Annotated in this window: 106 protein-coding genes, 1 tRNA gene and 1 riboswitch (2 of these 108 running past the window's edge); of the genes, 88 read left to right on the top strand and 19 right to left on the bottom strand. The window is 71.6% G+C overall.

Features of this window, described 5'->3' with window-relative positions; genetic code table 11:
• The 3 genes in view from IEY30_RS18120 to aroQ are tightly spaced (at most 10 nt apart) and all read left to right on the top strand, a layout consistent with a single transcriptional unit that may run on beyond the window.
• On the top strand, positions 1–371 hold the 3' portion of the coding sequence (locus tag IEY30_RS18120) for a shikimate kinase (RefSeq protein ID WP_030201792.1). The gene continues 160 nt to the left of window position 1, outside the view; 371 of the gene's 531 nt are visible here — the last part of the coding sequence; its start codon lies off the left edge, out of view; the stop codon is at positions 369–371.
• Positions 368–1,495 (top strand): 3-dehydroquinate synthase, encoded by a 1,128-nt coding sequence (aroB, locus tag IEY30_RS18115; protein WP_030201796.1) that lies wholly within the window; start codon positions 368–370, stop codon positions 1,493–1,495. Before IEY30_RS18120 ends, aroB begins: the two co-directional genes overlap by 4 nt.
• Before the next feature lie 10 nt (positions 1,496–1,505).
• Positions 1,506–1,943, top strand: a complete 438-nt coding sequence (aroQ, locus tag IEY30_RS18110; protein ID WP_030201799.1) for a type II 3-dehydroquinate dehydratase — start codon at positions 1,506–1,508, stop codon at positions 1,941–1,943.
• Between the two features lie 105 nt (positions 1,944–2,048).
• Here the strand turns inward: aroQ and IEY30_RS18105 are convergent, their stop codons facing one another.
• Positions 2,049–3,203: an IS110 family RNA-guided transposase gene (locus IEY30_RS18105; RefSeq protein ID WP_030201802.1), complete on the bottom strand. Its 1,155-nt coding sequence runs from the start codon at positions 3,201–3,203 to the stop codon at positions 2,049–2,051.
• Between the two features lie 981 nt (positions 3,204–4,184).
• Between IEY30_RS18105 and IEY30_RS22010 the strand changes: the two genes are divergently transcribed.
• The 4 genes from IEY30_RS22010 to IEY30_RS18085 all read left to right on the top strand — a co-directional run bounded on the left by IEY30_RS22010 (position 4,185) and on the right by IEY30_RS18085 (position 5,661).
• Complete coding sequence (locus tag IEY30_RS22010) at positions 4,185–4,754, top strand: tyrosine-type recombinase/integrase (protein ID WP_052358870.1); 570 nt, start codon at positions 4,185–4,187, stop codon at positions 4,752–4,754.
• The gene (locus IEY30_RS22005; RefSeq protein ID WP_229675085.1) at positions 4,670–5,104 is read left to right on the top strand and encodes a tyrosine-type recombinase/integrase; all 435 of its coding nucleotides are present in this window, start codon (positions 4,670–4,672) and stop codon (positions 5,102–5,104) included. The genes IEY30_RS22010 and IEY30_RS22005 overlap by 85 nt, the downstream gene beginning before the upstream one ends.
• A gap of 69 nt (positions 5,105–5,173) precedes the next feature.
• Positions 5,174–5,422, top strand: coding sequence for a ribbon-helix-helix protein, CopG family (locus IEY30_RS18090; protein WP_030201809.1), 249 nt, complete (start codon positions 5,174–5,176; stop codon positions 5,420–5,422).
• Positions 5,419–5,661: a hypothetical protein gene (locus IEY30_RS18085; protein WP_030201812.1), complete on the top strand. Its 243-nt coding sequence runs from the start codon at positions 5,419–5,421 to the stop codon at positions 5,659–5,661. Before IEY30_RS18090 ends, IEY30_RS18085 begins: the two co-directional genes overlap by 4 nt.
• Before the next feature lie 32 nt (positions 5,662–5,693).
• On the opposite strand, the gene IEY30_RS18080 is transcribed toward IEY30_RS18085, so the two are convergent.
• From IEY30_RS18080 to IEY30_RS18055, 6 genes are all read right to left on the bottom strand, one after another.
• Positions 5,694–5,951, bottom strand: a complete 258-nt coding sequence (locus tag IEY30_RS18080; protein WP_030201815.1) for a Txe/YoeB family addiction module toxin — start codon at positions 5,949–5,951, stop codon at positions 5,694–5,696.
• 1 nt (position 5,952) lies between these two features.
• Positions 5,953–6,210: a type II toxin-antitoxin system Phd/YefM family antitoxin gene (locus IEY30_RS18075; RefSeq protein ID WP_030201817.1), complete on the bottom strand. Its 258-nt coding sequence runs from the start codon at positions 6,208–6,210 to the stop codon at positions 5,953–5,955.
• 910 nt (positions 6,211–7,120) lie between these two features.
• A complete protein-coding gene (locus tag IEY30_RS18070) occupies positions 7,121–7,501 on the bottom strand; it encodes a hypothetical protein (protein ID WP_030201824.1) in 381 nt (126 codons plus the stop codon).
• A 232-nt stretch (positions 7,502–7,733) separates the two neighbouring features.
• Positions 7,734–8,792, bottom strand: a complete 1,059-nt coding sequence (locus IEY30_RS18065) for an IS110 family RNA-guided transposase (RefSeq protein WP_229675079.1) — start codon at positions 8,790–8,792, stop codon at positions 7,734–7,736.
• A 269-nt stretch (positions 8,793–9,061) separates the two neighbouring features.
• The gene (locus IEY30_RS18060; protein ID WP_373286740.1) at positions 9,062–9,361 is read right to left on the bottom strand and encodes a type II toxin-antitoxin system PemK/MazF family toxin; all 300 of its coding nucleotides are present in this window, start codon (positions 9,359–9,361) and stop codon (positions 9,062–9,064) included.
• Between the two features lie 19 nt (positions 9,362–9,380).
• Positions 9,381–9,614 carry a ribbon-helix-helix domain-containing protein gene (locus tag IEY30_RS18055; protein WP_030201830.1) on the bottom strand — a complete coding sequence of 78 codons (234 nt, stop codon included), beginning with the start codon at positions 9,612–9,614 and terminating at the stop codon, positions 9,381–9,383.
• Positions 9,615–10,266: 652 nt separating this feature from the next.
• Here IEY30_RS18055 and IEY30_RS18050 point away from each other — a divergent pair.
• The 4 genes from IEY30_RS18050 (at position 10,267) to IEY30_RS18035 (ending at position 12,734) form a co-directional block, all read left to right on the top strand.
• Positions 10,267–11,157 (top strand): hypothetical protein, encoded by an 891-nt coding sequence (locus IEY30_RS18050; RefSeq protein ID WP_156035452.1) that lies wholly within the window; start codon positions 10,267–10,269, stop codon positions 11,155–11,157.
• Between the two features lie 222 nt (positions 11,158–11,379).
• Positions 11,380–11,721 (top strand): hypothetical protein, encoded by a 342-nt coding sequence (locus IEY30_RS18045; protein WP_156035453.1) that lies wholly within the window; start codon positions 11,380–11,382, stop codon positions 11,719–11,721.
• Positions 11,722–11,946: 225 nt separating this feature from the next.
• Positions 11,947–12,285: a DUF488 domain-containing protein gene (locus IEY30_RS18040; protein WP_043417250.1), complete on the top strand. Its 339-nt coding sequence runs from the start codon at positions 11,947–11,949 to the stop codon at positions 12,283–12,285.
• A gap of 155 nt (positions 12,286–12,440) precedes the next feature.
• Positions 12,441–12,734: a hypothetical protein gene (locus tag IEY30_RS18035; protein WP_030201836.1), complete on the top strand. Its 294-nt coding sequence runs from the start codon at positions 12,441–12,443 to the stop codon at positions 12,732–12,734.
• A 10-nt stretch (positions 12,735–12,744) separates the two neighbouring features.
• Here the strand turns inward: IEY30_RS18035 and IEY30_RS18030 are convergent, their stop codons facing one another.
• Complete coding sequence (locus tag IEY30_RS18030) at positions 12,745–14,796, bottom strand: HelD family protein (protein ID WP_156035455.1); 2,052 nt, start codon at positions 14,794–14,796, stop codon at positions 12,745–12,747.
• A gap of 248 nt (positions 14,797–15,044) precedes the next feature.
• Here IEY30_RS18030 and efp point away from each other — a divergent pair, with 248 nt between their 5' ends.
• The 36 genes from efp (at position 15,045) to IEY30_RS17850 (ending at position 49,114) form a co-directional block, all read left to right on the top strand.
• Positions 15,045–15,608 (top strand): elongation factor P, encoded by a 564-nt coding sequence (gene efp / locus IEY30_RS18025; RefSeq protein ID WP_030201842.1) that lies wholly within the window; start codon positions 15,045–15,047, stop codon positions 15,606–15,608.
• Positions 15,609–15,624: 16 nt separating this feature from the next.
• Positions 15,625–16,038: a transcription antitermination factor NusB gene (gene nusB, locus IEY30_RS18020; protein WP_030201845.1), complete on the top strand. Its 414-nt coding sequence runs from the start codon at positions 15,625–15,627 to the stop codon at positions 16,036–16,038.
• A 196-nt stretch (positions 16,039–16,234) separates the two neighbouring features.
• Positions 16,235–16,837 carry a bifunctional pyr operon transcriptional regulator/uracil phosphoribosyltransferase PyrR gene (gene pyrR, locus IEY30_RS18015; protein ID WP_081920617.1) on the top strand — a complete coding sequence of 201 codons (603 nt, stop codon included), beginning with the start codon at positions 16,235–16,237 and terminating at the stop codon, positions 16,835–16,837.
• Positions 16,834–17,826: an aspartate carbamoyltransferase catalytic subunit gene (locus IEY30_RS18010; RefSeq protein ID WP_030201848.1), complete on the top strand. Its 993-nt coding sequence runs from the start codon at positions 16,834–16,836 to the stop codon at positions 17,824–17,826. The genes pyrR and IEY30_RS18010 overlap by 4 nt, the downstream gene beginning before the upstream one ends.
• A complete protein-coding gene (locus IEY30_RS18005; protein WP_043417252.1) occupies positions 17,823–19,181 on the top strand; it encodes a dihydroorotase in 1,359 nt (452 codons plus the stop codon). Before IEY30_RS18010 ends, IEY30_RS18005 begins: the two co-directional genes overlap by 4 nt.
• 20 nt (positions 19,182–19,201) lie before the next feature.
• Positions 19,202–20,398 (top strand): glutamine-hydrolyzing carbamoyl-phosphate synthase small subunit, encoded by a 1,197-nt coding sequence (gene carA, locus IEY30_RS18000; protein WP_030201854.1) that lies wholly within the window; start codon positions 19,202–19,204, stop codon positions 20,396–20,398.
• The gene (gene carB / locus IEY30_RS17995) at positions 20,398–23,733 is read left to right on the top strand and encodes a carbamoyl-phosphate synthase large subunit (RefSeq protein ID WP_030201859.1); all 3,336 of its coding nucleotides are present in this window, start codon (positions 20,398–20,400) and stop codon (positions 23,731–23,733) included. The genes carA and carB overlap by 1 nt, the downstream gene beginning before the upstream one ends.
• A complete protein-coding gene (locus tag IEY30_RS17990) occupies positions 23,730–24,620 on the top strand; it encodes a dihydroorotate dehydrogenase electron transfer subunit (RefSeq protein ID WP_030201863.1) in 891 nt (296 codons plus the stop codon). The genes carB and IEY30_RS17990 overlap by 4 nt, the downstream gene beginning before the upstream one ends.
• A complete protein-coding gene (locus tag IEY30_RS17985; protein WP_030201867.1) occupies positions 24,620–25,570 on the top strand; it encodes a dihydroorotate dehydrogenase in 951 nt (316 codons plus the stop codon). Before IEY30_RS17990 ends, IEY30_RS17985 begins: the two co-directional genes overlap by 1 nt.
• A 58-nt stretch (positions 25,571–25,628) precedes the next feature.
• On the top strand, positions 25,629–26,471 hold the full coding sequence (gene pyrF / locus IEY30_RS17980) for an orotidine-5'-phosphate decarboxylase (protein WP_030201871.1): 843 nt from the start codon (positions 25,629–25,631) through the stop codon (positions 26,469–26,471).
• A gap of 25 nt (positions 26,472–26,496) precedes the next feature.
• Positions 26,497–26,952, top strand: coding sequence for a hypothetical protein (locus tag IEY30_RS17975; RefSeq protein WP_030201875.1), 456 nt, complete (start codon positions 26,497–26,499; stop codon positions 26,950–26,952).
• Positions 26,953–27,095: 143 nt separating this feature from the next.
• Positions 27,096–27,413, top strand: coding sequence for an integration host factor, actinobacterial type (gene mihF / locus IEY30_RS17970; protein ID WP_030201881.1), 318 nt, complete (start codon positions 27,096–27,098; stop codon positions 27,411–27,413).
• The gene (gene gmk / locus IEY30_RS17965; protein WP_030201884.1) at positions 27,413–28,033 is read left to right on the top strand and encodes a guanylate kinase; all 621 of its coding nucleotides are present in this window, start codon (positions 27,413–27,415) and stop codon (positions 28,031–28,033) included. The genes mihF and gmk overlap by 1 nt, the downstream gene beginning before the upstream one ends.
• Before the next feature lie 101 nt (positions 28,034–28,134).
• On the top strand, positions 28,135–28,398 hold the full coding sequence (gene rpoZ, locus IEY30_RS17960) for a DNA-directed RNA polymerase subunit omega (RefSeq protein WP_030201887.1): 264 nt from the start codon (positions 28,135–28,137) through the stop codon (positions 28,396–28,398).
• Complete coding sequence (gene coaBC / locus IEY30_RS17955; protein ID WP_506051758.1) at positions 28,395–29,663, top strand: bifunctional phosphopantothenoylcysteine decarboxylase/phosphopantothenate--cysteine ligase CoaBC; 1,269 nt, start codon at positions 28,395–28,397, stop codon at positions 29,661–29,663. The genes rpoZ and coaBC overlap by 4 nt, the downstream gene beginning before the upstream one ends.
• Before the next feature lie 94 nt (positions 29,664–29,757).
• On the top strand, positions 29,758–30,981 hold the full coding sequence (gene metK / locus IEY30_RS17950) for a methionine adenosyltransferase (protein WP_030201893.1): 1,224 nt from the start codon (positions 29,758–29,760) through the stop codon (positions 30,979–30,981).
• Positions 30,982–30,997: 16 nt separating this feature from the next.
• Positions 30,998–33,040, top strand: a complete 2,043-nt coding sequence (locus tag IEY30_RS17945; protein WP_030201895.1) for a primosomal protein N' — start codon at positions 30,998–31,000, stop codon at positions 33,038–33,040.
• An 82-nt stretch (positions 33,041–33,122) separates the two neighbouring features.
• Positions 33,123–34,403, top strand: a complete 1,281-nt coding sequence (locus tag IEY30_RS17940; protein WP_030201898.1) for a saccharopine dehydrogenase family protein — start codon at positions 33,123–33,125, stop codon at positions 34,401–34,403.
• 85 nt (positions 34,404–34,488) lie between these two features.
• Entirely contained in the window at positions 34,489–35,025 is a 537-nt protein-coding gene (locus tag IEY30_RS17935; protein WP_030201900.1) for an ArsR/SmtB family transcription factor, read from the top strand.
• Positions 35,022–36,296, top strand: a complete 1,275-nt coding sequence (locus IEY30_RS17930; protein WP_052358873.1) for an MFS transporter — start codon at positions 35,022–35,024, stop codon at positions 36,294–36,296. Before IEY30_RS17935 ends, IEY30_RS17930 begins: the two co-directional genes overlap by 4 nt.
• A gap of 42 nt (positions 36,297–36,338) precedes the next feature.
• Complete coding sequence (gene def / locus IEY30_RS17925) at positions 36,339–36,884, top strand: peptide deformylase (RefSeq protein ID WP_030201904.1); 546 nt, start codon at positions 36,339–36,341, stop codon at positions 36,882–36,884.
• A gap of 1 nt (position 36,885) precedes the next feature.
• On the top strand, positions 36,886–37,833 hold the full coding sequence (gene fmt / locus IEY30_RS17920) for a methionyl-tRNA formyltransferase (RefSeq protein ID WP_030201907.1): 948 nt from the start codon (positions 36,886–36,888) through the stop codon (positions 37,831–37,833).
• A complete protein-coding gene (locus IEY30_RS17915) occupies positions 37,826–39,391 on the top strand; it encodes an RsmB/NOP family class I SAM-dependent RNA methyltransferase (protein WP_030201908.1) in 1,566 nt (521 codons plus the stop codon). Before fmt ends, IEY30_RS17915 begins: the two co-directional genes overlap by 8 nt.
• Before the next feature lie 100 nt (positions 39,392–39,491).
• Positions 39,492–40,268 (top strand): class I SAM-dependent DNA methyltransferase, encoded by a 777-nt coding sequence (locus IEY30_RS17910; protein ID WP_229675078.1) that lies wholly within the window; start codon positions 39,492–39,494, stop codon positions 40,266–40,268.
• Positions 40,269–40,297: 29 nt separating this feature from the next.
• Entirely contained in the window at positions 40,298–40,954 is a 657-nt protein-coding gene (gene rpe, locus IEY30_RS17905; protein ID WP_030201910.1) for a ribulose-phosphate 3-epimerase, read from the top strand.
• 153 nt (positions 40,955–41,107) lie between these two features.
• Positions 41,108–41,500 carry a hypothetical protein gene (locus IEY30_RS17900; protein ID WP_030201912.1) on the top strand — a complete coding sequence of 131 codons (393 nt, stop codon included), beginning with the start codon at positions 41,108–41,110 and terminating at the stop codon, positions 41,498–41,500.
• 419 nt (positions 41,501–41,919) lie between these two features.
• Complete coding sequence (locus IEY30_RS17895) at positions 41,920–42,294, top strand: YciI family protein (protein WP_030201914.1); 375 nt, start codon at positions 41,920–41,922, stop codon at positions 42,292–42,294.
• Between the two features lie 75 nt (positions 42,295–42,369).
• Positions 42,370–42,498, top strand: a riboswitch (FMN riboswitch).
• A 117-nt stretch (positions 42,499–42,615) separates the two neighbouring features.
• Positions 42,616–43,374 (top strand): nicotinamide mononucleotide transporter family protein, encoded by a 759-nt coding sequence (locus IEY30_RS17890; RefSeq protein ID WP_030201916.1) that lies wholly within the window; start codon positions 42,616–42,618, stop codon positions 43,372–43,374.
• Between the two features lie 3 nt (positions 43,375–43,377).
• Complete coding sequence (ribD, locus tag IEY30_RS17885; protein ID WP_081920619.1) at positions 43,378–44,496, top strand: bifunctional diaminohydroxyphosphoribosylaminopyrimidine deaminase/5-amino-6-(5-phosphoribosylamino)uracil reductase RibD; 1,119 nt, start codon at positions 43,378–43,380, stop codon at positions 44,494–44,496.
• 10 nt (positions 44,497–44,506) lie between these two features.
• Complete coding sequence (locus IEY30_RS17880; protein WP_030201920.1) at positions 44,507–45,112, top strand: riboflavin synthase; 606 nt, start codon at positions 44,507–44,509, stop codon at positions 45,110–45,112.
• Positions 45,109–46,377 (top strand): 3,4-dihydroxy-2-butanone-4-phosphate synthase, encoded by a 1,269-nt coding sequence (ribB, locus tag IEY30_RS17875; RefSeq protein WP_052358874.1) that lies wholly within the window; start codon positions 45,109–45,111, stop codon positions 46,375–46,377. Before IEY30_RS17880 ends, ribB begins: the two co-directional genes overlap by 4 nt.
• Entirely contained in the window at positions 46,374–46,844 is a 471-nt protein-coding gene (ribH, locus tag IEY30_RS17870; protein ID WP_030201927.1) for a 6,7-dimethyl-8-ribityllumazine synthase, read from the top strand. Before ribB ends, ribH begins: the two co-directional genes overlap by 4 nt.
• 44 nt (positions 46,845–46,888) lie before the next feature.
• Entirely contained in the window at positions 46,889–47,152 is a 264-nt protein-coding gene (locus IEY30_RS17865; protein WP_028785574.1) for a phosphoribosyl-ATP diphosphatase, read from the top strand.
• 14 nt (positions 47,153–47,166) lie between these two features.
• The gene (hisG, locus tag IEY30_RS17860; RefSeq protein ID WP_030201930.1) at positions 47,167–48,012 is read left to right on the top strand and encodes an ATP phosphoribosyltransferase; all 846 of its coding nucleotides are present in this window, start codon (positions 47,167–47,169) and stop codon (positions 48,010–48,012) included.
• A gap of 44 nt (positions 48,013–48,056) precedes the next feature.
• A complete protein-coding gene (locus IEY30_RS17855) occupies positions 48,057–48,569 on the top strand; it encodes a PH domain-containing protein (protein WP_030201932.1) in 513 nt (170 codons plus the stop codon).
• Positions 48,566–49,114 carry a flavin reductase family protein gene (locus IEY30_RS17850; RefSeq protein WP_030201936.1) on the top strand — a complete coding sequence of 183 codons (549 nt, stop codon included), beginning with the start codon at positions 48,566–48,568 and terminating at the stop codon, positions 49,112–49,114. The genes IEY30_RS17855 and IEY30_RS17850 overlap by 4 nt, the downstream gene beginning before the upstream one ends.
• Here IEY30_RS17850 and IEY30_RS17845 read toward each other — a convergent pair.
• The 4 genes from IEY30_RS17845 to IEY30_RS17830 form a co-directional block, all read right to left on the bottom strand.
• The gene (locus IEY30_RS17845) at positions 49,102–49,593 is read right to left on the bottom strand and encodes a globin domain-containing protein (RefSeq protein WP_030201939.1); all 492 of its coding nucleotides are present in this window, start codon (positions 49,591–49,593) and stop codon (positions 49,102–49,104) included. The two genes, IEY30_RS17850 and IEY30_RS17845, sit on opposite strands and share 13 nt — an antisense overlap.
• 64 nt (positions 49,594–49,657) lie before the next feature.
• Positions 49,658–53,512 carry an IPT/TIG domain-containing protein gene (locus IEY30_RS22155; protein WP_081920620.1) on the bottom strand — a complete coding sequence of 1,285 codons (3,855 nt, stop codon included), beginning with the start codon at positions 53,510–53,512 and terminating at the stop codon, positions 49,658–49,660.
• Between the two features lie 185 nt (positions 53,513–53,697).
• A complete protein-coding gene (locus IEY30_RS17835) occupies positions 53,698–54,894 on the bottom strand; it encodes an MFS transporter (protein ID WP_229675077.1) in 1,197 nt (398 codons plus the stop codon).
• A 70-nt stretch (positions 54,895–54,964) separates the two neighbouring features.
• Positions 54,965–55,459 (bottom strand): DUF6326 family protein, encoded by a 495-nt coding sequence (locus IEY30_RS17830; protein WP_030201945.1) that lies wholly within the window; start codon positions 55,457–55,459, stop codon positions 54,965–54,967.
• Positions 55,460–55,622: 163 nt separating this feature from the next.
• On the opposite strand from IEY30_RS17830, the gene IEY30_RS17825 reads away from it, so the two are divergent.
• Together IEY30_RS17825 and IEY30_RS17820 are read left to right on the top strand one after the other, a co-directional pair.
• Entirely contained in the window at positions 55,623–56,762 is a 1,140-nt protein-coding gene (locus IEY30_RS17825; protein WP_030201948.1) for a sensor histidine kinase, read from the top strand.
• Entirely contained in the window at positions 56,759–57,460 is a 702-nt protein-coding gene (locus tag IEY30_RS17820) for a response regulator (protein WP_052358876.1), read from the top strand. The genes IEY30_RS17825 and IEY30_RS17820 overlap by 4 nt, the downstream gene beginning before the upstream one ends.
• Here the strand turns inward: IEY30_RS17820 and IEY30_RS17815 are convergent.
• Positions 57,457–58,041 (bottom strand): uridine kinase family protein, encoded by a 585-nt coding sequence (locus IEY30_RS17815; protein WP_030201953.1) that lies wholly within the window; start codon positions 58,039–58,041, stop codon positions 57,457–57,459. The two genes, IEY30_RS17820 and IEY30_RS17815, sit on opposite strands and share 4 nt — an antisense overlap.
• A gap of 44 nt (positions 58,042–58,085) precedes the next feature.
• Here IEY30_RS17815 and hisF point away from each other — a divergent pair, with 44 nt between their 5' ends.
• Entirely contained in the window at positions 58,086–58,859 is a 774-nt protein-coding gene (gene hisF, locus IEY30_RS17810) for an imidazole glycerol phosphate synthase subunit HisF (RefSeq protein ID WP_030201961.1), read from the top strand.
• A 53-nt stretch (positions 58,860–58,912) separates the two neighbouring features.
• Here the strand turns inward: hisF and IEY30_RS17805 are convergent, their stop codons facing one another.
• Positions 58,913–59,554 carry a TIGR03085 family metal-binding protein gene (locus tag IEY30_RS17805; protein ID WP_030201964.1) on the bottom strand — a complete coding sequence of 214 codons (642 nt, stop codon included), beginning with the start codon at positions 59,552–59,554 and terminating at the stop codon, positions 58,913–58,915.
• A gap of 75 nt (positions 59,555–59,629) precedes the next feature.
• Here IEY30_RS17805 and IEY30_RS17800 point away from each other — a divergent pair, with 75 nt between their 5' ends.
• The 21 genes from IEY30_RS17800 (at position 59,630) to IEY30_RS17700 (ending at position 86,389) form a co-directional block, all read left to right on the top strand.
• Positions 59,630–62,584 carry a GNAT family N-acetyltransferase gene (locus IEY30_RS17800; RefSeq protein WP_081920621.1) on the top strand — a complete coding sequence of 985 codons (2,955 nt, stop codon included), beginning with the start codon at positions 59,630–59,632 and terminating at the stop codon, positions 62,582–62,584.
• Positions 62,581–64,392 carry an ABC transporter ATP-binding protein gene (locus IEY30_RS17795; protein ID WP_030201971.1) on the top strand — a complete coding sequence of 604 codons (1,812 nt, stop codon included), beginning with the start codon at positions 62,581–62,583 and terminating at the stop codon, positions 64,390–64,392. Before IEY30_RS17800 ends, IEY30_RS17795 begins: the two co-directional genes overlap by 4 nt.
• Before the next feature lie 170 nt (positions 64,393–64,562).
• Positions 64,563–64,961 (top strand): phosphoribosyl-AMP cyclohydrolase, encoded by a 399-nt coding sequence (hisI, locus tag IEY30_RS17790; RefSeq protein WP_081920622.1) that lies wholly within the window; start codon positions 64,563–64,565, stop codon positions 64,959–64,961.
• Between the two features lie 116 nt (positions 64,962–65,077).
• Complete coding sequence (locus tag IEY30_RS17785; RefSeq protein ID WP_030201976.1) at positions 65,078–66,661, top strand: anthranilate synthase component I; 1,584 nt, start codon at positions 65,078–65,080, stop codon at positions 66,659–66,661.
• The gene (locus IEY30_RS17780) at positions 66,658–67,254 is read left to right on the top strand and encodes a Trp biosynthesis-associated membrane protein (RefSeq protein ID WP_030201979.1); all 597 of its coding nucleotides are present in this window, start codon (positions 66,658–66,660) and stop codon (positions 67,252–67,254) included. Before IEY30_RS17785 ends, IEY30_RS17780 begins: the two co-directional genes overlap by 4 nt.
• 58 nt (positions 67,255–67,312) lie before the next feature.
• Positions 67,313–67,582, top strand: a complete 270-nt coding sequence (locus tag IEY30_RS17775) for an HGxxPAAW family protein (protein ID WP_043417258.1) — start codon at positions 67,313–67,315, stop codon at positions 67,580–67,582.
• A 5-nt stretch (positions 67,583–67,587) separates the two neighbouring features.
• On the top strand, positions 67,588–68,415 hold the full coding sequence (gene trpC / locus IEY30_RS17770) for an indole-3-glycerol phosphate synthase TrpC (protein WP_043417260.1): 828 nt from the start codon (positions 67,588–67,590) through the stop codon (positions 68,413–68,415).
• A gap of 2 nt (positions 68,416–68,417) precedes the next feature.
• Positions 68,418–69,677: a tryptophan synthase subunit beta gene (gene trpB, locus IEY30_RS17765; protein WP_030201989.1), complete on the top strand. Its 1,260-nt coding sequence runs from the start codon at positions 68,418–68,420 to the stop codon at positions 69,675–69,677.
• Positions 69,674–70,474, top strand: a complete 801-nt coding sequence (gene trpA / locus IEY30_RS17760; protein ID WP_030201992.1) for a tryptophan synthase subunit alpha — start codon at positions 69,674–69,676, stop codon at positions 70,472–70,474. The genes trpB and trpA overlap by 4 nt, the downstream gene beginning before the upstream one ends.
• Entirely contained in the window at positions 70,471–71,562 is a 1,092-nt protein-coding gene (gene lgt / locus IEY30_RS17755; RefSeq protein WP_030201995.1) for a prolipoprotein diacylglyceryl transferase, read from the top strand. Before trpA ends, lgt begins: the two co-directional genes overlap by 4 nt.
• Positions 71,563–71,761: 199 nt before the next feature.
• Positions 71,762–76,327, top strand: coding sequence for a glutamate synthase large subunit (gltB, locus tag IEY30_RS17750; protein ID WP_030201997.1), 4,566 nt, complete (start codon positions 71,762–71,764; stop codon positions 76,325–76,327).
• Entirely contained in the window at positions 76,320–77,777 is a 1,458-nt protein-coding gene (locus tag IEY30_RS17745) for a glutamate synthase subunit beta (protein WP_030202000.1), read from the top strand. Before gltB ends, IEY30_RS17745 begins: the two co-directional genes overlap by 8 nt.
• 188 nt (positions 77,778–77,965) lie before the next feature.
• Positions 77,966–79,423, top strand: coding sequence for a pyruvate kinase (gene pyk / locus IEY30_RS17740; RefSeq protein WP_030202002.1), 1,458 nt, complete (start codon positions 77,966–77,968; stop codon positions 79,421–79,423).
• A gap of 103 nt (positions 79,424–79,526) precedes the next feature.
• Positions 79,527–79,609 (top strand) — tRNA-Leu (locus IEY30_RS17735).
• A 109-nt stretch (positions 79,610–79,718) separates the two neighbouring features.
• Entirely contained in the window at positions 79,719–80,426 is a 708-nt protein-coding gene (locus tag IEY30_RS17730; RefSeq protein ID WP_030202003.1) for an ANTAR domain-containing response regulator, read from the top strand.
• Between the two features lie 152 nt (positions 80,427–80,578).
• Positions 80,579–81,721 (top strand): branched-chain amino acid ABC transporter substrate-binding protein, encoded by a 1,143-nt coding sequence (locus IEY30_RS17725; protein ID WP_229675076.1) that lies wholly within the window; start codon positions 80,579–80,581, stop codon positions 81,719–81,721.
• 112 nt (positions 81,722–81,833) lie between these two features.
• Positions 81,834–82,823 carry a branched-chain amino acid ABC transporter permease gene (locus tag IEY30_RS17720; RefSeq protein ID WP_030202009.1) on the top strand — a complete coding sequence of 330 codons (990 nt, stop codon included), beginning with the start codon at positions 81,834–81,836 and terminating at the stop codon, positions 82,821–82,823.
• Positions 82,820–83,968, top strand: coding sequence for a branched-chain amino acid ABC transporter permease (locus tag IEY30_RS17715; protein WP_030202013.1), 1,149 nt, complete (start codon positions 82,820–82,822; stop codon positions 83,966–83,968). Before IEY30_RS17720 ends, IEY30_RS17715 begins: the two co-directional genes overlap by 4 nt.
• Positions 83,961–84,929, top strand: coding sequence for an ABC transporter ATP-binding protein (locus tag IEY30_RS17710; protein WP_373286737.1), 969 nt, complete (start codon positions 83,961–83,963; stop codon positions 84,927–84,929). Before IEY30_RS17715 ends, IEY30_RS17710 begins: the two co-directional genes overlap by 8 nt.
• Positions 84,919–85,638: an ABC transporter ATP-binding protein gene (locus tag IEY30_RS17705; RefSeq protein ID WP_030202019.1), complete on the top strand. Its 720-nt coding sequence runs from the start codon at positions 84,919–84,921 to the stop codon at positions 85,636–85,638. The genes IEY30_RS17710 and IEY30_RS17705 overlap by 11 nt, the downstream gene beginning before the upstream one ends.
• Before the next feature lie 169 nt (positions 85,639–85,807).
• Positions 85,808–86,389: a GNAT family N-acetyltransferase gene (locus IEY30_RS17700; protein WP_229675075.1), complete on the top strand. Its 582-nt coding sequence runs from the start codon at positions 85,808–85,810 to the stop codon at positions 86,387–86,389.
• 29 nt (positions 86,390–86,418) lie between these two features.
• Here IEY30_RS17700 and IEY30_RS17695 read toward each other — a convergent pair whose 3' ends face one another.
• Positions 86,419–86,865, bottom strand: coding sequence for a PaaI family thioesterase (locus IEY30_RS17695; RefSeq protein WP_030202027.1), 447 nt, complete (start codon positions 86,863–86,865; stop codon positions 86,419–86,421).
• 129 nt (positions 86,866–86,994) lie between these two features.
• On the opposite strand from IEY30_RS17695, the gene polA reads away from it, so the two are divergent.
• On the top strand, positions 86,995–89,670 hold the full coding sequence (gene polA / locus IEY30_RS17690; protein WP_030202033.1) for a DNA polymerase I: 2,676 nt from the start codon (positions 86,995–86,997) through the stop codon (positions 89,668–89,670).
• Here polA and IEY30_RS17685 read toward each other — a convergent pair.
• Positions 89,627–91,114, bottom strand: a complete 1,488-nt coding sequence (locus tag IEY30_RS17685) for a lipopolysaccharide biosynthesis protein (RefSeq protein ID WP_156035454.1) — start codon at positions 91,112–91,114, stop codon at positions 89,627–89,629. The genes polA and IEY30_RS17685 overlap by 44 nt on opposite strands.
• A 10-nt stretch (positions 91,115–91,124) precedes the next feature.
• Here IEY30_RS17685 and IEY30_RS17680 point away from each other — a divergent pair, with 10 nt between their 5' ends.
• The 5 genes from IEY30_RS17680 (at position 91,125) to IEY30_RS17660 (ending at position 99,331) form a co-directional block, all read left to right on the top strand.
• Positions 91,125–92,768, top strand: coding sequence for an MmpA family trehalose lipid delivery protein (locus tag IEY30_RS17680; protein ID WP_052358878.1), 1,644 nt, complete (start codon positions 91,125–91,127; stop codon positions 92,766–92,768).
• Positions 92,769–92,882: 114 nt separating this feature from the next.
• The gene (locus IEY30_RS17675) at positions 92,883–93,080 is read left to right on the top strand and encodes a hypothetical protein (protein WP_030202043.1); all 198 of its coding nucleotides are present in this window, start codon (positions 92,883–92,885) and stop codon (positions 93,078–93,080) included.
• A gap of 40 nt (positions 93,081–93,120) precedes the next feature.
• Positions 93,121–94,278, top strand: a complete 1,158-nt coding sequence (locus tag IEY30_RS17670) for a glycosyltransferase family 4 protein (protein WP_052358879.1) — start codon at positions 93,121–93,123, stop codon at positions 94,276–94,278.
• Positions 94,275–95,048, top strand: coding sequence for a class I SAM-dependent methyltransferase (locus tag IEY30_RS17665; RefSeq protein WP_081920623.1), 774 nt, complete (start codon positions 94,275–94,277; stop codon positions 95,046–95,048). Before IEY30_RS17670 ends, IEY30_RS17665 begins: the two co-directional genes overlap by 4 nt.
• The gene (locus tag IEY30_RS17660) at positions 95,045–99,331 is read left to right on the top strand and encodes an alpha-(1->3)-arabinofuranosyltransferase domain-containing protein (RefSeq protein WP_052358880.1); all 4,287 of its coding nucleotides are present in this window, start codon (positions 95,045–95,047) and stop codon (positions 99,329–99,331) included. Before IEY30_RS17665 ends, IEY30_RS17660 begins: the two co-directional genes overlap by 4 nt.
• Here IEY30_RS17660 and IEY30_RS17655 read toward each other — a convergent pair.
• Positions 99,217–100,422 carry an acyltransferase family protein gene (locus IEY30_RS17655; RefSeq protein ID WP_081920624.1) on the bottom strand — a complete coding sequence of 402 codons (1,206 nt, stop codon included), beginning with the start codon at positions 100,420–100,422 and terminating at the stop codon, positions 99,217–99,219. The two genes, IEY30_RS17660 and IEY30_RS17655, sit on opposite strands and share 115 nt — an antisense overlap.
• Complete coding sequence (locus tag IEY30_RS17650) at positions 100,419–102,368, bottom strand: hypothetical protein (protein WP_030202053.1); 1,950 nt, start codon at positions 102,366–102,368, stop codon at positions 100,419–100,421. The genes IEY30_RS17655 and IEY30_RS17650 overlap by 4 nt, the downstream gene beginning before the upstream one ends.
• A gap of 149 nt (positions 102,369–102,517) precedes the next feature.
• Here IEY30_RS17650 and pgfA point away from each other — a divergent pair, with 149 nt between their 5' ends.
• Positions 102,518–103,648, top strand: coding sequence for a cell envelope lipid trafficking protein PgfA (gene pgfA / locus IEY30_RS17645; RefSeq protein ID WP_081920625.1), 1,131 nt, complete (start codon positions 102,518–102,520; stop codon positions 103,646–103,648).
• Positions 103,649–103,703: 55 nt separating this feature from the next.
• Here the strand turns inward: pgfA and IEY30_RS17640 are convergent, their stop codons facing one another.
• On the bottom strand, positions 103,704–104,513 hold the full coding sequence (locus IEY30_RS17640; RefSeq protein ID WP_052358881.1) for a class I SAM-dependent methyltransferase: 810 nt from the start codon (positions 104,511–104,513) through the stop codon (positions 103,704–103,706).
• 172 nt (positions 104,514–104,685) lie between these two features.
• Between IEY30_RS17640 and rpsA the strand changes: the two genes are divergently transcribed.
• From rpsA to IEY30_RS17590, 10 genes are all read left to right on the top strand, one after another.
• Positions 104,686–106,197: a 30S ribosomal protein S1 gene (rpsA, locus tag IEY30_RS17635; RefSeq protein ID WP_030202060.1), complete on the top strand. Its 1,512-nt coding sequence runs from the start codon at positions 104,686–104,688 to the stop codon at positions 106,195–106,197.
• 213 nt (positions 106,198–106,410) lie between these two features.
• The gene (locus tag IEY30_RS17630; protein WP_229675074.1) at positions 106,411–106,644 is read left to right on the top strand and encodes a hypothetical protein; all 234 of its coding nucleotides are present in this window, start codon (positions 106,411–106,413) and stop codon (positions 106,642–106,644) included.
• Position 106,645: 1 nt separating this feature from the next.
• On the top strand, positions 106,646–107,527 hold the full coding sequence (locus tag IEY30_RS17625) for a glycerophosphodiester phosphodiesterase family protein (RefSeq protein ID WP_030202066.1): 882 nt from the start codon (positions 106,646–106,648) through the stop codon (positions 107,525–107,527).
• A gap of 228 nt (positions 107,528–107,755) precedes the next feature.
• Positions 107,756–108,460: a TetR/AcrR family transcriptional regulator gene (locus IEY30_RS17620; RefSeq protein WP_081920626.1), complete on the top strand. Its 705-nt coding sequence runs from the start codon at positions 107,756–107,758 to the stop codon at positions 108,458–108,460.
• A gap of 2 nt (positions 108,461–108,462) precedes the next feature.
• Complete coding sequence (locus tag IEY30_RS17615; protein ID WP_030202068.1) at positions 108,463–108,924, top strand: PPOX class F420-dependent oxidoreductase; 462 nt, start codon at positions 108,463–108,465, stop codon at positions 108,922–108,924.
• Positions 108,925–109,058: 134 nt separating this feature from the next.
• Positions 109,059–110,267, top strand: a complete 1,209-nt coding sequence (coaE, locus tag IEY30_RS17610) for a dephospho-CoA kinase (RefSeq protein WP_030202069.1) — start codon at positions 109,059–109,061, stop codon at positions 110,265–110,267.
• A 44-nt stretch (positions 110,268–110,311) separates the two neighbouring features.
• On the top strand, positions 110,312–111,361 hold the full coding sequence (gene lplAB / locus IEY30_RS17605; RefSeq protein ID WP_030202071.1) for a lipoate-protein ligase LplAB: 1,050 nt from the start codon (positions 110,312–110,314) through the stop codon (positions 111,359–111,361).
• An 88-nt stretch (positions 111,362–111,449) separates the two neighbouring features.
• A complete protein-coding gene (locus tag IEY30_RS17600; RefSeq protein WP_030202072.1) occupies positions 111,450–111,833 on the top strand; it encodes a YciI family protein in 384 nt (127 codons plus the stop codon).
• A 40-nt stretch (positions 111,834–111,873) separates the two neighbouring features.
• Entirely contained in the window at positions 111,874–113,988 is a 2,115-nt protein-coding gene (uvrB, locus tag IEY30_RS17595; protein ID WP_030202075.1) for an excinuclease ABC subunit UvrB, read from the top strand.
• Positions 113,989–114,216: 228 nt separating this feature from the next.
• A protein-coding gene (locus tag IEY30_RS17590) for a TerC family protein (protein WP_030202078.1) crosses the window boundary here: on the top strand, positions 114,217–114,665 show its beginning. Its footprint extends 709 nt past the window's final position; 449 of the gene's 1,158 nt are visible here — the first part of the coding sequence; it begins with the start codon at positions 114,217–114,219; its stop codon lies beyond the right edge, outside the window.

Raw genomic sequence — 114,665 nt, 5'->3', positions numbered from 1 at the left:
TCTTCGTCGACGACGGCGAGTCGGTCTTCCGCGACCTCGAGCGGGCCGAGGTAGTCCGCGCGCTCGCCGAGGAGTCGGGTGTCGTCTCGCTCGGCGGGGGAGCGGTCATGGACCCGCTCACCCAGGACGCGCTCGCCGGCCACGCGGTCGTCTTCCTCGACGTCGCCATCGCCGACGCGAGCAAGCGCATCGGCTTCGACCGTTCTCGCCCCCTGCTGTCGGTCAACCCGCGCGCGTCGTGGGTGCGCATGATGAACGACCGCCGCCCCACCTACGAGCGCGTGGCCACGGTGCGCGTCGACACCGGGGGCCGCACGCCGGCCGAGGTCGTGGACGTCGTCGTCGCCGAGCTCGGGGCGAGCCGGGCGTGAGCGGGGTCGACAGTCCCACGATCGTCTCGGTCGGTGACGACTACGACGTCGTCATCGGTTCGGGTGTGCTCGACCGCGTCGGCGACCTGCTCGGTTCCGACGTCGAGCGCGTGCTCGTCGTGCACCCGCCGACGCTGCCCGAGCTGACGACGCGCGTGACCGCGGCGCTCGAGGCCAAGGGGTATGCCGTCCACGTCGCCGAGGTGCCCGACGCCGAGGCGGCCAAGACCGCCGAGGTCGCAGCCGCGCTGTGGGCCCAGCTCGGCGTCGCCGGCTTCACTCGCACCGACGCCGTCGTCGGGGTGGGCGGCGGCACCGTCACCGACCTCGCCGGCTTCGTCGCCGCGTCGTGGCTGCGCGGTGTGCGCGTCGTCCAGGTGCCGACGACGCTCCTCGGCATGGTCGACGCGGCCGTGGGCGGCAAGACCGGCATCAACACCGCGGAGGGCAAGAACCTCGTCGGTGCCTTCCACCCGCCTGCGGGCGTGCTCTGCGACGTCGACGTGCTCGCGACCCTGCCGGAGGCGGACCTCGTCGCCGGGCTCGCCGAGGTCGTCAAGTGCGGCTTCATCGCCGATCCCGTGATCCTCGACCTGGTGGAGTCCTCGGTCGCGGCGGACCCGACCGTCGCGCGCAGCGCGGCGAACCCGCACCTGCGCGAGCTCATCGAGCGGGCCGTGCGGGTCAAGGCCGACGTCGTCGCCGCCGACCTGCGCGAAAGCTCGCTGCGCGAGATCCTCAACTACGGCCACACGTTCGGCCACGCCATCGAGCAGGTCGAGCACTACACCTGGCGCCACGGCGAGGCCGTCGGCGTCGGGATGGTCTACGTCGCCGAGCTCGCGCGCCTCACCGGCCACCTGAACGGCCCCGAGGGCGATGCACTCGTCGCGCGGCACCGCTCGGTGCTCGAGTCGCTCGGCCTGCCGACGACGTATGCCGCCGGCCGCTGGGACGAGCTGCTCACGGCGATGCGGCGCGACAAGAAGTCGCGCGGTTCGACGCTGCGCTTCGTCGTGCTCGACGGCCTCGCCCGGCCCACCCGCCTCGCCGGCCCGGACGACACGCTGCTCCAGGCGGCATACGGCCTCGTGTCGCGTCGCTCCGACGCGGCGGCTCACTAGACTCGCCGCCATGACGGCACCCACGGTCTTCGTCCTGTCGGGCCCCAACCTGGGCCGTCTCGGCACCCGAGAGCCGGAGGTCTACGGCTCCGACACGCTCGACGACGTCCACGCCGCGGTGCAGCGCGAGGCCCGCGACCTCGGCCTCGTCGCCGACTGCCGCCAGACCAACCACGAGGGCGAGCTCATCGACTGGCTGCACGAGGCCGTCGACGTGGGTGCCGACGTCGTGCTCAACCCGGGCGCCTTCACGCACTACTCGTATGCCGTCCGCGACGCGTGCGCGATCGTGACGACGAGCGGTCGCAGCCTCGTCGAGGTGCACCTGTCCAACCCCGCTGCGCGCGAGGAGTTCCGGCACACCTCGGTGGTCGCCGGTGTCGCGACGGGCACCATCGCCGGGTTCGGCCTGCAGTCCTATCTGCTCGCGCTGCGCGCCCTCGTCTGACGCCTCGCGGCTGTCGAGGATCTGGTGGACGCCGCACGCGTGGAGAGCGTCCCCTAGATGCCTCCAACTAAGGGCGAAGTCGTCCCCACATGGCTCCCTTCTGTGTCAAGACGCGGTCGGCAAGGCCGTTCTAGGGTGGGTCGTGGCGGGTCCGGGAAGTGGCTGGTCCGAAGAGCCGGTGTGGGGTTGTGAGCCGGTCACGCTGGAGTCAGAGCCGTTGCCCCGGTGCCCTCCCGGGCCCGTCACGGTGGTGAGCCGGCCAGCGACGTAGTCGCCGGGCGACTTGCGGAAGACGAGGTCGGACAGGCGCCGTTTGAGGCAGCGCATCGCTTCCATCGAGGTCTTCCCGGCGGCCTTCTTCCGGTCGAAGTAGGCGCGGCCCTCGGTCGGGGTCCGCAGCTGGACGGTGGCCATGATGTGCAGCACCCGGTTGATCTGCCGGTTCCCGCCACGGGAGAGCCGGTGCCTCACGTGGTCACCGGAGGAGGCGTCGATCGGGGCGGTCCCGGTCCAGGAGGCGAAGTGGTTGCGGTCCGGGAACCGGGCCAGGTCCCCGACCTCGACGAGCAGCCGCGCGGCGCCGGAGGGGCCGATGCCGTGCAGCCCGAGCAGGGAGGTGCCGGTCGCTGCGACGAGCTCCTTCAGCTCCTTGTCGGCGGCCTTCTTGCGCGCATAGATCCGCTCCAGGTCGGCCACCAGCTCCATGGCCACTCGCTTGCGGGTCTTACCGACCTCATCCCTCGGACGCGCCGTGGACAGCAGAGCCCGCGCTTGGGCCGCCGAGAGGTACTTCTTTGCCCCACCAGGCAGCATTTCCAACAGGATTCGGTGCAGCTGGCTGACCTTGCGGGTGTGTTCGTCCCCGATCGAGCGCCGCCGGTCGACGAGCAGCTGCAGCACCTCAAGCTGCGCATCGGACACCACCGGCCGCAGGCCAGCCATGCGGGTACCGACCAGGGCGACCGAGTGCGCGTCGGTCGCATCCGTCTTGCGGCCCTGCCCGGTCGCGAACACCCGCGCCTTTGCGGACAGCTTCGCCGGCACATCGACGATGTCCTGCCCGTGGGCGAGGAGCCGGTGCGCGATGTGCCGGCCGATGCCCTCGCAGCCCTCGATGGCCCACACCCGGTCCGGCCAGGCCTCGACGTGCTCGAGCATTGCTGCGTACCCCTCGACCGTCGTGTCGAAGCGGCCCCCGTCGACGACCGTCTCGTCGGCAGTCATCACCTCGATCGTCACCGTGCGCTTGTGCGGGTCCATGCCGATCACGACCCGCGAGACATCTTCGTTCACCGCGTCCTCCGTTGCCTCGAACCGATCACTGGTTGGGCGTGGAGGGCACCGCTACTTCGAGCAGAGCAATCCCTTCTTGAGCCTCTCCTGCCCGGCGGTGCCCGGGCGGCGCAACCCATGTGAGAGCCACACGACAAGGCGTGGGCAGCCGCTTTTGCGAGCGACGAACCCGGACACCTGAACCGAGCCTGCGCAGGCACCGGTCCTTACGTCAATGAAACAAGTAGCCGCTCTGCGAGCGAGGGCTCCGCCCAAGGCCGCCTTCGTTGCACGCTGTCCGCGCCGAAGCGGCCCGGCTGGTTACGCCCTTCCGAGAGAAGGGGTGGGTGGTCTGTCAGGATCGAGTCATGGTCCGGTCCCGGGGGCACGCCGAGTACATGAAACCGTCGGGGCGGCGCGGCGGCCGCCGGCGTCGCTCGTGGCTCCGGACGGCACGCCTAAATCTCGTGGGCTGGTCAGCGCTTCTTGGTGTTTGCCTCTTGGCGGCCGCTGCAGGTGTTGCGGTAACGGCGGCAACTCGCGTTCCGCTTCCGCTTGGCGCCGCATTTGGTGTTGCTCCGCTGTTGGTCGTCGTCCTTCTCGATCGCAGGCGGTGGTCGCGAATGGAGACCAGTTTCGGCTGGGGTGGCTCGGTGGAGGACGTTTCTCAGATCGTCGCCGAGCTAGAAACCAGAGGAGTTCACGCGCGTGTCGTCACCGAGGACATCGCGACCGGGTGGGGCGAGAGCGCACCTCCCCGAACCAGTGGCCCCGTCGTGAAAACGGCGGCTCTTGAGTACGCCAACCGGGACGCTAAGGCGGTGGGTGAGGCACTGCGCCGGCACGGCATCCGCCCCCCGGAAGTGTTCTGACGGGCCCCAGAAGGCGCGCTAACACTCGTCCTGTTATGCCGCGACTGGCGTGGTTACGGACGTTTTCCCGAGTGTCGGACCGGGGTCACGCTTGCAGATGAGCACCTACGAGAACGTCCTGGTCCCGATCCCACTGCCTCCCGAATCTGACACGCTCAGACGCGCTGTCGCGGCCTACCTGGCCCGGTTCAAGGGCCAGTCCCGGGTCCACACCGAGTCCGACCTACGCGCGTATCTGACGTGGTGCAGTAGCCATGGCCTGGACCCGCTGACCGCGCAGCGACCCCACCTCGAGCTCTACATCCGCTGGATGCAGGAGACCCGCCGCTACAAGCCCTCCACCGTGAGCCGACGCATCGCCGTCGTCGCCGGGTTCTACCGAACCTGCGTCATCGACGAGGTCTTGGCGCACTCTCCGGCCGAGCACGTCCGCCGGCCGAACGTTCCCGCGGAGTCGCCCACGCTCGGGTTGACCCATCTGCAGTTCGAGGCGATGCTCGCGACTGCCCGTGCGTCGGCGAACTGCAACGACTTCGCCCTCGTCGCCATGCTCGGGCTACTCGGGCTGCGGATCTTCGAAGCCTGCGGCGCGAGCATCCAAGATCTTGGCGAGAACACGGCCACCGGGTCCTGCGCGTCACCGGCAAAGGCGGCAAGGTCGTCCTGACGCCGCTGCCGCCGGCAGTGGCCCGCGCCATCGACCGCGCTGTCGACGGACGTATCGACGGCCCGATCCTGCGGACCAGCCGGGGCACCCGGATGGACCGCCACTGCGCCACGCGGCGACTGCACCGCCTCGCCGAGGCCGGGGGCGTCCACGTCGCCCGCATGCACCCCCACATGCTGCGCCATACCTTCGTCACCACCATGCTCGACGCCGGCGTCGACCTACGCGACGTGCAGATCGCGGCCAGGCACGCAGACCCGCGCACGACGATGCGCTACGACCGAGCCCGCAAGAACCTCGACCGCCATCCCAACTACATCCTCGCCGCATACATGGCCGCCGGCACTTAGAAGACTGACCCTGACAATGATCGGACGCGGCCTTCCCCGACGAATCGGTTTTCGTTATACGATTTTGTCATGCCGGGTGATGACCAAGTGACGGACGAGCAGATCCAGAAGTGGGCGGACGAAGCCGAGGCTGGTTATGACGTCGAGCAGCTGAAGCGCCGCGGGCGAGGGCGCCCAGGGCGTGGAGCCGAGCCCACGCAAGTCATCGCCGTGCGGCTTACCGCCGAGGAGATCGCGGCGCTCGATGACTACGCGGCGCGGGAGCACCTGTCGCGCTCCGAGGCGATCCGACGGGCCCTGGCCGGCTACGCCGCGTGAAGGTCCACCGCAGTGCACTCAAGCACGAGGTCCTGCCCGAGGACGCGGTCCACGCTGCCGACCTGTCGCTGTGGATCGAGCCCCTGGAGGAAGAGGAGTGGCCACGCCGCGAGTTGCGGCTCGGGTTCGACACTCAAGCGCGACTGCTGGAGATCGTTGTGCTGATCTTCCAGAGTGGCGAGGAGATGGTCATCCACGCGATGCCGGCCCGGCGGCAGTACTGGGATCTTCTGCCCTGAAGTAACGCGCGGATCTGCCGCAGATCGAGCGGCTATCCGTAGTGGTACCGGCAAGCGGCGATGCGAACTTCAGCGCTCGTGATCTTGTAGACGAGGCGATGCTCGTCGGTGATTCGTCGGGACCAGTAGCCGGCGAAGTCGTGCTTCAGCGCCTCGGGCTTGCCGATGCCTTCGTTGCCGTTGCGTTGGATATCGACCAGCAGGGCGTTGATGCGCTTGAGGACCTTGCGGTCCTGCGCTTGCCACCACAGGTAGTCTTCCCAGGCGTTTTCGTCCCAGACGAGCAGCACGTCACTCGGTCTCGATGAGATCGTGGGCCTGGCCCCGGCTGGCCTCGAGACGCTCCATCGCGTCGAGCAGGCGTCTGGCGTTGGAAGGCGAGCGCATCAGGTAGGCGGTCTCCCGCAATGACTCGTAGTCGTCGAGGGAGACGATCACAACCGGCTCGTGCCCGGCGCGGGTGATGACGACCTCTTCGCGGTCGTTGGCGACGGCGTCGAGCACCTCGGCGTAGTGGGCGCGGGATTCTGTGTAGCTCATCGTCTTCATGGTTGCCTCCTGTACAGAAAAGTGTACGTCCGACCCGAGTTCGAGGCAAGCCCAGGTGGGCACGCCCTTCACTCATCTGCCCCGATCGTGCTTCCTGTCGAGAACACTCGCTTCCGCGTCGCAGTCCCGCACACACGGTCGTCCTGGATGCGCAAGCGCCCACTCTACGGGGCGGCTCGGTGGTCTTACGATCGGTAGATGCGGACCGCCGTCGAGAGGCCCTGCGGCGGACGGTGCCTGATCGCCTTGGCGACGACATGGCTTGTGGCGACAACGGTGCTGGGCGCCTGTACTCGTGGGGACCGCGGCGCTGGGGCGGTGCCGGACAGCCGCAGCAATCGGCCGGCGGCCCGCTCGGCACCAGCCTCGGGCTCGCGGTCGGCGCAACCGGGGCCGGCCGAGTCCTGCACGGGGGCAATTGAGGTGGGCCCGCTGCCGGCCTGGGCACGGGTCGGCTTCGATCCGCCCGGCCAGAAGGTCCGCCAGGTGCACGGTAGCCGCGGGCAGATCCTCGGAGTCGTGTTCGCCGACCCTCTGCGCGCGCCTGCGAAGAGAGGCTATGGGAACAAGATCCTGTGGCTGGCCGCTCCGGTGGCGCCCACCGCAAGGCCTGCCGAGTCGCCCACGAACGGGGACCTACTGATCGATGCCAGCCTCATCGGTAGTGCCATGAGAGTGCGACGGATCGTCCCGGGCGGTCCCGGCCCTTCCCTCGTCGACATGCCACGAGCCGGCTGCTGGCGGTTCGACCTGTCGTGGGACGGTCACCAGGACGCCGTCCTCCTCCCGTACTCCTCACCGTGAGTGCTGCACTTTGGGGCCGAAAGCCTGAGGAAACGTCCTCAACTGCCGCTCGGAGGACGGGACGTCCGACATTGCCGCGCTGCGGGCGAAGCTTCACTTGCGGGAATCATCGTTCGTCCAGACCGAGCTCATTCCGTAACGCCTCGGACTTGGTCGCGTCACACCAGTCGATCCGCATCGGTTTGCCGTCCCACATGAACCGTCCCTGAGACCAGTCGTCCAACTCGTCGCCAAGGACTTCATCGCTTAGCCAACTGTCCGTTTGAACACCGTCGCACATAAGCATGTGCAAGACGACGAACTCCCGGGGATGGGACCAGCGCCGCCACCAGAGATGGCCAGCGGTCTGCTTACGCTCAAGATCGACTTGAATGAAGACCTGCATCGCTGGCTCGCCGTTGTCCGACACCACGGCAGCGCGGTCCCGGTAGGGATCGAGGCGGTGATCGACTAGCGCGCCGTCGTAGTCCTTTGGCCACAAAGGCATGGTCGTAGTCTCGCATCGCTCATAGCCCAGTAGCAGTCGCCATTCGTCCGTCAAGAAGTCCGCAACGCACGCTCATGGCACCCCTTTAGGTCAAGACGTGGCGAGGGCCGGGGTTCTACGCTGGGTGGTGACGGGTCCGGGAAGAGGCTTCTCCGAAGAGCCGGTGTGGGGTTGTGAGCCGGTCACGCTGGAGTCAGAGACGTTGCCCCGGTGCCCTCCCGGGCCCGTCACCTCACGCGCGCGGAGGGCAAGGTCGCGGCGGGTCTGGTCGGCGACCATCCGCGTACACGACATTCGGCAGGCGCCGCTTCAGGGACCGCATCGCCATCAGCGACGGTGTCCCGCCGGCCTTGCGGGCGTCGTAGAACTCACGCCCCGGGCTCGGGTTACGCAGCTGCACGACGGCCATGATGTGCAGCGTCCGATTGATCCGGCGGTTCCCGGCACGGGACAGCCGGTGGCGTTGCTGCGCCCCGGAGGACGCATCCAAGGGCGCGGTGCCGTTCCACGAGGCGAACCGGTCCTTGTCCCGGAAGCGGTGGATGTCCCCGACGCCGGCCAGCAGCCGCGCGGCGCCGGTCGGGCCGATCCCGGTCAGCTCCAGCAGGGTCGAGCCGCGCTCCTGCACGAGCGCGGTCAGCTCTTTCTCGGCGGTCTTGATCTTGCGGTCGATCACCTCGAGCTCCCCGATCAGTTCGACGACGAGACGGCGACGGGTCTTCCCGACGAGGTCGCGCGGCTTCACCTTGGCGACCAACGCTCGGGCCTGCGGCGCGGACAAGAACGTCTTCGCGCCACCCGGAATCAGTTCCAGCAGAAGCCGATGCAGCCGGTTGACCGTCTGGGTCCGGGCCCGACCGAGCTCGTCGCGGCGGTCGACCATCATGCCCATCACGACCAGGTCATCCTCGACCAGCACCGGCCGCAGCCCGGGCTCGGCCGGCGCATACAACGCGGCGAGGGCCACGGAGTGGGCATCGACCGGGTCGGTCTTGCGGGCGTTACCGGTGGCGAAGACCCGTACCTGCGCCGACAGCTTCGTCGGCACGTCCACCACCCGTTCCCCGTCATGGACGAGGCGGTGGGCGATGTGCCGGCCAATGCCGTTGCAGCCCTCGACCGCCCACACCCGCTCACCGCTCGACCCGTAGGCCCGGCCCGCGGCGAGCATCGCCGCGTAGCCGGCCTCGTTCGTGTCGAACCGCCCCACCTCGAGTACTCGCCCGGTCTGGTCGATGACCTCGATCGTGGCCGAGCGCTTGTGCGGGTCCATCCCGATGATCACGCCCATCGCCCGTGCACCTCCTCATTTCGCTCCGTGGTGTGGAAGCGGGGAGGGCATCGCTACTTTGAGCAGAACAAACCCCTTTAGAGCCTCTCCTCGCGCGGTGCCCGACGAGAGCGCATGCCATGAGAGAGCCACACCAATGACGCCGGTGGGCAGCCGCATATGAGAGCGTCTCGCCGAGCACCTGGACCGAGTCTGGCCGGACACCGATCCTGCAACCAGTCTCTAAGTAGCCGCACGGAGGACGGGACGTCCAACATTGCCGCCGTGAGCTACTCGAGAAGTGGCACGTCGAGGTCGTATGCCAGCACGACAGCTCGCGCCAGCTGCCTTTCCTGTGCGGGACTGAGATAGCCGACCGTGCGACCGAGCGCGCCCACCGGAACGGTGAGGACGTTGTCCAACGAGACCACGCAGTCGTGGTCCAGCCCGTTGCCGGGTCCCACCGCCACCTCGCTGGACAACCCCTTGATGGTGCCGGTGATGGGGGCCACGGTCACCTTCGTCATCGCACCCCGAGCAGCTTCCCGGGTCAGGACGAGCGCTGGTCGCGTCTTGTCGAGGCGGACCAAGCAGATCTCCCTCACCCGGTCAGTCCTCGACCCGAATGTGGGTGCTGGTCCACGCCACGAGGTCGTCAAGATCGTTCGCCGCGCCCTTGGCGCCAAGAATCCGAACGTCATGCTCCGCGACCAGCCGGCGCATCTCTCGTTCCAGCGCCGACGTTACGAGGGCTGCCCTGCTCGTTGCCTCGCCCGCGGCCACAGCACGGTCGAGGAAGGCCACCATCTCGTCGGGCAGGCGGACGGCAATCTGGGTGCTCATGCAACGAGGATACTGCAGCGAATCCCAATCTGGGATGCACGCTCATGCCGCGGATCGCGCGAGAAACGGCATACCCTGCAACGTTTCGCTCCTTCGAGGTGTCGAAAGAATGTGATGTCAGTTCCGCGATGCTGGCTTGGGTGCACGACTGCCACGCTGTTCCTCGGCTTTGCACTGACAGCGTGCGCGACGGAGGCGCCGCCTGCCACGCCCCTGACGTTCCATCAAGGAGTTTCGGCGGAGACGGAGTCGACGACCGTCAGGTTGGCCGCCGACGCATGCCGTCGACAGCCCTACGGCGCGACCGTCTCCGAATCGGCCGAGGAGGTTCGGATTGCGCTGAGCGCCGCTGCGCCGGCAGGCAATACCGCGGCGTCATGCAGCGACCTGGTCAGGGTCAGTCTCAAGCACCCCATTGGCTGCCGAGCGTTGGTAGACGCCAGCACGGGACGCCGGGTGCCCGTCGCAGTGGAACTCGTTGGCACGGGCCCTCAGGTCTCGGGACTACGTCGCCGTGAGATTGCCGAGCACTCCTACACAACGTCCGGATTTGCCGCCGACAGGTGGCACGTTGACGCACGACTCCAGCCGCGCTCTTAGGCTCGGGATGCAACGTGGCATTTGGCCTCAAGGCTGAGAGCGGAGTGTTCGAATGGTTGAGGACCTGACTGGAGCGACGCTCCCGGCGCGCGCGAAGCAGCGCGCCCAACTAGCCGCCGACCCGTCAACCTCCGCCCCGGTGTTGAGGAACTTGTCGCGGGACGCGGGGCCGGCTGTCCGCAGAGCGCTGGCACAGAACCCCTCCACGCCCAAGGACGTGCTTGTCACGCTCGTCACGGATGAACGCAAGAACACCCGACTGGCCATAACCAACAACCCCTCGACTCCGGAAGAGGTGCTTGTCATGCTCGTCAGTGATCCCTTCAACCAGATCCGATGGACTGTCCCCCTGCACAAGAACTGTGGGGCCGCGGCCCAGCGGGCTGTCGCAGCATCGCAAGACTCCATGGCCAAGCAGAACCTCGCGGGGCAGCAACTGGCCCCCGACGTCGCGGCTGCTCTAGCCGCAGACCCCGACCCTCAAGTTCGAGGACGGCTGGCAGCATTCACCCGAGACGCAGAACTCCTGGAGCGACTCATGGCCGACCCCTCGGACATCGTTCGGGCCGGCGCGACGGAGAACCGCAGTCTCAGTCGTGAACAACTGCTGACTCTCGCAAAGGATCGCTCCAAAAGAGTGAGGGGTCAGCTCGCCGGATTCAGGACGAACCTGCCCCCTGACGTTCGCGCGCTCCTGGCCCGCGACAAGTCCGTCGACGTCCGCTTTGAACTGACGATGAGCCCTCAGCCCGGCTCGATCGCAAAGATCCTTGCAACGACACTCATCCAGATGTCGCCACCAACATGCAGCAGTGGCCGCCTGCAGAGGAATAGCAGCCGCTCCGAACGCACGCCCACGTCGCCGGGAGGACGTTCGCCACGCCAGACCCGACCGCGCAGAACGCCTTTCTATGCCGCGGACGGTGCGTCGCTCGACGGGTGATCTGAGGATGTCCGGCGAGCGAAACGGTCGTCGTGGGTGTCGAGCAGAGTTTGAACGTTCACGGCTGGTGTGCCCGTCACCTCGCGAGACATTCGGCGGGCGATGGGCTGGAACGCGGAGATCGGGCGTGGAGTCTTACCTGGAGCGACGGCACTGACCCCCTGTTCTTGCAGTGTCGCCCGAGCGCGGCCGAGCCCCGACCACCACGACGCAAGGGACATCATGACGACACCATCAAGCCTCCCTGCTAGCGACCGCCAGGCATCGCGGAATCCGACGCCGGCACGGCTGTCGACCGGGGTCGTCATCATCCTGCTCATCACCATGTTCACCTCCTGCTCGGCGGCCAGCAGCGCCCGAGACGCCGCCAACAACGCAGCAAACCAACAGGCCAGCAGCGACACCGCCGGGTTGGCCACCAGCCAGGACGTCCAAGCCATGTGCCGCCTGCTGGGCGCGGTGGCGGCCAAACAGGGCACGGACGTGACGGCGCTGTTCAAGAACAACCCCACAGGGTCCGTATGCGAACAGGCCGCGACGGAATCCGGCGTCCCTCACCCCTGACCCGCCCAATCACACCGCCACGATGGGGCGTTCGGCACCGTCCGCTTATGCCTCTCTACGCGTCATCAGCGATGCACGAGGGGGCTGTGCGAAACTCGCTGAAGTCCGCCATCGAATACCGAATCGGGACCCTCATTCTCCCAGTGCGTCGCGTCGGCGTCGAAGTCAGCGGATCCATCGGCGCTGGAGGGCGGGATCGTGACGAAGAGTCCCCGAGACGTACGAGTGCGCAGGATCTACGAACCGGCGGAAGAGCAAGACGGAAAGCGCGTCCTGGTGGACCGACTGTGGCCACGCGGAGTGAAGAAGGTCGACGCCCATCTCGACGAGTGGTCCAAGGACGTGGCGCCCTCCACAGAACTGCGCAAATGGTACAGACACGAGCCGGCGAAGTTCGAGGAGTTCAGCCGGCGTTACCTTGCCGAACTCGATGACCCGGCGCGCGCCGAGGCTTTGGATCACCTTCGGGAGCTGGCGAGCGGTCAGCGGCTGACCCTGTTGACGGCAACCAAGAATGCCGAAATCAGCGAAGCGTCAGTCCTCGCCACCATCCTTCGTGAATGAGCCTGGCCGGTGCGGACTCCGGTCAAGCAGAGTCTCAGCGACTTGCCACGCCCTCGGTGCCGGCGACGGGAAAGACCGCACGTGCCGCGCGGAGCAGGTGGTGTCCGGGCGTCTGAGCACGCAGACATTCGCCGTCCTGTGCGAGCCTGCTTGTCATGGGTGAGGATGAGAAGCTCGTCGTCAGCGCCATGGCGATCAACGTGACGGTCCCCGAGGAGCTGCGGTGGACCGACACCCGCCGCGGTCAGGTCTTCCGGCTCGACACGCTCAACGTGCGGATGCTGCCCGACGGCCATCTCGCGGCCAAGGCGTACGGCCGACCCGTCGAGGGCGGCCGGGGCCAATATGTGTCGTTCGCCGTGCCCGACCGTCCCGAGCTCGTGACGCTCATCTCGGCGGCCGCGGACCGCGCCGCCGAGTGGTGGGCGGGCCACCGGGGTCTGCAGTGACCGTTGCCGGTCAGGCGGCGCCGAGAGCCTCGGGCAGGGGCTGGGCGTGCACGATCGTCAGCTCCGACACGGCGCGGGTGAGCACGACGTAGAGACGGCGCAGACCGGTGCGCTCGTCGGGCTCGGCTGCCGCGATGGCGGCCGGCTCGAGCACCACGGTGCGGTCGAACTCGAGGCCCTTGGCCACGCTGGCGGGCACGACCTCGACCTGGTGGTCCTCGTCGTCGCCGTGGTCGCGGTCGAGCCGTCCGTGGGAGACGCCCTGTGACGCGAGCGCCGAGGACACGCGCTCGACGTCGGCGTCGGGCACGATGACGCCGACCGACCCCGCAGCGCCGGCGGCGCGCTCGACCGCGTGCACGACCTCGGCGTCGAGGTCGACGGCCGCTGCGGGTCGGAACTCGAGCCGGCCCGGATTGTCGCGCACCGACACCGGTGCGCCGAGCCCGGGAGCCATGACGGGCAGCAGGCGGGCGGCGTACTCGATGACGACGGCCGGCACGCGGAAGCCGCGGTCGAGCACGACGAGGTCGTGGTCGTCCTTGCCGAGGTGGCGCATCGCCTCCTCCCACGAGGCCGTCGCCCACGGCGTCGTGCCCTGGGCGATGTCGCCGAGCACGGTGACCGAGCCGGTCGAGGCCCGTCGCCCGACGGCGCGCAGCTGCATGGGGGAGAGGTCCTGGGCCTCGTCGAGCACCACGTGGCCGAGGCTCGGCACGCGTCGCAGCAGGTCGTCGACCTCGTCGAGCAGGGCCATGTCGGCGCGTGACCAGCGGGCGGCGCCCTTCGTGCGGGCCGGCTTGTCCCACAGGAGCATCCGCTGCTCGTCGTCGGTGAGGTCGTCACCGGCCGCTGCGTGCAGGGCGTCGGCGTCGGACCACAGCCGGTGCAGCACGCCCTGCGGGTCGAGCGGTGGCCACACCGACGAGACGTACTTCTTGACAGCCGCGGACTTCGCCACGGCATCCTGCACCCGGTCGTCGGGTGCGTCGCCGGCCCGCTCCATCTCGAGGAGCACGTGGTGGGCGAGCCGCTGGGGGAGCAGGTCGCGCGCGGCCGAGTAGCGCACGCCCCGCTCGGCGAGCTCGTCGACGATCGCCGCCACCTCGTATGCCGGCACGCGCCACTTGCGCACGCCGCGCGGCACCACGAGCGCCTCCGTGGGACGCACGAGGCTCGACCACACGGCCCGGCGCAGCACCGCCGCGAGCCGGGCGTCGCCCTTGAGCGTCGCGACGTCGGGCGGCTCGTCGGCCCGCACCGTGCCGTGCTCGAGGAGGGTCTCGATCGTCGCGTGGCCGACGCGCACCTCGCCGAGGGAGGGCAGCACGGCGCCGATGTGGTCGAGGAACGCCCGGTTGGGTCCGACGACGAGCACCCCGGAGCGGTCGAGGCGCTCGCGGAAGGAGTAGAGCAGCCACGCGGCGCGGTGCAGCCCGACCGCCGTCTTGCCGGTGCCCGGTGCCCCCTGCACGCAGACGCTCACCGTGACGTCACTACGGACGATCTCGTCCTGCTCCGGCTGGATCGTCGAGACGATGTCGCGCATCGGGCCGGTGCGGGGTCGCTCGATCTCGGCCGCGAGGATCGAGCCGGCTGCGTCAGCCGACGCCGGCTCACGCAGGTGCTCGTCCTCGAGCGCGGTGAGTCGCCCGCGGTCGACGCCGAAGCGCCGCCGCAGCACGACGTCCATGGGCTCCAGCGGCGACGCGCGGTAGAAGGCGGTCGAGATGGGGGCGCGCCAGTCGACGACCACGGGGTCGCCCGCCTCGTCCGACACGTGTCGGCGACCGATGTGGAACTGCTCGGCCGGGCCGTCCGGAGGGTCGACGTCGATGCGGCCGAAGAAGAGGGTCGTGCGCGGGTCGTCCTGGAGCGAGGCGATGCGCCGGGACAGCACCCAGCCGAGGACCTCGCCCGAGATGGCGTCGCTCGCCTTTGACGCGTCGAGCGACTCGGCCAGCTCGCGCATCCGGGTCAGCTGGGCCCTCGCGGCGTCGAGGTAGGCCTGCTCCTTCGCGAGCTCACCGGTCAGCGCGTCCGTGGTCGCCCTGGTCTCCATCGTCTCCGTGCTCGGCTCGGCGCTCGGGGACGGGGACATGACGAAGCCGCCTTTCGTGGGCCGGGGGTGCGAGGGGGAGGAGCGAGCCTACACCCGGGCGCGCTACGACGGCCGTGACGATTCCGCGATCGGGCGGACCCCCGGCTAGACTCGTGCGGCAACTCCCCAAGTCAAAGAACGTCCGGGGCTCCGGCGTGCCCAAGCGGCACCCGACCGGGCCGGCCGGCATACGAAAGTGGTTTGTGACGATGGCTTCGACCAACGACCTGAAGAACGGCATGGTGCTCAACCTCGAGGGACAGCTCTGGTCCGTCGTCGAGTTCCAGCACGTGAAGCCCGGCAAGGGCCCGGCCTTCGTGCGCACCAAGCTCAAGGCCGTCCTCTCCGGCAAGGTCGTCGACAAGACGTTCAACGCGGGCACCAAGGTCGAGACGAGCAACGTCGACAAGCGGACGATGCAGTACCTCTACAAGGACGGCACCGACTTCGTCTTCATGGACACCGACACCTACGACCAGACCAACGTGTCGGAGACCGTGGTCGGCGACGCCGCGAACTACCTCCTCGAGAACCAGAACGCCATCGTCGCCACGCACGACGGTGCCCCGCTCTACGTCGAGCTTCCCGCGTCGGTCGTCCTCGAGATCACGCACACCGAGCCCGGCCTGCAGGGTGACCGCTCGACCGGTGGCACCAAGCCGGCGACCCTCGAGACCGGCGCCCAGATCAACGTGCCGCTCTTCCTCGAGACCGGCACGCGCGTCAAGGTCGACACCCGCGACGGGTCGTACCTCGGCCGCGTCAACGACTGAGCGGACGCGAACTCCCTTGGCAGCACGCAGCAAGGCCCGTACGCGGGCCCTCGACATCCTCTTCGAGGCGGACCAGCGCGGTCTCAACGCCGAGACGCTCCTCGACGAGCGCCTCGGCGACCGCGAGTCGCGGGCGGCGAACAACCCCTACACCGCGGAGCTCGTGCGCGGCGTGGTGGCCAGGTGGAACGACATCAACGCGGCCCTGACCGACTACAGCCAGGGCTGGACGCTCGAGCGGATGCCCGCCGTCGACCGCGCGATCCTGCGCCTCGGCGCGTGGGAGGTCCTCTGGAACGACGAGATCCCCGACGCCGTGGCGATCTCCGAGGCCGTGACGCTCGCGACCGAGCTGTCGACCGACGAGTCGCCGGCGTTCGTCAACGGCCTGCTCGGCCGGCTGGCCGAGGTCAAGGCGACCATCGTCTGACCGACGCCCCAGCAAACGCACGAAGCCACCCGTACGCGGGTGGCTTCCTGCGTTCCGGGCGTCCAGGGGCTTCCCGCCGGCGCGGCGTGCCGAGGACCGGACCGGTGTCGGCCAGGGCCCGGCGCCGCGTTAGACTCCACGGCGAAGACATCCTTTAACCACCGTCCTGTGAGGCGGGGAAGGAGGTCCAGCGGCTGTGACCTGCCCTGACCTGAGTGCATCTGCCCAGTCATCGAGCGACCGCTCGAGCATCCCCGAGGACGCTCGCGACGTCATGAGCGAGGGCGACATCGCCCGGGCGCTCCGTCGCATCGGCCACGAGGTCCTCGAGCGCAACAAGGGCAGCGAGGGCCTGGTGCTCCTCGGCATCCCCTCGCGCGGTGTGCCGCTCGCCCGCCGCCTCGCCGCGGGCATCGAGCAGGTCGAGGGCCACGCGGTGCCCGTCGGCGAGCTCGACATCACGCTGCACCGCGACGACCTGCGCCGCAACCCGGTGCGCACGGCCCACCGGTCCCGCATCCCCGACGGCGGCATCGACGACAAGGTCGTGGTGCTCGTCGACGACGTGCTCTACTCCGGCCGGACGATCCGCGCCGCGCTGGACGCGCTCTCCGAGCTCGGCCGTCCCCGAGCGGTCCGGCTCGCGGTCCTCGTCGACCGGGGCCATCGCGAGCTGCCCATCCGGGCCGACCACGTCGGCAAGAACCTCCCGACGTCGAGCACGGAGCGCGTGCACGTCCGGGTCGCCGAGGTCGACGGCCTCGACGTCGTGCGCATCAGTGGCGGTGACGCCCGATGACGAAGCACCTCATCTCCTCGGCGGACCTCACGCGCGCCGAGGTCGAGGACATCCTCGAGACGGCCTCGTCGATGCACGACCTGCAGCGCCGCGAGGTCAAGAAGGTGCCGACCCTGCGCGGTCGCACGGTCATCAACTTCTTCTTCGAGGACTCGACCCGCACCCGCAGCTCGTTCGAGATCGCGGGCAAGTGGATGTCGGCCGACACGATCAACCTCTCGGCCAAGGGCTCCTCGACGAGCAAGGGCGAGAGCCTGCGCGACACAGCGATGACCGTCGATGCCATGGCGGTCGACGCGCTCGTCATCCGCCACAACGCCTCGGGGGCCTGCCAGCAGGTCGCGCAGTGGGTGCGGTGCAGCGTCATCAACGCGGGGGACGGCACCCACGAGCACCCGACGCAGGCCCTGCTCGACGCATACACCCTGCGTACGCGCCTCGGTGACCTCGACGGCAAGCACGTCGTCATCGTCGGCGACCTCACCCACTCGCGGGTCTTCCGCAGCAACGTCATCACCCTCAAGACCCTCGGTGCGCGCGTCACCGTCATCGCCCCGCCCACGCTCATGCCGAGCGGCATCGGGGCATGGAGCGCTGCCGACGGCTTCGCAACGAGCTGGGACCTCGACCCGGTCCTCGACGGCGAGGGCGAGCACGGACCGGTCGACGCCGTCATGATGCTGCGCGTCCAGCGCGAGCGAATGAGCGGTGGCTACTTCCCGACGGCTCGCGAGTACACGGTCGGCTACGGGCTGACCCGCGACCGCCTCGAGCGGCTCGTCGCCCGCAACGACGACGTGCTCGTGCTGCACCCCGGCCCGATGAACCGCGGCCTCGAGATCGCGCCCGAGGCTGCCGACTCGCCGCAGTCCGTCGTGCTCGACCAGGTCTCCGCGGGCGTCGCCGTCCGGATGGCCGTGCTCTACCACCTGCTCGCGGGGGACGACACGCCCGCGCCCGTCGCCGCCACCGAAGGAGCCGTCCGATGACCCGCCTCGTGATCCGCGGTGCGCGGCTACTCGGCGCCGACGCCGCCGACCTGCTCGTCGAGGACGGCGTCATCACCGAGGTCGGCTCGGTCTCGGCGCCGTCCGACGCCCAGGTGCTCGACGCCGACGGGCTCGTCGCGCTGCCGGGCCTCGTCGACCTGCACGTGCACCTGCGCGAACCGGGCCGCGAGGACGCCGAGACGATCGCCACCGGCTCGGCCGCGGCCGCCGCCGGCGGCTTCACCGCGGTCTTCGCGATGGCCAACACGAGTCCCGTCACCGACACCGCCGAGGCCGCCGAGCGTGTGCTCGACCTCGGCCGGGCCTGCGGCCTGACGGAGGTCGTGCCGGTCGGCGCCGTGACCAAGGGCCTCGAGGGCGCGGAGCTCGCCGAGCTCGGCCTCATGGCCCGGTCCCGCGCCAAGGTGCGGGTCTTCAGCGACGACGGCCACTGCGTCCACGACGCGCGCATCATGCGACGGGCGCTCGAGTACATCAAGCCGTTCGGCGGGGTCATCAGCCAGCACGCGCAGGACCCCCGCCTCGCCGGCCGGGAGGCCTGCTGCCACGAGGGCGAGGTCTCGGGACGGCTCGGCCTGCCCGGGTGGCCCGGCATCGCGGAGGAGTCGGTCGTCGCGCGCGACGTCATGCTCGCCCGGCACACGGGCTCGCGCGTCCACGTCGCGCACGTCTCGACCGCGGGCACCGTCGAGGTGATCCGCTGGGCCAAGGCCCAGGGCATCGACGTCACGGCCGAGGTCACGCCGCACCACCTGGCCCTGACGACCGACCTGCTGCTCGGCTACGACCCGGTCTACAAGGTCAACCCGCCGCTGCGGCCCAGCGAGGACGTCGAGGCGCTGCGAGCGGCGCTGGCCGACGGCACCATCGACGCCGTCGCGACCGACCACGCGCCGCACGCCCGCCAGGACAAGGAGCACGCCTTCGTCGACGCGGCCTTCGGCATGCTCGGCCTCGAGACGGCCCTCTCGGTGGTCAGCGACGTCATGGTGCGCTCGGGGCTGCTCGACTGGGCCGACGTCGCCCGCGTCATGTCGGCCGCACCCGCGCGCATCGGCGGACTCGCCCACCAGGGGAGGGAGCTCGCCGTCGGCAGCCCCGCCCACATCACCCTCGTCGACCCCGACCGTGAGGTCACGGTCGACGCCGCCGCGAGCCGCAGCCGCTCGCGCAACAACCCGTGGCACGGGCGCACCCTGCGAGGAGCCGTCCTCGCGACGGTCCACGCGGGCCGCGTCACCCACGACGTCCGCAACGGCGCGGACGGTGCCCCCACCCGACGGGGTACCGAACGAGAACTGACGAACGCGACGACCACGGGAGCAGACCTGTGACCACCCAGACACCCTTGACCGTGCCGAGCCGGGACGGCAGGCCCGCCCGCAGGCGCGAGGCCGCGGCTCTCGTCCTCGAGGACGGCCGTACCTTCCGCGGAGCGTCCTACGGGGCCGTCGGCGAGACGGTCGGCGAGGCGGTCTTCTCCACCGGCATGACCGGCTACCAGGAGACCCTGACCGACCCGAGCTACCACCGTCAGGTCATCGTCATGACGGCGCCCCACGTCGGCAACACCGGTGTCAACACCGAGGACGACGAGAGCACCCGCATCTGGGCCGCAGGCTACGTCGTCCGCGACCCCGCGATCCGCTCGTCGAACTGGCGCGCGACGCGCGACCTCGAGGACGAGCTCGTCGACCAGGGCGTCGTCGGCATCTGCGAGATCGACACCCGCGCCCTGACGCGCCACCTGCGCGAGCGCGGCGCCATGCGCGTCGGCATCTTCAGCGGCGACGCCGCGGGCCGTCCGGAGGCCGAGCTGCTCGACGCCGTGCGCACGAGCCCGCAGATGGCCGGCGCCGCCCTCGCCGCCGAGGTCTCGACCACCGAGCCGTATGCCGTCCCGGCCGTCGGCGAGAAGCGCTTCACCGTGGCCGCGATCGACCTCGGCATCAAGGCGATGACGCCGGCGCTCATGGCGCAGCGTGGCATCGAGGTGCACGTCCTGCCTGCGACCGCGTCGATCGACGACGTGCTCGCGGTGGGGGAGTCCGGCCCCGACGGGGTCTTCTTCTCCAACGGTCCCGGTGACCCGGCCAGCGCCGAGCACGAGGTGGCGCTGCTGCGCGAGGTCCTCGACCGCCGCATCCCGTTCTTCGGCATCTGCTTCGGCAACCAGCTGCTCGGCCGCGCGCTCGGCTTCGGCACCTACAAGCTGAAGTACGGCCACCGCGGCATCAACCAGCCGGTCATGGACCGCACCACCGGCAAGGTGGAGGTGACCGCCCACAACCACGGCTTCGCCGTGGACGCGCCCCTCGACAAGGACAGCGACACGGCGTACGGCCGCGTCCGCGTCAGCCACGTGTGCCTCAACGACGACGTCGTGGAGGGGCTGGAATGCCTTGACCTGCCGGCCTACTCGGTGCAGTACCACCCGGAGGCGGCAGCCGGCCCGCACGACGCCGCCTACCTCTTCGACCGCTTCCTGGAGCTCATGACCAACCGACAGACCACCCACCAGCAGATCTCGGCGAGCGAGGGGACCCACTGATGCCGAAGCGTGATGACATCAAGAGCGTCCTCGTCATCGGCTCCGGGCCGATCGTCATCGGCCAGGCCTGCGAGTTCGACTACTCCGGCACCCAGGCCTGCCGCGTGCTGCGCGAGGAGGGCATCCGCGTCATCCTCGTCAACAGCAACCCGGCGACGATCATGACCGACCCCGAGTTCGCCGACGCGACCTACGTCGAGCCGATCACCCCCGAGGTCGTCGAGGCGATCATCGCCAAGGAGCGACCCGACGCGGTGCTCGCGACCCTCGGTGGCCAGACGGCCCTCAACTGCGCGATCTCGCTGCACGAGAACGGGGTCCTGGAGAAGTACGGCTGCCCGCTCATCGGAGCCAACGTCGAGGCCATCCAGCTCGGCGAGGACCGCGAGAAGTTCAAGGGCGTCGTCGAGCGGTGCGGTGCCGAGTCCGCCAAGTCCCTCATCTGCCACTCGATGGACGAGCTCCTCGCGGCCGCGGACGAGCTCGGCTACCCGGTCGTCGTGCGCCCGTCGTTCACGATGGGCGGGCTCGGGTCGGGCTTCGCCTACGACGAAGCCGACCTGCGCCTCCTCGGCGGCGCCGGCCTCCAGTACAGCCCCACGACCGAGGTGCTCCTCGAGGAGTCGATCCTCGGCTGGAAGGAGTACGAGCTCGAGGTCATGCGCGACCACGCCGACAACGTCGTCGTCGTCTGCTCCATCGAGAACCTCGACCCGATGGGCGTGCACACCGGCGACTCGATCACCGTCGCTCCAGCGCTCACCCTGACCGACCGCGAGTACCAGCGGCTGCGCGACATCGGCATCGCCGTCATCCGCGAGGTCGGCGTCGAGACCGGCGGCTGCAACATCCAGTTCGCCGTCAACCCGGCCGACGGCCGCATCATCGTCATCGAGATGAACCCCCGCGTCTCCCGCTCGAGCGCCCTGGCCTCCAAGGCGACCGGCTTCCCGATCGCCAAGATCGCCGCGAAGATGGCCATCGGCTACACGCTCGACGAGGTGCCCAACGACATCACCCGCGAGACGCCGGCCAGCTTCGAGCCGACCCTCGACTACGTCGTCGTCAAGGTGCCGCGCTTCGCGTTCGAGAAGTTCCCGGCCGCTGACCCCACGCTGACGACGACGATGAAGTCGGTCGGCGAGGCGATGGCGATCGGCCGCAACTTCACCGAGGCCATGCAGAAGGCGCTGCGCTCCCTCGAGAAGAAGGGCGCGAGCTTCCACTGGGACGGCACGATCACCAGGGTCCAGGCCGAGCGGGCGCTCGAGGAGGCCAAGGTCCCGACCGACGGCCGCATCGTCCTCGTGCAGCAGGCTCTGCGCGGCGGTCTCACCGTCGAGCAGGTCCACGAGGCCACCGGCATCGACCCGTGGTTCCTCGACCAGATCGCGCTGCTCAACGACGTCGCGACGATGCTCGCCGACGCCGAGCAGCTGACGCCCGAGCTGCTCCGCCTCGTCAAGAAGCACGGCTTCAGCGACGCCCAGGTCGCGTCCATCCGCCGTATGCCGGAGGCCGTCGTCCGCGGGGTGCGCCACGCCCTCGGGGTGCGCCCGGTCTACAAGACCGTCGACACCTGCGCGGCGGAGTTCGCGGCGCGCACCCCGTACCACTACAGCTCCTACGACGAGGAGACCGAGGTCGAGCCGCGCGAGCGCCCGGCCGTCATCATCCTCGGCTCCGGCCCCAACCGGATCGGGCAGGGCGTGGAGTTCGACTACTCCTGCGTCCACGCGTCGTTCTCCTTGCGCGACAAGGGATTCGACACGGTCATGGTCAACTGCAACCCCGAGACCGTGTCGACCGACTACGACACGAGCAGCCGCCTCTACTTCGAGCCGCTGACCCTCGAGGACGTCCTCGAGGTCATCCACGCCGAGAGCCAGGCCGGCCCGATCGCGGGTGTCATCGTCCAGTTCGGCGGCCAGACGCCGCTCGGGCTCGCCCAGGCCCTGGAGGACGAGGGTGTGCCGATCGTCGGCACGTCGCCCGGTGCCATCCACCTCGCCGAGGACCGTGGCGCCTTCGGCCAGGTGCTCGCCAAGGCGGGCCTCATCGCCCCGAAGCACGGCACGGCCTACAGCTCCGACGAGGCGCTCGTCATCGCCCGCGAGATCGGCTACCCGGTGCTCGTGCGGCCCTCGTACGTCCTCGGCGGCCGCGGCATGGTCATCGTCTACGACGACGACTCGCTCGTGACCTACATGGAGAAGGCCACGGAGGCCTCGCCGGAGCACCCGGTCCTCGTCGACCGCTTCCTCGACGACGCGATCGAGATCGACGTCGACGCGATCTTCGACGGCGAGGACATGTACCTCGGCGGGATCATGGAGCACGTCGAGGAGGCCGGCATCCACTCGGGCGACAGCTCGTGCACCCTGCCGCCCGCCACCCTCGGCGACGGCGAGCTCGAGCGGGTCCGCGTCGCGACGCGCAAGCTCGCCGAGGGCATCGGCGTACGCGGCCTGATGAACGTGCAGTTCGCCCTGGCCCAGGACATCCTCTACGTCATCGAGGCCAACCCCCGCGCGTCGCGCACGGTGCCGTTCGTGGCCAAGGCGACCGGCGTGCCGATCGCGAGCGCCGCGGCGCGCGTCATGCTCGGCGCCTCCATCGCGGAGCTGCGCGAGGAGGGCCTGCTGCCGGCCACCGGCGACGGGAGCCGCATGCCCGACCACGCCCCGGTGTCCATCAAGGAGGCCGTGCTCCCGTTCAAGCGCTTCCGCACCAAGGAGGGCGTCGCCGTCGACTCCCTCCTCGGTCCCGAGATGCGTTCGACCGGCGAGGTCATGGGCATCGACGTCGACTTCGGCTCGGCCTTCTCCAAGGCCCAGCAGGGCAGCGGCTCGGCCCTGCCTCGCTCCGGCGCGATCTTCGTGTCGGTCGCCAACCGCGACAAGCGAGCCATGCTCTTCCCGGTCAAGCGCCTCGTCGACCTCGGCTTCACGATCCTCGCGACGCGCGGCACCGCAGCCGTGCTGAAGCGCAACGGCATCGAGGCCACCGTGGTGCGCAAGATCACCGAGCGGGACGGTGACGCCCCGGGGGAGAAGTCGATCGTCGACCTCATCCTCGACGGCACGGTCCAGATGGTCGTCAACACCCCGTCGGGGCAGGACGCCCGCGCCGACGGCTACGCCATCAGGGCCGCGACGACGAGCGCCGACAAGCCGATCATCACGACGATCGCCACGCTCGCGGCGGCCGTCCTCGGCATCGAGGCCGGCCTGACCGAGGAGATCCGGGTGAAGTCCCTGCAGGACCACGCCCGCGACCTCGACCTCTACGGCCGGCACGAGTCGCGCGCCGCCACGGCGGCGGTGGGCGCATGAGCGAGCGCGCCGTGCGGGCCCGGGTGACCCAGGAGGTGGCCGAGGTCATCGCCACCCGACGGGTCGGGGCCTACCAGCACATCACCCTCGTCGCACCGGGCGTCGCCGAACTCGCGCGCCCGGGCCAGTTCGTCGCGCTCGCCGTGGGCGGCGAGACCTCGGGCACCCTGCTGCGGCGGTCCTTCTCGATCCACAAGGTGAGCCCGAGCGGCACCTACGGCGGCACCGTCGAGATCGTCGTCTCGGCCGTCGGTGTCGGCACGCGCTGGATCGTCGAGCGCGAGCCGCACGACACGATCGACGTCGTCGGGCCGCTCGGCAAGGCGTTCCCGCTTCCCACTGAGCCCGTCGCCTGCGTCCTCGTCGGTGGCGGCTACGGCAGCGCGCCGCTCTTCTGGCTCGCCGGCGAGCTGCGCGACCGCGGCTGCCACGTCGAGATGGTGCTCGGCGCCGCGAGCGAGGACAAGCTCTTCGGCGTCGTCGAGGCCCGTCGCAGCTGCGACGGCGTCACGGTCACGACCGACGACGGCTCCGCGGGTCAGCGGGGCTGGGTCAGCGACCCGCTGCCCGAGATCATCGACCGCACCGGGGCCGGCGTCGTCTACGGCTGTGGCCCCATGGGGATGCTCGAGTCGATCACCCGGGTCGCGCAGGCGCACGGCGCCGTCGCCCAGGTGGCCGTCGAGGAGTCGATGGCCTGCGGCGTCGGGGTCTGCATGACCTGCGTCATGCCGGTCGTCGGCTCCGACGGGAAGACCCGGATGGTGCGCTCGTGCGTCGAGGGACCCGTCTTCCGCGGCGACCGCGTCCGCTGGGACGCCTTCGACGGGGGTCACGCGCGCGTCCCGGACGATGCCGTCGGCGCCCCGAAGGTGGGTGGCCACTGATGGTCGACCTGTCCACGGACCTCGGGGCGGGCCGCCGCCTGCCCAACCCGCTCATGACGGCCTCGGGCTGCGCGGCCAACGGCAAGGAGCTGCACCGCTTCTTCGACGTCGCCGACCTCGGCGCCTTCGTCACGAAATCGGTCATGGCCGACCCCCGGTCGGGTCGTGGCACCCCGCGCATGGCCGAGACGCCCTCCGGGATGCTCAACTCGATCGGCCTGCAGGGGCCGGGCATCGACGCGTTCGTCGACGAGGACCTGCCGTGGCTCAAGTCCGTCGGCGCGCGCGTGCTGCCCTCGATCGCCGGCAGCTCGAGCACGGAGTACGCCCACGTCGCGGCGACCCTGCGCGCCAGCCGGGCCTTCGACGCCGTCGTCGGCGTCGAGGTCAACATCTCGTGCCCCAACGTCGCCAACCGAGGCCTCGTCTTCGCGTGCGACCCGCTGGCCTCGGCCAAGGTCATCGCGCTCGTGCGCGAGCAGCTCCCGCGCGACATCCCCGTCTACGCCAAGCTCAGCCCGGACGTCACCGACATCACCGCCATCGCGGCGGCCTGCGTCGAGGCCGGCGCCGACGGCCTGACGATGATCAACACCCTGCTGGGCATGGTCATCGACACCGACCGCATGCGCCCCCAGCTCGGCGGCGTCACGGGGGGCCTCTCCGGGCCGGGCATCCGCCCCGTCGCGGTGCGCGCCGTCTGGCAGGTGCGCCAGGCGATGTTCGAGGGTCGCATGCCGACGGTGCCGATCATCGGCGTCGGGGGAGTCCGCACGGGGCACGACGCCCTCGAGCTCGTTGCCGCCGGAGCCAGCGCGATCCAGGTCGGCACGGCCGTCTTCAACGACCCGTCCGCGCCGGTGCGGGTGCTGCGCGAGCTGTGCGAGCTGCTCGAGGCCAAGGGCTTCGAGCGCTTCGCCGACGCCGTGGCCGTCGCGCACGGCCGGTGACGAGCCCCCTCGACGCGGCCCCGACCACACAGACACCCAGGACGAACGGAGACCGACGATGAGCAAGGCCTTCGGGGCCCGCCTCCAGGACGCGATGCGGACCCACGGACCGCTGTGCGCCGGCATCGACCCGCACCGGGCGCTGGTCGAGTCGTGGGGCCTGTCCTACGACGTCGCCGGTCTCGAGCGGTTCGCGCTGACCTGCGTCGAGGCGTTCGCCGGCCGGGTCGCCGTGGTCAAGCCGCAGTCGGCCTTCTTCGAGGTCTTCGGCAGCCGCGGGCTCGCCGTGCTCGAGCGGGTGCTCGTCGAGCTGCGCGAGGCGGGCACGCTGACGATCCTCGACGCCAAGCGCGGTGACATCGGGTCGACGATGTCGGCGTACGCCGAGGCCTACCTGGGCGAGCATGCCGTGGCCCCGCCCGACGCGCTGACGGTGAGCCCCTACCTCGGCTACGGGTCGCTGCGGCCCGCGATCGACGTCGCCACCAGGACCGGCCGTGGGCTCTTCGTCCTCGCCCTGACCTCCAACCCCGAGGGAGCGGGCGTCCAGCACGCCACGCGCGACGGGGAGTCGGTCGCGGGCTCGATGGTGCACGGGGCCCGGGACGACAACGCGCCCGCGCGCGGCCGGGGTGAGCTCGGCAGCGTCGGTCTCGTCATCGGCGCGACCGTGGGCAGCGCCGTCCAGGACCTCGGGCTCGACCTCGTCGAGGCCGCGACGCCCGTGCTGGCCCCGGGCTTCGGCGCGCAGGGCGGCACCGTCGAGTCGCTCGCGTCGACCTTCGGACCCGCCCGGGACCAGGTGCTCGCCTCGTCCAGCCGCGAGATCCTCGGCGCCGGCCCCGAGCCCAGCCGTCTCGTCGCGCAGACCCAGCGTGTCGTCGAGTCGCTGCGCGGCTGACGTCGGGCGGCCAGGGGACGCTTCGGTGGAGTCGCAGGACGGCGCCGGCCACACGGCATACGGTGTGGAGATGTCGACGCGGGTGGGGCGCAGGGAGGTCGGGCGCACGCCCGGACCTCGCGCTGGGCGCGCGCTGCTCGTCCTGCTCGTCACCATGACCGCCCTCGGCGGTTGCGCGTCGTCGCCCGGGGACTACTGCGACGTGCTCCGCTCGGTGCAGGCCGACTGGAAGGGCGGCACCGCGGTGCTCCAGGACCCCGCGGCCGCCGCCCGGTTCATGACCTCCGTCACCGAGGTCGAGGCGAGCGCGCCCGACGAGGTGAAGGCCGACTGGGCCTCGCTGCGCACGCTCGTGCAGCAGTTCACGGTCGCCAACCCCGACCTGTCGGGCCTGACCAAGCGGATGCAGGGTTTCGAGGCCTCGGCCAAGCGCATCGAGGTGCATGCGCGGGAGACCTGTCAGGTCGACCTGTCGCGCTGAGGGCGAGGGCCGCGGCCACCGGATTGCCCGGCCCCGCGTTGCGGCCCGTGCTGCCCGCTCGCTAGGTTCGGCGGAGACAACACGAGACGTGAAGACGACGGGGGCGCGGGGCGCTCCCGAAGGCAGCAAGGAGACCGAAGACCGTGGCGCTTCCACCGCTCACCCCCGAGCAACGGGCCGCAGCACTCGAGAAGGCTGCCGCCGCGCGTCGGGAGCGGGCCGCGGTCAAGAACCGGCTGAAGTACTCCAGCGGCTCGCTCGCCGAGGTCCTCGAGGACGGCAAGGTCGACGCGGTCATCGGCAAGATGAAGGTCACCGAGCTGCTCGAGTCGATGCCGGGCGTCGGCCGCGTCCGCGCCAAGGCGATCATGGCCGAGGTGGGGATCGCCGAGTCGCGCCGCGTGCGTGGCCTCGGTGCCAACCAGGTCGCGGCGCTGCTGCACCGCTTCGAGAAGCCGTGATGGCGGCGGACACGACCTCGACCGCGGAGCCCCAGCACGACGCAGCCGGACCCCGTCGGGGCCGGCTCACCGTGCTCGCGGGCCCGACGGCCGTCGGCAAGGGCACCATCGCGGAGTACGTCCGCACGCACTTCCCGGGTGTCTGGTTCTCCGTCTCGATGACGACCCGTCGACCGCGCCCCGGGGAGGTCGACGGCGTGCACTACCACTTCGTCGACGACCAGGAGTTCGACCGGCTCGTCGAGGCCGGCCAGTTCCTCGAGCACGCCGTCGTGCACAGCGCCGCGAAGTACGGCACCCCGCGCGGCCCGGTCGAGCGGGTCATCGCGAGCGGGCGCGACGCCCTGCTCGAGATCGACCTGCAGGGCGCGCGCCAGGTGCGCGAGACGTGGCCCGAGGCCCTCTTCGTCTTCCTCGCCCCGCCGAGCTGGGACGAGCTCGTGCGCCGTCTCGTCGGCCGGGGCACCGAGGGCGAGGCCGAGCGGGAGCGCCGGCTGGACACGGCGCGGGCCGAGCTGGCCGCCCAGAGCGAGTTCGACGAGGTCGTCGTCAACGACGATGTTCGTCGGGCGAGCGAAGAACTCGTATCATTGATGAGATCGGGACGCGCCGACCGGTGAGTCCCGCCCTGATGTGTGCCAGCCCACGGCATACGGCCGCGTGGCCGTCGACGTCGCGTCGCACACCTCACGCCCGCTGAAACCAACGAAACGAGATCACTGTGTCCGGTACCCAGGCAGCTCCCATCGGCATCACCAACCCGCCGATCGACGACCTCCTGACCGTTGCCGACTCGAAGTACGCGCTCGTCATCTACTCCGCCAAGCGCGCTCGTCAGATCAACGCCTACTACTCCCAGCTGCAGGAGGGCCTGCTCGACTACGTCGGCCCGCTCGTCGAGACCGAGGTCCACGAGAAGCCGCTGTCGATCGCGCTGCGCGAGATCAACGAGGGCCTGCTGACCTCGACGCCCACCGAGGCCTGAGCACCGCAGAGGGGTCGGAGCAGCCGATGCGCGTCGTGCTCGGGGTGAGTGGCGGCATCGCCGCCTACAAGGCGTGCACGCTGCTCCGGCTCTTCAGCGAGCACGGGCACGACGTGACGGTCGTGCCCACCGCGGCGGCCCTGCAGTTCGTCGGGGCGCCGACCTGGTCGGCCCTGTCGGGCAAGCCCGTGAGCACCGACGTGTGGACGTCGGTCCACGAGGTGCCGCACGTGCGCATCGGGCAGTCCGCCGACCTCGTCGTCGTCGCCCCGGCCACGGCCGACCTGCTGGCCAAGGCCGCGCACGGCCTGGCCGACGACCTGCTCACCACCACGCTCCTCACGGCGCGCTGCCCGGTCGCGTTCGCGCCGGCCATGCACACCGAGATGTGGGAGCACCCCGCGACCCAGGCCAACGTCGCCACCCTCCGCTCGCGCGGCGCGCACGTCATCGACCCCGCCGTGGGCCGCCTGACCGGCAAGGACACGGGTGCGGGCCGCCTCCCCGAGCCCGAGGCGTTGTATGCCGCGTGCCTCGCGATCCTCGAGGGTGACGGTGACGCGCCTGCCGAGGCTCCCGTCCGCGACCTCGAGGGCCGCCGTGTCGTCGTGTCCGCCGGCGGCACCCGCGAGCCGCTCGACCCGGTGCGCTACCTCGGCAACCGCTCGTCGGGCAAGCAGGGCGTGGCCATCGCCCGGGCCGCGGCCGAGCGCGGCGCCAAGGTCACCCTCGTCGCCGCCAACGTCACCGTCCCCGTGCCCGACGGCATCGACGTCGTGACCGTCGAGACCACCCTCGAGCTCCAGCGGGCCGTCGAGGACGCGGCGAGCGACGCCGACGTCGTCGTGATGGCCGCAGCCCCGGCCGACTTCCGGCCGGCCGCCGTCAGCGACAGCAAGATCAAGAAGTCCAGCGACCCCGACGCCGGCCTGCGCGTCGAGCTCGTCGAGAACCCCGACATCGTGCGCGGGCTCGTCGAGGCCCGTGCGGCCCGGGGAGCGAGCACGCCCTTCGTCGTGAGCTTCGCGGCCGAGACCGGCGACGCGCAGGGCAGCGTCATGGACCACGCCCGAGCGAAGTTCGCCCGCAAGGGCAGCGACCTGCAGGTCGTCAACGAGGTCGGCACCGACCTGACCTTCGGCAAGGACGACACCACCGTGCACCTGCTGCGTCGCGGGTCCGACGAGGCGACGACGGTCGGTCCGGCGTCCAAGGACAACGTCGCAGACGCGCTCTGGGACACCATCTCGCCCCTGTTGGACTGAGCACTAGACTCTCGCCCCAACGTGGCCTGCCATCCGCAGGCCCCGGGCCGCCGAACCACCCGCACCAACTCCGCACCCGACCGAGGGAGAGCAAGTGTCCGCACGTCTGTTCACGTCCGAGTCCGTCACCGAGGGGCACCCGGACAAGATCTGCGACCAGATCAGCGACTCGATCCTCGACGCGCTGCTCGAGCAGGACCCACAGGCCCGTGTCGCGGTCGAGACGATGGTCACGACGGGTCTCGTCCACGTTGCCGGCGAGGTGTCGACGACGGCCTACGTCGAGATCCCGAGCATCGTCCGCGAGACCATCCTCGAGGTCGGCTACGACGGCTCCCAGAAGGGCTTCGACGGGCGCACCTGCGGCGTCTCGATCTCCATCGGTGCGCAGTCGCCCGACATCGCCCAGGGCGTCGACACGGCCCACGAGCACCGCACGGGTGACATCGAGGACATCCTCGACAAGCAGGGCGCCGGCGACCAGGGCCTGATGTTCGGCTACGCCTGCGACGACACCGCGGAGCTCATGCCGCTGCCGATCTTCCTGGCGCACCGCCTCTCGGAGCGCCTGACGCAGGTGCGCAAGAGCGAGGAGCTCGCCTACCTGCGCCCCGACGGCAAGACCCAGGTCACCATCGCCTACGAAGGTGACAAGGCGATCGCGCTCGACACCGTGGTCCTCTCGACCCAGCACGCACCCGACGTGTCGCTCGACGGCATGCTCGAGCCCGACATTCGCGCCCACGTCATCGAGCCCGTGCTCGCCGAGCTGCGCGACAGCGGCACCGACCTCGACGTCAGCAGCTACCGCGCGCTCATCAACCCGACCGGCCGCTTCGAGATCGGCGGCCCGATGGGTGACGCCGGCCTGACTGGCCGCAAGATCATCGTCGACACCTACGGCGGCATGGCCCGTCACGGTGGTGGCGCCTTCTCGGGCAAGGACCCGAGCAAGGTCGACCGCTCGGCCGCCTACGCCATGCGCTGGGTCGCCAAGAACGTCGTCGCCGCGGGCCTGGCCCGTCGCTGCGAGGTCCAGGTCGCCTACGCCATCGGCAAGGCCCAGCCCGTCGGTCTCTACATCGAGACCTTCGGCACCGAGACCGTGCCGGTCGACTCGATCCAGCAGGCCATCGGCGACGTCTTCGACCTGCGCCCGGCCGCGATCGTCGACGCCCTCGACCTGCTGCGCCCGATCTACCGTCCGACGGCGGCCTACGGCCACTTCGGCCGCACCAAGGCCGACGGCGTGGAGAACCCCTTCACGTGGGAGCGCACCGACCGCGTCGAGGCCCTGCGCAACGCCGTCTCCCGCTGAGGATAGGTTCGCCCTCGTGGGCGACGACAACGACACGAGCACGCAGCGACCGGCCGCAGGGCCGGTCGCTGCTGTCGTCGTCGAGACCCCGCTCGCGCATCTCGACCGTGTCTTCGAGTACGCCGTCCCGGACGAGCTCGATGCGGACGCCGTCCCCGGAGCGCGCGTGCGGGTGCGGTTCTCCGGCCGCGAGCTCGACGGCTTCGTCGTCGAGCGCCGTGACGAGCCGCAGCACGCCGGCCGGTTGACGCCGCTGCGTCGGGTCGTCAGTGCCGAGCCGGTCCTGACCCCCGAGGTGCTCGCTCTCTGCCGCGCCGTCGCCGACCGGTATGCCGGCACGCTGAGCGACGTGCTGCGCCTGGCAGTGCCGAAGCGCCACGCGACTGCTGAGCGCAACCTGGCGATGGAGGCGCCTGCCGTGGAGGAGGTGACGCCGCCCGAGCCCGGCCCGTGGACGGCCTATGCCGCGGGACCGGCGTGGCTGCGCCGGGTCGCGTCGGGGGAGGGGCCGGCTGCGGCCTGGGCCGCGCTGCCGGGGCGGCGCGGGGACGCCGACTGGCCGACGGCGCTGGCCGTCGCCGCGGCGACCGCCCTGTCCGCCGGTCGCGGCGCTCTCGTGGTCGTGCCCGACCACCGCGACGTCGACCGCCTCGACGCGGCCCTGACCGCGGTGCTGGGCAAGGGCCGGCACGTGCGGTTGACGGCCGACCAGGGGCCTCAGGCGCGCTACACCGCCTGGCTCAAGGTGCTGCGCGGGCACGTCAAGGTCGTCATCGGCACGCGCGCGGCCGCCTTCGCACCGGTCCACGACCTCGGGCTCGTCGCCTGGTGGGACGACGGAGACGACCTGCTCGCCGAGCCCCGCGCGCCGTACCACCACGTCGGCGTAGTCCTCGGCCTGCGGGCCGCGGCCACGGGGGCGGCGCTGCTCGCCGGGGGCTTCGGCCGCAGCCTGCGCATGCAGGTGGACGTCGAGTCCGGGGCGCTCGTGCCGGTCGAGGCGGAGCCGGCACTGCTTCGGGCAGCGGCCCCGCGGGTCACCATCGCCGGCGAAGGCCTCGACGAGGAGCGCGACGGCCCCTCGGCGCGGGCCCACATCCCGTCCCGGGCGTGGCGCGTCGCCAAGGACGCACTCGTCGACGGGCCCGTGCTCGTCCAGGTGCCGCGTCGCGGCTACCTCCCGTCGCTCAGCTGCGCCGAGTGCCGCACCCCGGTCCGGTGCGCCCGCTGCCAGGGCCCGGTGGCGCTCGGGGCGGCCGGGTCGGCGCCCGCCTGCCGGTGGTGCGGCCTGTCCCTCGCCGGGCACGGCTTCGCGTGCGAGCACTGTGGGTCGCGCCGGCTGCGCTCGTCCGTCACCGGTGCCCGTCGCACGGCCGAGGAGATCGGCCGCGCGTTCCCCGGCTTCCCCGTCCACACGTCCGGGTCCGGTGAGGTGCTCGCCTCGGTCGGCCGTGAGCCCGCTCTCGTCATCGCCACGCCGGGCGCCGAGCCAGTGGCCGACGGTGGCTACACCGCGGTGCTCCTGCTCGACGCGTGGGCCAGCCTCGACCTGCCCACGCTCGACGCACCGCTCGAGGCGCTGCGCCGGTGGATGGCGGCTGCCGCCCTCGCGAGGGAGGGGCGGGCCGTCGTGCTGAGCGGGGCCCCCGAGGCCGTGGCCCTGCCGGCCGTCGAGGCCCTCGTCCGGTGGGACCCGGCCTGGCTCGCGGCGCGCGAGCTCGCCGAACGCCGTGAGCTCGGTCTGCCACCTGCCGTCCGGATGGCACAGCTGACGGGTGGCCGGCGGGCTCTCGAGGAGGCGCTCGAGCAGGCCGACCTGCCTGCAGCGGCCCAGGTGCTCGGCCCGGTCCGGCTCTCGCACACGAGCGGCCCGCCGCGTCGGCCGCCCGTCGACGGGGAACCGGAGCGGGCACCCGCCGACCACCACGCGCTCGTGCGCGTCCCCGCGTCCGAGACCGAGTCGCTGACGCGGGCACTGCTCGCGCTCAAGGCCTTTCGTTCCGCGCGCAAGGAGACCGACATCGTGGCGGTCCGTGTGGACCCGCTCGAGATGTTCTGAGCCACGACCTCACTGACACGTCGCTGACAGGTCGCCGACACGTCGGCCGGACCGGAGTGCCCGCTCGTGACAGAGTGACGGCATGCCCGATCGCGAGCTCGACATCGTCCTCTACGGCGCCACCGGTTTCGTCGGGGCCCTGACCGCCGCCCACCTCGCCCGGAACGCCGGACCCGATGTGCGGATCGCCCTCGCGGGACGCTCGCGGCCCAAGCTCGAGGCGCTGCGCGTCGAGCTCGGCGCCGAGGCGTCGTCGTGGGAGCTCGTCGCGGTCGACGCGACCGACGCCCCGGGTCTGCGAGCTCTCGCCGCCCGCACCCGGGTCCTCGTCACCACGGTCGGCCCCTACGCGACCCACGGCAAGGAGGTGGCCCGTGCCTGCGCCGAGTCCGGGACGCACTACGCCGACCTCACCGGCGAGGTGCTCTTCGTCCGGTGGTCGCTCGACGAGCTCGACGCCCGGGCCCGCGAGACGGGCGCGGCGATCGTGCACGCCTGCGGCTTCGACTCCATCCCCTCCGACCTCGGCGTCCTGACGACGGCCGAGCGGGCCGCCGCCGACGGTGAGGGGACGCTCGCCGAGACGACCCTGCTCGTGCGCTCGCTCAAGGGCGGCTTCTCAGGCGGGACCGTCGACTCCGCGCGGCAGCAGGCGATCACGGCCCGGTCCGACGCGGGCGCACGCCGGGCCCTGGGCGACCCCTACGGGCTCAGCCCGCGACGCGCAGAGGAGCCGTCGTCTGGCCGCCGCCCCGCCACGGGCGTCCTCGACCGCCTGCGGCGAATGGTGCCCGTCGAGCGTGACCCCCGGACGGGCCGGTGGACCGGTCCGTTCGTCATGGCGTCGTTCAACACGCGCATCGTGCGCCTGTCCAACACCCTGACCGACTGGTCCTACGGGCGCGACCTGCGCTACCGCGAGGCGACCGACTTCGGCTCCAGGCCGATGTCTCCCGTCATGGCCGGCGGCATGGCCGTCGGGCTCGGGGGAGTCGTGGCGGGGATGGCCTTCCGGCCGACCCGGGCCGTGATCGACCGCTTCCTGCCCAAGCCGGGGGAGGGGCCGAGCCCGGAGACGCAGGCGGCCGGCCGCTTCCGCCTCGACATCCGCTCGACGACGACGACCGGCGCGCGCTACCGGACCAGGGTGGGCGCCGACTACGACCCCGGCTACGGCGGCACGGCCGTCATGCTCGGGCAGACGGCGCTGTCGCTCGCCCTCGACGAGGGAGTGCCCCGGCGCGCGGGCGTGTGCACCCCGGCCACAGCGCTCGGGGACGTCCTCGTCGAGCGCCTGCGCGCCCAGGGGTTCGTCTTCGACGTCGAGCGTGACGACCAGCGCGACGACCAGCGCGGCGACTGACGTCCTCGGGCGGTCGGAGACGGCCTGGCCAGACCCCCAAAGAAACGCTTGACGGTCGAGCCGACCCGAAGGCATACTCCCAAACATGTCTTTGGAGGACGAGCGGATCAGCGAGCTCCGCGCCACGGCCCACCCGCTGCGGCTGCAGATGCTCTCGCTGCTGACCGGCGCCGAGCTGAGTGCCGCCGAGGTCGCGCGCGAGCTCGGCGTCACCCAGGCGAACGCGAGCTACCACCTGCGCCTGCTGCACTCGGCCGGCCTGCTCGAGGTGGCAGGTGAGGAGAGCGTCCGCGGAGGGCGGGCGAAGAAGTACCGCCACCCGTGGGACGCCGAGCGTCCGCGGAGCACGTCGGCCACGGAGGACGACCGCCTCGCCTATGCGCGGGTGCTCGCCGACGCGATCCCGCGACGCTTCGCCACCCGCCGGCGCGGCGAGCGCGCGCAGTTCACCGACGCGGACCTGTGGGTCGAGCCGGAGGTGTGGGACCAGGTGTTTGCCCTCGTCACCGAGGCGAGCCGGCTCTTCCACGCCGCCGCCCGACCTCCGCGCACCGAGGGCACCGTGCGGGCCAACCTCTCGGTCGCCGCGTTCCGGCTCGAGGGTGAGGGGGAGGCCCGATGAGGATCCAGGAGTCGCTCGGCGCCTTGGGGGACCGTCGCTTCGCGTGGTACTTCACGGCGCGCACCGTCTCGACCGCGGGCTCGGTCATGGTGCCCGTCGCCCTCGCCTTCGCCGTGCTGCACATCGACCAGTCCGCCGGCGCCCTCGCGCAGGTGCTCGGGGTGCGCACCCTGACGATGGTCGTCTTCCTGCTCGTCGGCGGCGTGGTCGCCGACCGCTTCTCGCGGATCGTCGTGCTCCAGGTGTCGCACGTGCTCACGTGCCTCACCCAGGCGCTCGCGGCCTATCTCATCATCAGCGGTGACGCGACGCTGACCCAGCTGACGGTCATCGAGGGCGTCAACGGCGCCGTCTCGGCGTTCACGATGCCCGCGATGGTGGGGGTCGTCCCGCTCGTCGTCGACCGGTCCCGCCTGCAGCAGGCCAACGCGCTGCTGTCCTTCAGCCGCAGCGGCCTGTCGATCATCGGTCCCGCCGTCGCCGGCCTGCTCGTCGTGGGTGTCGGTCCCGGGTGGGCGCTCGCCGTCGACGCGCTGACGTATGCCGTCGCCACCGTCTGCCTCGCCCGCGTCGGTCTGCCGCGTCGCTCCGAGGACGCAGGCGCTCCGCGCCACTCGATGGTGCGCGAGCTGCGCGAGGGGTGGGGCGAGTTCACCCGGCGCGAGTGGCTGTGGGTCATCGTGCTCGTCTTCGGGCTGACCAACGCCATCCACACCGGCGTCGTCGGCGTGCTCGGACCGCTCATCGCGAAGTCGTCCGCGTCGATCGGAGAGGCCGGCTGGGGCATCGTGCTGAGCGCCGAGGCCGTCGGCACCGTCCTCATGACCCTCGTGATGCTCAGACTGCGGCTCCGGCACCCCCTGCGCACCGGGATGCTCGCCATCTGCGTGCTCGCGGTGCCCATGGTGCTGCTCGGGGTGGCTCCGGCCCTGGTGCCCGTCGCCGTGGGCTTCTTCCTCGCCGGCGCCGCGGTCGAGGTGTTCGGCGTCGGGTGGAGCACCGCCCTGCACGAGCACGTGCCGGTGTCGGTCCTCTCGCGGGTCTCGAGCTACGACGCCCTCGGGTCGTTCGTCGCGATTCCCATCGGCACGTTCCTCTACGGCTGGCTGGCGACGGCCGTCGACACCGAGACCCTCATGCTCGTCAGCGCGGGTGTCTACGTCGTCATCTCCCTCTCGGCGCTGCTGTCGCGCTCGGTGCGCGACCTGAGCCGCACGAGCGAGGACCCCGCGACGACCGGGGCGGCGGCCGACGAGCCGGCACGGTCCTAGACTGGCGGCGCCCCAACGCCTTCCACGACTCCCTGGAGACCTGTGTCGATCAAGGACATCCGACTCTTCGGCGACCCGGTCCTGCGGACCGCGGCCGCCGAGGTCACCGACTTCGACAAGCAGCTGCGCGTCCTCGTCAAGGACCTCGAGGACACGATGCTCGACGCCCCCGGCGCAGGACTCGCCGCGCCGCAGATCGGCGTCGGCCTGCGGGTCTTCACCTACTGGGTCGACGGCGTGCTCGGACACCTCGTCAACCCCGTGCTCGACCTCTCCGACGACGAGCAGGACGGACCCGAGGGCTGCCTGTCGATGCCGGGCCTCGCCTTCGACACCAAGCGCGCGCTGTCGGTCGTCGCCAAGGGGCAGAACATGTGGGGCGAGCCCGTCCGGCTCGAGGGCACCCAGCTGCTCGCCCGCTGCGTGCAGCACGAGACCGACCACCTCGACGGCATCCTCTTCGTCGACCGCCTCGACCCGGAGGCGCGCCGCGAGGCGATGCGCGCCATCCGCGAGGCGGACTGGTTCGCCGACAACCCGCCCGAGGTGCGCATCAGCCCGCACTCCACCTTCGGCCGGGCGATGTGACATGAGAGTCGTCTTCGCCGGCACGCCCGAGGTGGCCGTGCCCAGCCTCGATGCCGTCGCGTCCTCCCGGCACGAGCTCGTCGGGGTCGTCACCCGGCCCGACGCGCCGTCCGGTCGCGGGCGGCGGCTCGAGGCCTCGCCCGTCAAGCGCCGCGCCGAGGAGCTCGGGGTGCCGGTGCTGACCCCGGTCCGCGCCAAGGACCCGGACTTCCTGCGCGACCTGACGGCGCTGGCACCCGATGCGTGCCCTGTCGTCGCCTACGGCAACATCGTCCCGCCCGACGCGCTCGCGATCCCGCGCCTCGGGTGGATCAACCTGCACTTCTCGCTCCTGCCCGCTTGGCGCGGAGCCGCGCCTGTGCAGCACGCCATCATGGCCGGTGACGAGGTGACCGGTGCGTCGACCTTCGTCCTCGAGCGCGGCCTCGACACCGGACCCGTGCTCGGAATCATGACCGAGACGATCCGTCCGACCGACACCTCCGGCGACCTGCTGGACCGGCTGGCCACGGCGGGAGCCGGGCTGCTCGTCGCGACCCTCGACGGTCTCGAGTCCGGTGAGCTCGTCGCGGTGCCGCAGCCGACCGAGGGCGTCTCGCTCGCCCCGAAGATCGAGGTCGACGACGCGCGCATCGTCTGGACCCGGCCGGCCATCGCGGTCGACCGGCTCGTGCGCGGCTGCAGCCCGGCGCCCGGGGCGTGGACCACGTTCAGGGGAGAGCGCCTCAAGGTCTCACCCGTGAGCATCGCCTCGGTCGGCGACCTCCCTGACGGCTCGCCCCTGGCTGCAGGCGAGCTCGTCGTCACGAAGAGGGCCGTCTTCGTCGGCACCGGCACCGGGCCGGTGCGCCTGGGCACGGTGCAGGCGCACGGCAAGAAGCCGATGCCGGCGGCGGACTGGGCGCGGGGCACGCGCATCGAGGCGGGGGAGCGGGTCGGCGATGAGTGACGAGCGACGAGGACACGGTCCGAGGGGCGACGGCCGTGAGGGTGTGGGTCGAGGTGGCGACGGCCGGCGCGGTGAGCGCCAGCGTCCGCAGGCCCGCGAGCGCTCGGCCGGTCACCGGTCCGAGCAGCGACCCTCGGAGCGAGCCCGGCGCACGGATGCGCCGAGGCTGGCCGCCTACACGGCGATGCGCGAGATCGCCGACGGCGCCTACGCCAACCTCGCGCTGCCGAAGCTGCTGCGCGACAAGCGGATCGGCGGTCGAGACGCCGGCTTCGCCACGGAGCTCGTCTACGGCGCCACGCGCCTGTCGGGGCTCTACGACGCGATCATCGCGTCGGCAGCGGGACGACCCGTCGACAAGATCGACGCCAACGTGCTCGACACGCTCCGGCTCGGCGTGCACCAGCTGCTCGGCATGCGCGTGCCCAGCCACGCGGCCGTCGACGAGACCGTGGCCCTGGCCCGCCAGGTCAACGGCGCCGGCGCCGCCGGCTTCGTCAACGCTGTCATGCGGCGCATCAGCGAGCGCGAGCCCGGGGTCTGGGCCGATCTCGTCACCGAGGGTGTCAGCGACCCCGTCGAGCGTCTGGCCCTGCGCACCTCGCACCCCGTCTGGATCGCGAAGGCCCTCCGGGCGGCGCTCATCGGGCACGGAGTCGCAGGTCCGGCAGACGTCGACGCGTCGCTGACGGCGCTGCTCGAGAGCGACAACGCGCCGGCCAAGGTGTCGCTCGTCGCGCGCCCGGGTCTCGCGTCGCTCGACGAGCTCGAGGACGCCGGAGCCGAGCGCTCCGGGCTGAGCCCCGTCGGGGCGACGCTGCCGGAGGGTGACCCCGGAGCCATCGCGGCCGTCCGCGACGGGCGCGCCGCCGTGCAGGACGAGGGCTCGCAGCTTCTCGTGCTCGCGCTGGCCGGCGCAGAGACCGAGGGTGACGCGGCCCGGCACGAGCGCTGGCTCGACCTGTGCGCCGGCCCCGGCGGCAAGGCCGGCCTGCTCGCCTCGCTCGCCATCGAGCGGCGAGTCCCCTTTGTGGCCAACGAGATCAGCGAGCACCGTGCCGACCTCGTGTGGCAGACGCTCGCGGCGGCGCGGGTCGCTGCACGTGAGGCCGACACGAGCCTCAAGGTGCGGCACGGCGACGGGCGTGACCTCGGCGAGGTCGAGCCCGGAGGCTTCAGCCGCGTGCTCATCGACGCGCCGTGCACCGGGCTGGGGGCGCTGCGGCGTCGGCCCGAGGCCCGGTGGCGACGGACGGCGGGCGACGTCGCGGCGCTGGCCGGGCTGCAGCGCGAGCTGCTCACCTCGGGCATCGACGCCACCGCGACCGGCGGTCTCGTCGGCTACGCCACCTGCAGCCCCCACCTCAACGAGACACGCTTCGTCGTGGCCGACGTGCTCAAGCGCCGCGACGACATCGAGCTCGTCGACGCCCGCCCGTTCTTCGTCGACGCGGCCGGACGCCAGCTCCCCGATCTCGGCGAGGGGCCGTACGTCCAGCTGTGGCCGCACGTCCACGGCACCGACGCGATGTTCTTCGCCCTGCTGCGCAAGCGGTAGGACTGACGAGGACGTCTCCGGACGCTCGGGCCCCGTCCGTCGGCGCGCGGGGGCCGGAAAACCGTTCGCGCGCCGACGGACCGGTGGGCAGGGTGGTGGCGTGACGGCATACGCGATCGACGACCTCGAGCCCAGCCCCTTCGACGAGCGGGTGGCCCCGGGCTACGACGCGGGCTCGGCCCACATGTTCGCGCCGGAGGTGCTCGGCCCGACCGTCGACGTGCTTCACGAGCTGGCGGGGAAGGGGCCGGCGCTGGAGCTCGCGATCGGCACCGGTCGGGTGGCCCTGCCGCTGACGGAGCGCGGCGTCGAGGTGCACGGCATCGACTTCTCCGAGGCGATGGTCGCGCAGCTGCGGAGCAAGCCCGGCGGCGACCGGCTGCCGGTGACGATCGGGGACATGGCGACGACGCAGGTCGGCAGCGGCTACCGCGTCGCCTACCTCGTCTACAACACCATCACCAACCTGCTGACCCAGGACGCGCAGGTCGAGTGCTTCCGCACCGTCGCGGCGCAGCTCGCGCCCGGGGGAGCGTTCGTCATCGAGGTCTTCGTGCCGCAGCTGCGCCGGATGCCTCCGGGGCAGACGGCGGTCCCCTTCCACGTGGGGCAGCGTCACGTCGGCTTCGACACCGTCGACGTCGTGACGCAGCTGTCGGTGTCGCACCATTACACGCAGGCCGGGGAGGACGCCGACGGGCGCCGCATCGCGCGGTACGGGGCGTCGGCGCACCGCTACGTGTGGCCTGCCGAGCTCGACCTCATGGCGCGCATCGCCGGACTGACCCTGCGCGACCGCTGGGCCGACTGGGACCGATCGCCGTTCACCGCCGAGTCGCAGTCGCACGTCTCGGTCTGGACCAAGGCCGCGGAGTGACACCGACGGCCCGGCCCTAGGCTGTGCGCGTGCAGATCTCACCGAGCATCCTGTCCGCCGACTTCGCCAACCTCGAGGCGGAGCTGGGGCGCATCGCGAGCGCCGACTGGGCGCACGTCGACGTCATGGACGCCCACTTCGTGCCGAACCTGACCCTCGGCCTGCCCGTCGTCGAGGCGCTGCTCAAGGTGAGCCCGATCCCGATCGACGCGCACCTCATGATCGAGGACCCCGACCGTTGGGCGCCCTCCTACGCGGAGGCCGGCTGCCAGTCGGTGACCTTCCACGTCGAGGCGGCGCGTGACCCGCGTGCCCTCGCTCGGACGCTGCGCGCGGCCGGCGCGCGGGCCTCGATGGCGCTCAAGCCGGGCACGGCGTTCGCGCCCTACGAAGAGCTGCTGCCGGACCTCGACATGGTGCTCGTCATGACCGTCGAGCCCGGCTTCGGCGGCCAGTCGTTCATGGCCGACCAGATGCCCAAGGTGCGCCAGGTGCGCGAGGCCGTGCGCCGCCACGGCGGCGAGATCTGGGTCCAGGTCGACGGCGGGGTCAGCGCCGACACCATCGAGCAGTGCGCCGAGGCGGGGGCGGACGTGTTCGTCGCCGGGTCGGCCGTCTACGGGGCCGACGACGCTGCGCAGGCGGTCGAGGAGCTGCGCGCGCTCGCGACCGGGCACCGCCACTGACGAGCCCGAGACAACCACCTGCTCCTCGACGTGGCGCGGCAGCACGCCGCGGTTTCCCCGCCCTGGTGAAGCATGGCCCGCAGGGGTCGGCGGCATCGGCTGGCCGGGGGTCGTCGTGGCGCGACTGTCCTCGGCGCGTGACAGGGTGCCGGCATGAGGATCTACGTCTCGGGGCCGGTCGCCGACGTCGTCACGGTGCGGCAGGTCCAGGACGCCGTGCTCGCTGCGGGCCACGAGCTGACCTTGGACTGGAGCGCGGACGTGTCGTTCGCCGAGGACTACGCGAGCCAGGTCGAGCGATCTGACCGGATGGCCTCGGAGGCGCTCGACGCAGTGGTGCAGGCGGACGCCGTTCTCGTCGTGGCCTCCGAGCACGACGGGCGGGGGATGTTCGTCGAGCTCGGAGCAGCGCTCGTGCGAGCCCGGGCCGGCGACCTCGCCCACGTCGTCCTCGTCGGGGAGATCCGGCACGAGAGCGTCTTCTGCCTCCACCCGCTCGTGCAGCGGGTGCCCACCGTCGAGGCGTGGTTCGCAACTCTGTCCTGATCCGCAGACGCTGCTGTCGTTCCGTGCTGCGGTACCGTCGCTCGCCCCGGCCGGTCGTGCGTTTGGACCTGCGACAGGAGGGCATGTGGGGGTATGCGGCTGCGCGACCACAACAAGGGTGACCTGGCTCTGACGACCCTGACCTTGGCGGTCGCGGCGGCGGCGGCTGTCAGTGAGACCGCCCAGTGGGTGGGTCGGCGTCGCCGCCGACGTGGCCACCAGAAGGCCGCCACTCACGCACGGCCACGCGCGTCTCGATGAACTCCCCATCCGGCTCCCTCGGTGGGAGTCGAGGCCGCTCGTACGAAAGGGTCAGCCGGTCGGGCTGTCACCCTCCATCGCGGCCGTCGTATCGGCAGACTGCTGTTCGTAGCGTCTGTAGTGGCGGACACCGGGTGCGCCCGACGAAGGGGAGCGCGATGCCTCAGTACCTCATCTACTTCAACCAGCAGTGGGTCGGCGACCACGACGAGGCGTGGTTCGAGGGCCGCGTCGAACCGTCCACGGCCGTCATTCGGGACATGCAGGACGAAGGCGTCCTGGTCTACGCCGGCGGACTGGTCGAGGAGCTCGAGGAGGCCGCGAGCGCGGACGCCACGAGCGGCGAGCTGGTCGTCACCGACGGGCCCTTCGTCGAGACCAAGGAGTGGCTCGGCGGGCTGACCATCGTGGACGTGCCCGACGACGAGGTCGCGCGCATGTGGGCGGGGCGGGTGGCGCAGGGGTGCGGCTGGCCGCAGGAGGTGCGCCGCTTCAAGGGCGGGTCGTTGCAGGCGGTCGTGCTCGGGGGATGAGCTGCGGCTGCACCCGTGGTGGCCGTCACGCGGTCACGGTGTGACCTGCGTCCGGTCACGGGTGCATACTGGCTCTACGTGCTCCGGGGTCGGTGTAATTCCGAGCCGGCGGTTAAAGTCCGCGACCCGACCGCATCCAGCGGCCGGTTGACCTGGTGAAATTCCGGGACCGACGGTGAAAGTCCGGATGGGAGGCAGCACGAAACAGGCCGTCGTGGCCTGGGCCGTCGGCGTCGTCCGTGCCGGCCCGGACCGCGTGGGCGTGTGGAGGTACCCCGGAGTTCGTCCGTGCCACGACGAACCACCAAGGACGAACACCACATGCAGGCTCTTGCTCTGGCCGACCAGACGAAGAACGTCTTCCAACAGGCCATCGACGCCACGATCCCCATTGGGCCCTACCAGCTGCACTGGCTGGAGCTCATCGGCGTGCTCATCGGGCTCGCCTCCGCCTACCTCGGCATGCGTCGCTGGGTGTGGGCGTGGCCGGTCGGGATCCTCGCCAACATCATGCTGTTCTTCGTCTACCTCGGTGCCGTCTTCGGCGCCGACGAGCGGATCCCGCTGTTCGGGCAGGCCGGCCGTCAGGTCTTCTTCATCGTCACGAGCATCTACGGCTGGTGGCGCTGGTCGCAGGTGCGCCGGCTCAACCACGCCGACGACGCGAGCGGCGTCGCCATCACGCCGCGGTGGGCCACGAGTCGCGAGCGCGTCGCCGTCGTCGCCTTCTGGCTCGTCGGCACCGTCGTGGTGCACCAGGCGTTCGTCTGGCTCTGGAACCTTTCGCCGAACCCGTTCTTCACGCCCGAGTGGTGGTTCTACTGGTGCGACGCGTGGATCTTCGTCGGCTCGATCGTCGCGACCTACGCCATGGCGCGCGGCTGGAACGAGTTCTGGCTCGCCTGGATCGCCGTCGACCTGGTCGGTGTGCCGTTCGCCTTCGCGACCGACTACGTGCCGACCGGCGTGCTCTACACGTTCTACGGCCTCTTCGTCATCTACGGCTTCACCCAGTGGGTCAAGGTGTCGCGCGTCGCCGAGCGTGACGTCGAGCCGCAGCTGACCGGGACGTCGAGCTGACCCATGGGTGACACCGCGGCCCCGGCCTGGATGCGGCGAGCCCTCAAGCTCGCCGCCTCGGGGCCGTGGCCCGACCCCAACCCGCGCGTCGGGTGCGTCATCGTCGCGCCCGACGGCGCGGTCGTGGGGGAGGGCTTCCACCACGGCGCCGGGACCCCGCACGCCGAGATCGAGGCGCTCCGTGAGGCGGGCGACGCTGCGCGAGGGGCGACGGCCTTCGTCACCCTCGAGCCGTGCTCGCACACGGGGCGCACCGGCCCGTGCTCCTCCGCCCTCGCCGAGGCCGGCGTCGCGCGCGTCGTCTTCGCCCAGTCCGACCCGAACCCCGACGCCGCCGGCGGTGCCGAGCGGCTGCACGCCGCGGGGGTCCACGTCAGCGGTGGCGTCCTCGCCGACGAGGCGGCCGCGGTCAACGAGCGCTGGGCCCGCACCGTGGCGCTCGGCCGCCCGCTCGTCACGTGGAAGCTGGCCACCACCCTCGACGGTCGCAGCGCGGCCGCCGACGGCAGCAGCCAGTGGATCACGGGCGAGGAGGCCCGGGCCGACGTCCACCTGCTGCGCGCGACCCGCGACGCCGTCCTCGTGGGCACCGGCACCGTCCTCGCCGACGACCCCAGACTCACAGTGCGTATGCCGGGTGGCGCGCTCGCGCCGGACCAGCCCCTTCGCGCTGTCATGGGGTTGCGAGCCGTCCCGCCCGGCGCGCGTGTCCGCGACGAGCCCGGCACATTGGTCCATCTGCAGACTCAGGACCCGCGCGAGGCGCTGGACCTGCTGTGGCACAGGGGGATCCGCGACGTCTGGCTCGAGGGAGGCCCGACGCTCGCAGCGGCCTTCCTCGGCGCCGGCCTCGTCGACGACGTCTACGCCTATGTGGCACCGGCCTTGCTCGGCGCCGGCCCCGCCGCGGTCGCCGACCTCGGCATCAGGTCCGTCTCGGACGTCCGGCGCCTCGAGCTCGTCGACGTCGCCGTCGTCGGGGGAGACGTCCGCATCCACGCGGTGCCCGTCCCCACGTCCGGCCCGTCCAGCACACGACACGCCATCACCGCCGCCGTCGCGGCCACCACCACCGGTGCCGGCACACCCGCCGCCGACCCGCGCGCACCCGCAGAACCCTGAGGAGACAGTCATGTTCACCGGAATCGTCGAGGAGCTCGGCACCGTCGCAGCCGTCGAGCTCGGCCCCGAGTCGGCCGTCCTGCGCATCGACGGCCCCCTCGTCGTGAGCGATGCGACGCACGGTGCGTCGATCGCCGTCAACGGCGTCTGCCTCACCGTGACCGAGCACGACGAGACGGGCTTCTCGGTCGACGTCATGGCCGAGACGCTCGCGCGCAGCAGCCTCGGCTCGCTGGCTGCCGGTGACCGCGTGAACCTCGAGCGGGCGATGCCTGCCGACGGCCGCTTCGGCGGCCACGTCGTCCAGGGCCACGTCGACGGCACCGCCACCATCACGGCGCGCACCCCCGGGGACCGTTGGGAGACGGTCGACTTCACGCTCCCACCCGACCTCGCGGCATACGTCGTCGAGAAGGGGTCGATCACGGTGGACGGCGTCTCGCTCACCGTCGCCCACGTCGGCGACGACGCGTTCGGCGTCTCCCTCATCCCCACCACGCTCGACCTGACGACATTGGGGCACAAGGGAGTCGGCGACGTCGTCAACCTCGAGGTCGACGTCATCGCCAAGTACGTCGAGCGCCTGCTCAGCCACCGGCAGGAGGTCACGTCATGACCCGCCTCTCGACCGTAGAAGCCGCCCTCGAGGCGCTCCAGGCGGGCCGGCCCGTCCTCGTCCTGGACGACGAGGACCGCGAGAACGAGGGCGACCTCGTCCTCGCCGCCGAGACCGCCACCGAGGACTGGATGGCGTGGACGATCCGCCACTCGTCCGGCTACCTCTGTGCACCGATGCCGGCCGAGATCGCCGACCGGCTCGAGCTGCCGCTCATGGTCGCCGAGAACCGCGACCCCCTGCGCACGGCCTACACCGTGTCGGTCGACGCCGCCTCGGGCGTCACCACGGGCATCAGCGCCGCCGACCGGCTGCGGACGGCGCGGGTGCTCGCCGACCCCGACGCGACGCCGACCGACCTCATCCGGCCCGGCCACATCCTGCCGCTCCGTGCCCGCCACGGCGGCGTGCTCACCCGCCCGGGGCACACCGAGGCGGCCGTCGACCTCACGCGGCTCGCGGGACTCTCGCCCGTCGGTGTCATCGGCGAGCTGGTCCACGACGACGGCACCATGATGCGCTTCGACGCCGTCGTCGAGCTGGGCCGTGAGTTCGGCCTGCCCGTCATCACCATCGAGCAGCTCGTGCACCACCGGCAGCGCTTCGACCGCGTCGAGCGCCTGGCGACGACCCGGATCCCCACGGTGCACGGCACCTTCACGGCGCACGGCTACCGCGACACCCTGACGGGCGACGAGCACGTCGCTCTCGTCAGCCCCCGCGGCCTTCACGCGCGAGGCCACGCCGGACCCGTCGTGACGCGCCTGCACTCGGAGTGCCTCACCGGCGACGCCTTCGGGTCGTTGCGCTGCGACTGCGGCCCGCAGCTGCAGGCCGCCATGTCGCGCATCGGCCGTGAGGGCGGGGTCGTGGTCTACCTCGGTGGCCACGAGGGCCGCGGTGTCGGGCTCGTCGACAAGCTGCGCGCGTACGCCGAACAGGACGCGGGCGCCGACACCGTCGATGCCCAGACGGCGCTCGGACTCCCCGTCGACGCAAGGGAGTACGCCGCCGGTGCGGCGATCCTGCACGACCTCGGCGCCACCCAGGTCGTGCTCCTGACGAACAACCCCAACAAGGTCACGGCGCTGCGCCGCCTCGGCGTCGACGTCGTCGCCGTCGAGCGGCTGCACGGCCCGATGGGCGAGGACAACGAGCAGTACCTCATCACCAAGCGCGAGCGCATGGGGCACGACATCCCGGTCACGAGCGACCGGCACCACGGCAGCGGTCACGGCAACGGCAACACCAAGGAGACGGCATGAAGGACGGCGCACCCACCCTCACCACCGACGGCAGGGGCCTGCGGGTCGCTGTCGTCGCGGCGAGCTGGCACCAGCAGGTGATGGACGGGCTGCTCGACGGCGCCCGTCGGGGCCTCGCGGACGCGGGCGTGACCGAGGTCGACGTCGTGCGTGTCCCCGGCACCTTCGAGCTCCCCGTCGCGTGCGCGTCGCTCGCGGACGGCTACGACGCCCTCGTCGCGCTGGCCGTCGTCATCCGCGGCGGCACCCCGCACTTCGACTACGTCTGCCAGGCCGCGACGGTCGGGATCACCGACGTGTCGGTCCGCACGAGCACCCCGATCGGCTTCGGTGTGCTGACGTGCGACGACGAGGCGCAGGCCATCGACCGCGCCGGGCTGCCGGGGTCCGCGGAGGACAAGGGCCACGAGGCCGCCACGGCAGCCGTCGCGACCGTCGTCGCGATCCGCGGCGTCGCCACGACGTGAGCGGCGTCGGGAGAGTCCCCGCGCCACCCGTAGGCTGGGGCACCGTGAAGAGCTTTGAGCAGCTGTATGCCGAGCTGGCCGAGAAGGCGCAGACGCGACCCGAGGGTTCGGGCACCGTCGCGCAGCTCGATGCCGGCGTCCACGCGATCGGCAAGAAGATCGTCGAGGAGGCGGCCGAGGTGTGGATGGCCGCCGAGTACCAGTCGAACGACGAGGCCGCCGAGGAGATCAGCCAGCTCCTCTACCATCTGCAGGTCCTCATGCTCGCCAAGGGCATCTCGCTCGACGACGTCTACTCCCACCTCTGAGGACTTCCATCCCCATGCTGCGAATCGCCGTGCCCAACAAGGGTTCACTGTCCGACGTCACCGTCGAGCTGCTCCGTGAGGCGGGCTACCGCACGCGCCGTGACAGCAAGGAGCTCGTCGTCTCCGACGCCGAGAACGACGTCGAGTTCTTCTACCTGCGCCCCCGCGACATCGCCGTCTACGTCGGCTCCGGCACGGTCGATGCCGGCGTCACCGGACGCGACCTGCTGCTCGACTCCGGCTCGGACGCCGTCGAGGTAATGCCTCTGGGTTTCGGCGCCTCGACGTTCCGGTATGCCGGCAAGCCGGGTCTCGTGGCCACCGTCGAGGACATCGAGGGCAAGCGGGTCGCGACGTCGTATGCAGGTCTCGTCCGCTCCGACCTCGCCGCCCGCGGCATCTCGGCGGAGGTCGTGCGTCTCGACGGGGCTGTCGAGACGGCCATCACGCTCGGCGTCGCCGACTGCATCGCCGACGTCGTCGAGACCGGGACGACCCTGCGCCAGCAGGGTCTCGAGGTCTTCGGCGAGCCGATCCTCCGGTCCGAGGCCGTTCTCATCCGCGGCGACCGCCCCGGTGAGGAGCAGGCCATCGACGTGCTCCAGCGGCGCATCGCCGGCGTCATCACGGCCCGCACCTACGTCATGCTCGACTACGACTGCCCCAAGGACCTCGTCGACCGGGCCTGCGAGCTGACTCCGGGCCTCGAGTCGCCGACGGTGTCCGCGCTGCAGGACGACGCGTGGGTCGCGGTGCGCGCCATGGTGCCGCGCATCGGCCGCAACCGGCTCATGGACGAGCTCTACGACCTCGGCGCGCGGGCCATCCTCGTCACCGACATCGCGGCCTGCCGGCTGTGACGCGTGGAGCCTGACCGGTGGAGCCCGACGCGAGGAGTGACGGCATGACCGCCCAGCCCGAGGGACAACCGGTGCCCGAGCCCACTCCCGGCTCGGACGCGTGGGCGCCGTTCCGGCCGCGCCGAGGCCGCACGGTCGCGCTCGGGGTGGTGTGGACCTCGCTCGTCGTCTTCGGGGTGATCGCCGTCGTCATGCCGAGCCAGGTCGACGGCCGATGGGGTCTCGGTGACCGCCTGATGTTCTTCGGCCTCGGTGTGGCGGTCGCCCTCATCGCCTGGCGCTACGCCTCGATCGTGGCCGTGCCGAGCCGGACGGGACTCGTCGTGCGCAACCTCGTGCTGACCCGCACGCTGACCTGGCCCGAGGTCGTCGGCATCCAGTTCGGTGGCGGTGAGCCGTGGGTGACCCTCGACCTCGAGGACGGCGACACGGTCGCCGTCATGGCGATCCAGAAGGCCGACGGCCCCGTGGCGGGCCGCGAGGCCTCCCGGCTGGCCGCTCTCGTCCAGGCCTTCGGTGAGACTCGCGAGCCCGAGCGCCCGGCGGACCCGTCGTGACGGGCGCCCCGACCCCGGAGCGCATGCGGCACGCCCTGGGCCACTTCGCGACGGGTGTCACCATCGTGACCGGCTTCGCCGAGGGCGCCGCCCCGGTCGGATTCGCCTGCCAGTCCTTCGCGTCGGTGTCGCTGCACCCGCCGCTCGTGCTCTTCTGCGCGGACCACCGGGGTCGCTCGTGGCCGCGGATGCGCGACCACGGCCGGTTCACCGTCAACGTGCTCGGTCACGACCAGCGCGACCTCATCGCGCGGTTCGGCTCGGCCGACGGCGCGCGCTTCGAGGGCCTCGACTGGTCGCCGTCGGAGCACGGCGGGCCCAGCCTGCCGGGCGTGCTCATGCGGGTGCACTGCTCGGTCGAGCAGGTCCACGTCGCCGGCGACCACGACGTCGTCGTCGGCCGGGTGCTCGACCTCGAGGACGGCGAGTCCGGCCGTCCGATGCTCTTCTACCGGGGCCGTCTGACCGTGACCGAGCGGCGCACGTCGTCGGTGTCCGACGAGACCGCCGAGGCCGCCGAGGCCATGGACGACTACTGGGGCTGAGGCTCTCCGGCGGTACGCCGCGCGTCAGTGCCCGCGACCAGCCCGTCCCACGACCACTCGGGCACGGTGAGGCCGTCGGGCACCTCGCCCGCCGACCGGTGGTAGGAGGCCATGTAGGCGGTGGCCCAGGTGAAGTACGCGACGAGCACGTCGCGTACGACCTCGTCGGCGGACAGGCCCGTGTCGTCCAGCGCCGAAGCGAAGCAGCCGACCGCGCGCTCGTCCATCTCCCGGTGCTCGCCGTTGCCGGAGTGCAGGCGCACGACCTCGGTCTCGCTCGCGACAGAGGACGTGTAGCCCCGCGGCCCTCCGAGCGCCTCTGCCCAGTAGGCGGCGAGCCGCGCCGAGTGGTCGGGGTGGTAGCCGTGCGAGAACGCGTGCGACACGACCGGGTCGGCGAGGCAGCGCTCGTGCCACGCGTGGGCGAGGGAGACGAGTGCGGGCATGCCGCCGACGGCGTCGTAGATCGTCCGGTCCACCGTCGCAGGCTCCCACCCGGTGGCTGCCGCGACAAGCCCCGCCACCCGGGTGGCGGGGCCTATGTCAGCGGAAGTGGATGAAGTTCGACGGCCAGGAGTAGCTGCCGCGCGTGAGGATGCGGCGACCGCTCATCGAGGTGTAGGTGGACCCGAGCACCGTTCCGCCGTAGCCGCTCTCGGAGATCGCGACCGTGTTGCCGTCGGAGCTGACCCAGTCCACGTAGGCGACGTGGTTGGAGTTCCACTGGGCGATGTCTCCGACACGCGGCCGCTGGTCGACGGCGAAGCCCTTGGCGCGGGCGTTGGTGTCCCAGGTCGTCGCGTTGCCGAGGTTGCCCGGGTTCTTCACCCCGTCCCGCGAGAGCCGGTAGGCGGAGAAGTTGGTGCAGTTGTTGCCCCACGGGTCGACGGGGTAGTTCCAGGCCCGCTGGCCGTAGTAGCCGAAGCGCTGGATGCAGTCCTGGGTGGCGCGTGAGTAGCACTTCCAGTTGGTCGGTGCCGGGCCCCCCGTGATGGCCCACGTGATCGTGCTGCCGCGGTAGACGGCGACGTTCGCGGTGCCGAGCACGCGGATGACCGACCCGGCGCCGCTGGTCTTCGTCGACCACTGCGTCACGCCACGGGTGTTGCGGACGACGAAGTTGCCGTCGGTCTGCATCGCTGCGGTGTTGCCGTTTCCGGTCGTGAACGCCGCCCACCGGCGGAGGCCCGTGGACGAGTTGAGCACGAGGTTGCCGTCGGTGCGCATGAGCAGGCTCCAGGCGCCGTTCGTGGCGATGATCGACTCGCCGGGGCGCAGCACCTGTCCGGGCAGGATGCGGTCGTAGCGGACACCGCGGTGGTCCCAGACCGTCGTCGTGCCCTGCCGGGCCTGGAGCAGGCCGCCGTCGGTCAGGGTGAGCGAGGCGCCGGTCCAACCGTTGGTGCCGCTCGACCACGCGACCGTGCCGTTGGTGCGCAGGATGACGACGTTGCCGTCGGCCCGTACCTGCAGCCGGTTGCCGGGGCCGCTCGTGGCGCTCGTCCACCGTCGGGTGCCGCCGGAGGTCGTGATGACGAGGTTGCCGTCGGCCTGCATCGTCGCGACGTAGCCGCCCGACGGGGACCGCAGCGCCGTGCCCGCGGAGAGCGTCTGACCGGTCCCGAGGGTGGCGCCCGCGACGTAGGTGAAGCCGTCGGGCCGCAGGACGGTGCCCGCCCGGGTCGTGACGCGGACCGAGACGAGGCCGGTCGCCGTGCGTGCCGGGACGACGGCGGTCAGCGAGGTGGCCGAGACGCGCTTCCACGACGTGGCCGCGACGTCGCCGAACTGGACGGCGCCGACGTTGGTGAACGAGGTGCCGCTCAGGGTGACGACGGTGCTGACGCCGAGTGGGCCGGACGCGGGCGTGACCGAGGAGACCACCGGGGGGTTCTGGTAGGAGAAGCGGGCGCCGGGGGCGACGACCGCGGTGCCTCCGGGTGTCGTGACGCGCACGTCGACGTCGCCCTCGGCGTGAGCCGGCAGGGTGACCCGCAGCTGCGTCGCCGACAGACGGGTCACCGACGTCGCCGCCACGCCGCCGAAGGTCACGGACGAGACGCGGTCGTAGGCCGCCCCGGTCAGGGTCACGACGGTGCCTCCCTTGGTGGGAGCGAGCGCGGGCGACACCGACGAGACGGTCGGCAACGCCTGGTAGGTGAACCGTGCCGCCGCGACGACGGGGGACTGGCCGCCCGGTGTGGTGACGCGTACGTCCACCGGACCGACCGGTCGCGCAGGTGCCGTGACCTGGAGCCGGGTGTCGGAGAGTCGGACGAGCGCGGTGCCGGGCACGCCGCCGAAGTCGACCCGACTGGCGAGCCCGAGGCGGGTGCCGGTGAGGATGACGACGACGCCGCCCTTCAGCGGGCCGGCCGGCGTCGACAGGGCCGAGACGGCCGGGACGCCGACGTAGGTGAAGACGCCGGCCGGAGTGACGGGGCTCGTGCCGTTGACGTTGACCACGCGCACGGCCACGGCGCCCTCGACCTGGGCCGGGGACGTCACGCGCAGGCTCGTGTCCGAGACGCGCACGAGACCGGTGCCGGTGACGGAGCCGAACTGCACCGAGGTGGCGTCGCCGAGGTGCGAGCCCGTGAGCGTCACGACGGTGCCGCCCTTGAGGGGGCCGGCATCGACGGACAGCGAGGTGACGACGGGCGGCCAGCCGTAGGTGTAGCGGGTCCCGGTGCCGGCCGCGGAGGTGCCGCCGGGGCTGGTGAGCTGGACGTCGACGGGTCCGGAGGCGTGCGCGGGCGTCGTGACCCGCACCGTGGTGTCCGACACCCGCACGAGGCCGGTCGCCGGCGTCGCGCCGAAGCGGACGGCGCCGACCCTTGTGAGCCCCGTGCCGGTGAGCGTCACCACCGTGCCGCCGGCAGGCGGACCGGTCTGCGGTGACACGGACGTCAGGACGGGCGTCGGGTGGTAGGTGAAGGTGGCCGCCGCGGCGGCGCGCGACGTGCCGTAGGGGGTGGTGACGGTGACGCCCACGAGGCCGGCACCGTGGGCGGGGCTCGTGGCGCGGATCGTCGTGGGCGACAGCACGGTGAACGCAGCGCTGGTGCCCCCGAAGGCCACCCGGGTCGCGCCCGTGAGCCGCAGGCCGGAGACCGTGACCGTGGTGCCGCCGCGCAGGGGGCCGGCGGTCGTCGACAGCGCCGTCACCGCCGGCGGGGCCTGGTAGGTGTAGCGGGCGCGTGTCGTGACGGCCGAGAGGCCACCCGGGGTCGTGACGCGCACGTCCACCGTGCCGACGGGCCGCGCCGGGGTCGTCACGCGCAGGGTCGTGGCGGAGACGTGGACGACGCGGGTGGTCGTCGTCGAGCCGAACCTCACCGAGGTCGCGCGGGTCAGGCCGGTGCCCGTCAACGTGACGGTGGCGCCGCCGGCCGTCGGTCCCGACGCGCGGGAGAGACCGGTCAGGGTCGGGACGGCGTCGTAGGCGTACGCGCTCGCCGTGGACGTGCGGGACGTGCAGCCGGGCGTGCGGACCTGGACGTGGACGACGCCGGCGGGCCGGGTCGGCGAGAGCACACGCACCCGCGTGCTCGACAGGACGGTGAGCCGCGCGGCGGTGCCGCCGAAGGTGGCAGCGGTCGCGCCGGTGAACCCGGTCCCCGACACGAGGACAGTGGTCCCGCCGCGCGTAGGCCCGGCTGACACGGACAGGCCGGTGACGGTCGGTGCCGGCGCCACGGGCGTCGCCTTGTAGGCGAACCGGTCCGCCGCCGTGACGGCGGACGTGCCGCCGGGGGTCGTGACCCTGACGTCGACCGTGCCGGCCGTGCGCGCCGGGGCCGTTACCCGGACCTGCGTCGCGGACAGGTGGGTCAGCCCGGTGCCCGCGACGGTGCCGAAACGGACCGAGCTCGTGCGCAGCAGGCCCGTGCCCGTGATCGTGACGACCGTGCCGCCGCGGGTCGTCGAGGTGTGCGTCGACAGCGCCGACACGGTGGGCACGACGTCGAAGGCGAAGGTGGAGCGGGGTGAGTCCGGCGAGGTCCCCGCAGGGGTGGTGACGCGGACGCTGGCGAGCCCGGCTCGATGGGCGGGGGTGACGACCCGGACCCGTGTGCTCGAGATGCGCGTGACGCGGGTGACCGCCGTCGTGCCGAAGAGGACCCGCGTCGTGGCCCCGACGCCGGACCCGGAGAGGTCCACGGTCGTGCCACCACGGGTGGGACCGGCGACGACGGAGAGGCTCACGGCGGCGGGCGCCGTCGTGACGGCGGCCGGGGTCGGTGCGGCAGCAGCCGGAGCGGCACCGGCGAGGCCGGGGAGCCCGGCGACGAGGCCGACGGCGACGAGCACGGACACGACGCGTCCGGGTCCGCCGGTCCGGGTTCGGCGAGCGCCGGTTTCGGCGATGGGTCTCGCGGTGGGTCCGGGCAGCATCCGTCGGTCTCCTTGCAGTCAGCACGTCCGGCGAGCATTCTGCACGGGCATTTCGCCCCTTGTATGCGTTTTCGCACTTATTGGACTGCCCCACAGGTCCCATGAGCCCCAGATGTAGCGCCCGTACTTCCGATGGAGGCTCCCCGTCGACGCCCTTCGGCCGGCTCGCCCCCGATCGACGCCCCTCAGTCGACCCGGCGCAGGTCGGGTCGCAGCCGCAGCACGACGAGTCCCTGGAGCACCCCGAAAGCCGCCAGCACGAACCACACGACGGAGAGCCCGCCGGTCACGTCGCGGACGAGTCCCATGGCCAGTGGGCCGATCGAGGCGATGCCGTAGGAGATGAGGAAGGCCATGCCCGTGAGGCGTCCGCTGGCCTCGGGGGTCCGGGTGTAGCGGACGAGCAGGACGAGGGCGAGCGAGAAGGCCGCGCCCTGGCCGAGCCCGGTGACGACGGCCCACACCCACGGCGCCGCGAGCGGCGCGAGCCAGATCCCGACGGAGCCGGCGACGCCGAGCGCCGCCGCGGGCAGCAGCAGCCGGCGCATGTCGTGCGTGCGGTCGCTGAGGACGGGCCCGAGCAGCCCCGAGACGATCTGCGCGCCGCTGAAGGCCGCCGCGAGGTAGCCGGCCGACGCGCGTGACCAGCCGTGCTCGACGTAGGTCGGGGCGAGCCACGTTACGGCCGAGTAGAAGCACCAGGACTGGAGGGCGAGGTAGCCGGCGACGAGCCAGGCGGTGGGGTGGCGCCACGGGAGGCGGCCCGGTCCCTCCTCGCCGGGGGTGTGGTGGGGGTTGGCCCGCACCGTGAACGGGGCCCAGGCTATGGCGCCGACGAGCGCGACGACCGACCACGACCCGAGCGAGGCCTGCCAGCTGCCGAGCCGGTCGGCGAGGGGCACCGCGATCGCCGAGCTCGCTGCGGCGCCGCCCATCATCGCCAGCATGTAGAGGCCCGTGACGAGACCGGTGCGCTCGGGAGGGAAGTAGGTCTTGACGAGCCGGGGGAGCAGGGTGCCGGCGACGGCGATGCCGACACCGCAGAGGAAGGTCCCGGCATACAGCACCACGACGTGCCCGCCCGCGAAGCGGCTCAGCGTCCCGGCCAGGATGCTGACCACCGCCAGGAGCACCGCTGCGGCGGCGCCGGTGTGGTGCGCGATCCGGCTCGCCACGGGGGCGAAGACGCCCATGCAGAGGACGGGCAGGGTCGTGAGCGCGCCGGCAGCGGCGTGGCTCAGGCCGAGGTCGCCGGAGATCGCGTCGAGCAGCGGCGGGACGCTCGTGATGGCGATCCGCAGGTTGGCCGCGACCGCGACGAGCGCGACCGCCATGACCCACACCGGGGGAAGCGGACGGAGGGCTCGTCGAGGTGCGCGCACCGTCAGAGACTATGACGGTCCGACGAGGGCAGGTCCCAGGGTGCCGCAGTGCCGTGAGTGCCGAGCGGGCTCACGCGTGCGGGCGGGCGCGAACCGCTGCGCGGTCGGAGCCTGTCGCCGTGGTCGCCGACGGTGCGCAGCGGGGCCAGGTCCAGGCGTACCGCAGGATCAGCGCGAGGAGGACGAGCTCCAGCACCACGCCGAGGCCGTAGAAGAGCAGGTAGAAGCCGCCGGCGACGTTGAAGACGGTGAAGGGGACGAACAGTGAGGCCACGACGAGGTTCGTCGTGCGGTTCTTCCGGGCGGGCAGCGTCAGCGACAGCACGACCATGAAGATCGGGATGCCCAGGACGGTCAGCACCGTGGTCGAGAAGGTCTGGGAGAGGTCGAACTCGTAGACCTTGCCGTCGAGGATGTCCTTGACGGTGCCCGGCGTGTAGAAGCCGAGGATGTCCACGTAGGCGTAGAGGAACATGAAGCTCGTCCACGCCGCGGCGAGCTTGGCCTGCACCGGAATCGGACGGTCGTCCAGTGCGGCGGGGGTGAGGGGTCGACGTGTGCTCATGGCAGGCTCCGTTGTCGCTGGGGGGATGGGTGAGTCCACGATCGCCGGTCCCGTCGGGGGTACACCTCCGTCCGGAGGCCGGGGATCACTCGGCCGAAAGCACGGTCTGTGCCTCCTCCTTTCGGCTGGTCCGCCGAGCCGCGCGGGACCCTAGGCTGGGGCCGTGGTCACGCTCCGGGGCTCCGTCTGGCGCGAGCCGCGGCCTGGGCACGCCCCTCCCGTCGGCCGTCTCGACTGGTTGCTGGCGGGGACGTTCGCGGTCGCCTCCCTGGTGGAGGGCGTCGTCCGGCCCGGGCTGGCGTGGCGACCGCTGGTCGTGGTGCTCGCCCTGGCGCTGGTCCCCGCCCTGCTCTGGCGGCGCCAGCGTCCCCTCCACGCCGCAGTGGTCGGCTGGGGCGTCGCCGGGCTGCTCTCGGGCCTCCAGCTGGCTGCGCACCCCGGCGACCTCGACCTCTACTCCATGGCCGCCGTCCTGATCCTGCTCCACGCCCTGGTGCGGTGGGGCTCGGGCCGGGAGCTGGTGGTGGGGACCGCCTTCGTGGCGGTCGTCGTCGCGCTGGGGATGTACGCCTCCTCCACGGGCGCCGCCGACGTCCTCGGCGGGAGCGCCCTCCTCCTACTGGTCATCGCCCTCGCGGCCGTGTTCCGCTACCGGGCGGACCTCTGGCACCGCCAGCAGCGCGAGATCCGCAACGAGGAGCGGGCGGGACTGGCCCGCGAGCTGCACGACACCGTGGCCCACCACGTCTCGGCCATCGCGGTCCAGGCGCAGGCCGGCGGGGTGGTGGTCGACAGCCAGCCCGAGAAGGCTGCCGAGGTCCTGGCCGCGATCGAGTCCGAGGCATCCAGGACCCTGGCTGAGATGAGGTCCATGGTGCGCGTGCTGCGTGACGAGGACGCTGTCGGCCACTCACCGCAGCGAGGTGTCGCGGATCTGCCGTCTCTGGCCCGCGCCGACGCGACGCTCACGGTCGAGGTCTCGCTGCAGGGCTCGTTGACCCGCTTGGACCGACCCGTGGACGCTGCGCTCTACCGGCTCGCGCAGGAGGCGTTGACCAACGCAGTGCGGCACGCACGCAGTGCGAGTCGCGTCCGGATCGAGGTGCGGCGGGAGGGCGAGGACGTGAGGCTGAGGGTCAGCGATGACGGACGCGCCGAGCCGGGTCCGGCGCCGCAGCCCGGGTTCGGCCTGCTGGGCATGGCAGAACGCGCCCAGCTCCTCGGGGGGTCGCTCACCGCCGGCCCGGCGCCGGGGGGTGGCTGGTTGGTCGAGGCCGTGCTGCCGGCCAGGGTGCACGCATGAGCATCCGTGTCGTCGTGGCCGATGACCAGGACCTGGTCCGGACCGGGCTGGTGATGATCCTCGACGCGCAACCCGACCTCGAGGTCGTGGGAGAGGCGGCAGACGGCCTCACGGCTCTCGACCTGGCGAAGAGGCTGCGCCCCGATGTCCTCCTCGTGGACATCCGGATGCCGGGGCTCGACGGTGTCGAGGTGACGCGGCGCCTGGCCGGGCCGGACGTCGCGGACCCGATGGCGGTCGTCGTGATCACCACGTTCGACCTCGACGAGTACGTCCTCGGCGCGCTGCGCGCCGGCGCTCGCGGCTTCCTGCTCAAGGACGCCGGGCCGGCGCTCCTCGTGCAGGCCGTGCACGCGGCCGCCGACGGGGACGCGCTGATCGCCCCCAACGTCACGCGTCGGCTGCTGGCGACCCTCGCCGACCAGACGCCGGCCGTCCCGGCCCAGCCCGTCGACCCGCTCACCGAACGCGAGGAGGAGGTGCTCGTGCTCGTGGCGCGGGGCCGCACCAACGCCGAGATCGCCACCGAGCTGTTCGTCGGCCTGAGCACGGTCAAGACCCACGTCGCTTCGCTGATGACCAAGCTCGGCGTCCGCAACCGCGTCGAGCTCGCGATGTGGGCCCACGGCACCCGACGGGTGCGTGCCGACCAGCAGCCGGGGACCGCTGCGGGCGGGCCGACGTCGGCGCACCCCTAGGGCGAGGTGTCCAGGACCAGGTCCGCCCGTCGACGGGTGGCGTCGGCGGTGAAGAGAGCCGTCTCCTGGTCGGCCCACCGCTGCCACTGCGGGCGGTAGGCCTCACCGTCGCGCTCGATGCCGCGACGCCGCCGGAGCGCGACGTCGGCGTCGACGAAGACGGAGAGAGCCGCATACGCCCTCGCCGGCCCCACGCTGGAGCCGCAGCCCTCGACGACGAGGAAGCGGCAGTCGGGCACTTCGCGCGTGCTGGCCCACTCGTCGCGCACCCAGCTCCAGATCCGGTAGGCCGCCCGCTCGCCGCGCGCCAGCGGCTCGAGCACCTGCTCCGTGAGCAGCGCCGGTGCCTGCAGCAGCCCGTCCCAGCCGGGGTAGAGGTGGTCCATGTGGACGACCGCGACGGGGCCCTGCTGCTCGAGGGCGAGCTCGACCCCGCGGGCCAGCGTCGTCTTGCCCGCGCCGCTCGGGCCGTCGAGGGCGATGACGACGACGTCGCCGCACCGCACCGGGGCAGCGAGCGCCAGCGCCACGACGGCGTCCACGTGCTCCTCGCGCGGCGGCCGCGTCACCTGGTCCCACATGGGCGCGACCCTACCCATCCCGGCCGCTGGCCTAGATTTGTCGTATGCCGGTCGCCACGAGAGTCATTGCCTGCCTGGACGTCGACGCGGGTCGGGTCGTCAAGGGCGTCAACTTCGAGAACCTCCGCGACGCGGGTGACCCCGTCGAGCTCGCCAAGCTCTACGACGAGCAGGGCGTCGACGAGCTGACCTTCCTCGACGTCACGGCGAGCAGCGGCGACCGGGAGACCACCTACGACGTGGTGCGCCGCACCGCCGAGCAGGTCTTCATCCCGCTCACCGTCGGCGGCGGTGTGCGCTCCGTCGACGACGTCGACCGGCTGCTGCGTGCCGGTGCCGACAAGGTCGGCGTCAACACCGCGGCGATCGCCCGGCCCGAGCTCATCGCCGAGATCGCGAGCCGGTTCGGCGCCCAGGTGCTCGTCCTGTCCGCCGACGTCCGCCGCCGTCTCGGCGACGACGGGAGGCCGACCGACGACTTCGTCATGACGACGCACGGCGGTCGCACGCCGGTCGACCTCGACGCCGTCGAGTGGTGCGCGCGAGCCGCCGAGCTCGGTGCCGGTGAGATCCTGCTCAACTCGATGGACGCCGACGGCACCAAGGACGGCTTCGACCTCGAGCTGATCCGACGGGTCCGCGCCGCGGTGTCGGTGCCCGTCATCGCGAGCGGTGGCGCCGGACGGGTCGAGCACTTCGCGCCGGCGGTCGAGGCCGGCGCCGACGCCGTGCTCGCCGCGAGCGTCTTCCACTTCCGGGAGCTCACGGTCGGCGAGGTGAAGGACGCGCTGCGCGCGGCCGGGATCACCGTTCGCTGAGCCGGGGCGCATCGGGCGCATCGGGGCTCGTCGGCCTCAGCGGCCCGCGCGTCTCAGCTGATGCCGAGCTCGGCCTGCTGCAGCGCGGCGATGTCGTCGGCGTCGCCCTCGAGCTCGACCCGGGCCACGTCCTTGCGGCCGTAGGCGTAGAGCACGAGCTCTGCCGGCGTGCCGCGCAGGATGACGGTGCCGTGCTGGTCGGGCAGCTTCGCGGCATACCGGCCCTGGCCCTCCCCGATGAGGACGATGCCGGTGGCGGACTTGCGGAACATCAGGCGGGCGGAACGCCTGAGCGCCGACCACAGCTTGGCCTGGAGCGCCGCGGGCAGGTCGCGGGGCTCCCAGTCGGCCTGCGCCCGGCGCACGTCCTCGTGGTGCACGAAGTACTCGACGAGGTTGGTCAGCTCGTCGACCTTCGGGTGCGACATAGGGTTCCACGCGGGGGCGCCCTGACGGACGCGCCCGACGAGGGCGCTGTAGTCGCCTTGCGCCATGCGGTGCTGCTCGCGCTCGAGGCGTGCGTGGAGGAACGGCAGGATCGTGCCGACGGCGAGGTCCGGGCGTCCCTCCCGGATGACGAGGTGCGCCGCGAGGTCGCGCGTGTCCCAGCCCTCGCACAGGGTCGGCCGGTCGGGGCCGAGCCGGTCGAGCTCGTCGCAGAGCAGCAGGCGTTCGGACTGGGCGTGGCGCGTCATGGCCTCATCCTCTCAGGACGCCCGCCCGTTCGAATTCGGTGGCCCACCAGGGCAGGCGGTCCCTAGGGTCGGACGGTGATCGAGCTCGTGCGCCCCACCACCGACCTGTCCGACTCGTGGTGGGCGATGGTCGACGACTTCGGCGACGAGACCATCCACGGGTCGAGCTACCGTCCGGGCGACCGCGACGCCCTGCGCGACCCGGAGGTCTTCGAGGAGTGGGTCGACTGGCTCGGGCGGATGGAGCGGCCGGACGAGGCCCTGCCCGAAGGCCGGGTGCCGTCGTCGAACCGGTGGATCGTCCGTGACGAGCGGGTCGTCGGCACCATCGCCGTGCGCCATGCCCTGACGCCCTCGCTCGTCGCCGAGGGCGGTCACATCGGGTATGCCGTGTCGCCGGGTGCGCGGCGGCAGGGCGTCGCCCGCGAGGCGCTCGGTCTCGCCCTCGCGCTGGCCGCGGCCCGGGGCATCGACCCGGTGCTCGTGACGTGCGACGTCGACAACGTCGGGTCGGCCCGCACCATCGCCTCCGCCGGTGGGGTCGTCGAGGACGAGCGCGACGGGGTGCTGCGGCACTGGGTGCCCACCGGCGCGCCCGCCCGGCCGATCGGCGCGGGACCCATCGAGACCCGCGAGGCCCGGCTCGTCCCCATCACGCCCGAGGAGGCCGCGGCGATGCGCGCCGGGGTGCGCCGGGCCGACTGGGCCGAGGGCTACCCGCGCGAGGACGACCTCGACGCCGTCGGGATGGTGACCTCTGGTCCGGACGCGTGGTCGCCCCGCCACGTCGTCCGCCGGAGCGACGGGCTCGCCGTCGGGTCGATCGGCTGCTTCGGGCCGCCGGAGGACGGCGTCGTCGAGGTCGGGTACGGCTTGGTGGAGTCCGCCCGGGGAGGCGGCCTCATGACGGACGTGCTCTCCGCGATGGTGCGCTCCCTCGAGGCGGCCGGGTTGAGAGTCGTGGCCCACACGGACCCGACAACGTCCCGAGCCAGCGGGTCCTGGCGCGGTTGGGCTTCCGCCGGGTGGAGGAGGCCGAAGCCGACGCCGGCGCGGAATGGCTCTGGGCGCGGGGGCCGGTCCGCGGCGCGGTCTCCGAGACGTGAGAGGCTGGGGGGTCGTCCGGAGACGGCACCAGCACGCACGCCAGCAGGGGAGCAGCACACCGTGAACGTCCCGACCACCTCGACCCTGCGGGAGGGTCTCGCCGTCATCGGCCGGGGCATCAAGGGCCAGCCGCGCTGGTTCTCGGTCGCCGTGCTCGGCAGCGTCGTCTACGGCGTCATGACGAGCCTGACGGCCGCCGCGATCGGCTACGTCGTCCGTGAGGCCGTCTCGCCGGCCATCGCCGCCCGCCACGTCACGGCCTCCCAGCTGTGGTTCATCGGCGGGGTCATGGCGTCCGTCGTGCTGACGACGACCGTCGGTGTCATCGGGCGCCGCATCGCCGGCGGCGTCGCGATGTACAACCTCGGCGCGATGTACCGGCGCCAGGTCACGCGTCAGTACCTCCGCCTTCCACTCAGCTGGCACCACCGTCACCCGTCGGGACAGCTGCTCTCCAACGCGAACGCCGACGTCGAGGCGACGTGGAACATCTTCGCCCCGCTGCCGATGGCGCTCGGCGTCGTCGTCATGCTCGTCTTCGGCATCGTCCAGATGGTCGTCGTCGACCCGTGGCTCGCGCTCGTCGGGCTCACCGTCTTCCCGATGCTCTTCCTCGCCAACGTCGCCTTCCAGCGCGCGATGTCCCCGCGCGTCACCCGGGCCCAGCAGCTGCGGGCCGACGTCTCCGAGGTGGCCCACGAGAGCTTCGAGGCCGCCCTCATCGTCAAGTCGCTCGGCCGTGAGGACCACGAGGCCGAGCGCTTCCGCGCCGTGACGCACGAGCTGCGCGACGCCAACATCGAGGTCGGGCGCACCCGCGGCCGCTTCGACCCCGCCATCGAGGCCATCCCCACGGTCGGCACGCTCGCGGTGCTCTTCGTCGGGACCCTGCGCGTGAGCAACGGTCTGCTGTCCGCGGCCGAGGTCGTGCAGATCGCCTATCTCTTCTCGATCCTCGCCTTCCCGGTGCGGGCGCTCGGCTGGGTGCTGGCCGAGCTGCCGCGCGCCGTCGTCGGCTGGAACCGCGTGTCGGCCGTGCTCGACGCGACGGGCAGCATGACCTACGGCGAGCGCTCGCTGCCGACCGGCCACGCCAGCCACCTGCAGGCCGAGCGACTCGCGTACGCCTACGAGATCGAGTCCGAGCCCGGCGAGGTGGACCGGAACCCGGCCGTCGTCGACGTCACCCTCGACGTGGCGCCGGGTGCGACCGTGGCCGTCGTCGGGCCCACCGGCAGCGGCAAGTCGACCCTGACCAACCTCGTCATGCGGCTCGTCGACCCCGACAGCGGAGCCGTCCTCGTCGACGACATCGACCTGCGCGAGGTGCGCCGCGGTGGCGTGAGCGACGTCGCGGCCCTCGTCGCGCAGCAGACGTTCATGTTCGACGACAGCGTGCGCGGCAACATCACCCTCGGACTCGAGCACGACGACGAGAGCGTGTGGCGTGCCCTCGACGTCGCCCAGGGCGCCGGGTTCGTCGAGAAGCTGCCCGACGGCCTCGACACCCACGTCGGCGAGCGCGGAGCGAGCCTCTCGGGCGGTCAACGGCAACGAATCGCACTGGCACGCGCGGTGATCCGTGAGCCGCAGCTGCTCATCCTCGACGACGCCACGTCGGCGGTCGACCCCAGCGTCGAGCAGGCCATCCTCGGCCGGCTGCGCGAGGCGAGCAGCGGCACGACCGTCCTCGTCGTCGCCTACCGGATGGCCACCATCCTGCTCGCCGACGAGGTCGTATACCTCGAGGGCGGTCGCGTCGTCGACCACGGCTCCCACGCCCAGCTGCTGGGACGGTGCGTCGGCTACGAGCGGCTCGTCACGGCATACGCCCGCGAAGCCGCCGAGCGCGAGGCCATCGCGGCCGACGAGGAGCTCGGCGACGGGCACGGCACCGACGCGGCCGAGGAGGTCTCCCGATGAGCATGCGGTCCCAGGTCCTCGTCGAGCACCACGGGGTGGCGACGGGCAAGGAGATGACGACGTGGCAGACGCTGCGTCGCGGCGTCGAGCTCTCGCCCGAGCTGCGCAAGGGCATCTGGGTCACGGTGCTGCTCGCCGTGCTGTCGACGCTCGGACGGGTGCTCGTGCCCTTCGTCGTCCAGCGCATCACCGACGACGGCATCCTCGCCGCGTCCGGACCCGACACCCGGGTGGTGGCCGTCTACATCGGCATCGCACTCGTCGGTGTGGTCGTCACCGCCTTCTCGGCCTATCTCGTCAACGTCCGGCTCTTCCGCACGTCGGAGAACGGCCTGGCGACGTTGCGCCTCAAGGCATTCCGTCACATCCACGACCTCGCGATGCTGACCCAGAACACCGAGCGCCGTGGCTCGCTCGTCTCGCGCGTGACCTCCGACGTCGACACGATCTCGATGTTCGTGCAGTTCGGCGGGCTCATGCTGATGATCAACATCGCGCAGATCTCGCTCGCAACCGTGCTCATGGTGATCTACAGCCCGCTGCTCGGGCTCGTCGTGTGGCTCTGCTTCGTGCCGTTGTTCGTCATCATCCGCAAGTTCCAGGGCATCGTCGGCCGCGCCTACACCCGGGTGCGTGAGCGCGTCGGCGACATGCTCGGCGCCATCTCCGAGGCCGTCGTCGGTGCCCAGGCGATCCGTGCCTACGGCGTCGAGGACCGCACGGCCGAGCGCATCGACGCCGCCGTCGAGGCCCACCGCAAGGCCGCCATCGGTGCCCAGGCGCGCTCTGTCGTCGCGTTCACGTCCGGCCAGCTCGTCTCCGGCCTGACGACCGCGGTCGTCCTCGTCGTCGGCACCGTGCTCGCAGCCCGGGGGAGCCTCACGCTCGGCGAGCTGCTGGCCTTCCTCTTCCTCGTCAACCTCTTCACGCAGCCCGTGCAGCAGGCCACCGAGATCCTCAACGAGATGCAGAACGCCGTGGCCGGCTGGCGCCGCGTCATCGGCATCATCGACACCCCCGCCGACGTCTCCGACCCGGGCGAGTCCGGCGTGACGCTGCCGCGCGGGCCGATCACGGTGCAGTTCAACGAGGTCGGCTTCGCCTACCCCGGTGGCGCGCCCGTGCTCCACGACATCGACCTCACCATCGCGCCGCGCAGCCGCGTGGCCATCGTCGGCGAGACCGGCTCCGGCAAGTCCACGCTGGCCAAGCTGCTCACCCGGCTCATGGACTCGAGCAGCGGCCAGGTGCTGCTCGACGGCGTCGACCTACGCACGATCCGCTTCTCCTCGTTGCGGTCCCGCGTCGTGCTCGTGCCGCAGGAGGGCTTCCTCTTCGACGGCACGCTGCTCGAGAACATCCGGTTCGGTCGGCCCGAGGCGAGCGAAGACGACGTGCGGCTCACCCTCACCGAGCTCGGCCTCGACGCCTGGGTGTCGACGCTGCCGCTGGGCCTGGGGACCGACGTCGGCCAGCGCGGCGAGTCGCTGTCCGCGGGGGAGCGGCAGCTCGTGGCCCTCGCCCGCGCCTACCTCGCCGACCCCGACCTGCTCGTCCTCGACGAGGCGACGTCCGCCGTCGACCCGAGCACCGAGGTGCGCCTGCAGCGCGCCCTCGACTCGCTGACCCGGGGTCGCACGTCGATCGCCATCGCGCACCGGCTCTCGACGGCCCAGGCCGCCGACGAGGTCATCGTCGTCGACGCCGGTCGCATCGTGGAGCGGGGCCACCACAGCGAGCTCGTCCGTCTCGGCGGCGTCTACTCCCGGTTGCACGACTCGTGGGTGGCCCAGCAGCAGGCCGTCTGACCCGCACCCCGCTTCGGCACCGAACACCGCGTTCGGTGCCGAACGCGGTGTTAAAGCAGTGAGTTCGCGACCGAACGCTGCGTTCGACGAGGTGGTGGGTGCGAGGTGGTGGCTGGGTGGCGGTTCGGCCGCGGTGTGAACCACGGCCGAGGTCCGGGCAGAATGTCCCGGTGACCGACAGCATCGACGAGACACCCGACCCCGCGACGCTCGACCCGCAGATCGCAGGGCTGCTCAAGCGCGACGCCCAGGGACTCGTCGCCGCGGTCGTGCAGCAGCACGACACGGGTGATGTGCTCATGGTCGGCTGGATGGACGACGAGGCTCTGCGCCGCACCCTGACCGAGGGACGGGTCACCTTCTGGTCGCGCAGCCGTCAGGAGTACTGGCGCAAGGGCGACACGAGCGGGCACTCGCAGTGGGTCAAGGGCGTGCGCCTCGACTGCGACGGCGACGCCCTGCTCGTCAGCGTCGACCAGGTGGGTGCCGCCTGCCACACCGGCGACCGCACCTGCTTCGACGCCCGGGTCCTGCCCGCCGCCATCGGCGAGCCGACCACCGCCCCCTGACAGCTGTTGATGACGGGGCCGTTCGTGGCCTCTCGACGGTGAGGCGGGGCCGTTCGTGGCCTCTCGACGGGTGAGGCGGGGACACGGCACACGAGCGCGTGGGCCAGAATGGCTCGGTGCCCGACTCGAACACCTCGCTCGCCCCTGCGTCCGCGCCGCACGCCGACCTCGCGTGGGGCCGCACGTGGCCGAGCCTCGAGGTCTTCACCGAGCTCGCGCTGGAGCGTCGCCGCGTCATCCCGGTCGTACGCCGCGTGCTGGCCGACGCCGAGACGCCCGTCGGCGTCTACCGCAAGCTCGCCAAGGACGCGCCCGGCACCTTCCTGCTCGAGTCCGCGGAGCACGGGGGAGTGTGGTCGCGATACTCGATCGTCGGCGCCCGCAGCGCTGCGACGCTGACCGAGAAGGACGGCCGCGTCCACTGGATCGGCGAGCCGCCGGTCGGCCTGCCCACCGAGGGTGACCCGACGCAGGCGGTCCGTGACACCGTCGCGGCCCTGGCCACCCCGCGCACGCCCGGGCTGCCGCCCCTGACCGGCGGCCTCGTCGGCGCGATCACCTACGACGCCGTGCGCCGGTGGGAGAGCGTGCCCGACGGCGGCCGCGACGAGCTCGACCTGCCCGAGGTCGCGATGATGCTCGCCACCGACCTCGCCGTCTTCGACCACAGCGACGGCTCGCTGCTGCTCATCGCCAACGCCGTCAACCACGACGCCACCGACGAGCGCATCGAGGACGCGTGGGCCGACGCGGTCAGCCGGCTCGACCGGATGACCGACGAGCTCGCCGCCCCGGCCCCGAGCACCGTCGCGACGATCGAGCCGATCGAGAGCCGCCCGACGAGCAGCCACACCCAGCCCGAGTTCGAGGAGATGGTCGAGGAGGCCAAGGAGGCGATCCGCGCCGGCGAGGCCTTCCAGATCGTCGTCTCGCAGCGCTTCACCGTGCCGTGCCGGGCCGACGCCCTCGACGTCTACCGGGCGCTCCGGGTCAGCAACCCCAGCCCCTACATGTACCTCCTGCGCCTGCCGCACCCTGACGGCTCGGCCTACGACATCGTCGGCTCGAGCCCCGAGGCCCTCATCAAGGTCACCGGGCGCCAGGCCATCACGCACCCGATCGCCGGATCGCGTCCCCGCGGCAAGAGCCCCGACCACGACGCTCACCTCGCCGAGGAGCTGCTCGGTGACGCCAAGGAGCGCGCCGAGCACCTCATGCTCGTCGACCTCGCGCGCAACGACCTGCAGCGCATCTGCCGGGCCGGCACCGTCGACACCGTCGACTTCATGTCGATCCGCCGCTACAGCCACATCATGCACATCGAGTCGACCGTCGTCGGCGACCTCCGCGACGACCAGAGCGCCTACGACGCGCTCGTCGCGACCTTTCCCGCCGGCACGCTGAGCGGGGCGCCAAAGCCGCGGGCCATGGCCCTCATCGACGCCTACGAGGGCCTGCGGCGCGGGCTCTACGGCGGCGTCGTCGGCTACCTCGACTTCGCCGGCGACCTCGACATGGCCATCGCGATCCGCACCGCGCTCATCAAGGACGGGCTCGCCCACGTGCAGGCCGGCGCCGGCATCGTCGCCGACTCGGTGCCGCACCTCGAGTACGAGGAGACGGTCAACAAGGCCGCGGCCGCCCTGCGCGCCGTCGCCGCGGCGGCCGGGCTGCGCCCGCTCGGAGAGCACCGCGCATGAGCTCGCCCACGGCTCTCGACAAGAAGCGCGCGGCGCTCGCCGTCCTCGTCCCGGCGACCCTGCTGCTCGGCCTCACCACACGGGTGTGGGCGAGCGGGGAGTCGCGGGACGTCCTCAGCCAGGCCGTCACCGAGGTCACCGGTGGCGCAGCCGCCCCGGGCGTCGTGGGCCTCACCGCCGTCTGCGTGGTGGCCCTCCTCGGGCTCATGACCGGCGGCCGCATCATTCGCGCGGTGGCCGCCGTCGTCATCGTGCTGGCCTCGCTCGGCGCCCTCGCGATGACGCTGCTCGTGGCCCTGCGACCGGTCGACACCGTGGCCGACGCGGTCGCGCGTGAGCTCGCTCGCACGACGGCCCCCGCCGCGACGGGAGCGAGCACCGGGTGGGTCTGGGCAGCGGTCGTCGTGGCGGCCCTGTTGGCCGTCGGCGCCGTCCTGACAGCCGTGTCGAGCCGCACGTGGGCCGGGCTGTCCGGACGCTACGAACGCGGCGACAAGCCGGCGAGCGGACCCCGGGGCGAGGTGCGCACCACGTGGGACGAGCTGTCCGAGGGGCGGGACCCGACCCTGCGCGACGCCCCCGACGAGACCTGACAGAATGAACGACGTCGGCCCGCACGAGAGTGGAGCCGATCGGACCAGAGAGGACGCCATGGAAGAGCAGCACGAGGACCACGGTCACAGCACGGCCGCCTGGACCGGGGTCGGGATCATCCTGCTCGGCACGGCCATCGCGTCGGTCGCCTTCGTCATCCCCAGCGTCGCGCTCGCCGTCGTGGGCGCCGTCATCATCGTCGCGGGCATCGTCGCGGGCAAGCTGCTCTCGATGGCCGGCTACGGCAGCAACGGCCACCACGCGCAGGGCGGCTCGATCGTCGACGCACCCGACGAGGTGGGTGCCCCGACCCTCGGCAAGAGCTGAGCGCAGTGACGACGGTTCTCGACGGGATCATCGGCGGCGTCCGCGAGGATCTCGGGCGCCGTCGTGCCGCACTGCCGTTGACCGAGCTCGAGGCACGGGCCGCCGCCGCGGCTCCCGCGCTCGACCCGATGCCCGGCATCCGCTCCGCCGAGGGGGTCGCCGTCATCGCCGAGGTCAAGCGCTCGAGCCCGAGCAAGGGAGCGCTCGCCGCCATCCCCGAGCCCGGCCTGCTGGCGAGGTCGTATGCCGCGGGCGGTGCGAGCGCCATCAGCGTCCTCACCGAGGAGCGCCGGTTCTCAGGCAGCCTCGCCGACCTCGACGAGGTGCGCGCCGCAGTGCGGACTCCCTTGCTGCGCAAGGACTTCATGGTCGAGCCGTACCAGGTGACCGAGGCCCGTGTACACGGCGCCGACCTCATCCTGCTCATCGTCGCGGCGCTCGACGACGTCCTGCTGCGCGACCTGCACGACCAGGCCCGCGAGCTCGGCATGACGGCGCTCATCGAGGTGCACGACGCCGCCGAGCTCGACCGGGCCCTGGCGCTCGACCCCGTCCTCGTGGGCGTCAACGCCCGCAACCTCAAGACCCTCGAGGTCGACCCCCGCACCGTGACCGACCTGCTTCCCCGCGTCCCCGAGGGCGTCGTCGGCGTGGCCGAGTCCGGGGTGGGTGGGCCGGCCGACGTGGCCGCCTACGTCCGTGCCGGCGCCGGCGCGGTGCTCGTCGGCGAGGCCCTCGTCAGGGACGGTGCCCCCGAGGCCGCGATCCGCGGCTTCATCGACGCCGCGACCGCGGTCCGGGCCCAGGCCCACCCCGGCGCGGCAGGAGAGTGAGCATGACCACGACATCCAACGTGCCGGCATACGGCCGCTTCGGCGGTTTCGGTGGACGCTACGTCCCCGAGGCCCTCATCCCCGCCCTCGAGCAGCTCGAGGAGGTCTGGCGCAAGGCCGTCGTGGACCCGGAGTTCGTCGGCGAGCTCGAGCGGCTGCACCGCACCTACACCGGCCGCCCCAGCCTCATCACCGAGGTGCCGCGCTTCGCCGAGCACTGCGGCGGCGCGCGGATCATCCTCAAGCGCGAGGACCTCAACCACACGGGCTCGCACAAGATCAACAACGTCCTCGGCCAGGCCCTGCTGACCAAGCGCATGGGCAAGACGCGCGTCATCGCCGAGACCGGTGCCGGCCAGCACGGCGTCGCCACGGCCACGGCCGCCGCCCTGCTCGGGCTCGAGTGCGTCGTCTACATGGGCCGCAAGGACACCGAGCGCCAGGCGCTCAACGTCGCGCGCATGCGGCTGCTCGGCGCCACGGTGGTGCCCGTCGACAACGGCAGCAAGACGCTCAAGGACGCCGTCAACGAGGCCTTCCGCGACTGGGTGGCCAACGTCGCCACGACGCACTACGTCCTCGGCACCGTGACCGGTCCGCACCCGTTCCCCGAGATGGTCCGCGACTTCCACCGCGTCATCGGCGTCGAGGCGCGCCAGCAGGTGCTCGACCTCGTCGGGCGCCTCCCCGACGCGGTGCTCGCCTGCGTCGGCGGCGGCTCCAACGCGATCGGGATCTTCCACCGGTTCATCGACGACCGTTCGGTCCGGCTCATCGGCTTCGAGGCCGGGGGCGAGGGCGTCGCGTCCGGCAAGCACGCCGCGCGCTTCTCGGCCGGCATCCCCGGCGTGCTCCACGGTGCGTTCACCTACGTCATGCAGGACGAGGACGGCCAGACCGTCGAGTCGCACAGCGTCTCGGCCGGGCTCGACTACCCCAGCGTCGGTCCCGAGCACGCCCACCTGCTCGAGTCGGGCCGGGCGGAGTACCGCCCCGTGACCGACGACGAGGCGATGGAGGCGTTCTCGCTGCTCTCGCGCACCGAGGGCATCCTTCCCGCCATCGAGAGCGCGCACGCCCTCGCGGGTGCGATCAAGGTCGGGCGCGAGCTCGGCCCCGACGCGGTCCTGCTCGTCAACCTGTCGGGACGCGGCGACAAGGACGTCCACACGGCCGCGGAGTGGTTCGGTCTCATCGACGGCGAGGGCGCGACGCGCCTGCCCGACGACGACGGCGCCAAGGGCATGGGGGTCCAGCAGTGAGCGTCGACTCCGTCTTCGAGAAGTGCCGCGCCGACGGCCGTCCGGCCCTCATCGGCTACCTCCCCGTGGGCTTCCCCTCGGTCGAGGGCTCGATCACCGCGATGAAGGTCCTCGTCGACTCCGGCGTCGACATCGTCGAGATCGGAGTCCCCTACAGCGACCCCGTCATGGACGGTCCCGTCATCCAGGACGCCGCCGTCCGGGCGCTGGCCGCCGGGGTGCACCTCACCGACATCTTCACCGCTGCCCGTGAGGTGTCCGACGCGGGTGCCGGTGCGCTCGTCATGACCTACTGGAACCCGGTGCTGCGCTACGGCGTGGAGCGGTTCGCCGCCGACCTCGCCGCCGCCGGGGGAGCCGGGCTCATCACGCCCGACCTCATCCCCGACGAGGCGGGCGACTGGATCGCCGCCGCGGACGCCCACGACCTCGACAAGGTCTTCCTCGTCGCGCCGAGCTCGACGCCGGAGCGCCTGTCCGCTGTGACGGCCCGGTGCCGCGGGTTCGTCTACGCGACCGCCGTCATGGGTGTCACCGGGGCGCGGGCCAGCGTCGGCGAGGCCGCCGACGCCCTCGTCTCGCGCACCCGCGAGCACACCGACCTGCCCGTCTGCGTCGGGCTCGGGGTCTCCACCGGCGACCAGGCCGCCGAGGTGGGTCGCTACGCCGACGGCGTCATCGTCGGCTCCGCCCTCGTGCGGTGCCTCACCGAGGCCGACTCCGAGGAGCAGGGGCTCGAGGCCCTCGGCGCGCTGGCCCGCGAGCTCGCCGACGGCGTCCGCCGGAGCCGCGCGTGAGCGTCCTGGCCGCCTTGCCCGGCGCGCTCCACGCCGCCCTCCCGGCCGAGATCCCGTCGCCGAGCGTCGGCGTCTGGCACCTCGGCCCGCTGCCGATCCGCGGCTACGCCATGTGCATCCTCGCCGGCATCGTCGTCGCCGTCTGGCTGACGCAGAAGCGCCTCGAGGCGCGCGGCCACCGCAAGGGCATCGCCATCGACATCTCCGCCTGGGCGGTGCCGTTCGGCATCGTCGGCGGCCGCATCTACCACCTCATCACCACGCCCCAGCCGTACTTCGGTCAGAACGGCGACCCGTGGAAGGCCTTCGCCATCTACGAGGGCGGCCTCGGCATCTGGGGCGCCGTCGCGCTCGGCGCCGTCGGCGCGTGGATCGGCTGCCGCAAGAACGGTGTCGCCTTCCGCGACTTCGTCGACGCCGCGGCGCCGGGCCTCGCGATCGCGCAGGCCATGGGTCGCTTCGGCAACTGGTTCAACAACGAGATCTACGGCGCGCCCACCGACGTGCCGTGGAAGCTGCGCATCTACGAGTGGGACACCTCGGCCGGCCGGGCGGTCGTCGACGCCACGGGCAACCCGATCGTCAAGGGCTACTTCCACCCCACCTTCCTCTACGAGGCGCTGTGGTGCCTGCTGCTCGCGGCCTTCCTCGTCTGGCTGGGCCGGCGCCGTCCGCTCAAGGCGGGGCAGGTCTTCGCCGCCTACGTCATGGGCTACCCGGTCGGGCGCATCGTCATCGAGAACATGCGCTCGGACTCCGCGAACGTCATCCTCGGCCAGCGGGTCAACACATGGGTCTCGATCCTCGTCTTCCTCCTCGGCGTCGTCCTGTGGCGCCGCTTCGGCCGGATGGAGCAGCCGGCCCTGCCGGCGACGGCCGAGGACTCGAAGGACACCGACGGCGCCGAGGCCACCGAGGCCCCCGATGCCGCCGAGGGTGACGAGTCTCACGACGCGGCCGAGGCCACGGCCGATGCTGCCGGGGCGAGCGAGCCCGAGGCCGGAGATTCTTCGGCCGTGGCGCCCGCCGACCGGCCGAACGCCACGGCGACCGGCGCGACGAAGGTGGAGCGTCCGACGCAGTCGTGACGCGTGCCGGCTCCGTCCCGACGCCGGGACGTGAGCACGACGTCTCAGGATGCGGAATCCGCCGTATCAACAGGTAGGACGAGCGGTCCCTCCGATATCGTCGTCGCAACGCCTGTGGCCAGTGCCGTCCACATGCCCTCAGTCATGTCGCCGGCCCGGTCGTGGTCGCCGCCTGGGACCCAGCAGAAGGACGGTGAAGATGCCGCCGCACACCCGCACCCGTGCTCTCTTCAGTGCACACCCGGAGAACTCCGGTCTCTACCGACGCGAGCACGAGCACGACGCCTGCGGCGTCGCGCTCATCGCGACGATGCGGGGCACTGCCGGCCACGACATCGTCGACCACGCCCTGACCGCGCTGCGCAACCTCGACCACCGGGGGGCCACCGGCGCCGACCCGCTCGTCGGTGACGGCGCGGGCATCCTGACGCAGATCCCCGACGAGTTCTTCCGCGCCACGGTGCCGTTCACGCTGCCCAACAGCGGGGCGTATGCCGCGGGCATCGCCTTCCTGCCGCAGAACCCCATCGAGCGCGCGGCCGCCAAGGCCCGCATCGAGGAGATCGCCGTCGCCGAGAACCTCAAGGTGCTCGGCTGGCGCGAGGTCCCCGTCGAGGGCGACCTCGTCGGCACCGTCGCCCGTGAGTGCATGCCGTTCTTCGAGCAGCTCTTCGTCAGCAGCTCGATCGGCCGCCAGGTGGCCCTCGGGCTCGACCGGCTGGCGTTCTGCCTGCGCAAGCGCGCCGAGCACGAGGTCGACGTCTACTTCTCCTCGCTCAGCTCGCGCACCATCGTCTACAAGGGCATGCTGACCACCGGTCAGCTCGAGCCGTTCTTCCCCGACCTGTCCGACCCGCGGTTCGCGAGCGAGCTGGCCCTCGTGCACTCGCGCTTCTCGACCAACACGTTCCCGTCGTGGCCGCTCGCGCACCCCTACCGGTTCATCGCCCACAACGGCGAGATCAACACCGTCAAGGGCAACCGCAACTGGATGCACGCCCGCGAGAGCCTGCTGACGTCGGACATCATCCCGGGCGACCTCGAGCGCGTCTTCCCGATCTGCACGCCCGACGCGTCCGACTCCGCGAGCTTCGACGAGGTGCTCGAGCTGCTGCACCTCGGCGGCCGCTCGCTCCCGCACGCGGTGCTCATGATGATCCCCGAGGCGTGGGAGAACCACGCCACGATGGACCCGGCCCGCAAGGCGTTCTACGAGTTCCACTCGACGTTCATGGAGCCGTGGGACGGGCCGGCCAACGTCTGCTTCAGCGACGGCACGCTCGTCGGCGCCGTCCTCGACCGCAACGGCCTGCGCCCCGGCCGCTACACCGTGACCGACGACGGCCTCGTCGTCCTCGCCTCCGAGTCCGGGGTCCTCGAGCTCGACCCCGAGACCATCGTCCAGCGCGGCCGCCTGCAGCCCGGCAAGATGTTCCTCGTCGACACCGAGCACGGCCGGATCGTCAGCGACGAGGAGATCAAGTCCCAGCTCGCCGCCGCCAAGCCGTATGCCGAGTGGCTGCACGCGGGCCTCATCCGCCTCGAGGACCTCCCTGAGCGCGAGCACATCGTGCACACGGCCGCCTCCGTCGCGCGCCGCCAGCAGACCTTCGGCTACACCGCCGAGGAGCTGCGCATCCTGCTCACCCCGATGGCGAAGTCCGGGGGAGAGGCGCTCGGCTCGATGGGCACCGACACGCCCATCGCCGTGCTGTCCTCGCGCCCACGCCTGCTCTTCGACTACTTCACCCAGCTCTTCGCGCAGGTGACCAACCCGCCGCTCGACGCGATCCGCGAGGAGCTCGTCACCTCGCTCGGGACCTACATGGGACCCGAGGGCAACGCACTGTCGGCCTCGCCCAGCCACGCGCGCCAGCTCGTCCTCGACTTCCCGGTCATCGACAACGACGAGCTCGCCAAGATCGTGCACATCAACGCCGACGGTGACCTGCCGGGCTACGCCACTCACGTCGTGCGCGGTCTCTACGACGTCACCGGGGGAGCGGCCGCCATGCGCGACCGCCTCGAGGAGATCTTCGCCGAGGTGTCGCGGGCCATCTCGCGGGGCGCGCGCTTCGTCGTGCTCTCCGACCGCGACTCCGGCCGCGACCTCGCGCCGATCCCGTCGCTTCTGCTGACCGCGGCCGTGCACCACCACCTCATCCGCGAGAAGACCCGCACCCAGGTGGGCCTGCTCGTCGAGGCCGGCGACGTGCGCGAGGTCCACCACGTGGCCCTCCTCATCGGCTTCGGTGCGGCTGCCGTCAACCCGTACCTCGCGATGGAGACGGTCGAGGACCTCGTCCGGGCCGGTGAGATCGAGGGCGTCACCGCCGAGAAGGCCGTCGCCAACCTCATCAAGGCGCTCGGCAAGGGCGTGCTCAAGGTCATGTCCAAGATGGGCATCTCGACCGTGGCGTCCTACCGCGGCGCGCAGGTCTTCGAGGCCATCGGCCTGTCCCAGGCCCTCGTCGAGCGCTACTTCACGGGCACGGTGAGCCAGCTCGGCGGGGTCGGGCTCGACGTCATCGCCCGCGAGACTGCGGACCGCCATGCGCGGGCCTACCCGCCGGACGGCGTGCACCAGCCGCACCGCACCCTCGAGGTCGGCGGCGAGTACCAGTGGCGGCGCGAGGGTGAGCCCCACCTCTTCGACCCCGAGACGGTCTTCCGCCTCCAACACTCGACGCGCCAGCGCCGCTACGACATCTTCAAGCAGTACACCAACCGCGTCGACGACCAGACCTCGCGCCTCATGACGCTGCGCGGCCTCATGGGCTTCCGCCCGACGGGCGTCACCGGTCGCCTCCCCGTGCCGATCGAGGAGGTCGAGCCGGTCAGCGAGATCGTCAAGCGTTTCAACACCGGCGCGATGAGCTACGGCTCGATCTCCAAGGAGGCGCACGAGACCCTCGCGATCGCCATGAACCACCTCGGCGGACGCTCCAACACCGGTGAGGGCGGCGAGGACGTCGACCGGCTCCTCGACCCCGAGCGCCGGTCGGCGGTCAAGCAGGTCGCCTCGGGCCGCTTCGGCGTGACGAGCCTCTACCTCACCCACTCCGATGACATCCAGATCAAGATGGCCCAGGGCGCCAAGCCCGGCGAGGGCGGCCAGCTGCCCGGCCACAAGGTCTACCCGTGGGTGGCCAAGACCCGGCACTCGACGCCCGGTGTCGGGCTCATCTCGCCCCCGCCGCACCACGACATCTACTCCATCGAGGACCTGGCGCAGCTGATCCACGACCTCAAGAACGCCAACCCGTCGGCGCGCATCCACGTCAAGCTCGTCTCCGAGATCGGCGTCGGCACCGTCGCGGCCGGCGTGTCCAAGGCGCACGCCGACGTCGTGCTCATCTCCGGGCACGACGGCGGCACCGGCGCGAGCCCGCTCACGTCGCTCAAGCACGCGGGTGCGCCGTGGGAGCTCGGCCTCGCCGAGGCCCAGCAGACCCTCGTGCTCAACGGCCTGCGCGACCGCATCGTCGTCCAGGTCGACGGCCAGCTGAAGACCGGGCGCGACGTCGTCGTCGCGGCCCTGCTCGGCGCCGAGGAGTTCGGTTTCGCGACGGCGCCGCTCGTCGTCTCGGGCTGCGTCATGATGCGCGTGTGCCACCTCGACACCTGTCCGGTCGGCATCGCCACGCAGAACCCCGAGCTGCGCTCGCGCTTCTCGGGCAAGCCGGAGTTCGTCGAGACCTTCTTCGAGTACATCGCCCAGGAGGTGCGCGAGCACCTCGCCTCGCTCGGCTTCCGCTCGATCGAGGAGGCCGTCGGCCAGGTCGGCAGCCTCGACCTCGACAAGGCGATCGCGCACTGGAAGGCCTCGGGCCTCGACCTCAGCCCGATCCTCGCCGTGGCCGACAACCCGACCGGTGGCACGCTCCACCAGTCGGCCTCCCAGGACCACGGGCTCGACAAGGCGCTCGACAACGAGCTCCTGAGCCGTGCCCTGTCGGCCATCGAGACCGGTGAGCCGGTGCGCACCGAGATCGCCGTGCGCAACGTCAACCGCACCGTCGGCACGATGCTCGGTCACCACGTGACCAAGGCCCACCCGCAGGGGCTCGCGGACAACACGATCGAGCTGACGATGACCGGGTCCGGTGGGCAGTCGTTCGGCGCCTTCCTCCCGGCCGGTGTCACGATGCAGCTCTTCGGCGACGCCAACGACTACGTCGGCAAGGGCCTGTCGGGCGGCCGCGTCGTCGTGCGACCGCACCGCGACGCCACCCTCGTGGCCGAGGAGAACGTCATCGGCGGCAACGTCATCGCCTACGGCGCGACGACGGGCCAGCTCTTCCTGCGCGGCATCGTCGGCGAGCGCTTCTGCGTGCGCAACTCCGGCGCCCACGCGGTCGTCGAGGGCGTCGGCGACCACGGCTGCGAGTACATGACGGGCGGCACGGCCGTCGTGCTCGGGCAGACCGGGCGCAACTTCGCGGCCGGCATGTCCGGTGGCCTGGCCTACGTCCTCGACCTCGACGCCGACCTCGTCAACCGCGAGATGGTCGACCTCATGCCGCTGCGCGACGCCGACGAGGAGCCGCTGCGCGAGCTGCTCGAGGCGCACGCGCGGTGGACCGAGTCGCCCGTCGCCCGAGGCCTGCTCGACGACTGGTCGGCCGCACGCGAGCGCTTCACGCTCGTGCTGCCTCGTGACTACCAGCGCGTCCTCGACGTGCGCGCCGAGGCAGAGGCCCAGGGCCTCGACCTCGACGGCCCAGAAGTGTGGAACCGGATCATGGAGGCTTCCCGTGGCTGACCCCCAAGGCTTTCTCAACACCCGCGAGCGCGAGCTCCCGGCCCGCCGTCCCGTCCCGGTGCGCATCCGGGACTGGAAGGAGGTCTACGAGGAGCAGGAGCTCGGACAGCTCCAGCGCCAGGCCGGTCGCTGCATGGACTGCGGCATCCCGTTCTGCCACTCCGGCTGTCCGCTCGGCAACCTCATCCCCGAGTGGAACAACTTCGCGTGGAAGGGCGACTGGTCCGACGCCATCGAGCGGCTCCACGCGACGAACAACTTCCCGGAGTTCACCGGCCGCCTGTGCCCGGCGCCGTGCGAGACGGCGTGCGTCCTCGGCATCAACCAGCCAGCCGTGACGATCAAGCAGGTCGAGGTCACGACGATCGAGCGCGCCTTCGAGGAGGGGCTCGTGACGCCACTCCCTCCCGAGCGCCTCTCCGGCAAGACCGTCGCCGTCGTGGGCTCCGGCCCCGCCGGCCTGGCAGCGGCCCAGCAGCTGACCCGGGCCGGCCACACCGTGGCGGTGTTCGAGCGGGCCGACAAGCCGGGCGGCCTGCTGCGCTACGGCATCCCCGAGTTCAAGATGGAGAAGTCGGTGCTCGACCGCCGGCTCGAGCAGATGAGCGCCGAGGGCACCCGCTTCCGCAACGGGATGAACGTCGGCGTCGACATCACCGGGCGCCAGCTGCGCGACCGCTACGACGCCGTCGTGCTCGCTCTCGGTGCCACCGTGCCGCGCGACCTCGATGCGCCGGGTCGCCAGCTCGGCGGCATCCACCAGGCCATGGACTTCCTCCCGCAGGGCAACCGCGCCGCCCTCGGCGAGCACGTCGAGGACCAGATCCTCGCCACCGGCAAGCACGTCGTCGTCATCGGCGGCGGCGACACCGGCGCGGACTGCATCGGCACGTCGCACCGCCAGGGCGCCGCGTCCGTGACGAGCCTCGAGATCATGCCGCAGCCGGGGGAGGACCGTCCGTCCGGCCAGCCCTGGCCGACCTACCCCATGCTCTACCGCGTCGCCAGCGCCCACGAGGAGGGTGGCGAGCGCATCTACGCCGTCAGCACGACCGAGTTCGTCGGCGACGACGACGGCAACGTCGCGGCCCTGCGCCTGACCGAGGTCGAGTTCCTCGACGGTCGACCCACCCCGAAGCCGGGCACCGAGCGGGAGATCCCTGCGCAGCTCGTCCTCTTCGCCATGGGCTTCCTCGGCCCGCAGGGGAGCGGCGTGCTCGAGCAGCTCGGCGTCGACCTCGACGAGCGCAGCAACGTCCGTCGCGACAAGAACTTCATGAGCTCGGTCCCCGGCGTCTTCGTCGCGGGCGACGCCGGTCGCGGGCAGTCGCTCATCGTCTGGGCCATCGCCGAGGGCCGTGCCGCCGCCGCGGGCGTCGACGCCTGGCTCACGGGGTCGAGCTCGCTGCCGCGCCCCATCGCGCCGACCGACCGGCCGCTCACCGTCTGACTGTCTGACGGTGCCGGAGGCCGGACACCCGGCCACACCTTCACGTATGCCGTGTCGCCACCTCGGCGACACGGCATACGCTCATGATTGCCCCACGCCACAACGGATCCCGCGCCGACGACGCCGCGGCCGTCCCACAGGACGAACCCGCGTGGTGACCCACGTCACAGCACCCATAAGGTTGAGTCATGCGTCGCGCCAAGATCGTCTGCACCATCGGCCCCAAGACCTCATCTCCCTCCCAGCTCCGCGCCCTCGTCGACGCCGGCATGGACGTCGCCCGGCTCAACCTCTCCCACGGTGACCACTCCGTGCACGAGCAGGTCTACCGCGACGTCCGGGCTGCCGGCGACGCCTCGGGTCGAGCCGTCGGGATCCTCGTCGACCTCCAGGGTCCGAAGATCCGCACCGGTCGCTTCTCGGGCGGCCCCGTGACGCTGAGCCCCGGACAGCGCTTCACCATCACGACCCGCGAGGTCGACGGCGACGACTCCATCGTCGGCACGACGTATGCCGGGCTGCCCGGTGACGTGAGCCCCGGCGACGTGCTGCTCATCGACGACGGCAAGGTCATGCTCCGTGCTGTCGAGGTGACCGACACCGACGTGCTGACCGAGACCGTCATCGGCGGCCAGGTCAGCAACAACAAGGGCATCAACCTTCCCGGTGTCGCCGTCAGCGTGCCCGCCCTGTCCGACAAGGACCGCGAGGACCTCCGCTTCGCCATGCGCCTCGGCGTCGACATGATCGCCCTGTCGTTCGTGCGCTCGGCCGAGGACATCGTCGACGTCCACGCGATCATGGACGAGTTCGGCGACCGCATCCCCGTCATCGCCAAGATCGAGAAGCCGCAGGCGGTCGACAACCTCGAGGGCATCGTGGCCGCCTTCGACGGGATCATGGTCGCCCGCGGCGACCTGGGCGTCGAGATGCCCCTCGAGGACGTGCCGCTCGTGCAGAAGCGCGCCATCGAGCTCGCGCGCCGCGAGGCCAAGCCGGTCATCGTCGCCACGCAGGTGCTCGAGTCGATGATCGAGAACCCCCGCCCGACGCGCGCCGAGGCCTCCGACGCCGCCAACGCCGTGCTCGACGGCGCCGACGCGCTCATGCTCTCCGGTGAGACCTCGGTCGGCGCCTGGCCCATCGACTCGGTGCGCACCATGGCGCGCATCATCGAGTCCACGGAGGAGAAGGGCTTCGACAAGATCGTGCGGATGCCCACCACCCCCAAGACGGTCGGCGGTGCGGTGACCAAGGCCGCGGTCGAGATCGGCGACGTCGTCGGCTCGAAGTTCCTCATCGTCTTCACCGAGACCGGCGGCTCGGCCACCCGGATGGCCCGCATCCGGCCGCGCCAGCCCATGCTGGCCTTCACGTCCGAGCCGCGCGTCCGCTCGCGCCTGGCGCTCGTCTGGGGCATCGAGACCTACCTCGTGCCCCGCATGCAACACACCGACCAGTTCGCGATGCAGGTCGACCTCAAGCTCATCCCGGAGGGCCGGGTCACCGAGGGCGACCGTGTCGTCATCGTGGCCGGCTCGCCTCCCGGCATCCCCGGCTCGACCAACGCGCTTCGCGTGCACCGGGTCGGCGACGCCGTCAACCGGGCCGCCCCGGCCTACCGGCCGGAGGAGGTCACGAGCTGAGCGCGGACCCTCGCGACCAGCTCGCACGACTCGCGTGACCACGTATGCCGCCGGGCCCGCCCGGCGGCATACGCATCCGTGGGTATGCTGGCTCGGCACTCCGGCCGGGGTGGTGGAATGGCAGACACGGGGCACTCAAAATGCTCTGGCCGCAAGGCCGTGCGGGTTCGAGTCCCGCCCTCGGCACCGACGACCTCTCCGTCGTCCCACGACCCGTCCCGGGTGCCCGCCCACCCGGTCACGGGGTGACGGTCCCGAAACGCGCCGGAAACCTGGCCCCGGATAGGCTTGGCCCGTGAGCACCGACGAGAGCACGACGCCCAAGCCGACCCCCGCCACCGTGGCGGTCCCCGCCGAGGCAACCGAAGGCACCGAGGGCACCCCGGTCACCGAGGGCGGCCCGGAGACTCCGACCGCGGCGACCACGGGCGCGACCCGGATCCTCGTCGCCGAGGACGAGGCCCTGATCCGCCTCGACCTCGTCGAGATGCTCGGCGAGCAGGGCTACGACGTCGTCGGCCAGGCCAGCAACGGCGAGCAGGCCGTCGAGCTCGCGAAGGAGGTCAAGCCCGACCTCGTCATCATGGACGTCAAGATGCCGGTGCTCGACGGACTGTCCGCGGCGGAGCAGCTGCACGAGGCCAAGCTGTGCCCCGTCATCATGCTGACCGCCTTCTCCCAGACCGAGCTGGTCGAGCGGGCCCGCGACGCCGGCGTCATGGCCTACATCGTCAAGCCCTTCACGGCCGACGACCTGCGCCCCGCCATCGACATCGCGACGTCGCGCTGGCAGGAGCTCAAGGCCCTCGAGGCGGAGATCGCCGACCTCGGCGAGCGGCTCGAGACGCGCAAGCTCGTCGACCGCGCGAAGGGTGTGCTCATGACGCAGCTGAAGCTCAGCGAGTCCGACGCCTTCCGGTGGATCCAGAAGACCGCCATGGACCGCCGCCTCGGGATGAAAGAGGTCGCCGAGGCCGTCATCAACGGCTTCCCGGCGGCCTGATCGCGGCGTGGCCGCAGAACCTGCGGCCACCGGCACGGGCGCAGGTCACGACACGGTCACCGATCGCCGATTTCTGATGACCTCGGCGTGGGTTTCGGCTTAGTCTCCGACCAGCCCTCGACTGAGGGATGTGTGACATCAGGAGGACATCCGTGCGTTCCACCCTCAAGTTCGCCGTGCCGCTCGCGGTTGCGGCGCTTGCCCTCGGTGCGTGTGGCACCAAGGGCGGCGACACCACGACCCCGGCTGCCAGCGGTGGCGCCGCGGCCTGCGGCAACTACAAGATCGGCATGTTCGGTGCCCTGACCGGCCCGAACGCCAACCTGGGCATCTACATCCAGAACGGTGTCAACCTGGCCCTGGACGACTACAACAAGAAGCACGCCGACTGCAAGGTCACCCTCGAGAACTACGACTCGCAGGGCGACCCGACGCAGGCGCCGGCCCTGGCCAAGAAGGCCATCGACGACAAGAAGGTCGTCGGCATCGTCGGCCCCGCGTTCTCCGGTGAGTCCAAGGCCGCCGACCCGGCGTTCAACGAGGCCGGCCTCGTCACCATCACGCCCTCCGCCACGAACCCGGCACTTGCGGACAACGGCTGGAAGACCTTCTTCCGCGCGCTCGGCAACGACGCCACCCAGGGTCCTGCGGCCGCCAAGTACATCAAGGACACCCTCAAGTCGACGAAGACCTTCGTCATCGACGACGCGTCCGAGTACGGCAAGGGCCTGGCCGACATCGTCCGCAAGGACCTCGGCTCGCAGGTCGTCGGCAACGACACCATCCAGCAGAAGCAGACCGACTTCAGCGCCTCCGTCACGAAGGTGACGAGCTCGGGCGCCGACGCGCTCTTCTTCGGCGGTTACTCGCCCGAGGCCGCGCCGCTCATCAAGCAGCTGCGCGACGCCGGCTGGAAGGGCACGTTCGTCGTGGCCGACGGTGTCAAGGACCAGTCCTTCATCGACAACGCCAAGGACGCCGCCGAGGGCACCATCATCACCTGCCCGTGCGTCCCGCCGGACGTGGCCCCGGACTTCCAGTCCGCGTACAAGGCGAAGTACAACGAGGACCCCAACACCTACTCCGGTGAGGGCTACGACTCCGCCACGATCCTGCTCGACGGCATCGCCGCCGGCAAGGACCGCGCGAGCATGGTCGACTTCGTCAAGGCGTACGACAAGAAGGGCGTGACGAAGCAGCTGAAGTTCGACGCCAAGGGCGAGTCCGCGGACATCAAGGTCTTCGCGTACAAGGTCGAGAACGGCAAGATCGTCTCCGTCGGCGAGATCAAGTAAGCGCGAACGTCAACGAAGGGGGGCGGTCGGGGCAGTACGCTCCGACCGCCCCTCGTTCGGTTGGCGCCTCCACCCTGATCCCGCCCACCGCACCCGGCCCAGGAGGTCTTGGATGCAGAACCTCATCGACAACTTCTTCTCCTACACCATCACCGGCCTGACGATCGGCGCGGTCTACGCGCTCGTCGCCCTCGGCTACACCCTCGTCTACGGCGTGCTGCGCCTCATCAACTTCGCGCACTCCGAAGTGTTCATGTACGGCACCTTCGCGGCGCTGTGGGTGGTCATGATCCTCGGCGGGCACCCCGGTGCCGGCGTAGGTCAGGTCATCTTCTGGGTCGCGATGATGTTCGTCGCCGCCATGGCGATGTCGGGCCTCGTCGCCGTGCTGCTCGAGCGCGTGGCCTACCGCCCGCTGCGCAAACGCAACGCGCCACCGCTCATCGCCCTCATCTCTGCCATCGGCGCCTCGTTCGTCCTCGCGGAGATCATGGGCCTGCGCAGCCGCATCGCCGGCTGGGTGGGACTCGATGACACCCTGCGCGACTACGTGCGCAACTCCCGCAACAACGCGGGCCTGCCGACGATCATCCAGCCCCAGCCGATCTTCACGATCGGTGGCTACCACGTGACCAACGTCGACATCTTCGTCATCGTCGGCGCCATCGCGATCATGGTCATCCTCGACCAGTTCGTGAAGCGCTCGCGCCTCGGTCGCGGCATCCGCGCCGTCGCGATGGACCCGGAGGCGGCCGCCCTCATGGGCGTCAACCGTGACCGTGTCATCCAGGTGACCTTCCTCGTGGGTGGCATCATGGCCGGCGCGGCTGCGGTCTTCTACATGCTCAAGATCGGCATCACCCGCTACGACGCCGGCTTCATCCTCGGCGTCAAGGCCTTCACGGCAGCCGTCCTCGGCGGCATCGGCAACCTCCGCGGCGCCCTGCTCGGCGGCTTCGTCCTCGGCCTCGCCGAGAACTACGGCTCCGCCGTCGTAGGGTCGCAGTGGAAGGACGTCGTGGCCTTCGTGCTCCTCGTCCTCATCCTGCTCTTCCGACCCACCGGCCTGCTCGGTGAGTCCCTCGGAAAGGCGCGCGCATGAGCACCCCGACGTCAGCCCCGGCGGCCCGCAAGCCCGCCACGCGTGGCTTCAAGGAGCGGGTCGACCACCTGCCCAGGAGCGTCAAGATCGTCCTCTGGGTGCTCTTCGCGCTCTTCCTCTTCCTCCTGCCGCTGCTCAACATCCCGTTCATCACGACCGAGGGCTCCGACTTCGGTGGCGTCCTCTTCACGGTCGCGACGTACGTCCTCGTCGCCCTCGGCCTCAACATCGTCGTCGGCTACGCCGGACTCCTCGACCTCGGCTACGTCGGGTTCTACGCCGTCGGCGCCTACACCGTCGGCGTCCTGACCTCCGAGCACGCCCACCTCTCGTGGGTCGTCGTCGTGCCGATCGCGATCGTCGTCGCGATGGTCTCCGGCGTCATCCTCGGTGCCCCGACCCTGCGCGTGCGCGGCGACTACCTCGCCATCGTGACGCTCGGCTTCGGCGAGATCGTGCGCCTCACGCTCGTCAACTCCCAGTGGCTCGGCGGTGCGCAGGGCATCAGCGACATCCCGAAGCCGCCCAGCGCCGAGCTGTTCGAGGTGCCCAGCCTCGACTGGAGCAGCGGTGCACCCGTGGTCGACCTCGACACGACGTCGACGTTCCTCAAGTTCGGCATCAACGACTTCGTGCCCTACTACTGGCTCGCCCTCGGCATCATCGGCCTCGTCCTGCTCTTCGACATCCTCGTCAAGAGCAGCCGGGTCGGTCGTGCCTGGGAGGCCACGCGCGAGGACGAGGACGCGGCCGAGCTCATGGGCGTGCCGACCTTCCGGTTCAAGCTGCTGGCCTTCGCCCTCGGTGCCGCGATCGGTGGTCTCTCCGGAGCGCTGTTCGCGACGAAGGCGGGCTTCATCTCGCCGGACAGCTTCCAGCTGCTGCTCTCGATCCTCTTCCTGGCGGCCGTCGTCGTCGGTGGAGCGGGCAACCGGTGGGGCGTGATCGTCGGTGCGATCGTCGTCGGCTACTTCCCGGAGCGCTTCCGCGACTTCGCGGACTTCCGCGTGCTGGTCTTCGGTCTCGCCCTGATGCTGCTCGCGATCTTCCGCCCCCAGGGCCTGCTGCCGCCGCGGCGGACCGTCCGTGCCAAGCGCGCGGACGACAGACAGGCCGTCCTCGAGGAAGGAGAAGCCAGTGCCTGAGCCGACCCAGCCCACCACGGGCGACGACGAGACCACGACCCCTGCTGCGAGCCCGGCTGCGGCCCCGGCCACCACGGCGGGCGCCGGTGAGCACCGGCTCGCCGACCCGGCCGACGAGGTCACCGAGATCAACCCCGGGGTCGACATCGCGCCGGAGGACATCGGCGTCCCCGTCGTGTCCGAGGGGGAGCGCCTGCTCGAGGTCGACGAGGTCACGCTCCGCTTCGGCGGTGTCGTGGCCCTCAACGAGGTGAGCTTCCACATCAACAAGGGCGAGATCCTCGGCCTCATCGGGCCCAACGGCGCCGGCAAGACGACGTGCTTCAACGTCATGACCGGCGTCTACCAGCCCACCTCCGGTGCCGTGCGCTACCTCGGCAAGCCGCTCGGCAAGCGCAAGAAGTTCCAGATCACCAAGCTGGGCATCGCGCGCACGTTCCAGAACATCCGGCTCTTCGCCAACATGACGGCCCTCGAGAACGTCCTCGTCGGGGTCGACGCGCACCACACGACGGGCGTCGTCTCGGCGATGTTCCGCCTGCCGAAGCACCGCAAGGAGGAGTCGCAGGGCTACGCCCGCGCGATGGAGCTGCTGACGTTCATGGGGCTCGACGGCAAGGCCGACGAGCTCGCGCGCAATCTCCCGTACGGCGACCAGCGCCGTCTCGAGATCGCGCGTGCCCTGGCCACGAGCCCCCAGCTGCTCTGCCTCGACGAGCCGGCTGCCGGCTTCAACCCGGCCGAGAAGGCCAAGCTGATGGAGCTGATCCGCACCATCCGCGACCAGGGCTACACCGTCCTGCTCATCGAGCACGACATGAAGCTCGTCATGGGCGTCACCGACCGGATCGTCGTGCTCGAGTTCGGCCGCAAGATCGCCGAGGGCTCGCCGGCCGAGATCCGCGACAACCCGGCGGTCATCGCCGCCTACCTGGGAGTTGATGAGGAAGATGCTTCTTGAGGTCAAGGGCCTGTGCGTCAACTACGGACGCATCGAGGCCATCCGCGACATCAGCTTCACGGTCGACGAGGGTGAGATCGTCACCCTCATCGGGGCCAACGGTGCCGGCAAGACGACGACGATGAAGACCGTGTCCGGGCTGCGTCCCGTGCGCGCCGGCACGGTCACCTTCAACGGCAAGGACATCACGCACCTGCCGTCGCACGAGCGGCCGGTGCTCGGCATCTCGCAGTCGCCCGAGGGCCGCGGGTGCTTCGTCGGCATGACGGTGATGGAGAACCTCGAGATGGGCACGTACGCGCGCCCGGACCGCAAGACCAAGGCCGTCAAGGACGACCTGGAGCGCGTCTTCGAGCTCTTCCCGCGCCTGAAGGAGCGCAGCAACCAGGCAGCCGGCTCGATGTCGGGCGGCGAGCAGCAGATGCTGGCCATGGGCCGGGCGCTCATGGCCAAGCCCAAGCTGCTGCTGCTCGACGAGCCGTCGATGGGTCTGGCGCCCAAGCTGATCCAGCAGATCTTCGACATCGTGACGGAGATCAACAGCCAGGGCACCACCGTGCTGCTCGTCGAGCAGAACGCCGCGCAGGCGCTCAAGCGGTCGCACCGCGCCTACATCCTCGAGACGGGCGAGATCGTCCGTGAGGGCACGGGAAAGGCTCTCGCCGACGACCCGGCCGTCAAGGCCGCCTACCTCGGCGGCGACGTCTAGGAGGGTCATCTCCGACGGAGCCACGCGCCCTTCGGAATCCGAAGCGGGGTGCCACGACATCGGTCGTGACACCCCGCTTCGTCGTAGCGATCGCTGCGGTTCTCTTCCGTCGAGTCGCCGTTGGTCGTAGTGTCTGCCGGGTGGCCTCGGGGCTGGGACAGGAGGAATGATGGGTCGAGCAGTGGTCTCGGTGCAGCGCGTGGACGAGAGCCTGCACTCGCAGTTCATCGAGCTGTGGATCACGCACCGGATCGAGGGGGGCACCACTCCGGAGGCGGCCCAGCGACTCGCGCTCGACGGCACCCTGCGAAATGCCCTGCAGCGCAATGACATCTGCGCCTTCATCGCCTTCACAGACGGCCGGCCGGCGGGGTACGTCGTCCTGGCTGACTCGACCAGGAGCCTGCTCGTCGACTCCCCGTGCGTGTCGATCGACATGCTCTTCGTGCACCCCGACTTCCGCCGCCAGGGCATCGGCCGCTCGCTGCTCGCCGCGGCGAGCCGCTACGCCGACCGTCAGGGCTGCGAGCACCTCGCCAGTGCGGTTCCCGCGGGTGACCGCGACGCGAACCGCTTCTTCGCCCGTCTCGGCTTCGCCCCCGAGACCGTCCGGAGGGTGGCGTCCGCCGCGACCCTCCAGCGCAAGCTCGCGGGCGAGCCACGTCCCCAGCGGGTGTCGCTCGACCTGCTCCAGCGCCGGCGCGACCTCCGGGCGCGCCGTCCCCGCCACGACCCGAAGATCGCCGGCTGAGGCCGGACCTCATGGGGCCCGCGGGGCCCTCAGGCCCCGGGGGCGGCGTCGCGGAGCAGGCAGGTGATCCGCGACGTGCAGACCCGCCGACCGTCCTCGTCGGTGACGACGACGTCGTAGCTGACCAGGGTGCGCCCGGCGCTGAGCAGCGTCGCCGTGCCGGTGACGACCCCGGTCCGGGCGGCACGGTGGTGGGTGGCGTTGATGTCGAGGCCGACGGCCACGCGACCCGGTCCCGCGTGGATCTGCGCGCCGATCGAGCCCAGGGTCTCGGCGAGCACGACGCTGGCTCCGCCGTGGAGCAGGCCGTAGGGCTGGGTGTTGCCCGCGACCGGCATCGTCGCCACGAGCCGCTCGGGCGAGACCTCCGTCATCTCGATCTGCATGCGCTCGAGCAGCGTGCCCTCGGCCATTGAACGCATGTCATCGAGGGTCTGGCCGGCCGGCTGCGCCGACGTCGTGGGGGAGTCAGTCATGCCCGCGATCGTATGCCGGCCCACGGGGGCTCCGCCCCCGTGCACCCCCGACCACCCGCCTGGCCGGGTCCGTTCTCCGGCGAGGGCACGAGTGCGTGCGGCGTCGGTGGGCGCCACTAGGGTTGCCGTGTGAGCCGACTTCTCCTCCTCGACGGACACTCGCTGGCCTATCGCGCGTTCTTCGCGCTCCCCGCCGAGAACTTCTCGACGAGCACCGGGCAGCACACCAACGCCGTCTACGGCTTCACCTCGATGCTCATCAACATGCTGCGCGACGAGGAGCCGACGCACGTCGTCGTGGCCTTCGACAAGGCCCGCCAGTCGTTCCGCACCGAGGAGTACTCCGAGTACAAGGCGGGCCGCGCCCGCACGCCCGACGAGTTCCAGGGACAGATCCCGCTCGTCAAGGAGATCCTCGACGCGCTGCGCATCAGGTTCGTCGAGCTCGACGGCTACGAGGCCGACGACATCATCGCGACGTTCGCGACGCAGGCCGAGGCCAAGGGCATCGACGTCCTCATCTGCTCCGGCGACCGCGACACCTTCCAGCTCGTGTCCGACAAGGTGACGATCCTCTACCCGGTCCGCGGCGTCTCGGAGGTGTGGCGGATGGGTCCCAGCGAGGTCCAGGACAAGTACGGCGTCCCCCCGACCCGCTACAGCGACCTCGCGGCGATGGTGGGGGAGAGCTCCGACAACCTCCCGGGTGTGCCCGGCGTCGGCCCCAAGACCGCCGCGAAGTGGATCACCCAGTACGGCGACCTCGACGGCATCGTCGCCAGCATCGACAAGATCCCCGGCAAGGCGGGCCAGTCGCTGCGCGACCACCTCGACCAGGTGCTGCGCAACCGTCGCCTCAACCAGCTCGTCAAGGACAGCCCCGTCGGCGTCGAGGTCGAGGACCTCCAGCGCACCCAGTGGAGCCGTGAGGAGGTCCACACGGTCTTCGACGGCCTCGAGTTCCGCGTCCTGCGCGACCGGCTCTTCGCCACCGTCGAGGCGGCGGCCCCGGAGGCCGAGGAGGGCTTCGACATCGACGGTGCGGTGCTGGCGCCCGAGGCCGTGGCGGCCTGGGTGGCAGAGCACCTCGCCACCGACCACCGGTCCGGCCTGTCCGTCACCGGCACCTGGGCGCGAGGCACGGGTGACGCCAGTGGCGTGGCCGTGGCGGCCGCCGACGGCAGCGCGGCGTGGATCGACCTGCAGACCCTGACGCCCGAGGGCGAGGCCGCCCTGGGCGCCTGGATCGAGGACGCAGCACGCCCCAAGGCCATGCACGACGCCAAGGGGCCGATCGAGGCGCTGGCCGCGCGAGGCTGGTCGCTCGCCGGCCTGACGAGCGACACCCAGCTCGCGGCATACCTCGTCAAGCCCGACCAGCGCACCTACCACCTCGACGACCTCGTGCTGCGCAACCTGCACCGTGAGCTCAGCGGGTCGGCGCCGAGCGACGGCCAGGGCATGCTCGACTTCGGCGGCGACGCCGACGAGCAGGCCGCCCAGAAGGAGATGGTGCGCGCGACCGCTGTGCGCGACCTCGCTGCCGTGCTCGACGAGCAGGTGATCTCCACGGGGGGCGAGCAGCTCCTCGCCGAGGTCGAGCTGCCGCTCGTCGACGTGCTGGCGCGGATGGAGCGCACCGGGATCGCCGTCGACGTCGACGGCCTCGACGACCTCGAGAAGGACTTCGCCGCCAAGGTCGCACAGGCCCAGCAGGACGCCTGGGACGCCATCGGCGGCGAGAAGATCAACCTCGGCTCGCCCAAGCAGCTGCAGGAGGTCCTCTTCGGCACGCTCGCGATGCCGAAGACGAAGAAGACCAAGACCGGCTGGACCACCGACGCCGACGCGCTCAACGACCTCTTCACCAAGACCGGGCACCCGTTCCTCGAGGCGCTCCTGCGCCACCGGGACGCCGCACGCCTGCGCGTCACCGTCGAGGGGCTGCAGAAGTCGGTGGCCGACGACGGCCGCATCCACACGACCTACCTGCAGACGATCGCAGCGACGGGCCGGCTCAGCTCCACCGAGCCCAACCTGCAGAACGTCCCGATCCGCACCGAGGAGGGGCGCCGCATCCGCGAGCTCTTCGTCGTGGGCGACGGCTTCGACGCGCTGATGTCCGCCGACTACTCCCAGATCGAGATGCGGGTCATGGCCCACCTGTCCGGCGACGAGGGGCTCATCGAGGCCTTCCGCACCGGTGAGGACCTCCACAAGTACGTCGGCTCCAAGGTGTTCGGCGTCGAGCCCGACGACGTCACGGCCGCCATGCGCTCGAAGGTCAAGGCCATGTCCTACGGCCTCGCCTACGGCCTGTCCGCGTTCGGCCTGTCCAAGCAGCTGACGATCAGCACCGAGGAGGCCCGCGGCCTCATGGAGGGCTACTTCGAGCGCTTCGGCGGCGTCAGCGACTACCTCAAGGAGGTCGTCGCCGAGGCGCGCGGCACCGGCTACACCGCAACGATGTTCGGGCGCCGCCGCTACCTGCCCGACCTGACCTCGGACAACCGCCAGCGCCGCGAGATGGCCGAGCGCATGGCGCTCAACGCCCCCATCCAGGGCTCGGCCGCCGACATCATGAAGGTCGCGATGATCGGTGTCGACCGGGCGCTGACCGACGCAGGCGCCGCTTCTCGCATCCTGCTCCAGGTCCACGACGAGCTCGTCCTCGAGGTCGCGGCCGGCGAGCGTGATGACGTCGAGAAGCTCGTGCGCCACGAGATGGGCCACGCCGCCGAGCTCGACGTCCCGCTCGACATCAACGTCGGTGTCGGACACTCCTGGCACGACGCCGCGCACTGAGGTCGCCGGCGTCGGTGTCGACGTCGGTGTATCTGGCGTCGTCGCGGGGAAGGTCACGTGGCGACACCCTGATCCACCGCCACTCGATGACGGCGCCGACGACGACGAGCGCGGCGGCGACGACGAGCATCCCGTCGACGACGGCGGCGACGTCGCCGTGGTTCAGGGAGGTCACGGCGACGGCGAGTCCGCCCGCCACCCACATCGCGACCCCCATCCGGTGTGAGGCGGCGGCCAGGCCGGCGTAGGCGATGACCTGTACGAGGGCCAGGCAGACACCCAGGAGCGTGAAGCGCCAGACCAGCGGGGCCAGCGCGGAGTAGGCCGGCCCCCCGACGAGCGCGACGAGCGGGCCGCCGAGCAGGACGGCGACGGCAACGCCGAGCACGCCGGCGCCCGCCGTGATCGTGAGCGCGCGCAGGATGGCGCCGCGTCGGTCGGCGACGCGGGCCATGGCGGGGTAGAAGAGCGTCGCGAGGAAGCTGAGGCCCCAGAACGCGGCCTTCTCGAAGAGCGCGCCGACGGTGTAGGCGCCAGACGCGTCGGCGTCGAGGTGGATCCGGGCGAGCAGCACGTCGACGGACGAGAGGAAGAGCAGCCCCGACGTCGGGACGACCGCGGCGGCGACCAGGCGGCCGAGGTGGCCGACCGCTGCGCGGTGGTCGGGGAGCGAGGTCTCAGCCGCCGGACCGGCGGCAGCATCGGAAGAGGAGGAGGAGGACGGGGCTGCGGTGTCGGGTCGTCCGAGCCCACGACGCACGACGGCGAGACCGAGGGCGGCCACGGCCACCCAGCCCAGCCCGAAGAGGACCACGACCGCGGCCACGTCGCCGCCGAACCACGAGGAGCCCCACGCCGCAAGGAACTTCGCGACCCCGGATGCGCCGAGCACCAGCGCGAGGCCGGCGAATCGCTCGGCGCCCTGGAGCAGTCCCTGGCAGGCGAACGTGACCGTGATCGGCACCATGGTGGCGGCCAGCGTCAGCACCAGGGCGACGTCCAGGTCGAGCAGGTGGGCAACAGCGGGGGAGGCCGCTGCGAGGAGCGCGGCCACGCCGAGCCCGAGGCGGGTCGAGAAGCGCAGGACGCCGCTCGCGACCGTGCGGGCCCGACCGGTCCCCGCGTGCGACACGAGTCGCGCGCCGACGAGCTGGAGTCCCAGGGCCGGCACCCCGGCGAGCACCGAGAGGTTGACGATCGAGCCGACGGCACCGAGCCGACCGGCGTCGAGGCTGCGGCTCAGGACGACGAAGAACGCATACGACAGCAGGTTGGACGCGAGCGTCCCGGCGAGCAGGACCCCGCCCGATCGGGCGCCGGGTCCGCCCGTGCGCCGGCCCACCGCGGGGCCCTCGTGCGCCACCTGTCTGGCGGGAGACTCGGGCCCGTGGGCCGGACCGGCGTCGCGCCGCCGGTCGGCAGGTGCGTCCTCGCGATGTGCCATAGTGCCGTGCATGATGCCAGCCCGGCGCCGTGACGCGCTCGCGGTTGGCGCAGGGACGTTCGTCACGCTCGCGCTGACTGCCGTGCTGCTGTGGCCCGCCCTCGGCCGCGGGGAGCTGCTCTACCGCGACTTCGTCACCGTGCCGGACCCGTCGGTCACGGCCCGCACGCTCGGCGTCGACGGCTCCGCGCCGCGCGCCGTCCCACTCGACCTCGTCACCGCGCTGCTCGACCCCGTGATCCCCTCGGGCGTGCAGCAGCAGGTCATGCTGCTGGCGACCCTCGTGCTGGCCGGGACCGGTGTCACGCTCCTGCTGCGGCGACGAGGCCCCGCCGTCACGGCGGTGGGCGCGGCACTCGCCACGTGGTCCCCGTACGCGGTCGAGCGGCTGCTCGTGGGCCAGCCCCCGACCCTGCTCGCCGTGAGCTGTCTCGGCTGGCTCGTCGTCATCGCCCGTGACGTCCGGCCCCGGCGGCGCTACCTCGGACTGACCGTCGTGGCGGCGCTGCCCGCGGCGCTGACTCCCTTCGGCGGCGCCCTCGCCGCCTCGGCAGCCGTCGTCGCCGGGGTGCTCGTCCGGCGTGCCGCACGGCGTGAGGTGCTGACCGTGCTCGCAGTCGGGATCGCTTGGTGCGCACCGTGGCTCGTCGCCGCGGCCGTCGGACGGACCGAGGTCGGCCAGGAGGCCGGTGCTGCTGCGTTCGCCGTCCGGGCGCCCGGTCTCGCCGGGATCCTCGACGTGCTGGGCGGCGGGGGAGTGTGGTCGCAGGCAGCCACGCCGGCCTCACGTGGCGGGGTCCTGCCGTCGACGGCCACGGTCGTCGTCCTCGTCCTCGCCGCCATCGGGGTGGTGGGGCTGCGCCGGCTGCGGGGCCTGGCCGCGGCGGCGCTGCTGGCGCCGCTCGCGGTCGCGCTTCTCGCCGGGACCGGCCCGGGTCTCGCCGTGAGCGGCGCCGCACAGGTCGTCCCCGGTCTCGGCCTGTTCCGGGACACGCATCGGCTCGTCGGTGTCTCCGCGATCGCTCTCGCCGTCCTCGCGCCGATCGGCCTGGACGCGGTGGCGGCTCGTCTGCGGCACGCGAGCGTGTCGCCGGGTTCACTCAGTTCACTCGGTTCGCCAACGGGGTCCGGCGGTCCGGCGGGGCGGGTCGTCAGCGGGTCCCTCGCCGTCGTCGGCCTGGCGGTCGCGGTGCTCACGGTGCCGGACGCCCCGCGACTGCTCCACGCGGCATACCAGCCCGTGTCGTACCCGGCGGGTTGGGCACGCGTGGTCGACACCGTCGGCGAGCGGCACGCCCTGCTGCTGCCCTGGCAGCCGATGAGGCAGGTCGGGTGGGCCAGGAGCGTGCCGTTCCTCGACACGGCGCCGCTGGCCCTGCGTGGCGAGGTGACGCGGTCACGCTCCCTGCTCGTCGAGCGCGACGGGAGGCCGATCGTGGTCGGTCCGACGGAGCCGCCGACCGCCGCCGGGTGGCAGGCGGGCCGGCTCGACCCCGTCGCACTGCGAGCGGCCGGCATCGAGGTGGTGCTCGAGTGGCGGGGCACCCCGGGCGTGCTGCCCGCGACGCACGACGGTCTGCAGCTCGTCCTCGACACGCCGGACTTCAGGGTCTGGCAAGTGCCCGCCTCGCCCGGAGCGTCGGGGGCCGGGTGAGTCGGCGCCGGTCCCGAACCCGCCGGACGCTTGTGCTTGCACCGCGGCGATTCGCCGCTAACATACTCGCGAGTAGTCACGCCACGGCGGCGTGCCTGAGAGGGAGTCGACGACGTGTTCAAGGGCAGGCGTGACCGCGGCGCGGTTTCCGGGGCGATCATCGGCGTCATCTGCGTGGTGCTCGGCGGCGGTGCCGCTGCGGTGGCCGTCACGACCGTGGTGTCGACGTCCGGCCCCAACGACAGCCGTGCCGTCGAGACCGGCCCCCGGTCCCCGGTCGAGCCGAGCCAGGTCATCCAGTACGGCGGCTGAACCGCCGCACCCCTCTTCTCCACGCTGATCGACGACGCTCATGCGCATCGCCCTGCTCAACTGGCGCGACCTCACGCACCCCGAAGGGGGCGGCGCCGAACGCTACGCCCAGACGGTGAGTGCCGGACTGGCCCGGCTCGGCCACGACGTCACGCTCTTCTGCGCCGCCCACGAGGGCGCGGCGCCCGAGGAGCAGCTCGACGGCTATCGCATCGTGCGCCGGGGCGGTCGGTCGAGCGTCTACCCGCAGGCCCTGCGAGCCCTCCGACGCGACGCCCGCCTGCACGGTGCCCACGACGTCGTGATCGACACCCAGAACGGTCTGCCGTTCTGGACGCCCTTCGCCACCCCGGCACCGGTCGTATCCCTGGTCCACCACGTCCACCGGGAGCAGTGGCCGGTCGTCTTCGGACCGCTCATGGCCAGGGTCGGCTGGTTCCTCGAGTCCCGCGTCTCGCCGCGCGTCTACCGCGGCCGCCAGTACGTCACGGTGTCCGGACGCAGCCGTGACGAGCTGGCCGAGCTCGGCGTGCGGGCGGCCGACATCCGCGTCATCCACAACGGCACCGACCGGCCGATGGCCCTCGGCCTCTCCCGTGCGATGCGTCCCACCCTGGTGGTCCTCGGGCGACTCGTGCCGCACAAGCGGGTCGAGCTCGCCGTCGACGTGCTGGCACGGGTCCGACAGACCCTCCCGGACGCCGAGCTGCGCATCATCGGCGACGGCTGGTGGCGCGAGCGGGTCGAGCAGCACGTCACCGAGGCCGGGATGGCCGACGCGGTCCACTTCCTCGGCTACGTCGACGAGGTGACCAAGCACCGCGAGCTGTCGCGGGCCTGGGTCGCCCTCGCCCCGAGCGCCAAGGAGGGATGGGGACTCAACGTCGTCGAGGCCGCATCGCACGGCGTGCCCACGATCGCGCACCACGGCGCGGGGGGACTGTCCGAGTCGATCGTCGACGGTCGGACCGGGATCCTCGTCGACGACGTCGACGGGATGGTCGAGCACGCGGTCAGGCTCCTCGACGACGCCGCTGCCCGCGAGGCGCTCGGTGCCCGGGCCCGCGACCACGCAGCCCTGCACACGTGGGAGTCCGCCGTCGTCGCGTGGGACGCGCTGCTGACCTCCGTCGCGCGGACCTCGGTGGCCGGGCGCAGGTCCGACGTCGTCGAGCAGCCCGAGGTCGCCAGCGCATGACCTCGCCGACGCCGAGCGCGCCGCGTGAGCACCACCTCGCACCCGCGGGGACGCTCCGACGCTCGCTCCAGCTCTTCCGGGCCTTCCGCGTGGAGCAGTCCGACCCCGACCACTTCTACTCGTTGCTCGCGCTGGACTCGATCCGCGAGCTACGTCGGTGGACCGACCTCGACGGTGCCGTCGTCCTCGACGTCGGCGGCGGGCCGGGCTACTTCGCGGACGCGTTCGCCGACGCCGGTGCGCGCTACGCCGGTGTCGACCCCGACGTCGGCGAGCTGACCGCCCGCGGGTCGGTGGGCGCCAACATGCTGCGCGCCTCGGGGCTCGCGCTGCCGATCGCCACCGGCTCGGTCGACGTCGCCTACTCCAGCAACGTCCTCGAGCACGTCCCCGAACCGGAGGCGATGGCCGAGGAGATGGTCCGCGTGGCCCGGCCGGGTGGAACCGTCGTCATCTCGTGGACGCCGTGGCTCTCGCCGTGGGGTGGGCACGAGACCGCGCCGTGGCACTACCTCGGCGGGCGTCGTGCCGCGGACCGGTATGCCGCGCGGCTCGGCAAGCGTCCGAAGAACGACTTCGGCCGCACCCTCTTCGCGTGCTCGGTGCAGCGCATGACGCGCTGGCTCGCAGATGCGCAGCGGCGCGGCCTGGTCGACGTCGTCGAGGTGCTGCCGAGGTACCACCCTCGCTGGGCCACGTGGGTGGTGCGGGTCCCCGGGCTGCGCGAGGTCGTCTCGTGGAACGCCGTCCTGGTCCTGAGGAAGCGATGACCGGCGCGGGTGCGGCTGCTGTCGGCCTCGCCCGCCCCGAGGCCACGGCGCAGGACGCAGGACGGGTGCCGGACGCAGCACCGGTGCCCGAAGACCACGGTCCCGCGCCGCGCCTCGTCTGGCGGCTGCGCCTCGTCGCCGTCGTCATCGGCCTCGCGGCCATCTGCTTCCGGCAGTCGCCCGGGCTCGTCGTGCCCGACACCAAGCTCGACCTGACCGCCGACCCGGGTGGCTTCCTGCTGCGGGCCCTGCACCTGTGGGACCCCCAGGGCGCCCTCGGGCAGCTGCAGAACCAGGCCTACGGCTACCTCTTCCCGGTCGGGCCCTTCCACCTCGTGCTCGACCTCGTCGGGGTGCCGGACTGGGTGGCGCAACGGCTGTGGTGGACGACCGTGATGACGGTCGCCCTGCTCGGCATGTGGCGCCTGACCCGGGCCTTCGGCGTCACGAACCCGTGGGCGCGACTCGTGGCCGCCGTGTGCTTCGCGCTCAGCCCCCGCATGCTCAGCGAGGTGGCCATCACCTCGGTCGAGGTGTGGCCCCTCGCCCTCGCCCCCTGGGTCCTCTGGCCGCTGGTCGTCCCCGACCGGACGACCCGGTGGCGAGCGACCCGCTCCGGTCTCGCCCTCGCCCTCGTCGGTGGCGTCAACGCCGTCGCCTCCGGCGCCGTGCTCGTGCTGCCCGCCGTCTGGCTCCTCACCCGGCGGTGGGACCGCAGCCTGCTCCGGCTGTCCGCCGCGTGGGCCGGCGTCGTGGTCCTCGTGTCGGCCTGGTGGGTGGCCCCCCTGCTCGTCCTCGGGCGCTGGTCGCCGCCGTTCCTGTCGTGGATCGAGGACGCCGCGACGACGACAGGGACCGCGAGCCCGTTCGAGGCGTTGCGCGGCACGACCCCCTGGCTGGGGTTCCTGGCGACCCCGACCGGCCCGTCCTGGCCGGTGGGCTGGCTCTACGTCACCTCTCCGCTGCTCATCCTCGCCACGGCCCTCGTGGCCGGGCTCGGTCTCCTCGGACTGGCCCTTCGCCGCGGCCGCGAGCGGCCGTTCCTCGTGCTCGCGCTCGTGACCGGGCTCTCGCTCGTCACCCTGGGGCACGTCGGCTCGGGCGCCTGGCCCTTCGCGGACGGTGTGCAAGGCCTGCTTGACGGGGCACTTGCCCCCTTGCGCAACACGCACAAGTTCGAGCTCGTCGTGGCGGTGCCGCTCGCGATCGGGCTGGGGCACGGGGTCGCTCGCGCCGTCGAGGTGGTGGAGCGCACCTCGCTGCCCCTGGCGCCACGCGTCCGGGCTCTCCTGCCGGCGGTCCTCGCCGGGTCGCTCGTCGTCATGGCGGCGGCGCCAGCGGTCGGCGTCTCCTTCGCCAGACCCGAGGGCTACCGGGCCATCCCCGACCACTGGCGCGCCGCCGCTGCGTGGCTCGACGCGCAGCCTGCCGAGGGCGCGGTCCTCGTGACCCCGTCAGCAGGCTTCAGCGACCTGACGTGGGGGTCGACGAAGGACGAACCGCTCCAGGCCCTGGCCGGACGTTCGTTCGTCGTCCGCGACGCCGTCCCCCTGGGATCGGCGGGAGCGACCCGACTGCTGGACTCGCTCGAGGACCGACTCTCCTCCGGCCAGCGGATCGCCGGTCTCGAGACCGTCCTCGCGGACTCCGGGATCGCCTATGTCCTGGTGCGCAACGAGATCCGGCTCGATGCGCAGGGTGCGCCGCCTGCCGCGGTCAACGCGGCGCTGGAGGCCTCCGGGCTCGAGCGCGTGGCGTCCTTCGGGCCCACCGCCGGCGCCTACGGCGAGTCGGACTCGGTCACGGTCGACTACCGGGCGCTCGTGCAGCGGCCGGCCATCGAGATCTACGCGGTCGCCCGGCCCAGCACGGTCCGGCTGACCCCCTTGGCTGGCCTCGCGCAGGTCGCGGGCGGCCCGGAGAACCTCGTCCAGCTCGCCGGGCTCGGAGGCCGTCGCGACGTGCTCCTCGGCGGTGACGGCCCAGGTGCCGCACCGGAAGCAGGCGTGGCAGCCGGGACGGTGGACCGCGTCGTGACCGACGGCCAGCGCCGCCGCGAGGTCGACTTCGGCTCGTCGGCCGACAACACCTCGGGTCTGCTGACGCCCGACGATCCCGGCCGGAGCGGCCGCCGGGTCATCGATGTCGACTCGGACGCCGCGGCGCCGCGCACCGTGCTCCGGTGGGGAGGGGTCAAGGCGGTCACCGCCTCGTCGTCCGCGTCGGACGCCACGGCCACGCTGCGCATCGGGGCCGGGTCCGGCCCGGCGGCCGCTCTCGACGGGGACCAGCGCACGCGGTGGGTCAGTGGACGCTACGGCCAGGCGAGGGGCGAGTGGCTCGAGGTACAGCTGCAGCGGCCCACCGTCGTCGCCGGCACGACGATCACCCTCTCGGGGGCGGCGCCCGTCGGCGCTGCGCCGACGGCCGTGCGCGTCGACACCGACGCCGGCTCGGCCGTCACGTCAGTCTTCGCCGGGCCGGCCGTGCCGCTCCTCACGCCGCCCGGGGCGACGACCCGGCTCCGCGTGACGCTCGTGGGCGTGGCCAAGGGGGCCGAGAACGGTTTCGCGGTCCAGGAGCTCCACCTGCCGGACATCGCCCCGGACCCGGTCGCGGTCGTCCCGTCGTCCGGTCCCGCGCCCGACGCCGTGCTCCTCGAGGAGGGCAAGCGATCGCGCAGCGAGTGCCTCCGACTTGATCGCACGAGCTGGTGCTCCCCGGTCTTCGGCCGGGACGCGGAGGAGACCGGTTGGTCCCGCGAGTGGCAGAGCACGACCGCGGCCAGGTATGCCGCATCGGGCACCGTGCGCGCGCTCGACGGTCCTGCCCTCGAAAAGCTCCTGCGCCAGCCCTCCGGGCTGCTGGCATCTGCGTCGTCCCGACTCGTGCAGGCCCCGGCCGGGCGCCCGGACGCCGCGCTCGACGGTGACGACGGCACCGGTTGGGTGGCGTCCCCCGACGACCCGGCTCCGTGGTTCGAGGTGCGGCTGCCCGAGCGCCGCGAGCTGTCCGGCGTGCGCATCACCAAGGCCTTCTCGCTGCCCGCGTCGACACCGGTGAAGGTCGACGTGGCCATGGACGGGGGCCGCACGGTCTCGGGCCGGGTCGACGAGTCGGGCCTGCTGACGTTCGCGCCGACACGGACCCGCTCGGTGCGCGTGACGTTCGGCGACGTGCGGCTGCTCGTCAACATCGACTCCGCAACAGGGCGAAGGTCGTTCGCCCCCGTCGGCTTCAGCGAGCTCGCGCTCGTCGGCGCGGAGGACCTCGCCGGCAGGCTGCCGCAGTCGGCACAGACCGGGGTGCCGTGCGGGTTCGGCCCGACCCTCCGGATCGACGGCACGGCCCACTTGACGGCCGTGTCCGGACGCGTGGGCGACGTCCTCGCCGGCCGTCCCCTCACGTGGCAGGTCTGTGACGACGGCGGCCGGGTGGTCGTGGGCGCCGGACAGGTGCGCGTCGACGCGAAGGCGTCGGCCGAGTTCGCGCCGCAGCGGCTGGACCTCGTGAGCGGACACCACGTCCTCGGGTCGGCGACCACCACCGACATCGCGCACTCGCGGCCGGGTCCGGCGGAGCTCGTCGTCGACGTCCCGGGGCGCACGTCCGAGTCCGTCGTCGTCGTGGCCCAGAACTACAACGCGGGATGGGCCGCGACGACCTCCTCGGGCGCGGCGCTGGCCCCGATCCGCGTCAACGGCTGGCAGCAGGGCTGGGTCGTGCCGGCCGGCGCGGCGACGACCCTCGCCGCGTCCTTCGCCCCGGACCGCGCCTACCAGGTGGCGCTGGCGCTCGGCCTGCTGCTCCTGCTCGTCGGGATCGTGCTCGGACTGCTGCCGGCCCCGCAGGGCCGGTCAGGCACGGGGCGGCAGGTGGGACCTGCGAGCGGTCGGGTCGCGGGCGTGGCGTCGCTCGGGCTGGTCGCGCTGGCCGGTGGCTGGCCTGGCCTCGTCGCGGTGGTCCTGGTCGGGCTCGTCCTCCACGGACGCCGGGCCGGGCGGCACACCAAGACCGGCGGACCCGACCGATCCGACGCCACGACGCCCGACAGGCGCGCACGGGGGATCCTCCTCGTGGCCGCTGCGGCCGGTCCGGTCGTGGCCGCCGCGATCGTCGCCGCCAGCCCGTGGCCCTCGGGCCGGCTGGGCGTGGGCGGCCCGCTGCTTCAGGTGCTGGTGTGGCTCGCCGTGGCAGCGACGTGCTGGACGGTGCTGGCCGACGAGCGCCCCGCTCTCAGCGTCCGGGCCCGGCGCATGACGGGGCGCTCGACGAGCACATGACTGGCCGCGGCGACGCCGATGGAGATGGCCACCGTGAGCAGCCAACGCAGCCAGAACGCGCCGCCGAAGCTCGGCAGCGACAGCCATCGGCCGACCAGGGCCAGGACGATGACGTGATAGGCGAAGACACCGTAGGAGAACTCGCCGAGCCAGGCTCCGACGCGCCCACCGAGGGCGGCCACCGAGCGCGGCTCGGTGGCCGGCGCCACCGTGGCCACGGTCGGGAGCACGACGAGCAGACCGAGCACGGCATACAGCAGGTTCTTGACGGCCGCCTGCCCGGGAGACGGCTCGGACAGGTCGAGCGGGCCCGCGAGCGGGGTCGTCGAGAGCAGGAAGACGACGGCCGCGAGCGACCACACCGTGCCGGGGTAGCGCGCGACGACGTCGAGGCGTCCCGGGCCGAGGACGCCGGTGCTGCGTGCGGCGTGCCACGCGGCGAGCAGCATCCCGGCGGCGAACCAGCCCACGAACCCGGGCAGCCAGAGACGCGACTGCGCGTGTCCCGTCGCCGTCGCGACGGCCATCCACACCGGTCCGACGATCACGAGGACCCCGGCGGCGAGCGTCACGCGACGCAGCCAGCGTCGGTCGCGGGGCCCGCGGCACGCGGCGAGGGCCAGGAGGGGCAGGACGAGGTAGAAGAGCACCTCCGTCGCGAGGCTCCAGAGCTGGGTCAGCCCCGGCGTCAGTGGCGTACCGACGTAGATCTGGACGAGCAGCGCGTGGGCCACGTAGTCACCGAGCGGTCGCCCGTCGCGCAGCAGGACGAAGGCGGCGGCCACGGCGATCCAGAGGACGGGGAGGATCCGCGCCGCCCGGCGGACGAGGTAGGCCGTGGTGCCCGGTCTGGAGCGCTGCTGCAGGTGGCCCATCGCGTGCGGCCGGAAGAGCAGGAAGCCCGAGACGACGAAGAAGAGCGCCACGCCCGCGTCGAGACGCGACAGGATGCCGGCGAACGGGCCGCGCAGCGAGTCGCCGCTGTCGAAGCCGACGTGGGTGGTCAGGACCGCGAGAGCCCCCACGAGGCGCAGCCCGTCGAGGGCGCGGAAGCGGGTGCGGACCTGGGTTTCGCTGGGGTGCCGGCTCATCGCGAGGGGGTGGCGAAGCCGACCTGGGCATCGCCGACACAGAAGTTCACGCCCGGGGGGATGCCGGTGAAGCGCAGGGCGTCGCCCTCGCCGACGAGCGAGACGATGACCTCACCGAGACCCTTGGTGATGGGGAACTGCCGGCTGTCCTTGCCGAGGCTGACGGTGCCCGTCGTGTCGCCGTCGGCGAGGTAGCCGATGCGGACGGCCCAGCCCCAGCGGTAGAGCTTCTGGGTCAGCGGGACGGTCACCCGGCCGTTGCGCACGCCGTAGCAGCCGTTGGGACGCGGGCTCGAGGTGGCGGCGGGCGAGATCTTCATGGGGACGAGCGATCCGGCCGCGTTGAGGACGTAGGGGTCGTGGAACACGCTGCGGCTGTAGAGCTCGTCCCGCCCCTGCGCCCCGACGAGCGGGCTGAGGTAGCGGCTCACGGTGTTGTACTGCGCGAAGAGCGGACCGATGATCTGGCCGGGCACCTCGGTGTCGTAGATCTCGGCCGTGTCGGGCAGTGCCTCGAGGGAGTCGACGGTGTTGGTGACGAAGGCGCGGGCCGGGTTGTTCGTGCTGAACCGCGCGTAGGCCCCGATCGAGTGGAAGGAGAGGGCGACGACCACGACTCCCACCACCGCGAGTCCCGTCAGCGCCTGGGCCCGGCTGACGCGGGTGAAGGCCCGTCGCGCTGTCGGCGTCCAGGGGCGACGCTCCCCGCGCAGCGGCATGAGGCACGCCCCGAGCGTCACGACCAGCGGGATCACCGCGTCGGCGAGGTAGCGCGTCTCCAGCGCCACGATCGAGCCGCCGTAGGCGACGCGCCCGGCAGCGACCGTGGCGATCGAGCCGCCGAGGTAGACGAGCAGGGCCAGCCAGAACCGGCCGACGTTGCGCCGCAGCGCCAATGACGCCACGACGACGAGACCGGCAAGGATCCACAGCAGCCAGTCGAACGCCCGAGGGGAGTCGACGATCGCCAGCGCGTAGCTGGTCGGCTGCCAGTCCCAGGGGCCGCCGAAGACGCCGGGGACGAAGGTGCGGAACACGCTGAGGAAGGCGAAGTCGGACAGGGGCGCCATCGAGGGCGCCGTGACGGGGGAGTCGTTGCCGGCGCTGCGCACGCCGGGCACGTAGAGCACGAGGTAGGCCACGGTCGTCACGGCATACCCGACCCACACCCAGCGGGTCCGCTTCAGCAGGGCCCAGAGGGAGGCTCGGTTGACCGCGGTCTCGGGCGCGACCGCGAGCGTGAAGACGACGACGAAGGGCAGGTAGACCGCGATCTTCTCGAAGCTGGCGAGACCCATGACGAACCACAGCGTGGCCCAGAGGGCATGGAGCGGGCGGCCCGTGCGCACGTAGCGCGTGTGCCAGCGCAGGGCGCCGCTGATGGCGATCATGAGCGGCAGCCAGATGATCGCAGCGGCGAGCCAGGTGAACGCGGGCATCGTCAGCGGTGTCAGGCAGAAGATGCTGAACGGCACGAGGAGGAGCAGGCGGCGATCGAAGAGCTCGACGAGCAGCTTCCACACGACGACGGCCAGGATGACCTGGGCGGCGACGATGAGCACCACGGTCCAGCCCCAGCTGAGCGGGGCGTAGTGCGCCAGGAGCCACATGACCGCGAAGCCGATGGGCTCGAAGTGCCCGGTGTGCACGCGGGTGAGGTAGCCCCAGCCGAAGTCGTTCTCCATGGCCCGGGCACTGAGCATGAAGTCGTCGGTGATGAAGAAGCTGTCCTTGAGCACGCTGAGACGGACCGCCAGCGCCAGCACGGTGATGGCGACGACGGCCGTGCGGAGCGGGTCGCGGACCAGCCAGTGAGGCCGGTCGAGCTCGGCGTCCTGCTCGGCGTCCTGCGCGTCGTCCTGCTCCAGCAGGTCGTCGGCAGACCCCTGGTCGTCCAGGGCTCGACGGGCGCGCTCGTGCGCCGATCCGGTCACGACGTCTGACACGGGTGGCCCCTCCGAAGGTGCTGGGACGCCACGACGTCCTTGTGAGTGACGGCCAAGATACACGCTGGTAGGCTCCGCGCGGAGTCATGGGTTACTGATGCGTAACTCGTGCCCGTTGACAGCGTTGTCACCATACCCGGGAGTCATCCGTGCGTCGTGTTATCGGAGCAGTTGCCCTCGCCCTCGGCGTCCTCCTCCTGGTGGTCGGGGCGGTGTCCCGTTCCTACCTCTACGAGCGGCTCGCGACCGTCTCCCTCGACCAGAGCAACGTCGTCGACGCCAAGGACCCGAGCAAGAGCACCGCGTCGGTCTCGCAGGGCGAGAACATGTCCGCACTCCGGGTCTGGGGCTCCGAGACGGACGGGCAGCACTACGACAAGCTGACCGGCGTCACCCTGCGCAGCACGCGTCAGATCGTCGGGATCCCGGGCGCCCTCACCCCGGCCGAGCTCGACGGCAACGTCGCCATCTGGCAGACCGGCGTCACGTCCGAGGCGGTCGGCGTCGGGGCCCTGACGTACTCCAACGAGGTCGTCACCTTCGACCGCGTCACCGGTCTCGCCACCGGGTCCAGCCGTGACCAGCGCTCGGCGGGCGAGCTCGACAAGCCGGACAAGATGGTCGACGTCGTCCACAAGGGCCTGTTCTTCAAGTTCCCCTTCGCCGTCGAGAAGAAGACCTACCCCTGGTGGGACGGCGACCTCAGCGACGCCGCCGAGATGAAGTTCGTCCGCGAGGAGAACCTCTTCGGCACCGACACCTACGTCTTCCAGCAGGTGACGCCCACCGCCGAGCGCTCGACGAGGGACGTGCCGGCCGGGGTCTTCGACCAGCCCGGCAGCGCGATGGTCCCTGCCAAGGTCTTCTACGGCAACGTGCGCACGCTCTGGATCGAGCCCAACACCGGTGTCATCATCAAGGGCCAGGAGCAGGTCGACAAGTACCTGCAGAGCCAGTTCGGCACGGTGGCCACGACCAAGGGCACCATCGGCTACACCGACGACACCGTGCGCAAGAACGCCGAGACCTGGGGGAGCAAGGGCCGTCTCCTCGGCTTCATCCATGGTCCGCTGCTCTGGATCGGCCTCGTCGGCGGCCTGCTGCTCATCGTCCTCGGCGCGGTCCTCATCGGCCGCCGCCCGGCGCCGGTGGCCGCCGGCGCTCCGTCCGGCCCGTCGCGCTCCCGCCGCGGGACGCGGTCGGAGGGTGACGGGGGCATCGACGAGCTGGGCGTCGGCTCCGGCGCCGAGCGCGGACGCCACGAGAACGCCGGCGCCTGACCGGGGTCGGCCCGCGCCCGACCGCGTGGTCCAGAGGCCGCGAGCCCGCCGGCTGTCAGGCGGGCTTGCGGCAGACGAAGATCGCCGTGCCGGGGATGACCCGCCCGCGCAGTGGGGACCATCCGCCCCACGGCTCGTCGTGCCCCTCGGGCCACTCCGGCTCGACGAGGTCGACGAGCACCAGCCCGGCCGCCGCGATCTCGCGCACCCGGTCGCCGAGCGTGCGGTGGTGCTCGACGTAGGTGGCGTGTCCCGACGCGTCCTGCTCGACGTAGGGCGTGCGGTCGAAGTACGAGTGGCGCGCCGTGAGGCCGCCGGCACCCGGGTCGTCCGGGAAGGCCCACCGGATCGGGTGGGTCGTGGAGAAGACGAAGCGGCCGCCCGGCCGCAGCACCCGGGCAGCCTCGGCCATGACGACGTCGGAGTCTGCGACGAAGGGCACGACGCCGTATGCCGTGAAGACCGTGTCGAAGGACGCGTCGGCGAAGGGGAGGGACCGTCCGTCGCACTGGGCGAACGGCACGCGGGCCTCGCTCTCGACGGCGGCGTTGACCGCCACCCCCGTCGCGACCATCCCCGCCGAGAGGTCGGTGGCCACGACGGTCGCGCGGTGCGCGGCGAGCCAGCGCGAGCACTGGCCCGAGCCCGCGCCGATCTCGAGGACCACCTGGCCGGACGGGTCGCCGAGCAGGCGGGCGTCCTCCTCGCGCAGGCGCTCGGGCCCCCACACGAAGTCGGTGTCGCCGAGGAACGAGCCGTGCTCGACGTAGTACGACGTGGCCTCGCCGTCCCACCACGTGCGGTTGGCCGTGGCCGTCTCGGCCGGGGGAGCGGGACGTCGGGTGGCGTCGGTGGGCGTGCTCACGGCATACATCGTCTCTTTTGACCGGGTGCTGACAGCGCGGATAGGATTGCCGAGCACATTCGTGTGCGCACGATCAATGTTGAACCTGTCCACAAAGGCATCGGGGCACGAGCCGTCAGGCCCGCCGCCACGAGGTCCCAATCTAACCGTCCACAATCGGAGTTCCTACTACATGACTGCCAACACGGTCGAGAAGACCGCGCCTGAGATTGCCATCAACGACATCGGCTCTCAGGAAGACATCCTTGCGGCGATCGACGCCACCATCAAGGACTTCAACGACGGCGACATCGTCGAGGGTCGCATCGTCAAGGTCGACCGGGACGAGGTCCTGCTCGACATCGGCTACAAGACCGAGGGCGTCATCCCCTCGCGCGAGCTGTCCATCAAGCACGACGTCGACCCGGGCGAGATCGTCAAGGTCGGTGACGAGGTCGAGGCCCTCGTCCTCCAGAAGGAGGACAAGGAAGGCCGTCTGATCCTGTCCAAGAAGCGTGCGCAGTACGAGCGCGCCTGGGGCACGATCGAGAAGGTCAAGGAAGAGGACGGCGTCGTCACCGGCACCGTCATCGAGGTCGTCAAGGGTGGTCTCATCCTCGACATCGGCCTCCGCGGCTTCCTGCCCGCCTCGCTCGTCGAGATGCGCCGTGTCCGCGACCTCCAGCCGTACGTCGGCAAGGAGATCGAGGCCAAGATCATCGAGCTCGACAAGAACCGCAACAACGTGGTCCTGTCGCGCCGTGCCTGGCTCGAGCAGACGCAGTCCGAGGTGCGCACGACGTTCCTCAAGGAGCTCCAGAAGGGCCAGGTCCGTTCGGGCGTCGTGTCCTCCATCGTCAACTTCGGTGCGTTCGTGGACCTCGGCGGCGTCGACGGTCTCGTCCACGTCTCCGAGCTGTCGTGGAAGCACATCGACCACCCGTCCGAGGTCGTCGAGGTCGGCACCGAGGTCACCGTCGAGGTGCTCGACGTCGACATGGACCGTGAGCGTGTCTCCCTGTCGCTGAAGGCGACGCAGGAGGACCCCTGGCAGCACTTCGCTCGCACGCACGCCATCGGCCAGGTCGTCCCCGGCAAGGTCACGAAGCTCGTCCCGTTCGGTGCGTTCGTGCGCGTCGAGGACGGCATCGAGGGCCTCGTGCACATCTCCGAGCTGGCCGAGCGCCACGTGGAGCTGCCGGAGCAGGTCGTCAACGTCGGCGACGAGATCTTCGTCAAGGTCATCGACATCGACCTCGAGCGTCGCCGCATCTCGCTGTCGCTCAAGCAGGCCAACGACCAGGCCGTCTCGGCGTCGGAGTTCGACCCGACGCTCTACGGCATGGCCGCCGAGTACGACGAGCAGGGCAACTACAAGTACCCCGAGGGCTTCGACCCGGAGACGAACGAGTGGCTCGAGGGCTTCGACGCCCAGCGCGAGAAGTGGGAGCGTCAGTACGCCGACGCCCACGCTCGCTGGGAGGCCCACAAGGCCCAGGTCGACGCCGCGACGAAGGCCGACGCCGAGGCTGCGGCCAACGCCGGCTCCGCGACGTCCTACTCGTCCGCGACCGGTGACGTCGCCGACTCCGGTGACGCCGACCGTGGCGAGCGCGCCCCGCGCAACGCCCCGGCCCCGGTCGAGGGCACCCTTGCTTCGGACGAGGCGCTCGCTGCGCTCCGCGAGAAGCTGACGGGCAACTGAGCCTCGTCGCTCTGAGCTGACCGCTCGCACGGAGCCCCGGACCCGTTGGGTCCGGGGCTCTTCGCGTCCCCCGTCGACGCGATGCCGAGCAGACCGCACAGGCGGCGCAGGCCGAACGCCTCGAGCCCGAACCGTCACCGGAGTTCAGACCCGCGTCGAACCTCTGACGCGCCAAGGCCGCGTTCAGTGCATCTGCGCGGCTAGGTTGGCCGGGTGCAGTCACTTGTGACCGAAACCATCGCTCAATATGAGCGAAGCCCGCATCCGCACTCGCCGGACTCCAGCGGCGCCTCGGCGCCGGCCGGAGCCGACGAGGGAGCCGACCGGGTCACGGTCCGACTCGACAAGCGAACCCACCTGACGGTCGGCGACGTCGTGCACGTGGAGCCGAACCGGGACGAGGTGCACCTCTTCGACGCGGCGTCCGGCGAGCGGATCGAGGCCTGAGATGTCGACACGACCCGGTCCGTGGGCGTCGGGCCGCTTCGACGTCGAGGGTCACCGGGGCGCCAAGGGCCTCGTCGTCGAGAACACCCTGGCGAGCTTCGCCGCGGCGTACGACGCGGGGGTGACCGGTGTCGAGCTCGACGTGCGGCTCACGGCCGACGGCCACGTCGTCGTGTGGCACGACCCGGTGCTGCTGCCGACCAAGTGCCGCTCGACCGGCCCGGACCTCGTCGGGGCGCGGGTCGCCGACCTGACGCTGGACCAGCTGCGCACCGTCGACGTCGGCAGCCTGACGCTGGAGGGCTTCCCCGAGCAGCGCCCGTCGCCGGGGGCCCGCATCAGCACGCTGGACGAGGTCCTCGCGCACGGGCTCGAACGGGCTCCCGAGGTGTGGTGGACCATCGAGCTCAAGGTCAACCCGCTCGACGAGGGGGAGTCCGCCCACCGGCGCCGCCTGCTCGAGGGGGTCCTCTCGAGGGTCCACGATGCCCGTCTCGAGCGCCAGTGCTTCGTGCACTCCTTCGACTGGGCGGTGCTCGAGCTGTCCGCCGAGCTCGCGCCGCAGGTGAACCGCTCGGCGCTCGTCGAGTCGGCCGTCACGTGGGTGCGCGGGAGCCCGTGGACCGGGAGCGTCGTCGTGGGGGAGACCCACGTGGACGTGTGCGAGGGGGCCGCCGCCGTCGGCGCGCAGGTCATCTCGCCGGAGCACGTGCTCGTCGACGCGGACTTCGTCGAGCGGGCCCACGCGGCCGGCCTCGCGGTCCTGCCGTGGACGGTCAACGAGGCGGACCGCATGGTCGAGCTCGTCCAGGCCGGTGTCGACGGGCTCGTCTCGGACTACCCGGACCGCGCCCTGTCGGTGCTCGCGCCCGCCTGCGCCTGACGCGCCCGTAGCGAGGGGCCGGGACCCCTGCGGCCCGGCCCCTCGCTCCCCCTCCCGGTGCCCCTCGGGGGCGGGAGCGGTGGCGCTCGTGTCACACTCGTGCGGTCGACAGGCGCCGATGTCGGCGCTGCAACCGCCTGGTGCAGCAGTCGGGTGGGGACCCCTGGACCCCACCCATTCGCTAGAACGCCGTTCCAGCGAACTCATGATGCTTTTCGAAGGGCTCCGATGTCAACAGACCGGGCGTACGACAACAGCTCCCGGGCCGAGGCGGCGCTCGCGACGCGGCGTCGGATCATCGAGGCAGCGGCCGAGATGTTGCTCCGCGACGGCTACCACGCGATGTCGGTCAGCGGCCTCGCCGCCGCCGCCGGGGTGAGCGCCCAGACCGTCTACAACGCCGTGGGCTCGAAGTCCGACGTCGTCAAGGGTGTCTACGACGTCATGCTGGCCGGCGACGACGCGCCCGTGGCGATGCAGGAGCGTCCCGAGTTCCGGGCCATGTCCCAGGCCCCCGACCGCCCGACCTTCGTGCGCGCCTACGCCGCCCTGTGCGCGACGATCTACGAGCGGGTCGGCCCGCTGCTCGGCGTGCTGCTCGCGCAGGGGCCAGGTGCGGACACGGGGCTGCAGGAGTTCGTCGCGACGATCGACCGCGAGCGGCGCGCAGGCAACACCAACGCGGTGGCCGCCCTCGAGCGAGCGCACGGACTGCCGGAGCGGTTCGACCGCGAGCGGTTCCTCGACATCTGCTGGACCCTCAGCGCGCCGGAGATCTACGACCGCCTCGTGCGTCGCTGCGGCTGGAGCCACCCTGCGTATGCCGCGTGGCTGGCCGACACGCTCGTCGTGACCTTCGACCAGTGCGACGTCACCACCGCCGACACCGACTCTGACACCGTCCCTGACACCGACCCTGAGACCGAGGAGTAGCCATGCCCCGCCAGATCGCCACGAACACCGAGGTCGACCGCGAGGCGCTGCTCGACTTCGTGCGGCCCCGCCACTCGATGGTGCTCATGACCCAGCGGTCCGACGGCCGTCCGCAGGCGTCGCCGGTCACCGGAGGCGTCGACGAGCAGGGCCGCATCGTCATCTCCACCTACCCCGAGCGTGCCAAGACGGCGAACGCCCGCCGCCGGCCCCAGGTCAGTGTGCTGGTGCTGTCCGACGACTTCGGCGGCGAGTGGGTCCAGGTCGACGGCGACTGCGAGGTCATCGACCTGCCCGAGTCCGTCGAGCCCCTCGTCGACTACTTCCGCGCCATCTCCGGCGAGCACCCCGACTGGGACGAGTACCGCCAGGCGATGCGCGACCAGGGCAAGTCGCTGCTGCGCGTCACGCCGACCCGCTGGGGCCCGGTCGCCACGGGCGGCTTCCCCGCGCGCCTCGCCTGACCCGCGCCCCCTTCCACCGACCTGCCTGCACGGACCGAACGCCGCGTTCGGCGCCGAACTCACTGGCAGAACACTGAGTTCGCGATCGAACGCGGCGTTCGGCGGGGAGGGGCGGTGGCCCGTAGGCTGGCCGGGTGCTGCGCGTCGGGGTCACCGGAGGGATCGGGTCGGGCAAGTCCACGGTCTCTCGTCGGCTCGGTGAGCTCGGGGCGCACGTCGTCGACGCCGACGCGGTCGCGCGCGAGGTCGTCGAGCAGGGCGAGCCGACGCTGCAGCGCATCCGGGAGCGCTTCGGCGACGGCGTGATCCGCGCCGACGGCTCGCTGGACCGGGCCGCCCTGGCGGCGATCGTCTTCCCGGACCGTGGCGCCCTGGACGCGCTCGACGCGATCACCGGCCCCGCCATCGCGGCGCGCGTGGCCGAGCAGCGCTCGGCCGGACCGCGGGACGGCGTCTCCGTCTACGACATGCCCCTGCTGGTCGAGCGCGGTCTCTGGGTGCACGAGCACCTCGCCCTCGTCGTCGAGGCCGACGCCGAGACACGCGTGCGCCGGCTCGTCGAGCAGCGCGGACTACCGGAGGAGGACGCCCGCCACCGCATCGCCGCGCAGGCCACCGATGCGGAGCGGCGCGCGGTCGCCGACGTCGTCCTCGACAACTCGGGCACGCCGGAGGACCTCGTGCGGGCTGTCGACGCGCTGTGGTCGCAGCGCCTGCAGCCGTATGCCGCGAACCTCGTGAGCGGAACCCGCTCGGGTCGTCCCGAGCTCGCAGCCGACTGCGTCGTCGAGCCGCGCCCGGACTGGGAGTCTCGCGCCGAGCGCGTCGTCGCCCGGCTTGCGGCTGCGCTCGCGCCGGCGGGTGTCGTCACCGAGGTGTCGCACGTCGGGTCCACGTCGGTGCCCGGGCTGCTCGCCAAGGACGTCCTCGACGTGCAGGTCGGGGTGCACCACCTCGACGACGTCGACCGGGACGACGTGCGAGCGGCGTTCGCCGGTGCCGGCTACGTCTTCAGCCACGGCATCCACTCCGACACGCCGCACCCGCACGGGGCCGACCCCACGGCCTGGCTGAAGCAGTTCCTCGGCGGGTGCGACCCCGACAACCACGTGCACGTCCACGTGCGCGAGCACGGCTCTGCCGGTTGGAGATTCGCGCTCCTCTTCCGGGACTGGCTGCGCCACGAGCCCGTCGAGCGAGACGCGTACGCCGCCGAGAAGCGTCGGCTCCTCGCGCTCCACAGCACGACCTCCGACTACGTCGTGGCCAAGGAGCCGTGGTTCGAGGGTGCGTGGCAGCGCGCGAACGCGTGGGCCGAGCGCACGGGTTGGCGACCCCGTTAGGGAGCACACGGCATACGCAGGCGGTTCGTGGTGTTGTGGGTGGCATGCGTGGTGAGTACAAGGTCCCTGGTGGCAAGCTCGTGGCGGTCGACCTCGAGGAGGTGGACGGCAGGCTGGCCGGTGTCAGCGTGTCGGGCGACTTCTTCCTCGAGCCGGACGAGGCCTTGGGCGACATCAACACGGCCCTGACCGGGATGCCCGTCGAGGCGGGCGTCGAGCAGCTGGCCGGCGCCGTCACGGGCGCCCTCGCCGACGACGTGTCGCTCATCGGCTTCACCGCGGAGTCGATCGGCATCGCGATCCGCCGGGCCCTCGGCAAGGCGACCGGGTGGGACGACCACGAGTTCGACGTCATCCCGGCCCGCGTGCTAGCCCCGGCGCTGCACGTCGCGCTCGACGAGGTCATCGCCCGCGAGGTCGCCGCGGGGGAGCGGCCGCCGACCCTGCGCTTCTGGGACTGGGACAGCCCGCTCGTCGTCATCGGCTCCTTCCAGTCGGTGCGCAACGAGGTCGACCCCGAGGGGGCGCAGCGCCACGGCATCGACGTCGTCCGGCGTGTCTCGGGCGGTGGCGCGATGTTCATGGAGCCCGGCAACACCATCACGTACTCGCTCGTCGTGCCGACCTCGCTCGTCGAGGGGCTGAGCTTCGAGCGCTCCTACTCCTTCCTCGACGAGTGGGTCATCGAGGCCCTCGCCGACGTCGGCGTCAACGCCCACTTCGTGCCGCTCAACGACATCGCGAGCGACAAGGGCAAGATCGGCGGTGCGGCCCAGAAGCGCTTCGTCGCCGGGGCCGTGCTGCACCACGTGACGATGGCCTACGACATCGACGCCGACAAGATGCTCGAGGTGCTGCGCATCGGCCGCGAGAAGATGAGCGACAAGGGGACGAAGTCCGCCAACAAGCGAGTCGACCCCATGCGCTCGCAGACCGGGATGACGCGTGACGCCATCCTCGAGTCCTTCGCCGGCTCCTTCGCCCGGCGCTACCGTTCGTCCCTCTCGGACTACACACCGGACGAGATCGAGGCCGCCCAGCGCCTCGTCGACGAGAAGTTCGCGACCCCGGAGTGGACCCACCGGGTGCCGTGACGGCTCCTGATGTCGAGGACGGCGTGTCGACTCCGACGTCACTCGCGAGGCGGCAGACTGGCCGCCCGCGATCCGGAAGGCACCGCCCATGAAGTACGTCATCCTCATCCACTCCAACCCCCAGCCCTGGGGCCACCCCACGGGGAACTTCGTCGCCGAGGCGCTCGCCCGGCCGCAGGAGGAGCGGGACGCCGGAGGCGCGGCCTTCGACGCCATGCTCGAAGAGCTCTCGAGGAGCGGCGAGCTCAAGGGCGGTGAGGCGCTCGGTGACCCGTCGTCGTCCCGCCTCTACCGCTGGGCCGCCGACGGCACCGTGGCCACGGACGGGCCCTATGCCGAGAGCAAGGAGCACCTGGCCGGCTTCTTCCTGCTCGACGTCGCGTCCCGGGAGCGGGCCGAGGAGCTCGCGGTGAACTTCGCCGGGCCCGGAGACACGGTCGAGCTGCGTCCGGCCTACGTCTGGGAGGAGTAGCGGGTGGGGGACTGTCGGTCGTGCGACGTACGGTTGAGCCATGCGTCCCACGACCGACCTCCAGCGCACGGTGGCACCCTTCGAGGTGATCTCCGAGTACACCCCGAGCGGTGACCAGCCCACGGCGATCGCCGAGCTCGCGCGGCGGGTCAAGGCGGGCGAGACCGACACCGTCCTGCTCGGCGCCACCGGCACCGGCAAGTCCGCCACGACGGCCTGGCTCATCGAGCAGGTCCAGCGTCCGACGCTCGTCATGGCGCCCAACAAGACGCTCGCCGCGCAGCTGGCCAACGAGTTCCGCGAGCTGCTGCCCAACAACGCCGTCGAGTACTTCGTCAGCTACTACGACTACTACCAGCCCGAGGCGTACATCCCGCAGACCGACACCTACATCGAGAAGGACAGCTCGGTCAACGACGAGGTCGAGCGGCTGCGGCACTCGGCCACCAACTCGCTGCTGACCCGACGCGACGTCATCGTCGTCGCCTCGGTGTCGTGCATCTACGGCCTCGGCACGCCACAGGAGTACGTCGACCGGATGGCCCGGCTCAAGGTCGGCCAGGAGGTCGTGCGCGACGACCTGCTGCGCCGCTTCGTCGAGATGCAGTACACCCGCAACGACCTCGCCTTCACGCGCGGCACGTTCCGGGTCCGGGGCGACACCGTCGAGATCATCCCGGTCTACGAGGAGCTGGCGATCCGCATCGAGTTCTTCGGTGACGAGATCGAGCGCATCTACACCCTGCACCCGGTCACCGGCGAGGTCGTCAACGAGGAGCAGGAGATGTACGTCTTCCCCGCCTCGCACTACGTCGCCGGCCCCGAGCGCATGGAGCGCGCCATCCGCGGCATCGAGCTCGAGCTCGAGGACCAGCTCGCGCTCTTCGAGAAGCAGGGCAAGCTGCTCGAGGCCCAGCGGCTGCGCATGCGCACGACGTACGACCTCGAGATGATGCGCCAGGTCGGCTTCTGCAACGGCATCGAGAACTACAGCCGCCACATCGACGGCCGCACCGCGGGCTCGGCGCCGAACTGCCTCATCGACTACTTCCCCGAGGACTTCCTCCTTGTGCTCGACGAGTCGCACCAGACGGTGCCGCAGATCGGCGCGATGTACGAGGGCGACATGTCCCGCAAGCGGATGCTCGTCGAGCACGGCTTCCGCCTGCCGAGCGCCATGGACAACCGGCCGCTGAAGTGGGAGGAGTTCCTCGAGCGCATCGGGCAGACCGTCTACCTCTCCGCCACGCCGGGGGAGTACGAGCTGGCCAAGTCCGGCCCGCCGGTCGAGCAGATCATCCGACCCACCGGCCTCATCGACCCCGAGGTCGTGCTCAAGCCGACCAAGGGCCAGATCGACGACCTCATGCACGAGATCCAGGAGCGCACCAAGCGCAACGAGCGTGTCCTCGTCACCACCCTGACGAAGAAGATGGCCGAGGACCTGACCGACTACCTCCTCGACAAGGGCATCCGGGTCCGCTACCTCCACAGCGACATCGACACCCTGCGCCGCGTCGAGCTGCTGCGCGAGCTGCGCACCGGCGTCTTCGACGTCCTCGTCGGCATCAACCTCCTCCGTGAGGGCCTCGACCTGCCCGAGGTCTCGCTCGTGTCGATCCTCGACGCCGACAAGGAGGGCTTCCTGCGCTCGGCCCGGTCGCTCATCCAGACCATCGGGCGTGCCGCGCGAAACGTGTCGGGCCAGGTGCACATGTACGCCGACAAGATGACGCCGTCGATGGAGCAGGCGCTCGACGAGACCAACCGGCGCCGCGAGAAGCAGATCGCCTACAACACCGAGCACGGCATCGACCCGACGCCGCTGCGCAAGAAGATCGCCGACATCACCGACCTGCTCGAGCGCGAGGACGCCGACACCCAGGAGCTGCTCGGTTCGGGGCGCATGCAGTCCCGCGGCAAGAGCGGGTCCGGGCGTGGGGCGATGGCGGCCGACGTGGGCGTCTCCGCCGGAGGCACGGCCAACCGACCGGCCGACATGGCGGCCGCCGACCTCGCCGGCCTCATCCAGGAGCTCACGACGCAGATGCACCAGGCGGCGGCCGAGCTGCACTTCGAGCTCGCGGCCCGGTTGCGCGACGAGATCGGCGAGCTGAAGAAGGAGCTGCGCCAGATGAGCGCGGCGACTCGCTGAGCCGCTCCGCCGGGCAGCCGGGTCCGCCGGGTGGCCACGGGGCGGACCGATTTGAGGGACGGCGGCGGGAGTGAAAGACTCAGGCGTTCACGGAGGGGAGTATCCCCGACACGACGGGCTCGTCATCACGGAGTGGATCTCACCGCCGCTCCCGGTCCCGTCGGTCCGACCTCAGGTCGGGCGGGAGAGACCTCCGGTTACTGATCTGGTGACCGGAAGGTTGTGCCCATGAACGTTCCCGTGTGGGGCTGGTTCCTCACGATCGGCCTGATGGCCGTGTTCCTCATGATCGACGTCTTCGTCATCGCGAGGCGCCCGCACGTCCCGTCGATGGCCGAGGCCGGGCGACACCTGGCCTTCTACGTCGCGGCGGCCGTGCTCTTCGGCCTCTTCGTGTGGTTCGAGTGGGGCGGCCAGTACGCGGGTGAGTTCTATGCCGGCTGGCTGACGGAGTACTCCCTGTCGGTCGACAACCTCTTCGTCTTCCTGCTCATCATGGCCAGCTTCAAGGTGCCGCAGAAGCTCCAGCAGTCGGCGCTCATGATCGGCATCATCATCGCGATCATCCTGCGCGGCGTGTTCATCGCCCTCGGGGCGGTCGTCATCAACGCCTACTCGTGGGTCTTCTACATCTTCGGCGCGTTCCTCGTGTACACCGCCGTCAAGCTCGCCACGGG

The organism is Terrabacter tumescens, from assembly GCF_014646815.1.
GTDB classification, from domain to species: domain Bacteria; phylum Actinomycetota; class Actinomycetes; order Actinomycetales; family Dermatophilaceae; genus Terrabacter; species Terrabacter tumescens.
This window is presented reverse-complemented; position numbering and strand designations above follow the sequence as displayed.

Bases quoted from the DNA above. Each gene is read 5' to 3' on its own strand.
- aroQ (WP_030201799.1), top strand. From the start codon at position 1,506: ATGACGGCACCCACGGTCTTCGTCCTGTCGGGCCCCAACCTGGGCCGT.
- IEY30_RS18105 (WP_030201802.1), bottom strand. From the start codon at position 3,203: ATGGACCCGCACAAGCGCACGGTGACGATCGAGGTGATGACTGCCGAC.
- IEY30_RS22010 (WP_052358870.1), top strand. From the start codon at position 4,185: ATGAGCACCTACGAGAACGTCCTGGTCCCGATCCCACTGCCTCCCGAA.
- IEY30_RS18090 (WP_030201809.1), top strand. From the start codon at position 5,174: ATGCCGGGTGATGACCAAGTGACGGACGAGCAGATCCAGAAGTGGGCG.
- IEY30_RS18075 (WP_030201817.1), bottom strand. From the start codon at position 6,210: ATGAAGACGATGAGCTACACAGAATCCCGCGCCCACTACGCCGAGGTG.
- IEY30_RS18070 (WP_030201824.1), bottom strand. From the start codon at position 7,501: ATGCCTTTGTGGCCAAAGGACTACGACGGCGCGCTAGTCGATCACCGC.
- IEY30_RS18065 (WP_229675079.1), bottom strand. From the start codon at position 8,792: ATGGGCGTGATCATCGGGATGGACCCGCACAAGCGCTCGGCCACGATC.
- IEY30_RS18055 (WP_030201830.1), bottom strand. From the start codon at position 9,614: ATGAGCACCCAGATTGCCGTCCGCCTGCCCGACGAGATGGTGGCCTTC.
- IEY30_RS18050 (WP_156035452.1), top strand. From the start codon at position 10,267: ATGGTTGAGGACCTGACTGGAGCGACGCTCCCGGCGCGCGCGAAGCAG.
- IEY30_RS18045 (WP_156035453.1), top strand. From the start codon at position 11,380: ATGACGACACCATCAAGCCTCCCTGCTAGCGACCGCCAGGCATCGCGG.
- IEY30_RS18035 (WP_030201836.1), top strand. From the start codon at position 12,441: ATGGGTGAGGATGAGAAGCTCGTCGTCAGCGCCATGGCGATCAACGTG.
- IEY30_RS18030 (WP_156035455.1), bottom strand. From the start codon at position 14,796: ATGGAGACCAGGGCGACCACGGACGCGCTGACCGGTGAGCTCGCGAAG.
- efp (WP_030201842.1), top strand. From the start codon at position 15,045: ATGGCTTCGACCAACGACCTGAAGAACGGCATGGTGCTCAACCTCGAG.
- IEY30_RS18010 (WP_030201848.1), top strand. From the start codon at position 16,834: ATGACGAAGCACCTCATCTCCTCGGCGGACCTCACGCGCGCCGAGGTC.
- IEY30_RS18005 (WP_043417252.1), top strand. From the start codon at position 17,823: ATGACCCGCCTCGTGATCCGCGGTGCGCGGCTACTCGGCGCCGACGCC.
- carB (WP_030201859.1), top strand. From the start codon at position 20,398: ATGCCGAAGCGTGATGACATCAAGAGCGTCCTCGTCATCGGCTCCGGG.
- IEY30_RS17990 (WP_030201863.1), top strand. From the start codon at position 23,730: ATGAGCGAGCGCGCCGTGCGGGCCCGGGTGACCCAGGAGGTGGCCGAG.
- IEY30_RS17985 (WP_030201867.1), top strand. From the start codon at position 24,620: ATGGTCGACCTGTCCACGGACCTCGGGGCGGGCCGCCGCCTGCCCAAC.
- pyrF (WP_030201871.1), top strand. From the start codon at position 25,629: ATGAGCAAGGCCTTCGGGGCCCGCCTCCAGGACGCGATGCGGACCCAC.
- gmk (WP_030201884.1), top strand. From the start codon at position 27,413: ATGGCGGCGGACACGACCTCGACCGCGGAGCCCCAGCACGACGCAGCC.
- IEY30_RS17940 (WP_030201898.1), top strand. From the start codon at position 33,123: ATGCCCGATCGCGAGCTCGACATCGTCCTCTACGGCGCCACCGGTTTC.
- IEY30_RS17935 (WP_030201900.1), top strand. From the start codon at position 34,489: ATGTCTTTGGAGGACGAGCGGATCAGCGAGCTCCGCGCCACGGCCCAC.
- IEY30_RS17930 (WP_052358873.1), top strand. From the start codon at position 35,022: ATGAGGATCCAGGAGTCGCTCGGCGCCTTGGGGGACCGTCGCTTCGCG.
- fmt (WP_030201907.1), top strand. From the start codon at position 36,886: ATGAGAGTCGTCTTCGCCGGCACGCCCGAGGTGGCCGTGCCCAGCCTC.
- IEY30_RS17915 (WP_030201908.1), top strand. From the start codon at position 37,826: ATGAGTGACGAGCGACGAGGACACGGTCCGAGGGGCGACGGCCGTGAG.
- IEY30_RS17900 (WP_030201912.1), top strand. From the start codon at position 41,108: ATGAGGATCTACGTCTCGGGGCCGGTCGCCGACGTCGTCACGGTGCGG.
- IEY30_RS17895 (WP_030201914.1), top strand. From the start codon at position 41,920: ATGCCTCAGTACCTCATCTACTTCAACCAGCAGTGGGTCGGCGACCAC.
- IEY30_RS17890 (WP_030201916.1), top strand. From the start codon at position 42,616: ATGCAGGCTCTTGCTCTGGCCGACCAGACGAAGAACGTCTTCCAACAG.
- ribD (WP_081920619.1), top strand. From the start codon at position 43,378: ATGGGTGACACCGCGGCCCCGGCCTGGATGCGGCGAGCCCTCAAGCTC.
- IEY30_RS17880 (WP_030201920.1), top strand. From the start codon at position 44,507: ATGTTCACCGGAATCGTCGAGGAGCTCGGCACCGTCGCAGCCGTCGAG.
- ribB (WP_052358874.1), top strand. From the start codon at position 45,109: ATGACCCGCCTCTCGACCGTAGAAGCCGCCCTCGAGGCGCTCCAGGCG.
- ribH (WP_030201927.1), top strand. From the start codon at position 46,374: ATGAAGGACGGCGCACCCACCCTCACCACCGACGGCAGGGGCCTGCGG.
- hisG (WP_030201930.1), top strand. From the start codon at position 47,167: ATGCTGCGAATCGCCGTGCCCAACAAGGGTTCACTGTCCGACGTCACC.
- IEY30_RS17855 (WP_030201932.1), top strand. From the start codon at position 48,057: ATGACCGCCCAGCCCGAGGGACAACCGGTGCCCGAGCCCACTCCCGGC.
- IEY30_RS22155 (WP_081920620.1), bottom strand. From the start codon at position 53,512: ATGCTGCCCGGACCCACCGCGAGACCCATCGCCGAAACCGGCGCTCGC.
- IEY30_RS17830 (WP_030201945.1), bottom strand. From the start codon at position 55,459: ATGAGCACACGTCGACCCCTCACCCCCGCCGCACTGGACGACCGTCCG.
- IEY30_RS17820 (WP_052358876.1), top strand. From the start codon at position 56,759: ATGAGCATCCGTGTCGTCGTGGCCGATGACCAGGACCTGGTCCGGACC.
- IEY30_RS17815 (WP_030201953.1), bottom strand. From the start codon at position 58,041: ATGTGGGACCAGGTGACGCGGCCGCCGCGCGAGGAGCACGTGGACGCC.
- hisF (WP_030201961.1), top strand. From the start codon at position 58,086: ATGCCGGTCGCCACGAGAGTCATTGCCTGCCTGGACGTCGACGCGGGT.
- IEY30_RS17805 (WP_030201964.1), bottom strand. From the start codon at position 59,554: ATGACGCGCCACGCCCAGTCCGAACGCCTGCTGCTCTGCGACGAGCTC.
- IEY30_RS17795 (WP_030201971.1), top strand. From the start codon at position 62,581: ATGAGCATGCGGTCCCAGGTCCTCGTCGAGCACCACGGGGTGGCGACG.
- IEY30_RS17780 (WP_030201979.1), top strand. From the start codon at position 66,658: ATGAGCTCGCCCACGGCTCTCGACAAGAAGCGCGCGGCGCTCGCCGTC.
- IEY30_RS17775 (WP_043417258.1), top strand. From the start codon at position 67,313: ATGGAAGAGCAGCACGAGGACCACGGTCACAGCACGGCCGCCTGGACC.
- trpB (WP_030201989.1), top strand. From the start codon at position 68,418: ATGACCACGACATCCAACGTGCCGGCATACGGCCGCTTCGGCGGTTTC.
- gltB (WP_030201997.1), top strand. From the start codon at position 71,762: ATGCCGCCGCACACCCGCACCCGTGCTCTCTTCAGTGCACACCCGGAG.
- pyk (WP_030202002.1), top strand. From the start codon at position 77,966: ATGCGTCGCGCCAAGATCGTCTGCACCATCGGCCCCAAGACCTCATCT.
- IEY30_RS17720 (WP_030202009.1), top strand. From the start codon at position 81,834: ATGCAGAACCTCATCGACAACTTCTTCTCCTACACCATCACCGGCCTG.
- IEY30_RS17715 (WP_030202013.1), top strand. From the start codon at position 82,820: ATGAGCACCCCGACGTCAGCCCCGGCGGCCCGCAAGCCCGCCACGCGT.
- IEY30_RS17705 (WP_030202019.1), top strand. From the start codon at position 84,919: ATGCTTCTTGAGGTCAAGGGCCTGTGCGTCAACTACGGACGCATCGAG.
- IEY30_RS17700 (WP_229675075.1), top strand. From the start codon at position 85,808: ATGGGTCGAGCAGTGGTCTCGGTGCAGCGCGTGGACGAGAGCCTGCAC.
- IEY30_RS17695 (WP_030202027.1), bottom strand. From the start codon at position 86,865: ATGACTGACTCCCCCACGACGTCGGCGCAGCCGGCCGGCCAGACCCTC.
- IEY30_RS17685 (WP_156035454.1), bottom strand. From the start codon at position 91,114: ATGGCACATCGCGAGGACGCACCTGCCGACCGGCGGCGCGACGCCGGT.
- IEY30_RS17680 (WP_052358878.1), top strand. From the start codon at position 91,125: ATGATGCCAGCCCGGCGCCGTGACGCGCTCGCGGTTGGCGCAGGGACG.
- IEY30_RS17670 (WP_052358879.1), top strand. From the start codon at position 93,121: ATGCGCATCGCCCTGCTCAACTGGCGCGACCTCACGCACCCCGAAGGG.
- IEY30_RS17665 (WP_081920623.1), top strand. From the start codon at position 94,275: ATGACCTCGCCGACGCCGAGCGCGCCGCGTGAGCACCACCTCGCACCC.
- IEY30_RS17660 (WP_052358880.1), top strand. From the start codon at position 95,045: ATGACCGGCGCGGGTGCGGCTGCTGTCGGCCTCGCCCGCCCCGAGGCC.
- IEY30_RS17655 (WP_081920624.1), bottom strand. From the start codon at position 100,422: ATGAGCCGGCACCCCAGCGAAACCCAGGTCCGCACCCGCTTCCGCGCC.
- rpsA (WP_030202060.1), top strand. From the start codon at position 104,686: ATGACTGCCAACACGGTCGAGAAGACCGCGCCTGAGATTGCCATCAAC.
- IEY30_RS17625 (WP_030202066.1), top strand. From the start codon at position 106,646: ATGTCGACACGACCCGGTCCGTGGGCGTCGGGCCGCTTCGACGTCGAG.
- IEY30_RS17620 (WP_081920626.1), top strand. From the start codon at position 107,756: ATGTCAACAGACCGGGCGTACGACAACAGCTCCCGGGCCGAGGCGGCG.
- IEY30_RS17615 (WP_030202068.1), top strand. From the start codon at position 108,463: ATGCCCCGCCAGATCGCCACGAACACCGAGGTCGACCGCGAGGCGCTG.
- lplAB (WP_030202071.1), top strand. From the start codon at position 110,312: ATGCGTGGTGAGTACAAGGTCCCTGGTGGCAAGCTCGTGGCGGTCGAC.
- IEY30_RS17600 (WP_030202072.1), top strand. From the start codon at position 111,450: ATGAAGTACGTCATCCTCATCCACTCCAACCCCCAGCCCTGGGGCCAC.
- uvrB (WP_030202075.1), top strand. From the start codon at position 111,874: ATGCGTCCCACGACCGACCTCCAGCGCACGGTGGCACCCTTCGAGGTG.